The 115343-nt window shown below is 58.5% G+C and carries 80 protein-coding genes (1 of these 80 running past the window's edge); 57 read left to right on the top strand and 23 right to left on the bottom strand.

Features of this window, described 5'->3' with window-relative positions; genetic code table 11:
* Positions 1-537: the 5' portion of an ROK family protein gene (locus BLT47_RS02670; RefSeq protein ID WP_074661356.1), read on the bottom strand. The gene continues 294 nt to the left of window position 1, outside the view; 537 of the gene's 831 nt are visible here — the first part of the coding sequence; its start codon is at positions 535-537; its stop codon lies off the left edge, out of view.
* Here BLT47_RS02670 and BLT47_RS02665 point away from each other — a divergent pair.
* The 4 genes from BLT47_RS02665 to glmM all read left to right on the top strand — a co-directional run bounded on the left by BLT47_RS02665 (position 536) and on the right by glmM (position 4693).
* On the top strand, positions 536-1531 hold the full coding sequence (locus BLT47_RS02665) for a tRNA pseudouridine synthase A (protein ID WP_074661353.1): 996 nt from the start codon (positions 536-538) through the stop codon (positions 1529-1531). The two genes, BLT47_RS02670 and BLT47_RS02665, sit on opposite strands and share 2 nt — an antisense overlap.
* A gap of 399 nt (positions 1532-1930) precedes the next feature.
* On the top strand, positions 1931-2374 hold the full coding sequence (rplM, locus tag BLT47_RS02660) for a 50S ribosomal protein L13 (protein ID WP_049618669.1): 444 nt from the start codon (positions 1931-1933) through the stop codon (positions 2372-2374).
* Positions 2375-2406: 32 nt separating this feature from the next.
* Entirely contained in the window at positions 2407-2895 is a 489-nt protein-coding gene (rpsI, locus tag BLT47_RS02655) for a 30S ribosomal protein S9 (RefSeq protein WP_049618668.1), read from the top strand.
* Between the two features lie 448 nt (positions 2896-3343).
* Positions 3344-4693 carry a phosphoglucosamine mutase gene (gene glmM / locus BLT47_RS02650; protein WP_049618667.1) on the top strand — a complete coding sequence of 450 codons (1350 nt, stop codon included), beginning with the start codon at positions 3344-3346 and terminating at the stop codon, positions 4691-4693.
* Between the two features lie 150 nt (positions 4694-4843).
* On the opposite strand, the gene coaA is transcribed toward glmM, so the two are convergent.
* Positions 4844-5788: a type I pantothenate kinase gene (gene coaA / locus BLT47_RS02645; protein ID WP_074661349.1), complete on the bottom strand. Its 945-nt coding sequence runs from the start codon at positions 5786-5788 to the stop codon at positions 4844-4846.
* 77 nt (positions 5789-5865) lie between these two features.
* On the opposite strand from coaA, the gene glmS reads away from it, so the two are divergent.
* The 10 genes from glmS to guaB all read left to right on the top strand — a co-directional run bounded on the left by glmS (position 5866) and on the right by guaB (position 20116).
* A complete protein-coding gene (gene glmS / locus BLT47_RS02640) occupies positions 5866-7719 on the top strand; it encodes a glutamine--fructose-6-phosphate transaminase (isomerizing) (protein ID WP_074661346.1) in 1854 nt (617 codons plus the stop codon).
* Between the two features lie 66 nt (positions 7720-7785).
* The gene (locus tag BLT47_RS02635) at positions 7786-9807 is read left to right on the top strand and encodes a bifunctional ADP-dependent NAD(P)H-hydrate dehydratase/NAD(P)H-hydrate epimerase (protein WP_083330019.1); all 2022 of its coding nucleotides are present in this window, start codon (positions 7786-7788) and stop codon (positions 9805-9807) included.
* The gene (alr, locus tag BLT47_RS02630) at positions 9791-11095 is read left to right on the top strand and encodes an alanine racemase (RefSeq protein WP_074661340.1); all 1305 of its coding nucleotides are present in this window, start codon (positions 9791-9793) and stop codon (positions 11093-11095) included. Before BLT47_RS02635 ends, alr begins: the two co-directional genes overlap by 17 nt.
* Before the next feature lie 60 nt (positions 11096-11155).
* Positions 11156-11710 (top strand): tRNA (adenosine(37)-N6)-threonylcarbamoyltransferase complex ATPase subunit type 1 TsaE, encoded by a 555-nt coding sequence (gene tsaE, locus BLT47_RS02625; protein ID WP_407706110.1) that lies wholly within the window; start codon positions 11156-11158, stop codon positions 11708-11710.
* Positions 11711-12418 carry a tRNA (adenosine(37)-N6)-threonylcarbamoyltransferase complex dimerization subunit type 1 TsaB gene (gene tsaB, locus BLT47_RS02620; protein WP_074661336.1) on the top strand — a complete coding sequence of 236 codons (708 nt, stop codon included), beginning with the start codon at positions 11711-11713 and terminating at the stop codon, positions 12416-12418. It begins immediately after the preceding gene.
* Positions 12402-13112 (top strand): GNAT family N-acetyltransferase, encoded by a 711-nt coding sequence (locus BLT47_RS02615; protein WP_074661333.1) that lies wholly within the window; start codon positions 12402-12404, stop codon positions 13110-13112. The genes tsaB and BLT47_RS02615 overlap by 17 nt, the downstream gene beginning before the upstream one ends.
* Before the next feature lie 25 nt (positions 13113-13137).
* Positions 13138-14181 carry a tRNA (adenosine(37)-N6)-threonylcarbamoyltransferase complex transferase subunit TsaD gene (tsaD, locus tag BLT47_RS02610; protein ID WP_074661331.1) on the top strand — a complete coding sequence of 348 codons (1044 nt, stop codon included), beginning with the start codon at positions 13138-13140 and terminating at the stop codon, positions 14179-14181.
* Between the two features lie 266 nt (positions 14182-14447).
* Positions 14448-14744 carry a co-chaperone GroES gene (groES, locus tag BLT47_RS02605; RefSeq protein ID WP_049618659.1) on the top strand — a complete coding sequence of 99 codons (297 nt, stop codon included), beginning with the start codon at positions 14448-14450 and terminating at the stop codon, positions 14742-14744.
* Between the two features lie 493 nt (positions 14745-15237).
* A complete protein-coding gene (locus BLT47_RS02600) occupies positions 15238-18114 on the top strand; it encodes a bifunctional metallophosphatase/5'-nucleotidase (protein ID WP_074661328.1) in 2877 nt (958 codons plus the stop codon).
* 496 nt (positions 18115-18610) lie between these two features.
* Positions 18611-20116: an IMP dehydrogenase gene (gene guaB, locus BLT47_RS02595; RefSeq protein ID WP_074661324.1), complete on the top strand. Its 1506-nt coding sequence runs from the start codon at positions 18611-18613 to the stop codon at positions 20114-20116.
* Positions 20117-20487: 371 nt separating this feature from the next.
* On the opposite strand, the gene BLT47_RS02590 is transcribed toward guaB, so the two are convergent.
* Complete coding sequence (locus BLT47_RS02590) at positions 20488-21171, bottom strand: exonuclease domain-containing protein (RefSeq protein ID WP_074661321.1); 684 nt, start codon at positions 21169-21171, stop codon at positions 20488-20490.
* Positions 21172-21320: 149 nt separating this feature from the next.
* On the opposite strand from BLT47_RS02590, the gene BLT47_RS02585 reads away from it, so the two are divergent.
* Entirely contained in the window at positions 21321-22436 is a 1116-nt protein-coding gene (locus tag BLT47_RS02585) for a GuaB3 family IMP dehydrogenase-related protein (protein ID WP_074661317.1), read from the top strand.
* A 195-nt stretch (positions 22437-22631) separates the two neighbouring features.
* On the opposite strand, the gene BLT47_RS02580 is transcribed toward BLT47_RS02585, so the two are convergent.
* From BLT47_RS02580 to BLT47_RS02555, 6 genes are all read right to left on the bottom strand, one after another.
* Positions 22632-23060, bottom strand: a complete 429-nt coding sequence (locus BLT47_RS02580) for a GNAT family N-acetyltransferase (protein ID WP_049618891.1) — start codon at positions 23058-23060, stop codon at positions 22632-22634.
* A 66-nt stretch (positions 23061-23126) separates the two neighbouring features.
* Positions 23127-25292, bottom strand: a complete 2166-nt coding sequence (locus tag BLT47_RS02575; RefSeq protein WP_074661313.1) for an NAD(+) synthase — start codon at positions 25290-25292, stop codon at positions 23127-23129.
* A gap of 12 nt (positions 25293-25304) precedes the next feature.
* A complete protein-coding gene (gene ald / locus BLT47_RS02570; protein WP_074661308.1) occupies positions 25305-26432 on the bottom strand; it encodes an alanine dehydrogenase in 1128 nt (375 codons plus the stop codon).
* A gap of 252 nt (positions 26433-26684) precedes the next feature.
* Positions 26685-27851, bottom strand: coding sequence for a hypothetical protein (locus BLT47_RS02565; protein ID WP_074661304.1), 1167 nt, complete (start codon positions 27849-27851; stop codon positions 26685-26687).
* A complete protein-coding gene (locus BLT47_RS02560; protein ID WP_049618887.1) occupies positions 27848-28597 on the bottom strand; it encodes an ATP-binding cassette domain-containing protein in 750 nt (249 codons plus the stop codon). The genes BLT47_RS02565 and BLT47_RS02560 overlap by 4 nt, the downstream gene beginning before the upstream one ends.
* On the bottom strand, positions 28594-28989 hold the full coding sequence (locus tag BLT47_RS02555) for a GntR family transcriptional regulator (RefSeq protein ID WP_065415244.1): 396 nt from the start codon (positions 28987-28989) through the stop codon (positions 28594-28596). The genes BLT47_RS02560 and BLT47_RS02555 overlap by 4 nt, the downstream gene beginning before the upstream one ends.
* A 379-nt stretch (positions 28990-29368) precedes the next feature.
* Here BLT47_RS02555 and BLT47_RS02550 point away from each other — a divergent pair, with 379 nt between their 5' ends.
* The 10 genes from BLT47_RS02550 to BLT47_RS02505 all read left to right on the top strand — a co-directional run bounded on the left by BLT47_RS02550 (position 29369) and on the right by BLT47_RS02505 (position 41663).
* Positions 29369-30514, top strand: a complete 1146-nt coding sequence (locus BLT47_RS02550; protein WP_083330017.1) for a Gfo/Idh/MocA family protein — start codon at positions 29369-29371, stop codon at positions 30512-30514.
* A 49-nt stretch (positions 30515-30563) separates the two neighbouring features.
* Positions 30564-32267 (top strand): sodium:solute symporter family protein, encoded by a 1704-nt coding sequence (locus BLT47_RS02545; RefSeq protein WP_074661301.1) that lies wholly within the window; start codon positions 30564-30566, stop codon positions 32265-32267.
* 243 nt (positions 32268-32510) lie between these two features.
* Complete coding sequence (locus tag BLT47_RS02540; RefSeq protein ID WP_049618885.1) at positions 32511-32843, top strand: hypothetical protein; 333 nt, start codon at positions 32511-32513, stop codon at positions 32841-32843.
* A 109-nt stretch (positions 32844-32952) separates the two neighbouring features.
* Positions 32953-33729, top strand: coding sequence for an electron transfer flavoprotein subunit beta/FixA family protein (locus BLT47_RS02535; RefSeq protein WP_049618884.1), 777 nt, complete (start codon positions 32953-32955; stop codon positions 33727-33729).
* Positions 33726-34856 carry an electron transfer flavoprotein subunit alpha/FixB family protein gene (locus BLT47_RS09515; protein WP_074661298.1) on the top strand — a complete coding sequence of 377 codons (1131 nt, stop codon included), beginning with the start codon at positions 33726-33728 and terminating at the stop codon, positions 34854-34856. Before BLT47_RS02535 ends, BLT47_RS09515 begins: the two co-directional genes overlap by 4 nt.
* 172 nt (positions 34857-35028) lie before the next feature.
* Entirely contained in the window at positions 35029-36336 is a 1308-nt protein-coding gene (locus BLT47_RS02525; protein ID WP_074661294.1) for an NRAMP family divalent metal transporter, read from the top strand.
* A 65-nt stretch (positions 36337-36401) separates the two neighbouring features.
* Positions 36402-37178, top strand: a complete 777-nt coding sequence (locus BLT47_RS02520) for a LamB/YcsF family protein (RefSeq protein ID WP_065415240.1) — start codon at positions 36402-36404, stop codon at positions 37176-37178.
* A gap of 182 nt (positions 37179-37360) precedes the next feature.
* A complete protein-coding gene (locus BLT47_RS02515) occupies positions 37361-38161 on the top strand; it encodes a putative hydro-lyase (RefSeq protein ID WP_074661291.1) in 801 nt (266 codons plus the stop codon).
* Entirely contained in the window at positions 38158-39936 is a 1779-nt protein-coding gene (locus BLT47_RS02510; protein ID WP_074661288.1) for a 5-oxoprolinase subunit B/C family protein, read from the top strand. The genes BLT47_RS02515 and BLT47_RS02510 overlap by 4 nt, the downstream gene beginning before the upstream one ends.
* 17 nt (positions 39937-39953) lie before the next feature.
* Positions 39954-41663, top strand: coding sequence for an acetyl/propionyl/methylcrotonyl-CoA carboxylase subunit alpha (locus BLT47_RS02505; protein WP_065415237.1), 1710 nt, complete (start codon positions 39954-39956; stop codon positions 41661-41663).
* Positions 41664-41933: 270 nt separating this feature from the next.
* On the opposite strand, the gene BLT47_RS02500 is transcribed toward BLT47_RS02505, so the two are convergent.
* The gene (locus BLT47_RS02500; RefSeq protein ID WP_049618899.1) at positions 41934-43121 is read right to left on the bottom strand and encodes an acetate/propionate family kinase; all 1188 of its coding nucleotides are present in this window, start codon (positions 43119-43121) and stop codon (positions 41934-41936) included.
* Positions 43122-43350: 229 nt separating this feature from the next.
* Entirely contained in the window at positions 43351-44976 is a 1626-nt protein-coding gene (gene pta / locus BLT47_RS02495) for a phosphate acetyltransferase (RefSeq protein WP_074661284.1), read from the bottom strand.
* 256 nt (positions 44977-45232) lie between these two features.
* Between pta and guaA the strand changes: the two genes are divergently transcribed.
* The 4 genes from guaA (at position 45233) to pflA (ending at position 50715) form a co-directional block, all read left to right on the top strand.
* Positions 45233-46780 (top strand): glutamine-hydrolyzing GMP synthase, encoded by a 1548-nt coding sequence (gene guaA, locus BLT47_RS02490; protein ID WP_176764475.1) that lies wholly within the window; start codon positions 45233-45235, stop codon positions 46778-46780.
* Positions 46781-47266: 486 nt separating this feature from the next.
* Positions 47267-49375 (top strand): pyruvate formate lyase family protein, encoded by a 2109-nt coding sequence (locus tag BLT47_RS02485; protein ID WP_074661278.1) that lies wholly within the window; start codon positions 47267-47269, stop codon positions 49373-49375.
* Between the two features lie 191 nt (positions 49376-49566).
* Positions 49567-49815, top strand: a complete 249-nt coding sequence (gene grcA2, locus BLT47_RS02480) for an autonomous glycyl radical cofactor GrcA2 (RefSeq protein WP_049618874.1) — start codon at positions 49567-49569, stop codon at positions 49813-49815.
* Entirely contained in the window at positions 49816-50715 is a 900-nt protein-coding gene (pflA, locus tag BLT47_RS02475; protein WP_231583028.1) for a pyruvate formate-lyase-activating protein, read from the top strand.
* 134 nt (positions 50716-50849) lie between these two features.
* On the opposite strand, the gene BLT47_RS02470 is transcribed toward pflA, so the two are convergent.
* Positions 50850-52328: a leucyl aminopeptidase gene (locus tag BLT47_RS02470; RefSeq protein ID WP_074661275.1), complete on the bottom strand. Its 1479-nt coding sequence runs from the start codon at positions 52326-52328 to the stop codon at positions 50850-50852.
* A 159-nt stretch (positions 52329-52487) separates the two neighbouring features.
* On the opposite strand from BLT47_RS02470, the gene BLT47_RS02465 reads away from it, so the two are divergent.
* The 9 genes from BLT47_RS02465 (at position 52488) to BLT47_RS02420 (ending at position 64847) form a co-directional block, all read left to right on the top strand.
* On the top strand, positions 52488-53873 hold the full coding sequence (locus BLT47_RS02465; protein WP_074661271.1) for an aldehyde dehydrogenase family protein: 1386 nt from the start codon (positions 52488-52490) through the stop codon (positions 53871-53873).
* 33 nt (positions 53874-53906) lie between these two features.
* Positions 53907-56840 (top strand): ATP-dependent helicase, encoded by a 2934-nt coding sequence (locus tag BLT47_RS09510; protein ID WP_083330016.1) that lies wholly within the window; start codon positions 53907-53909, stop codon positions 56838-56840.
* 282 nt (positions 56841-57122) lie between these two features.
* A complete protein-coding gene (locus BLT47_RS02450; protein WP_049618871.1) occupies positions 57123-57353 on the top strand; it encodes a hypothetical protein in 231 nt (76 codons plus the stop codon).
* 507 nt (positions 57354-57860) lie between these two features.
* Entirely contained in the window at positions 57861-58886 is a 1026-nt protein-coding gene (gene trpD, locus BLT47_RS02445) for an anthranilate phosphoribosyltransferase (protein WP_049618870.1), read from the top strand.
* The gene (trpC, locus tag BLT47_RS02440; RefSeq protein WP_049618869.1) at positions 58886-59674 is read left to right on the top strand and encodes an indole-3-glycerol phosphate synthase TrpC; all 789 of its coding nucleotides are present in this window, start codon (positions 58886-58888) and stop codon (positions 59672-59674) included. Before trpD ends, trpC begins: the two co-directional genes overlap by 1 nt.
* Before the next feature lie 60 nt (positions 59675-59734).
* Positions 59735-60928: a tryptophan synthase subunit beta gene (gene trpB, locus BLT47_RS02435; protein WP_074661268.1), complete on the top strand. Its 1194-nt coding sequence runs from the start codon at positions 59735-59737 to the stop codon at positions 60926-60928.
* Positions 60921-61733 (top strand): tryptophan synthase subunit alpha, encoded by an 813-nt coding sequence (gene trpA, locus BLT47_RS02430; protein ID WP_049618867.1) that lies wholly within the window; start codon positions 60921-60923, stop codon positions 61731-61733. Before trpB ends, trpA begins: the two co-directional genes overlap by 8 nt.
* 235 nt (positions 61734-61968) lie before the next feature.
* Positions 61969-63402, top strand: coding sequence for a cell division protein PerM (locus tag BLT47_RS02425; protein WP_074661264.1), 1434 nt, complete (start codon positions 61969-61971; stop codon positions 63400-63402).
* A gap of 101 nt (positions 63403-63503) precedes the next feature.
* Positions 63504-64847, top strand: a complete 1344-nt coding sequence (locus tag BLT47_RS02420; RefSeq protein WP_143021748.1) for an alpha/beta hydrolase — start codon at positions 63504-63506, stop codon at positions 64845-64847.
* 262 nt (positions 64848-65109) lie between these two features.
* On the opposite strand, the gene BLT47_RS02415 is transcribed toward BLT47_RS02420, so the two are convergent.
* Positions 65110-66522 (bottom strand): FAD-dependent oxidoreductase, encoded by a 1413-nt coding sequence (locus tag BLT47_RS02415; protein ID WP_074661257.1) that lies wholly within the window; start codon positions 66520-66522, stop codon positions 65110-65112.
* 53 nt (positions 66523-66575) lie between these two features.
* Between BLT47_RS02415 and BLT47_RS02410 the strand changes: the two genes are divergently transcribed.
* Entirely contained in the window at positions 66576-66845 is a 270-nt protein-coding gene (locus BLT47_RS02410; RefSeq protein ID WP_049618863.1) for a DUF3017 domain-containing protein, read from the top strand.
* Positions 66846-67073: 228 nt separating this feature from the next.
* Positions 67074-68363: a dicarboxylate/amino acid:cation symporter gene (locus tag BLT47_RS02405; RefSeq protein WP_049618862.1), complete on the top strand. Its 1290-nt coding sequence runs from the start codon at positions 67074-67076 to the stop codon at positions 68361-68363.
* A 329-nt stretch (positions 68364-68692) separates the two neighbouring features.
* Here BLT47_RS02405 and BLT47_RS02400 read toward each other — a convergent pair whose 3' ends face one another.
* Positions 68693-71059 carry a 6-phosphofructokinase gene (locus BLT47_RS02400; RefSeq protein WP_074661254.1) on the bottom strand — a complete coding sequence of 789 codons (2367 nt, stop codon included), beginning with the start codon at positions 71057-71059 and terminating at the stop codon, positions 68693-68695.
* A 403-nt stretch (positions 71060-71462) separates the two neighbouring features.
* On the opposite strand from BLT47_RS02400, the gene pgi reads away from it, so the two are divergent.
* A complete protein-coding gene (pgi, locus tag BLT47_RS02395; RefSeq protein ID WP_074661250.1) occupies positions 71463-73118 on the top strand; it encodes a glucose-6-phosphate isomerase in 1656 nt (551 codons plus the stop codon).
* A gap of 235 nt (positions 73119-73353) precedes the next feature.
* On the opposite strand, the gene BLT47_RS09280 is transcribed toward pgi, so the two are convergent.
* Positions 73354-74364, bottom strand: a complete 1011-nt coding sequence (locus BLT47_RS09280) for an IclR family transcriptional regulator (protein WP_074661246.1) — start codon at positions 74362-74364, stop codon at positions 73354-73356.
* A gap of 352 nt (positions 74365-74716) precedes the next feature.
* On the opposite strand from BLT47_RS09280, the gene BLT47_RS02385 reads away from it, so the two are divergent.
* From BLT47_RS02385 to BLT47_RS02375, 3 genes are all read left to right on the top strand, one after another.
* On the top strand, positions 74717-76105 hold the full coding sequence (locus BLT47_RS02385; protein ID WP_049618860.1) for a GntP family permease: 1389 nt from the start codon (positions 74717-74719) through the stop codon (positions 76103-76105).
* An 84-nt stretch (positions 76106-76189) separates the two neighbouring features.
* Complete coding sequence (locus BLT47_RS02380; protein WP_176764473.1) at positions 76190-77188, top strand: dihydrodipicolinate synthase family protein; 999 nt, start codon at positions 76190-76192, stop codon at positions 77186-77188.
* A 50-nt stretch (positions 77189-77238) separates the two neighbouring features.
* The gene (locus tag BLT47_RS02375; RefSeq protein WP_074661245.1) at positions 77239-79230 is read left to right on the top strand and encodes a YjhG/YagF family D-xylonate dehydratase; all 1992 of its coding nucleotides are present in this window, start codon (positions 77239-77241) and stop codon (positions 79228-79230) included.
* A gap of 123 nt (positions 79231-79353) precedes the next feature.
* On the opposite strand, the gene BLT47_RS02370 is transcribed toward BLT47_RS02375, so the two are convergent.
* From BLT47_RS02370 to BLT47_RS02355, 3 genes are all read right to left on the bottom strand, one after another.
* Positions 79354-80217 (bottom strand): amino acid ABC transporter ATP-binding protein, encoded by an 864-nt coding sequence (locus tag BLT47_RS02370; RefSeq protein WP_074661460.1) that lies wholly within the window; start codon positions 80215-80217, stop codon positions 79354-79356.
* Between the two features lie 284 nt (positions 80218-80501).
* Positions 80502-81683, bottom strand: coding sequence for an amino acid ABC transporter permease (locus BLT47_RS02365; RefSeq protein ID WP_083330014.1), 1182 nt, complete (start codon positions 81681-81683; stop codon positions 80502-80504).
* Positions 81683-82591 carry an ABC transporter substrate-binding protein gene (locus tag BLT47_RS02355; protein WP_143021747.1) on the bottom strand — a complete coding sequence of 303 codons (909 nt, stop codon included), beginning with the start codon at positions 82589-82591 and terminating at the stop codon, positions 81683-81685. The genes BLT47_RS02365 and BLT47_RS02355 overlap by 1 nt, the downstream gene beginning before the upstream one ends.
* 436 nt (positions 82592-83027) lie before the next feature.
* On the opposite strand from BLT47_RS02355, the gene BLT47_RS02350 reads away from it, so the two are divergent.
* From BLT47_RS02350 to BLT47_RS02315, 8 genes are all read left to right on the top strand, one after another.
* The gene (locus tag BLT47_RS02350; protein WP_074661228.1) at positions 83028-85160 is read left to right on the top strand and encodes a beta-glucosidase; all 2133 of its coding nucleotides are present in this window, start codon (positions 83028-83030) and stop codon (positions 85158-85160) included.
* A 1053-nt stretch (positions 85161-86213) separates the two neighbouring features.
* Positions 86214-87032: a biotin--[acetyl-CoA-carboxylase] ligase gene (locus BLT47_RS02345; protein WP_074661224.1), complete on the top strand. Its 819-nt coding sequence runs from the start codon at positions 86214-86216 to the stop codon at positions 87030-87032.
* Positions 87029-88882, top strand: a complete 1854-nt coding sequence (locus BLT47_RS02340; protein ID WP_074661221.1) for an ATP-binding protein — start codon at positions 87029-87031, stop codon at positions 88880-88882. The genes BLT47_RS02345 and BLT47_RS02340 overlap by 4 nt, the downstream gene beginning before the upstream one ends.
* Complete coding sequence (locus tag BLT47_RS02335) at positions 88882-90486, top strand: acyl-CoA carboxylase subunit beta (RefSeq protein ID WP_082159989.1); 1605 nt, start codon at positions 88882-88884, stop codon at positions 90484-90486. Before BLT47_RS02340 ends, BLT47_RS02335 begins: the two co-directional genes overlap by 1 nt.
* A gap of 209 nt (positions 90487-90695) precedes the next feature.
* Entirely contained in the window at positions 90696-99797 is a 9102-nt protein-coding gene (locus BLT47_RS02330) for a type I polyketide synthase (RefSeq protein ID WP_074661217.1), read from the top strand.
* 436 nt (positions 99798-100233) lie between these two features.
* Positions 100234-100653, top strand: a complete 420-nt coding sequence (acpS, locus tag BLT47_RS02325) for a holo-ACP synthase AcpS (protein WP_074661212.1) — start codon at positions 100234-100236, stop codon at positions 100651-100653.
* Positions 100654-100989: 336 nt separating this feature from the next.
* Positions 100990-102279, top strand: coding sequence for a serine hydroxymethyltransferase (gene glyA, locus BLT47_RS02320; protein WP_074661208.1), 1290 nt, complete (start codon positions 100990-100992; stop codon positions 102277-102279).
* 373 nt (positions 102280-102652) lie between these two features.
* Positions 102653-103549 (top strand): bifunctional methylenetetrahydrofolate dehydrogenase/methenyltetrahydrofolate cyclohydrolase, encoded by an 897-nt coding sequence (locus tag BLT47_RS02315; RefSeq protein ID WP_049619274.1) that lies wholly within the window; start codon positions 102653-102655, stop codon positions 103547-103549.
* Positions 103550-103700: 151 nt separating this feature from the next.
* Here the strand turns inward: BLT47_RS02315 and BLT47_RS02310 are convergent, their stop codons facing one another.
* The 3 genes from BLT47_RS02310 to BLT47_RS02295 all read right to left on the bottom strand — a co-directional run bounded on the left by BLT47_RS02310 (position 103701) and on the right by BLT47_RS02295 (position 107880).
* Positions 103701-105170 (bottom strand): SGNH/GDSL hydrolase family protein, encoded by a 1470-nt coding sequence (locus tag BLT47_RS02310; protein ID WP_083330011.1) that lies wholly within the window; start codon positions 105168-105170, stop codon positions 103701-103703.
* Positions 105171-105546: 376 nt separating this feature from the next.
* Complete coding sequence (gene ddaH / locus BLT47_RS02300) at positions 105547-106320, bottom strand: dimethylargininase (RefSeq protein ID WP_276526039.1); 774 nt, start codon at positions 106318-106320, stop codon at positions 105547-105549.
* A 69-nt stretch (positions 106321-106389) separates the two neighbouring features.
* Positions 106390-107880, bottom strand: coding sequence for an APC family permease (locus BLT47_RS02295; RefSeq protein ID WP_053093601.1), 1491 nt, complete (start codon positions 107878-107880; stop codon positions 106390-106392).
* A gap of 437 nt (positions 107881-108317) precedes the next feature.
* Here BLT47_RS02295 and BLT47_RS02290 point away from each other — a divergent pair, with 437 nt between their 5' ends.
* The 5 genes from BLT47_RS02290 (at position 108318) to BLT47_RS02270 (ending at position 112744) form a co-directional block, all read left to right on the top strand.
* Positions 108318-109229, top strand: a complete 912-nt coding sequence (locus BLT47_RS02290; RefSeq protein WP_074661200.1) for an exodeoxyribonuclease III — start codon at positions 108318-108320, stop codon at positions 109227-109229.
* Positions 109230-110276, top strand: a complete 1047-nt coding sequence (locus BLT47_RS02285) for a YihY/virulence factor BrkB family protein (protein WP_074661199.1) — start codon at positions 109230-109232, stop codon at positions 110274-110276. It abuts the gene before it with no gap.
* A gap of 163 nt (positions 110277-110439) precedes the next feature.
* Positions 110440-111642: a mannose-1-phosphate guanylyltransferase gene (locus BLT47_RS02280; RefSeq protein ID WP_074661197.1), complete on the top strand. Its 1203-nt coding sequence runs from the start codon at positions 110440-110442 to the stop codon at positions 111640-111642.
* Positions 111643-111737: 95 nt separating this feature from the next.
* Positions 111738-112508 carry an LOG family protein gene (locus BLT47_RS02275; protein WP_074661195.1) on the top strand — a complete coding sequence of 257 codons (771 nt, stop codon included), beginning with the start codon at positions 111738-111740 and terminating at the stop codon, positions 112506-112508.
* A 68-nt stretch (positions 112509-112576) separates the two neighbouring features.
* The gene (locus BLT47_RS02270) at positions 112577-112744 is read left to right on the top strand and encodes a DUF3117 domain-containing protein (protein ID WP_065414516.1); all 168 of its coding nucleotides are present in this window, start codon (positions 112577-112579) and stop codon (positions 112742-112744) included.
* A 167-nt stretch (positions 112745-112911) separates the two neighbouring features.
* Here BLT47_RS02270 and BLT47_RS02265 read toward each other — a convergent pair whose 3' ends face one another.
* Together BLT47_RS02265 and BLT47_RS02260 are read right to left on the bottom strand one after the other, a co-directional pair.
* Complete coding sequence (locus tag BLT47_RS02265) at positions 112912-114513, bottom strand: alpha/beta hydrolase domain-containing protein (RefSeq protein ID WP_074661193.1); 1602 nt, start codon at positions 114511-114513, stop codon at positions 112912-112914.
* A gap of 137 nt (positions 114514-114650) precedes the next feature.
* Entirely contained in the window at positions 114651-115274 is a 624-nt protein-coding gene (locus BLT47_RS02260) for a response regulator transcription factor (protein ID WP_074661192.1), read from the bottom strand.
* Positions 115275-115343 lie beyond the last annotated feature (69 nt).

Genomic DNA, 115343 nt, shown 5'->3' with positions numbered 1-115343 from the left:
CGAAATTTCCAGGTGCGGGGCAAGTACGCCGTCGTCAACAATTGCGGAACCTAAACCGGTACCGAAAGTGAGGACCACTTCCAAACCTTCGCCGGAAATAACCCCGGCCGCGGCAACCTCCGAATCATTAATCACCAGCGCGGGCACGCCAAAACGCTCTTCCAAAGCCGCCTGAATATCCAAACCATTCCACGCTGCCTCATTCTCCGGGTCGATCCGGGTATGCGGGCCGGAACGGCGAATATAGTGCGGCGTGTAAATCACCTTGCCATGGCGAATCATACCCGGCATACCAACGGTAATCCGATCGTAGAGGGGCAGGCCGGGCTCGCGCCCCAAGCCGGGAACTTGCGCCAAAAAGTCCGTATCGCTGGCAATAATCTCCAGCAGCGCCTCGGGAGAGAAAGGATAGATCACTTCGGTGCGGTGAGCGGGGCCAATTTGGAAGCCACCGGCGTCAAGCAACGTCGTTTTGATACCACCACCACCGCAATCAACGGCGAGTGTGCGTACATCTTTGTGGGAGACTGCTTCCATGGAAGATACGGTAGCGCAAACAGTACGGGTTCGGTTCGATATTGCCTATGATGGCACAGGATTTCACGGGTGGGCGCGCCAACCCGGCCTGCGCACCGTGCAAGGCGTACTCGAAACTGCCTTAGAAACCATTTTACGGGAACCGGTAACGCTCACCGTGGCGGGCCGGACCGACGCCGGGGTGCACGCGCGCGGGCAAGTGGCCCACGCCGACCTAAGCGCGCAGGCAGTTGCCACTTTGCGGGACCGGGCCGGAAGATGCCCGGGAACTGTATTACGCACCCGCCTGGCCGGGGTGCTATCGCGCGAATACCGGGCCGCCATGGCTGCCGCTAGAAGCAGTACGAGTGGCACTGCGGCCAATACCGCGGGGGCGAATAATGCTGCAGCGCCCGCGGGGACCGGTGCCGCGGTGCGGCTAAACGTGCCGCGCGGGGTGTCCGACGTCGTCGTACGCCAAGTCCGGAAAGTACCAGCAGATTTTGATGCCAGGTTTTCAGCATTGGCCCGCGAATATACGTACCGGGTATGCACCGGGCCGGCTGATCCGTTGCGCCGCCACGACGTTTTGTGGTGGGGCGAAGAACCGCTAGACGTGGCCGCCATGAACGCTGCCGCGCGCGGCCTGCTCGGCACCCACGATTTCCTTTCATATTGCAAGCCGCGCGAAGGAGCTACCACGATCCGCACTTTGCAAAGGTTGGATGTGGTAGAACTCGGAGGCGGAGCCGGCCAACAATTACTCATTCATGCCCGGGCCGATGCTTTTTGCCACTCCATGGTGCGCACGCTCGTGGGGGCGCTCCTGCGCGTGGGGAGTGGGGCACGGGATATTGAGTGGCCCTGGCGCCGCCTAGCAGAATGTAACCGCACCGGGGAAGTAGTGGTAGCTCCGGCGCATCCGCTCACCTTGGAAAATGTTATTTATCCCGAACCGGAAGGTTATGCGCAGCGCGCCCAACAGGCTCGCCAGCGCCGGGATGAATGCTGCTGAGCAAGACGCGAATGCTGCTGAGTGAGCCGCGGCTGAATGCTGCTGAGTCAGCCGCGGATGAATGCTGCTGAGTCAGCCGCGGATGAATGCTGCCGAGTGAGCCGCGGACGCGCGCGGTGGAAAGCCTCACACACGCACTTAATCTTTGACGGTTGTGCCTCTTCCCGGTATCCTGGATTGTTGTTGTGCGAAGTGAGTACGGTGCTTTTCCCACTCGCCGTGCCAATGCCCAACAAAGATTTTAAATGACCATTTGAGGTCTCGCGCGCGCAGAGCGCTCGTCAATTCGCTTCGCCCGGAAGCTTCTTAACCGCGGCGGTACAGAATCGGCTAGGCAGGATAACTGTGTGCTTGATCAGCAGCGTAGCGAGACCCTAACGAGAAACGAAGGCTACGCAAGTGCGCACGTACACTCCTAAGCCCGGAGACATTGACCGTAAGTGGTACATCGTTGATGCCACAGATATTGTTCTCGGGCGTTTGGCAGCACAGGTTGCCACCCTGCTCCGTGGGAAGCATAAGCCCATTTTTGCTCCGAATGCCGATACCGGCGATTTCGTGATTGTTATTAACGCATCGAAGGTTGCTCTGACGGGAAGCAAGCTCCGCGACAAGATGTCCTACCGCCACTCCGGTTACCCGGGTGGTTTGAAGGCCACATCTTATGCCGAGCTCCTCGCAACCCGGCCCGAGCGTGCCGTTCAGGAAGCAGTGAAGGGCATGGTCCCGCGTACGCGCCTCGGCCGCAAGCAGATGACGCGGCTCAAGGTTTATGCAGGTGCCGAACACCCGCATATTGCTCAACAACCGGAGCCGTACGAGCTCAAGAAGATTGCCCAGTAGGCGCAAAGCTTTTCGGAACAGGATTTACATAAATGTCAGAAACGAATGTTGACGCTCAGGTGGAAGAGGAGTTCACGGGTTCCTACACTACGGAAACCGAAACTCCTCGCACCGGACAGGGCGTATCTGCAATGGTGCCGGGCCATGGGCTCGGCCGTCGGAAGGAAGCGGTGGCGCGTGTGCGTCTGCTCCCGGGTACCGGCGAATGGAAGATTAATGGCCGTGGGCTCAAGGATTACTTCCCGAACCCGATCCACCAGCAGCTGGTGAACGCTCCGTTCGCTCTGCTCGATCTGGAAGGCCGTTTCGATGTGATCGCTCGCATCGATGGTGGTGGCACTTCTGGCCAGGCTGGCGCGCTGCGTCTCGGTGTGGCCCGCGCCCTCAACGAAATTGACCGCGAAGCGAACCGTCCGGCACTGAAGAAGGCCGGATTCCTCACTCGCGACGCACGCGCGGTGGAACGCAAGAAGGCCGGCCTCAAGAAGGCCCGTAAGGCTTCGCAGTTCTCCAAGCGTTAAACGCTATTTTTACAACTTCATAGCGGCCCGGTTGTGCGCGTGCACGGCACGAGCACAACCGTCGGCCCGAAAAAAGTATCGCTCCGCTACCAGCTCGGTAACGGAGCGATACTTTTTACCCGAGTAGGTTTGTACGAGCCAGGCGCTCGCACTTGCGGCGGCTAGTTTTTCCATTTCCTTCCTGCCGGTACTTATCGGCCCGCCCGCATTTATAGCCTTACCAGCACTGATAGAAGATTTGACCGCCAGGTGTGGCCGGGTGCGAGCAGGGGACCGCTTGCCGCCGTACAATAGCCTTCGGTGTGAGAATTGCACCGGCCCAAACTGCCGGCCGGGTCTCCCGCGCACACTCGTACACGCCCCTCGTGTACCGGCCGCGCGGAGAAGATGCCAATAGTTAAAAACTGCGGCCGCGCAGCGTAGGGAAGGCACAGAGCAGGGAGAAAATATGCCGAGGCTTTTCGGAACAGACGGAGTACGAGGACTTGCTAACCGGGATTTGACCGCAGAGTTAGCTCTGCGGCTCGGGGAAGCAGCGGCCCGGGTGCTCACCCGTGGTTTTAGTGGCGAAGGCCGCCCGCGTGCGGTGATCGGGCAAGATTCTCGCGTCTCGGGCGGGATGCTAGGTCAGGCCGTTGCCGCTGGCCTTTCCGGAGCCGGGGTAGACGTTGAACACGTCGATACCATTCCCACCCCCGGAATTGCCTACTTGACCGCAGAAGGCGACTACGACTTGGGCGTAATGATCTCCGCCTCACACAACCCCATGCAAGATAACGGCATCAAATTCTTCGCCCGCGGCGGTTTTAAACTAGAAGACGCCAAAGAAGACGAAATAGAAAGCCTGCTCGGCCAAGAATGGGGCCGGCCAATCGGTGCGGGCATCGGCCGGGTTACCGATACCAGCGCCTATGCGGACCAAAAATATATTGACCACCTCGTATCCACGGTCAACACCCGTTTGGACGGCCTGAAAATCGTTGTTGATTGTGCCAACGGAGCAACTAGCGCCGTGGCGCCGGAAGCTTTCCGGAAAGCGGGGGCAGACGTCGTCGTAATTAACGCCAACCCGGACGGCTACAACATAAACGCCGACTGCGGCTCTACCCACCCGGAAAGCATGTGCCGGGCAGTAGTGGAACAGGGCGCCGATTTCGGCGTGGCTTTTGATGGCGACGCCGATCGGTGCCTGGCCGCCGATGGTAACGGCAACCTGGTAGATGGCGACCAAATCATGGCGATCCTCGCGATCGCCGCCCATAAACTCGGCTGGCTAAACAAAAACACCCTGGTAGTGACGGTGATGTCGAACTTGGGCTTGCTACTGGCTATGAAGGAACACGGGATTTCCACCGTGCAAACCGGGGTGGGAGACCGCTACGTGCTCGAAGAAATGCGTAAAAATGGCTATTCGCTGGGCGGGGAACAGTCCGGGCACGTGATTTCAATGCAACATGCCACCACGGGCGATGGCACGCTCACCGCGCTCATGCTGGCCCAACAAGTGGCCGCTTCGGGCCAGTCTTTGGCAGAACTTGCTTCTGTGGTCACGCGCTTGCCGCAAGTACTTATTAATGTTCCCGACGTCGATAAGACGGCCGCAGCCACCAACGAACAGGTGCAAAAAGCCGTGCGAGACGCACAAGCCGAACTGGGAGAAACCGGGCGAGTGTTGCTGCGCCCCTCGGGCACCGAGCCGCTGGTGCGCGTCATGGTGGAAGCCGGAACCGAAACCGAGGCGCAGGCAGTGGCCGAAGAACTGGCAGACGTAGTGCGCGAAAATCTCGCCCTGCGGTAGCAGGTAGCTGGGCCCTGCGATAGCCGGCAACTGGCCGGATCGAGCTGCTGAGCGGCCCGATCCGGCGGTGCCTGCCGGGGCGAGAGTGCGCGGTGCCTGCCGGGGCGAGAGTGGGCAGGCCTTGCTTATCCGCACATGCCCGGCACGCCTTTACAGTTTGCGGATCAAGACTTCTTCTACCCGGTGGTCGGGGCCTTTCCGCAAAGTAATATCGGCGCGGTGGCGCGTGGGTTCGATGTTTTCCAGCAGGTTCGGCAAGTTAATGGTCCGCCAAATATTGCGGGAGCGTTCGCGCAATTCGTCATCGGGCATATCCGCAAACTGGTGGAAGTAAGCGTCCGGCTGGGAGAACGCGATATCGCGGAGCTTGAATTGGCGGTCTAGATACCAGCGTTCCAAATCATCGGGTTCGGCATGCACATAAATCGAAAGATCGAAGAAGTCCGAAACCACGGTTTGATCCACATCTGGCGGGTCATCCGGGAAAACCCGCGCCGGCTGTAACACGTTCAGCCCTTCCAGAATCAAAATATCCGGATGATGCACGGTAAGCATGGCATCGGGCACAATATCGTAGGTTACGTGGTCATAAATCGGTGCCGAAACATGATCGCGCCCGGATTTTACTTGCCGCACAAAATCGAGGAGCGCGGCCTGGTCATAAGATTCCGGGAAGCCTTTCCGGTCCATAATCCCGCGGCGTTCCAACTCCGCATTCGGCAGTAAAAACCCGTCCGTAGTTACGAGTTCCACCTTCGGGGTTAACGGCCAGCGCCGAAGTAATTCTTGCAAAAGCCGCGCCGTCGTCGATTTACCTACCGCCACCGAACCAGCAATCCCAATCACGAAAGGGGTGCGCCGTTCGGTGAGCCCCAAAAACTGGGAAGTAGCCTGGTGCAGTTCCCCAATTTCGCGCGTATACATTTGCAAAAGGGCGGAAAGGGGCCGATAAATTGCGTCCGCCTCAGCCAAATCAATGGGATCTCCCAAAGCTTTCAGCCGCCGCACATCCGCGTGTGTGAGCGGAAGCGGCGAATTTGTAGCGAGCGCGCTCCATTCGTCATGGGTAAAAGAGACGAGGTGGGTGCTGGTCATGCCCCAAGGTTACCTGCATTCGCACAGTTTGTACGCACTACTTTTATGGCGGGCCGCGCCGCGCTATATTTTTTCAGGTGTGTGGAATCGTAGGATACGCGGGTTCAAGCCCCGCTAGTAATAGACCTCAAGATGTAGTGCTGGCCGGTTTGGCGCGCCTCGAATACCGCGGATATGACTCTGCGGGCGTGGCACTCGTGAACGAAAATGGGGAAATTGCCGTCACGAAACGTGCTGGGCGCCTCGATAATTTACGGCAGGCCCTCGCCGCGAAAACCGGCACCGGTATTTCTGCCATTGGGCACACGCGATGGGCTACGCATGGCGCCCCTTCGGATACCAATGCTCACCCGCACCTGTCTTTTGACGGCAAAGTAGCGGTAGTACATAACGGCATTATCGAAAATTATCGGGAGCTGGCCCAGCAGTTGCGGGAAACGCAGGGGATTGAACCCGTCTCGGAAACGGATACGGAGATCGCCGCCCATCAGCTCGCGGTTTTCTTGGCTCAAACCGGAGACCTAAAAGATGCCATGCTGCGGCTTGCCAATGTACTGGAAGGTTCTTTCACCCTGGTGGCTGTGGACGGCAGCGGGCTGGTAGTGGCGGCGCGGCGTAACTCCCCGTTGGTAGTGGGTTTGGGAAACGGGGAGAATTTCCTCGGATCTGACGTGGCTGCTTTTGTGGGGGAAACCCGCCAGGCTTTGGAAATCGCGCAAGATACGGTGGTGGTTTTGCGCCCGGATACGGTAGAGCTGTACAACTTTGCCGGGGAGCCAACCGCGGGTCGGCCGTTCACGGTGGATTGGGATGCTTCGGCTGCCGTCAAGGGCGGGTACGCCACCTTTATGGATAAGGAGATTCACGAGGAGCCGACGGCGGTAGCCGAGACTCTGCGGGGCCGGATGGCAGACGGCAAACTGGAACTCGATGAGATGCGGATCTCGCCCGATGTTTTGCGCCGGATTGACAAGATCGTGGTGATTGCCGCGGGCACCGCTTCTTATGCCGGCCAAGTGGCCCGATACGCGATCGAACACTGGTGCCGCATCCCCGTGGAGGTGGAACTTGCTTCCGAGTTCCGCTACCGGGACCCGGTGGTATCCGAAAAAACTTTGACGGTGGCAATCTCCCAATCCGGGGAAACCATGGACACGATCATGGCGATCCGGCACGCCCGCGAACAAGGTTCGAAAGTGTTGGCGATCGTAAACACTTATGGTTCGACGATTGCCCGCGAATCGGACGCGGTGCTTTACACCCATGCCGGCCCGGAAATCGCGGTGGCTTCCACGAAGGCTTTCGTGGCGCAAATTGCCGCCACTTATCTGCTGGGTCTTTATTTGGCGCAGTTGCGGGGCAATAAATACCAAGACGAAATCGCGCACTATTTGGATGAGCTCGGGAAAATGCCCGGCCGGATTACCAAAGTATTGGAGCAAGAGGCTGATATTCGCGCCCTGGCCCAAAAAATGAAGGATGCTACTTCGGTGTTGTTCTTGGGCCGGCACGTGGGATATCCGGTGGCCTTGGAAGGGGCGCTGAAGCTGAAGGAAATCGCCTATATTCACGCGGAAGGATTTGCGGCCGGTGAGCTCAAACACGGTCCGATCGCCCTGGTAGAACCGGGGTTGCCGGTGTTCTTTATTGTGCCGACGCCGCGCCGGCCCGAGTTGCACGCTAAGGTGCTTTCCAATTTGCAGGAAGTGCGTTCGCGCGGGGCGGTGACGATCGTGATCGCCGAAGCCGGGGACGAATCGGTGCGCGAGTTCGCGGAAGAAGTTTTCTGGGTGCCTAACTCCACCCCGACTCTCATGATGCCGCTGGTCACCGTGCTGCCCTTGCAGATTTTTGCTTCCGAAATGGCCGCGGCTAAGGGGTACGACGTCGATAAGCCACGCAACCTCGCCAAGTCTGTGACGGTGGAATAAAAACAAAATGTATACAAAATTGACACCAAACCGCTAAAAAATGGCGCGCGCGCCTAAACTAGAAATATGGTGAGAACATACGAGGTGGCTACGGTACAGGCGGCAGAAGCCCCGCTCTTGGCGGCGGGCGTGCCGCTAATGAAGCGGGCGGCGCGGGCGCTGGCCAATCGGATCATTTGGGAGTTACGCACTCGCCGGATCCGCTTGGTAGGAGCCCCCATCGCGGTGTTCGTGGGCGGCGGCAATAATGGCGGGGATGCCCTCTATGCCGCCGCGCACCTAGCTGCGCGGGGCGCCCAAGTGCGGCTTATATTATGCGCGCCGCAAGTGCATGCGGCCGGCCTGGCTGCCGCGCAGCGAGCCGGTGCGCGCCTCGCTCCCGGTGCCTACCCGGCACCACCCGCGGTCGCGGTAGCTGATACTGTGCCGGCTGAGTCTGGGACTGCTGGGAACGCACCGGGTAAGCGTGCGCCTGCACGAACCACGCCGGCTGAGTCTGCGCCGGCAGTTGCCGCGCCAGCTGTGGCCGCGCCGGAACTTTCCGCCGCCGATTTGGCGGCAGTGGCCGGTGCGGAAGCTAGCCGGGCGGCTGTGTGGATCGACGGTCTGCTGGGGATTGGCGCTCGCGGGCCGGCCCGCGAACCGATCGCCAGTGTTTTGGAAGTTCTCAACGCTGAACTTGATGCTTCCCCAATGGAGCCGCTCGTGGTAGCGGTCGATACCCCTTCGGGGATTGATCCGGATACGGGCGCTGTGCCCGGCCCCGCCCTGCGTGCCCATATCACGGTGACCATGGGCGCCGCCAAGGCCGGGCTAGTGGTGCCACCCGCCTGCGGCTATGCCGGCAAAATTGACCTGGTAAAACTAGGTTTTGCGGCCACGCTCGGGCAGTGGGCAGTAGCTACTCTTAGCGATGCGGACGTTGCCGATCTGTTGGATATTCCCGGCCCGGAAGCACATAAATATACGCGTGGCGTGGCTGGCATTCTGGCCGGTAGCGCGCCTTACCCGGGCGCAGGCTTGCTCGCTACCAAGGGGGCTCGGGCCATGGGGCCCGGTTACGTGCGCTACCTGGGAGAAGCCGCCGTAGGTAAGTTGATTGCGGCCCGCTACCCGGACGTGGTGCTTGCCCCGGGCCGCGTGCAAGCCTATTGCGTAGGTTCGGGCAACCCACCGGGTGGGAGCCAGCTCCTGCGCCACACCTTGGGCTTGCAGACCTCCGTAGCGCCCGCAACACCGGCTTTGGGTGAAGGAACAGCTGCCGCCGTAGAACCGGCCCGCGGCGCAGAACCAGTAGAACCAGCCGTGCCCGCCGATCTGGCCGCCGGCGTAGAGCTGGCTGCCCCCGTAGAACCGGCCTGCGGCGCAGAACCAGCCGTACCGGCAGATACTGCGGCGCAGGAGGCTATCTCTACCGCGGTACCGGTGGTAATCGACGCCGGCTGCCTGGACGATATTGCCAGCCTGCTCGCTGAAATCCCGGGCGGCCGCCTGCCCGAATATGCGGTACTCACCCCGCACGCGGGGGAAGCCGCGCGGCTATTGGCAGCTTTGGGCCATCCCACAAGTCGGGAGACGATCGAAGCCACGCCGTTGCTTTATGCGCGGAAAATTGCCCGCCTGACGGGCGCTACCGTGGTGCTGAAAGGCGCCGTCGATATTGTGGCAAGCCCGGGCGGGCAAGCCTACGCGCAAGGAGGTGCCCCCGGGTGGCGGGGAGTTGCTGGCAGTGGGGACGTTCTGGCTGGAGCCATCGCGGCTCTGCTGGCCATGCATCCGCAAACAGCGAAACAACCGGGCGGGGCCGCGCTTTTGGCGGCAGCAGCGGCGCATATACACGGCCGGGCGGCGGCGCGCGCGGCCGACTGCGAATTTGGGTGGCAATTAGTGGAAGAACCGGAGTATGCTCGCGCGGCGGATACTGCACCGGCGCTCGGGGCAGTAGGCGCAGCGCCAGGCCGCCCGCTCACTGCCGCCTCCATCGCCGGGCAGATATCGCCCGTTATCGGGCAAATTCTGGGTAATTCGCTATCAGATTCGCAAGCAGATTTGCGAACAACCGGAAGGCAGAGTGAAGTTGGTGATTGAGAGTTTCTATCCATCGCGGGCAGAGATTTCCTTAGGAGCCCTGGCGCATAATTTCCGGTGGTTGCGAGCACGCCTGCCTAAGACGAAGATTATGGCGATCGTGAAGGCTGATGCTTACGGGCACGGAATTGTGCCGTGCGCGCGGGCGCTAGCCGCGGCCGGCGCTGATTATCTAGGTGTGGCGCAACTGGGCGAGGCGATGTCTTTAGCCGCACAGTTGCGTGATGGTGAAGAAGCGACGCCGGCCGGCCCAGCCGGCCCTGCCGGTGCTAACAGTGCTGGCGGTGCGGGGGCACTGCCAGCCACGCACCCGCCCATTTTCAGTTGGATTTATGCGCCGGGTTCGGATCTGCGGGCCGCTTTCCGGGCGGGAATTGAAATCTCGGTAGGCACTCCCTGGGTGGTAGATGAACTAGAAAGATACGCAGGCGGGGGCATGCGCGGCGCAAAGATTCATATTGCCGTAGATACCGGGATGGCCCGGGAAGGTTTTACCCGCGGGGAATTGGAACGCATACTGCCGCGTTTGCAAGCTTTGGCAAGCGTGGGAGCCGTAGAAATCAAAGGTTTGTGGAGCCACTTAGCACAAGCAGACACCTTGAGTACTTCCGCTCTCGCACCCAGCGGTGAGGCCGCGGGCACAGAATCCGGTGCCGACCAGCAAACATATACCCACGTGGTCAATCCTGCACCTACGCAGGCCCAGATCAGCCGGTTTGAAGAAGCAAAGCAAATGCTTGCCGAAGTGGGAATAGCTCCGCCGCTACTGCATCTCGCAGCTTCCGGCGGGGCACTTTTCCACAATAAAGCCCAATATTCGATGGTTCGGCCTGGCATTTTGCTCTACGGTATTTCCCCAAATCCGCAGGTGGCAACGGCCGCCGAATTGGGTTTGCAAGCAGTAATGACCTTGCGCTCGCGAATTATCGGCGCCCGGATAACGGAAAGCACCACCGGGGTGTCTTATGGTGGTACGCAAACCGTGCCGGCGGGAACCCACCTGGGGATCGTGCCGCTCGGGTATGGCGATGGTATTCCGCGGGCGGCTTCCAACCGGGGGCAAGTGCTGGTTAGGGGCCATCGTTGCCCGATTATTGGCCGGGTTTGCATGGACCAGTTTGTGATCCAATTGCCACCATCTGCCCGCCCGGGAGATGAGGTAATCATTTTCGGTGATGAAAGCACCGGCGCGCCCACTACCGATAACTGGGGTGAATGGTCCGATTCGATCGGCTACGAGATTCCCACCCGTATTGGCCCGCGCGTTCCGCGCGTATACGTGGAATAAAGCGCGCGCCTCCTAACTAACAGGCAGGAAGTAGATGCGGGGTTTATCATGGAGCGCGTGATGAAGGAAATCATAATCCCGGATGCGGAAGAAATGCAGAGCTTCGGCAGGGCGCTGGGCGAATCGGTGCAGCGCGGCGATCTGGTGATGCTTACCGGTCCGCTCGGGGCAGGGAAGACGACGCTGGTGCGCGGGGTAGCAGTCGGCATGAATGTAAGCGGGCGCGTTACCTCGCCCACCTTCGTGATTGCCAATGTGCACAAAAACCGCGGTACCGGCCCGGATCTTATCCACGTGGATGCCTATCGTTTAGAAGGCCTCGAAGAACTCGATGCCCTCGATCTGGATACCAGTTTGGAAGATTCTGCCACCCTCATTGAATGGGGTACAGGCAAAGTAGAAGTCCTTTCCCCAGACCGGCTAGAAATCACGATCACCCGCCCGGAAGGTGCCGCTCGCGGCCAAGACGTAGCCGACCTGTACGTGGATGCGCCGCGCACCTTGACTTTCACTGCCACCGGGCAGCGCGCTCATGAATTGCTGGGCGAAACTTTGCACCGCTACCAAGAATCCACGCCGAATCCCGCTCCTGCGGATGAGGAAAAGAGCGAATAAATGATTATTTTGACGATTGATACCTCTGACCAGACCGTAGTTGGCGTGGTGGAAACTAATTTCGGGACGGTTCCCGAAACCGAGGCTAAGTTCCATACTTTGGCCCGCCTGGTTTCTGCAGATTCGCGGAGCCATGCCGAAAACCTGACGCCCATGGTCAGCGATGCGCTCGACGCGGCTGATGTGGACGTGCCGGAAGCGATCGTGGCCGGTACCGGCCCGGGAGCTTTTACGGGTTTGCGTGCCGGTTTAGTAACTGCCCGCACCCTCGCCTTTGCGTGGGATATTCCGCTTTACGGGGTCCCTTCGCTAGATGCCATGGCCTACGGCGCGCTCAGAGCCGGCGCAACGCAAGTGTGGCCGGTGATCGATGCGCGGCGCAAGGAACTGTATATTGCCGGGGCTCGCGCAATTGCCGGGTATAGTGACGTCCTCGTTTTTTCGCCTCCGCAGATTATTAAGCCTGCCGAAGTAGCGACGACGACGCACGGCGCCCCGCTCGCCGTTTCCCGTGCCGATTTGTATCCGGAATTGGCCGGCGCCCAGCTGGTACTTCCCGAACCGGAATATTTGGCGAGTATTGCCCTTTCCCGTTTGGATAACGCGGCCGATCCGGAGGCGGCTTTGAGCACCGAACCGTTGTATTTGCGCCGCCCGGATGTGGCCCGCGGGGTGGCCCAAAAGGCGGGCGATGGCTACCGTTCCTAAACCCGCCGCCGATAATCCGGCCGAAAACCTCGCCCCCGAAACCGGCGTTACCCACGAAGGCCGCAGCACGAGCGAAGGCCAGGCTACCTACGAAGGTAAAAGCGCTGGCGAAAGCCACGCAGAACGCGAAGGCCGCGCTACCTACGAAGGTAATAACGCCGGCGAAAGCCACGCAGAACGCGAAGGCAATACCGGCGGCGTAGCGCCGGCGCGCGCATTTCGCCTACGCCGGCAAGTGGCGATGCCCGCTGATGCGGATGCGCTCACGCGTTTCGATTTTGCGGTATTTGACCGGGAAGCCTGGCCGGAAGCCGCCTGGCAAGAAGCTCTCAGCTTTCCGGGTTGCCTGGTTCTCATAGATCGACTTATCGAAACCACGCCGCCCCGGCCGGAGGTAGACGATCTGGTTGCGGCCGGAGCCGTCAATTTAGGCGTGGAAGCAGAAATCATGACGATCGGCGTCGATAAATCCTTCCGCGGGCAGGGGATAGGTAGCTCCCTCCTCGATTCTTTGCTCACGGTAGCCGCGGCCTGCGGGGCCGAACAGGTCTTTTTGGAAGTGCGAGAAAACGATCCCGTAGCCCGCGGATTATATGAATCGCGCGGTTTTTACACCGTGGGCACGCGCCCCGGCTATTACCGAGGTACAGACGGGCTAATTATGCGGCGCGATATACATCGTGATGCACAGTAGGCCAGCTCGGCGCTAGACTTTGCCCGTGAGTATTACGGTTCTCGGCATTGAAACATCCTGTGATGAAACCGGCGTCGCCATTGTAAAAGACGGTGAGCTACTGGCAGACGTAACGGCCACCTCCATGGACGAGTACGCACGCTACGGCGGGATTATCCCAGAAATTGCCTCGCGTGCACATCTACAACAAATGGTTCCCACCATTACTGCGGCCCTCGAAAAAGCGCAGACCGCGCTCGCAGATATAGACGCGATCGCGGTGACCGCCGGGCCCGGCCTGGTCGGATCTTTGACGGTAGGAGTTTCCGCGGCAAAAGCACTGGCCCTAGCACTTGGCATACCCCTCTACGGCGTGAACCATATTATTGGACATTTGGCGGTAGATGAGCTCGCAGAAGGCCCCTTCCCAGAAAAGTTCATTGGCCTAGTGGTATCGGGCGGCCATTCCTCGATTTTGAGGGTGGGCAATATTGCCACGGAGGTGGAAGAACTCGGCGGTACTTTGGACGACGCCGCGGGCGAAGCCTTCGATAAAGTGGGCCGCTTGCTCGGCACCCCGTACCCGGGTGGGGTTTACGTAGATAAACTCTCGCAAGCTGGTGACCGGGAGGCAATTCGTTTCCCGCGCGGCCTGGAAAGCGGGAAAAACCGCGAAAAGCACCCCTATGATTTCTCCTTCTCCGGGCTCAAGACGGCGGTAGCCCGCTACATTGAAGGATGTGAAGCACGCGGCGAAGAAGTCAATAAGCCCGATATTGCCGCCGGCTTTACGGAAGCCATCGTCGATACCCTGACGGAGAAAGCTTTGCGTGCCTGCCACGCCTACGATTGCGATACGCTCGTGATCGGCGGCGGTTTTTCGGCAAACTCGCGGCTGCGGGCGCTCGCGGCCGAACGCGGGGAAGCAGAAGGCATCACCGTGCGGATCCCGCCCCTACGTTACTGCACTGATAATGGGGCGATGATCGCGGCACTGGGCTATGAGCTGGTGAAAAACAACGTGCCTGAATCTGCACTGGATCTTTCGGTGGATACCAATATGGATCTGAGCACCATCGTCATGAATTAGCAGAAGCGGGTGAATTAGCAGAAGCGGGAATAGGGCGAGCGCATGCCCGGGCAGAGTGAGAAAACTCGGTGGTTTTGCTCAAGGGTGAATTATTTCGCTCTAACCTGGCACTCAACTTGACCGAGTGCTAGCTACAGCCTAACGTTAACTCCGGACGTAGTTCTGCTACGGCTTGTGCTTGGGTTTGGGCCCGGCCCCCGCGACGGCGGGTCCCGGCTCTGAGCGCTGACATAATTGCACGAGTCTAGAAGTAAAGGAGGAGACAATTGTCCGTCTCCATTAAGCCGCTTGAGGATCGCATTGTCATCAAGCAGGAAGAAGCTGAAACCACCACGGCCTCGGGTATCTATCTTCCGGATACCGCCACTGAGAAGCCAACCGAAGGTAAGGTACTGGCGGTAGGGCCGGGCCGCATCGATGACAATGGGAACCGGGTTCCGCTGGATATTAAGGAGGGCGACGTCGTCGTCTACTCCAAGTACGGCGGGACGGAAGTAACGTACGGAGAAGAAACGTACATTATTCTTTCCGCGCGTGATGTGCTGGCTATTGTCGAGCGCTAAAAATACTAGGGCATGGCACTCGTTAATGCGCACTACCGGATGGTAAGCATTGGCCTATATCTGGCAAAAAAACCGGTAGTGGGTAAACGGCAATGATAGCGGGTGTCGCCCAGATTCTGGTCACTGAATATCGATATACATATAAGCGGTAGTGCCGCTTGAATGTGAGATTGGTGTTCGTGCGGATCTATTGGTAGGGCCGGAGCTGGGAGGTTATCTCTTAGCTCCGGCCCTATGTTTTGTTTTTATTCGCGATAAACCCCTATTGCTTTTCGCGATAAACCCCTAACTATTTGGGCCCTTTAGTTAAGGGCCCTTTGGCTCCTATTGTTCGGGACCTTTCTCCCGGACCGCGGGGGAATGACCCCAAGTATTAGATCAAATGTTCCATGCTGTTCACCGAGGTTTACGAGGTGTTTACACGGTTCCAGGATGATGCTGGGTGACCCTGTGAAAACACGGAGTTGTATTCAGGTAACACGAAGGAATAAATATGTCTAAATCGATTTTTAGGCGAGGGTCCGCATATATCACGGCCCTCGCCGTCGTTATGGGTGGGGCCACGATCCCCGCGTATGGCGAGCAAAAAACCGTTGGTGTGCAGGGTGAAGGGCAAACTGTTTCCACGCAGGCTGATACGCAGCAAGCTGGCACCGAATCTGGAAATACCGGAACCGAACAGGGAACCGCAGAAAGTGGAACCGGCGATGCAGGTAGCGGGGAAAGCGGATCCGGCGATGCCGGTAGCGCGCAAACCAGTACTACCAAGATCGATATTGCGGTGATTTCAGACTTCCATGGGCACATTGAAACTGCCGCCCACCTGGCCGGGCAAATTAATAAGTTGCGCGAAGCAAACCCGGGTAATACGTTCTTCGTGGGCAACGGTGATTTGGTTGGCGGTTCCGCCTACGTTTCCTCCATTGCAAACGATCAGCCCACGCTGGATATCCTGAACGCGATGGGCCTCCAAGGTTCCTCTTCTGGAAACCACGAATTTGATCAGGGCTACAACGACTACCGGGACCGCATTAAGAAGGAAGCGAATTTCCCCTTCGTCCATGCCAATGTGGAAGGGGCTCGGCCGGGAGACTTCGCGCCCTACTTTATGCTCAAGACCGAGGATGGGATCCGGGTCGCTTTCGTAGGCACGGTGACGGCCGATATGCCGAACCTGGTTTCTGCCTCCGGAATTAGAGGGCTTACATTCACCGATCCGGTAGAAGCAACGAACCGTGTTGCTGCCCAGCTCAAGGATGGCGACGAATCTAATGGGGAAGCCGATATCGTGGTTGGCCTCATGCACGAAAACCATGAAGTAGCGCAAAAGGTGGGTGCGGATGTAGACGTGCAGGTTGCCGGCCACACCCATTTGCTCGCCGAAACCACAACCGAATCCGGTGCACCGGTTATTGAACCCGGTGAGTTCGGCCGGAACTTTGGGCACATTGTGCTCGAATGGGATAACGAAAAGAAAGAACTGAAGAGCGTTACCGCCGAAAATAAGACGGTGTACGACGTCGAAAAGAAGGCTTTCACCGAGCCAGACGTGATTGATCAAGATATCGAGGCGCTGTATCAGAAGGCTAAGGCGCAAGCGGAAGAATTGGGCGCCCAACCGGTGGGAACCATTAGCGGTATCGCTAATCGCGGTACGAACGATCGGAACACAAACGATACTGGCGCTAACCGCGGTACGGAATCTTCTGTGGGCAATTTGATCGCAGAAGGCTTCTACCAGTACTCGCTCGGCATGGAGAAGAAGGCCGATTTCGGGATTATTAATCCTGGCGGTTTGCGGGCCGATCTAGATCCGAATGGTGATGGCCAGATCACCTACCAGGAGTCCTACAGCGTCCAGCCCTTCGGCAATTCTTATGCGACGATCGATCTGACGGGCGCACAGGTTTACACCATGCTCGAACAGCAGTGGAAGGATGCGGAAGATGCAGCCCGGCCACTATTGCGCTTGGGACTTTCCTATAACACCACCTACCTGTACGACCACGAAGGTGAGCCGGGCAACCGGGTGAAGGCGGTTTACGTTGATGGCAAGCTCGTGCCACGCGATGAATCGCAGACGTACACGATCGCTTCGAACCAGTTCCTGCTGGATGGGGGCGATGGTTTCAGCGTCTTCACGGAAGGTAAGAACTACGCGGATACCGGCATCGTTGACAACGTGGCCTTCAACGAATTCTTGAAGGCCAACCCGGACTTCCAGGTTTCCTACCGTCAGTCTTCAATCGGTATTAACGGTGAAGATAAACTGCAGCCGGGCAAGGAAGCCACGATTAACTTGGCCTCGCTCTCCATGACTTCCTCCGAACCGGTAACCGAAAAGGTAGACCTGTACCTGAACAACACGAAGGTCGGTACCGCAGAAGTGGATAACACGGTGACCCCGCATATTGACGACACCGGGAAGGCCACGATCACCTTCACCGTTCCCGCGGACGCTCCCTTCGAATCCACTCTGCGTGTGGTTGCCGGGGATGCCGATCTGACGATTCCGGTAACGGTGGGCGAACAGACGGCTCAGACGGACACGAATACGGCGGGCACGGATACGGCGGGCACGGATCCGGCAGGCACGGATCCGGCAGGCACGGATCCGGCAGGCACCGAGAAGCCCGGTGCCGACAAACCGGCTAGCGAAAAGCCAGCTGGTGTGTGGGCGGTTGGTAATGATGCTCGTGGTGTGTTGTATGTGAATGCGTGGGGTCAGGGTAAGGCTGATCGTACGGTCAATTATGGTAACCCGAACGATGAAATCATCTTTGGTGACTGGGATGGTGACGGTATAGATACGCCGTTGGTGCGCCGGGGTAACGCGTTCTTGGGTACCAATGGCTTTGGCGGTGTTGCGCAGTTCGAGTTTGCCTACGGTAACGCTGGTGATGAGGTCCTGGTAGGGGACTGGAATGGTGATGGTAAGGACACGATTGCCGTAGTTCGCGGTAACCAGGTCTTTGTTCGTAATTCGCTAACTTCTGGTGTTGCTGACGCCGTTTACGGTTACGGCAACCCGACCGATACCCTTATTGCTGGGGATTGGAACGGGGACGGTAAGGATACCTTGGCCACTGTGCGTGGAAATATCTTCTACGTACAAAGCAAGCTGGAGGATACCAAGGCTGCGTTTGAGTTTGCTTATGGTACTGCTGGTGATCGCGTGATTGTTGGTGACTGGAACGGTACGGGCAAGGACGGGGTTGGCGTGGTACGCGGCAACCAGTTCTTCTTGAAGAACGAATTGGTTTCTGGCGTGGCTGATGAGGTCTTTGCTTATGGTAATGCGAAGGATGTTTCGGTGGTTGGCGATTGGGACGGGGACGGAATTGACACCCCGGCCGTAGACCGCCGCTAACACGAAGCTAACACCGCTAGCGCCTAACGCCGTAGCTAGCGCCGTTGCTAACATAAAGCCGGTTTTGAGCCGCTAACGCCGCTAGCTCGGAATCAAACCGCTGGCGCCTAACAAGTAATGCGTAACGCGCTAGTGCCAAAGCAAACTGCTAGCGCGGAATCAAACCGCTGGCAGTGCGCAAGTAAACCGTTAGCACCTAAATAAATACAGAACCCGGGAGGTGCGAGGCCAGCCAGGCCCCGCACCTCCCGCATTTTCTCCCGCGCACTAATTCCGCGATAAATGCGGGTTCCCACAAGAACACAAACCGCGGAATAGGTACCTGGAGCTGCGGTGCTGAGGGTGTGACCGTTGAGGTTGTGGCCATGGAATAATTTGCGTTACTGAAGTTAGGGAGGTGGTTGCCATAGGGGCAGCCACCTTTGCGGCATTAACTGGTGAGCAAATGCTCGCTTTATTCGGAGAATATGCAGGGTGCAGGGCGTAAAATGGAAAAATGGAGTTCGAGAATGACTTTGCACCGCTAGCACTTACTTATGATGATGTTCTGCTCGTTCCGCAACCTACGGATGTTATTCCCTCCGAGGTTGATACTTCCTCTCCGCTCACTCGCAAGATTACCCTGAAGACGCCGATGGTTTCGGCGGCTATGGATACGGTGACGGAACGGAATATGGCAGTAGCTATGGCTCGCCAAGGTGGAATCGGTATTATTCATCGCAACCTATCCGTAGAAGAACAAGCTCAACAAGTTCGGGAAGTGAAAAGGTCTGAATCGGGTATGGTCACCGATCCGGTTACCGTTGGCCCGGAAGCCACCTTGAAAGAACTTGATGATCTGTGCGGCCGCTACCGCATTTCTGGCCTGCCGGTAATTGACGGCGAAGGCACGCTCCTGGGCATTATTACTAATCGCGACCTCCGCTTTGTCAAGAAAAGCGACTACGAAAATATCCGCGTTTCGGAAGTAATGACGCGTATGCCGCTCATTACTGCCCCCACCGGGGTATCGCGGGAAGAAGCACAAGAACTTCTTTCCAGTAACAAGATTGAAAAACTACCGCTCGTAGATAAGGACGGAAAGCTTTCCGGCCTTATCACCGTTAAAGACTTCGTAAAAACCCAGCAGTATCCAAATGCTTCCAAGGACGCAAACGGAAGGCTACTGGTGGGCGCCGGCGTCGGCTATCTGGGTGACGCTTGGGAACGTGCCACCGCGCTTGCCGATGCGGGCGTAGACGTAATCGTTATCGACTCCGCAAACGGGGAAGCCAAGATTGCCCTCGATATGATCTCCAACCTGCGTAAGGATTCCGGGTTTGATGGGGTCCAGATTATTGGTGGAAACGTTGCCACCCGTTCCGGTGCACAGGCGCTTATCGACGCCGGCGCGGATGCCGTCAAGGTGGGGATCGGGCCCGGCTCGATTTGTACCACCCGCGTGGTTGCCGGGGTTGGCGTTCCGCAGCTCACCGCTGTACACGAGGCAGCAAAGGCGTGCGGACCTGCCGGTGTACCGCTGATCGCGGATGGGGGCCTGCACTATTCTGGCGATATTGCAAAGGCTATCGTGGCCGGGGCAGACACCGTAATGCTCGGCTCCCTGCTTGCTGGCTGTGAAGAAACTCCAGGTGAACTCGTGTTTGTTAGCGGTAAGCAATACAAGCATTTCCGCGGCATGGGTTCGCTCGGTGCCATGAGCTCGCGGGGTAAGAAATCCTATTCGAAGGACCGCTATTTCCAGTCAGACGTTACCAGTGATGACAAGATCATTCCGGAAGGTATCGAAGGCCAAGTACCGTATCGCGGTGCGCTTTCTTCCGTACTTTATGAACTGGTAGGCGGGCTCAACCAGTCCATGTTCTATTCGGGTGCGCGCACGATTCCGGAACTGAAGGAAAAGGGACGCTTCGTACGGATGACGGCGGCAGGCTTGCAAGAGTCCCACCCGCACGATGTACAAATGACCGTGGAAGCGCCCAACTACTCCGGCCGGAGCTAAACGCGAAAGCAACGCGAAACGCCTGCAAGAAAGCCAAACGGCGAAAGCAAGGCTAACGCAAAGCTACGCGGTAAAGCCGAATGGTAAGGCTGCAAAGCCGAACGGTAAGGCTGCGCGGCAGAGCTGCGCGGAAAGATTGGCGGCAAGGCTACGCGGCGCAGCCGAAAGCATATGTAGAAAAATATCGGCGTAGCAAAAGCGGGCTGCGGTACTTCCCACCAGATGGGGGGGGGCTACCGCAGCCCGCTAGTTTTATAAACACTATGCGCAGTGGCGGACTTACTTGCAGGGAACGAAAGTCTCCTCTTCGGCATGAGTCAATGGCCGCGAAAACTGCAAATTGCCAGTATTGGGATACCGGGCAGCACCCGCTACCGCGGTACTGGCCAACCTTCTTGCGGGCCCGAACCGCGGCCCCGAGATTGCAAGAAAGTTTGGAATTCGTTATTGGCGGCGATCTGCAAGTCCACCACCTCGCGCAGGTCCATCTTCGCCACCTGCGGGTACTTGCGGACTATTGCTGCCAGCACTCGCAAAGTTGCCCGCACGTCAGTTTCGGCGTCGTGGAAGGAATCGTTATTGCCAACGCCGTAATGCTCCACCAAGTCTATTAGTCTGCGCTTGCCCCGCCGGTAACGATCCAGAGCCCGATCTAAAAGATACGGGTCTACTACCGGGAAGATTTCGCCCCCGAGCCGCTCTGCGAGGGTTGGCAAGCCGTGCCGGCGCAACTCCGCCTCCAACAAGGTGAAATCATATGAAGCATTAAAAGCAACTGCGGCAAAACCCTGGCTTAAATGCGCCACGAGCGCATCCGAGATTTCTGCCAAAACTTTCGTGATTGGCTGGCCCTCCTGCTGGGCCCGCTCCGTAGTAATCCCGTGGATAGCGCTCGCCGCCGCCGGGATGGGCACTCCCGGATCGGCCAACCAGAAGCGAGACTGTGCGCCGTCGGACGTGACCCGTACGAGCGAGCACGTAACAAGGCGTTCTTTCGCCGGATTTACACCGGTTGTCTCAGTATCGAATCCGAGGATCGGGTTTTCGGTCCACATAGCAATTCCTTCCGCAGTTGACTGCTCCTACCTTAGCCGCCGCGAGGCGCGTGGGGAGGGAACGGAGGCGGTCATCTCTTGCGCGGCGACTGATTCGCCGCCGCGAGGCGCATGGGGATATCCGGGAAGTTCCAGCTAGGCTGGTAAGCGTGAGCGAAGTTGAAATTGGACGCGGGAAACGCGCACGAATTACGTACACGTTGGACGATATCGCGGTGGTACCACGGCGCCGCACCCGGGATGTGCGGGAGGTCTCAACCGCTTGGCAACTCGATGCCTACCACCTGGATATTCCGGTCATGGCCGCGCCAATGGATTCGGTAGGTTCCCCGGAAATGATTGTTGAGCTCGGGAAAATGGGCGGGGTGGGCGTCCTAGACCTGGAAGGCTTGTGGACCCGTTACGAAAATCCGAGCGAAGTTTACGCGGAAATAGCCCGTACCTCCGCCGAAAATTCGAATGCGGTATTGCAGCGGCTGTACGCGGCCGAACCAATCAAGAATGAACTAATTGGCCAGCGGCTCACCGAATTGCGTGATGCGGGCGTGGTGGTGGCCGGTGCCTGCTCGCCGGGCGCCGCAAAATCGCTGGTCGGCCCGGTGCAAGAAGCGGGCCTGGACCTTTTTGTAATCCGCGGGACCACCGTATCTGCCGAACATGTTTCTACCACGCGTGAACCGCTCAACTTGCGCACGTTTATTTACGACCTGGATATCCCGGTGATCGTCGGCGGCGCTGTTACCTACCAGGGCGCCTTGCATCTAATGCGTACCGGCGCGGCGGGAGTGCTTGCCGGTTACGGTGGGGGAGCTGCTTCGCAAACCTTGCGCACGGTGGGCATTGCCGCGCCCATGGCTACCACCATTGCCGAAATTGCGGCCGCGCGGCGCGATTATTTGGATGAATCGGGTGGCCGGTACGTGCACGTAATTGCCGATGGGTCCCTGGGCACTTCCGGCGACGTCGTAAAAGCAATTGCTTGCGGAGCTGACGGCCTCATGTTGGGAACCATGCTGGCGCGGGCCGCGGAAGCTCCCGGTGCTGGGTGGCATTGGGGGCCGGAAGCACGCCATCCGCGCCTGCCGCGCGGAGAACGCGTTTATGTAGGAACCGCTGGTTCCCTCGAAGAGGTACTTTTCGGCCCCACTTCTTCGGCGCAGGGGCACACGAATATTATGGGCGCGCTCCGCCACGCGATGTCTGCCACTGGTTACTCGGATATCAAAGAATTCCAGCGCGCAGACCTATCCGTCGTACACCGATAACACCCCGAAAGGACCGGTTTAGAGTTCTCAGGGCCTGACCTATCCGTCGTACACCGATAACGCCGCACTAACGAGAAACGGTGTTGGTTTGCATCTGCTCCGCTAAAAGCAACGCTAAAAGCAACGCTAAAAGAAAGCGGAACGTCAACCAACACCGTAACCGGTTAGAAAAACTAGGCCCTTGGCATGATCCCTTTAGGCCTCGTAACGGTACACGTTTGTTTCTCGGGGTTGGAAACCGACCCGACGGTACAGGCGGTTAGCGGCTTCACGGGAGGGCCGGGAAGTGAGGTCCACCGTCCGCGCCCCTACCTTTTGGGCTTGGGCCAAAGCAGCTTCCACGAGTTCCTTACCGGCCCCGTGGCCGCGGGCTGCGCTATCAACCACTACGTCTTCCACCCAGGCACGTTTCCCGGTAGGAATCGAGAAAGTCACCAAAGTGAGCAGACCTTGGATTGGTTCGCCTGGCGCCTGCCGGTAAACCAATTGGTACACGCCCGGTTGGTTTAGTACCTCCGCGGCGTGTTCTTGAGAAACACCGGGCAAAGAATGCGAAAGCTGCGGGATTAGCTCCTGATAGGCCGCAAATAGCTCCGGTGTGAGCTCCGAAAAAATCTCAATCATACTTATTGCCTCATTTTGTTTTTATTACAAATTCCAGTGCCGCTACTCTTGCCACTACCCTTGCCGCTATTCTTCGGGAACCTCGGCCAGGTCGGCCAGCCAAGCCTCGGAACTAATATCGGAAGGCATTCGCCATGCCCCAAGCGGGCCGAGCGAACCGCCCGGAAGGATTTCTGGACCGTTCGGGGAAGTGGACCGCTTGAACTGCTGGCTAAAGAACCTGCGCACAAAAATCCCCAACCAGTGTTTGATTTCCCCGATTGAATATTCGTGCCGCGCGCCCGTATAACCTTGCGGCCACCCGGCTTCCCGCGTGGCATCATGCCAGGCATGGTAGGCCAGGAAAGCAATTTTGGCCGGCTTGTACCCGCGCATTAACCAATACAGATGGAAGTCCTGCAATTCGTAGGGGCCGATCTGCTGTTGGGTAGACTGCATGGCGCCCTGTGCATCTGCCGGTACCAGTTCCGGCGAGATTTCGGTATCCAAAATTGCTTGCAGGGCCGCATTTGCTTCCTCGCCAAAACGGGAGGTTGCAATCACCCAGCGAATAAGCCCTTGCATGGAAGTCTTGGGGAGGCCGGCATTCACGTTGTAATGGCAAATATGGTCACCCACGCCAAAGGTCGCCCAGCCCAAGGAAGATTCGGAAAGGTCTCCGGTGCCGAGCACGATCCCGCCGCGCTGGCCGGCAATCCGGAACAAATAATCGGCCCGCAAACCAGCCTGCACGTTTTCGAAGGTTACATCGTAAACGGGTTCCCCATGCGCGTAGGGGTGGCCCAGATCGCTCAGAATCTGCATACCCGCAGGCTTAATATCGATTTCTTCGAGAGGTACGCCCAAGGCCTGGCACAGTGCATAAGCATTAGATTTCGTGCCCTGCGAGGTAGCAAACCCGGGCAAGGTGAAAGCCAAAATATTTTCCCGGGAAATTCCGGCCCGATCACACGCCGTAACTGCTACCAGCAGTGCCTGCGTGGAATCCAGACCGCCGGAAACTCCCAGCACAATCTTTGGTTGGCCGATCGCCCGCAAACGAGTTTGCAAAGCACTGGCTTGCAAGTTGAGTACTTCTTCCGGATCGATCGGGTGGCCATGATCTTCCTGGAAGGGGAAGCGCGGAAGGGGCCGGCGCAAATCTTGTACGCTTTCGCCCAGTTCTGCCATATCCGGTACCCCAAGCTGGAAGGGAATCTCCGGGTAGTCCGCGGCGAGCGCGGCCGGCATTCCCGGCGCTCCCACGCTTGCCGCATCCGTAAACCCGGGGGCGGAGCGCCGCGCCAAAGCAATACCGTCTAGATCAATATCTGCGTAGGTAATAATCGGTTCCGACGCCGTGGGGAAACCGGCTCCGCCCGCTTCGGCTCCAAAACCGGAGTTGGCCAGTAGGGAGCCATTTTCCACGATAAAAGCGGAGCTTGCCCAGGCCGCAGAAGTGCTCGATTCCCAAGCACCGGCATTCACGTAGAGAATCGCCCCGCGGGAGCGCGCGGAATCGACCAGGGCGGCCTGCTGGGGCTGCCGCCAACTTCCCGCTACTGCCGGGCTCGCATCCAGCCGTACCGTGAGCGCCGCCGGATCAGATTCTGCCGCGGTGCTGTTCGCGCCATTATTTCCCGCAAAATCAATGGTGAAAGAAAAACCGGGAAGATCCGTGGCCGAAAAATACAGGCCGGGAGAACAGGGAATACTGTCCTTGTCTAACTGATACACCAGCCGGGCAGATTCTGCTGCCGGCAAATCCTCCAGCCAGTCGGCGTCGTCGTACGGAATAGTGGGATACGGATACTCCAGGGACTGGCGCGCCAGGGAAGCGCCGGGCGCGAAATACCGGGAACCGTAAGAACCAGCCGAAAAAGCTTGTTGGGGAACGGCCCCCAAAACATAGCCGCGATGGATCACTACCGCGCAAGAATACAGCGCTTGGGAAGATCGCAAGGGCACACCTACCACCAACATGGGGGTGAGGTCCTGGGAAGCCAGGCGAATCTGTTCCAAAGCGCGGTAGCTTTGCTCCAGCAAAGCATCTTGGAAATAGAGATCTTCGAGGCTGGCGCCGCTTACTGCCAGAGCGGGGAAAGCGGCCAAAACGGCGCCTTGTGCGGAAGCTCGCTGGGCGGCAAGGATAATGCTGTTGGCATTGGCTAGGGGCTTACCGGGTGTAACCGCGGGAGAAACCGCGGCGATGCGGGCAAAGCCATGCGTGTAGAGCGAATAGAAATCCTTCATGGTAAAAGTCTCTCACTGCTCTTCTGGGAGGTCGTTAGTGAAGTCAGCCTCCTGTAGGCCCATCGTCCCGGCAACGGAGTCAAAAACGGCGCGATTAGTAATTTTACCGGCCGCAGTGTTAAGCCCTGGGCGGAAGCCGGGGTCTGCGGTCAGCGCTTCGCGCCATCCGTGATTTGCGATTTGCATGGCATAAGGCAAAGTGGTGTTCGTCAACGCTTCGGTAGCGGTTTGAGGTACCGCGCCGGGCATATTTGCCACGCAGTAGAAGATCTTCCCATCCACATCGAAAGTGGGATGTTGGTGCGTGGTGGGATGCGAACCTTCAAAACAGCCACCTTGGTCGATCGCAATATCCACCAGCACTGAACCTTCTCGCATTTTGCGGACCATGGCGCTGGTAACTAGCTTCGGGGCGGAAGCCCCCGGGATGAGCACGGAACCGATTACGAGGTCCGCATTGGCCACGGTTTCTTCAATGTTTTGCGCATTAGAAGCCAAAGTTTTGAAGGTGGAACCGTAAGTGGAACGCAAAGCGGCAAGCCGTTCTACCGAAATATCGAGCACGGTTACGTCTCCGCCCATGCCGGCGGCCATTACGGCGGCGCTTTCACCAGCCACACCGCCACCGACCACCGCTACTCGGGCGGGCCGCGTTCCGGCCACGCCGCCAATGAGCATGCCCGATCCGCCCTGGGCTTCCATCAGATGGTAAGAACCAATAATTGGGGAAAGGTTGCCGGCTACCCGGCTCATGGGGGCGAGCAAGGGGAGCTTGTTGCCTTCGCGCACGGTTTCATAAGCTACGGAAATTGTGCCGGCATCCAGCAGGGCCCGTACTAGTCGGGTATTGGAAGCCAGATGCAGGTAGGTGAAGAGTACGAGGTCGGGCCGCAGGTAGTGGTATTCCTCCGGTTCTGGTTCTTTGACTTTCAAAACGAGGTCTGCCGCCCAAGCTTGTCCGGCGGTCCCAATCTTTGCGCCTGCCGCAGCGTAAGCCTCGTCGGAAAAACCGGAAACGCGCCCGGCGTCGGACTGCACTACAACCTCGTGTCCAGCCTCGGTAAGTTCACGCGCACCGGCAGGCGTCAAGGCCACGCGGTACTCGTTATTCTTCAATTCAGTAGGGACTCCAATTCTCATGGTGCAAGTGTAGGTGGCAAAAGGGCGCGGTTCATCCCCTATTCGGCTACTGAGGCGGCACGTTGGGTAACTTGTGGCGCTCGGCGCAGTAAACTCGCGGTGCTTGGTGTGGGAAACTTGCGGTGCTTGGCGCAGTAAACCCGTGGTGCTTGGTGTAGGAAACTTGCGGCGCTAGGTGCAGTAAACCCGTGGCGCTCGGCGCAGGAAACCACGCCGGGCACCACGGGCGTTCTAGCACGTTTTAACGCGGTTTTAGCGCCGCTTCAAATTAGTGCGGAGCAGGTTGCGCCGGCTCAGCATGCGGCTAATAACCAGGCAGATACCACCGAAAATCAGTACCAGGAACAAGAATTCGAAGGTTTGGGTTTGCCCGTCTGGGAACCAGCTATTGAAGAAAGTATCTTCCAGGCCTCTCACCCAGTTTTGGAAAGCTTCTAGGCCGGGTTGGGCCCAGGCCCCGAAACTCTGCACGGGCCCGGTCAGGAGTCCCGCAATCGGTTGGATCAGGAAACGGTCCAGGGTGTCTAGCCCCCAGCCGAGCACCCAATTGATCGGCCTGGAAAGGGCGGAGTAGATAACTGCGATCACCATCACGATCGCACCGAACATGGCCGTATGCAGCACTATCGTACGTACCCGCCAGCGCGTAAAAATACTGGCCAGGGCGATCGCTAAGGTATAGGCGGCAATTCCGATCAGGAAGTAGCCAAGAAGGATGTGCCAGTAGTTACCGCTATAGGGGAGAGACGCGCCCGGCTCCCAGGGCGGCGCAGAACCGTCTAGATCCGCATATCCCAGGGTGGTAAGTTCCGAGGTTTTAATCGTGCCGGAAATGGCCAGGGTGTCGGTACGCAGGCCGTGGATGAACAGCACCAGGTTGGTGAGGAAAGCTAAAACCAAGAATACGAGGGATATGCTCCGCAGGCCCGCCCCGCGCAAGGCCCGCCAAATATGCACCCGCGTGTACCCGGCGTTCAAGTAGGCCTGGGTACGCAGAGTTTGCAGAGCCCCGACCAAAGAAACTATAGAAATACACGGCACCATTAGCTCATGCAAAATGAGCAGACCCGGCACCGAGTGCAGATAAGCTAAGTGGGTGGCGTCCAACGGCGCGGTGGCATGCCCATTGGTGAAAGAAAGAAGCACCACGAAGATAATTGCAAAGCCCAGGGCGAAGATTTGCTGGCGGAAGAAGCGCCCGCGCAGCGAGCCCGCGCCGCCTACAAATTTTTCTGCCACGTGCCCGAGGCTGGCATTAAGCCCGCGGTATATCTCACCTAGGCTCCGCCCCTGGGCCACGCCAAGGTTATGCCGCCGGCCGGCATTCCGGCCGCGCCTGCCGGGGTGCGTGCCTGCCTGATCGGCGTCAGAGCAGGAGAGGAGCTGCGCTCCGGTAGCTGGTTTCTGGTCGTGCATCATTGCGGGTCTCCTCCCATGCTTTGTTTTTGTGAATCGGAGAGTGTGAGGGCCATGAGCACTTCGGTCAAAGAAGCAAGTTTGCCGTTTTGGCCGTACTTGGCACGTAGCTCGTCTGGGTCGCCGTCGGCAATTACAGTGCCGTGGTCAAGGAAAATTGCCCGGTCTAGCAGGTTCTGTATTTCCTCAATGAGATGCGAAGAAAGGATGATAGTGCGCGGGTGCGCGGTGTAATCAGCCAGCAAGCACCGGTAGAAAATTTCGCGGTACACCGCGTCCATTCCCAAATGCACCTCGTCCAGGATGGTGACGGGAGTGCGGGCTGCCAGGCCGAGCGTGGCGTGGAAGGCCGCGAGTTGCCCGCGCGAAAGTTGCAAGGGGGAAGCCTTGGGGGAGAGTTCGAAAAGTTCGAGCAGCTCGTGGGCATATTCGCCATCCCAGGTTTCGCGTGCCTGTTCCCACACGTGCATAGTGGTGGTGAGCGGGGAATCTGGGAAAGCCACTGTAGCTTCCGAAACATAGGCGATTGCTGCCATGGCGGCCGCGCTTTCAAAAACACGTTCGCCGCGGTAGTACACCTCCCCGGAATCCGGTTTGAGCAGACCCGCTAAAAGCATGCCGAGCGTGGATTTTCCAGACCCGTTACGGCCTAGCATGCCGGTAATACTCGGACTCGTAAACTCTAGCGTGACCTGCGATATTGCCGGCTTTTTGCGATAGGTAAAGCTGAGTTTCTCGGTGCGTATCACAGCGCTTCTCCTTCCGTGTGCTTGGTGTTTTCTGCCTCGAAATGGGCGCGGGCAAACCGCAAAATCTGAGCGATGGTGAACCCTAAATTCAACCCTTCGTCCAGCGCGGGCCCCAGTACTTTTTCCGCGTACTCTTCTCTGCCGGTAGCGCGCAAAAGCTGTTCGGCTCGCGCTGTCACAAACATTCCCACTCCGCGCCGTTTCTCCAGTAACCCCTCATCTACCAGCAGGTTCAGTGCCTTATTAGCGGTAGCAGGGTTAATTTTGTAGGCGGCCGCGTACTGGGTGGTGGACATTGTTTGCGAACCCGCGGGCAATTGCCCGGAAAGGATCTGCTCGCGAATGTTCTGTGCGATCTGCAGGTAGATAGGGATTCCCGAAGCGAAGTCCATACACACCCCCTTGGTTAGTTACATGAGTAGCTAACCAAGTAACTGGGGTGCGTGTCAAGGGGGCAATTTTTCGCTCCGGTTTGCGGTGCCTGGCGGCGGTGTGGATAACTTGCCGACGACGCCGAAAGCCCGCCCCAGAGCCATTTGGCCGCACGTTCCTGGCGGTGCTAAAAGCGCTTAGCAGGAATATGAAATAGCGCTTACTCGAAGGCTGCATAGAGGTGAATGGCGTACGGAAATGAAGTCTCAAGCGGGCAAAATCACGCTCACGGCGGTGCCAAAGGCGTTACTCTGGAGATCTAGGCAAAAATAGGGCGCCACCGAAGGTGATAACGCCCGCGGTTAACGTATTTGCCTTCGTAGCTAGGCAGGAGAAAAAATGCAGGCAGCAGCTACTAACAAAGAGACGGCTAGGGACTCAGCGATTGCGTCCCAGGAAGAGCCGGCGCTTGGTAATGAGCTAGTAATCGGCCAGCTCGGGCTGGGCCGGGCGGGGGTTATGCACGCGAAGATTCTCAATTCGCGGGTGGCACGTTTGGTGATTGCTGATCCCCAGCCGGGCCGGGCTGAACAGGTAGCTGCCGAACTGGCAGAGATTTCGCGTGCCCAAGGCATTAGCGGGGCCCGGGTGGAAATAGCTAGCCCGGAAGAGATCGAGACGGGTACGGGCCGGGCCGCCGGCCTCGATGGAGTAGTAATTACCAGCCCCACCAACGTGCATGGCGCGCAGATTATTGCGGTAGCACAACGCGGGCTGCCGGTATTTTGCGAAAAACCGGTTGCTACCTCGCTGGCAGAAACTTTGCGGGTGTGTGCTAATACCCCGGCGAATGCACCAATCCATATTGGTTTCCAACGCCGTTTCGATCCCGCCTATAGCGCCGCGCGCAAACATATAGCGGCTGGAAAACTGGGAGAATTGCGCCGGGTGATTATGCACACCATGGACCAAAACCCGCCGCACCGCGAATTTCTGGCCGCTTCCGGTGGGATTTTCGTGGACTGCCTGATCCATGATTTTGATGTCCTGCGCTGGGTCACCGGCCAAGAAGTGGAAGAAGTCTTTGCCTACGGAAACGATTTGGGCCTAGCTGATTTCCGCGATTTTGCGGATGCAGCCGAAACCGTGGCCGTCCTGAAAATGACGGGCGGGGTGTTGGTAACGGCGTCGTCGTCGCGCTACAACGGGCACGGGTACGACGTGCGCATGGAACTGCACGGAACCACCCGCACCGAAGTAGTGGGAATGGATGAAAAGCTTCCTTTGGATTCTCTGGAACCCGGGGTGAGCTACCCGCAGGGCGAACCGTGGGTGGATTTCATCGCGCGGTTCGCGGACTGTTATGTCCGCGAAATTGATGCCTTCCTAAAAGTTATACAGACCGGGGAAGCAGTACCGGCAGGGCTAGCAGATGCTGTGCGAGCCCTAGAAATTGCGGAAGCGGCCCAGCGGTCGTTCCAGGAACACCGCCCGGTAACGGTCGCCGAAATTCAGCAGGCTCACGCGGAAACCGGCACCAAGTAAACCGGCGGTGCCGAGCTAGCCGGCTTCTAGCAGCGAAAGCGAGACACATATGGACCTCAGGCTCGATGCGAATCTTTTTGATTACAGCTTCATCGTGCTCTATGTGGCCTTAGTGATAACGATCGGGTGGGTGACCCGGCGCAAGGTTACCTCGGCCGAGGATTTCTTCCTTTCCGGGCGCTCTTTGCCAGCCTGGATTTGTGCCATGGCTTTCCTTTCCGCCAATATTGGCGCGGTGGAACTAATCGGCATGGCTGCCTCCGGTTCACAACACGGGCTACCCACCGTGCATTACTACTGGATTGGGGCCGTGCCGGCCATGGTGTTCCTTGGCCTGGTCATGATGCCGTTCTATTACGGCGCGCGGGTGCGGAGCGTGCCCGAGTATCTGCGTTTGCGGTTCGATAAAGCCACGCACGTGTACCAGTCGGTGATCTTCACTATTTCTACCATTCTGGTAGCTGGGATTAACCTGTTTGCCTTGGCCTTGCTGATCAATGTGCTGATCGGGTGGCCGCTATGGATTTCTATCGTATTTTCGGCGGGGATTGTGCTTGTCTATACCGCGGCCGGCGGGCTTACCGCCACCATGTATAACGAAGTGCTCCAACTCCTGCTCATTATTGCTTTTATAACCCCGCTGACCATTGGCGGTCTGGCGCGCGTGGGCGGGCCGGCCGGGCTCGTAGAAGCCCTGCAAAACTCACAGGTACTTGGCCCGGATGGGCTATCCGTGTGGGGCGGAACCGGGCTTAGTAATACCACCAACCCGTACGGGAACTGGATTGGAATTGCCCTGGGCATGGGCTTTGTGAATTCCTTCGGATACTGGACCACGAATTTCACGGAAGTACAGCGGGCGCTTTCTGCCCGCGATATGCGTTCGGCCCGGCTCGCCCCAATCCTGGCAGCCATCCCGAAAATGTTCCTGCCGGCCGTAATTATTGTGCCGGGGCTGATCGCCGCCGTGCTTATTCCGGAACTACATACCGACCAACTGGCCTACAACGAAGCGTTACCAGCTTTAATTGGGCAGATTATGCCGCACGGTTTGCTCGGATTAGCTCTGGCCGGGTTAATTGCCGCGTTTATGGCCGGCATGGCAGCTAATATTTCGTCTTTCACAACCGTGATCACCTACGACCTGTGGGAAACCTATATTCGGCCCGGCAGGTCTGACTCCTACTACGTAAAAGCCGGGCGGCGTTTTACTTTCTGGGGTGTGATCATAGCCGTCGGCACGGCCTTTATTGCCGCCGAATTTTCGAACCTGCAAGACTACACACAACTATTGCAGTCAATTTTCAACGCACCCCTGTTCGCGACTTTCATCCTCGGCATGTTTTGGAAACGCATGAGCCCGCAAGCGGGCCTGTGGGGACTGGTGGCCGGCGCGGCCGGAGCCGGGTTTGTACAAATCGGCAACGCGGCAGGTTTTCTCACCTTTAATTCTTCCCAAGCAGCTTCCTTTATGGCCTCGGGCGTGGCATTCGTGGCCGATATTGCCGTATCTGTGCTGGTCACCTGGCGTACCCCGCCCAAACCCCTAGAAGAACTAGACGGCCTGGTATGGGGGAGAACCAAAATGCCGATTCGCGGTGCCCGGCCTGCCCCGGATTTGGCGGCCGCGCAAATTGCCGAAGCCCGCCAGCGGGAAGCAGCCGGGGAAAAACTGCACTGGTGGGAACGGCCCGGCCCGCTCGGCGGCGTCGTTCTCGCGGTTTGCCTAGTACTCAACGTGTGCTTCGCCTAAAACCGCACCGCTTAACACCGGGGTTTGCTACCAGCTAAGCAAAGGAAGCTAATCTGCGCTAAGCCAAAGAAAACGAGCCGGCGCTAAGCCAAGAAAACGAGCCCGGCGCTAAGCCAAAGAAACGAACCAACCGCCCGGCAGAGAAAGAACCAAGTACCCAATAGAAAAAGGACCAATCAAACACCAGGGAAATAACCGCCGGTACTAAACAGCAAACTAACCAAGCACCAAGGAATCGAACAAATGACTAAAGAAAACAAAGAGCAAGCGGCAGCAAAGGGCACGGCAGCGGCGCCAGCAAATCCTCGCCGGTCCGGGCGCGTGCGGTTTTCGGTATTAGATTTGCGGGTTTGGATGGCGGTGATGCTGGGCGGGTTTGGGTTTATGCTCACGGTGTACGGATTATTCTTTGTGACCGCAGAAGATTTGGCGAAAGCCGCGGGGTTGAACCTGAATTTGTGGACGGGGATCGCTATGATCGCGGGCGGGGTGCTGTGTGCGTGGCGAGCCGCAACCCACCCGGAAAGCGATGCGGGAGAGGAAAACCTCGCTGAGACGAATCCGGAGGTGCTCTAGCCTCGAGATCAAGGTAAGGTTTGAGCAGGATATGCCCGCAGCGCTCGGGACAATCAATTGAGCGAAAAACCAAACCGTAGATCGATACACGGAGGGAAGCGAGGAAGGCATGACCATTGCGGTTGCCTATAAGGTTGCCCGTAATCCGGAAGCCGCCAGGGTTACGGAAAGCGGGGATATGGACTGGTCTCGTGCGCGCCCAGTAATATCTGACGACGACGTCGTTGCCATGCAAGTAGCGGCCGATCTCGCGGCGCAACTTGGAACCGAATCCTTAGGGATTACCGTCGGAAGCAGCATCGCGGCCAGCGGTGCCATCAGAAAAAGTGCTTTATCAAACGGTCCGGATCGGGCCCTCATCGTGGCTGATGATGCTACCGAAAAATGGACCGCCACCACGATGGGGCAGGCTTTGGCCACGCTCGTGAAACGGGAAGGGGATATCACCCTCCTTCTTACCGGCCCGGGCAGTATTGATGAAGGTGGCCGGGTGATCCCGGGGATCGCCGCGGCCCATCTGGGCTGGCCCTGTTTCCAAGACGTCACCAAAATTGAGCTTCGTGAAAACGGGACTTTTCGGTGCTTACAGCAAGTAGGTGCCGAACTACGCCGCATTGATCTATGCGGTCCGGCAGTAATCGCGGTTACCTCGGATGCGGCAGAAGTATCCGTGCCGAGCATGCGCGATATTATTGGCGCCGGCAAGAAACCTTACGCGGAAGTTTCCGTGGCCGAACTGGGGCTTTCTCCGATTACAGCCAGTCCGCTTGCCCGGCGGAAAGCCGCCGAAAAGCAACGCAAGCATATTATCTTTAGCGGGCAGGAAGCACCGGCACAATTGGCGGCCGCCCTGCGCGATGCCGGCTTCATTGGAGGTAACAAGTGACGGTTTGGGTTCTTAGTGCCGGAGCAGATGTGAGTGAACTCGTAGCGTTCGCCAAGCGCCGCGGTCCAGTAAATGTAGTGGGCGTAGCAAATGGTACGGAAGCTACTGATGCTGATGTAGCCGGCGCGGATCGCGCCATTCGCGTGGAACTGGAAGCGGGTATTCCGCCGGAAACCGCGGCAATGTACGTGGCCGGCCTGGTGGAGCTGGGCCCGAACGATCTCGTCTTGGCACCGAGTACAGGGGTTGCACGTGCCTTTGCGGGGGCCGTAGCCGTCAAATATGGCCTCCCGCTCCTTACCGGAGTGCGTAGCTTTGACGAAAACACCTTGACCCTTGCCCGCTTTGGCGGCGCAACCTTAGAGGACTATCCGCTAGAAGCGCCCCTAGTGGCGATTATGGAACCAATGTCCGCAGCCGCCGCAGAAACTAGCGCCGCCGCGGAAACTTGTGCCGCCGCAGAAACTAGCGCCGCCGCGGAAACTTGCGCCGCTGCAGAAACGGAAGCTGGAGCTGCCGCGGAAACTAGCGCTGCCGCGGAAACTAGCGCTGCCGCGGAAACTAGCGCTGCCGCCGATACAGCCGGCGCACCAGCTACCGCAACACCGGCTGCCGCAACACCAGCTGCCGCTGCAGAACCGCCAGCTACGGATGCGGCACCGGAAGTGGAAGTGCTCAGACCCGAGGAGGCAGACCTGCTTGGCTGTGCCAAAATCACGGACCGGCAAGCCGCCGAGGTAGGAGAAGTAGATCTTTCCCGCGCCGATAGGGTAGTAGCCGCCGGGCGCGGATTTGTACACAAGGAAGATCTGCACCTGGCTGCTGAACTGGCTACCGCCCTAGACGCGGCTCTCGGTTCTTCGCGGCCCCTGTGCGATGTGGAAGGGTGGATGAGCCGCGATCAATACCTCGGCTTGGAAGGCGTGCGCATGCGTGGCAGCCTGCTCGTTACCGCCGGTGTTTCCGGGGCAATCCACTTTACGGCCGGCGTGGCCGAAGCAGAGACGATCGTTGCCATTAATAATGATCCGGAAGCCGGGATTTTCGAAGTAGCCGATTACGGGATCGTGGGAGACCTTTATGAAGTGCTTCCGCAGCTTACTGCCGAAATCGAAAAGTTGAGATAACTATCAAGATTACTCCTCCCTCTTGACAAAAATCAGCCATCCTTTACTATTGCTTTACCTAATAGTGGGTTACCTGAATTAGCTTCGGAACTCCGGCGTAATCCAGGCCGGTCCCGGAAATAAACCCCTATGAAAAGTACAGAGAAAGCAGTAAGTAAAGGAGGCTGATTCCATGCTGGCAAAGGGGAATGCCGCCGCGGAAAAGAACACTCTACCCGGTTTGGACACCCAGGCAGGAAAAGCCGTTGTGAAAAATAAGAGGGGCTCTATTCTCGGAGCTATATTCCTCATGGCCACCTCGGCTATCGGTCCTGGTTTTATTACCCAAACCGCTACCTTCACCTTCCAGTTCGGAGCGGCCTTCGGCTTCGCCATCCTGATCTCGATCCTGATTGACATTGCGGTCCAGATGAATATCTGGCGCATTATCGTAGTTTCCGGAAAACGAGCCGGAGAACTGGCGAATGCGGCCCTGCCGGGTTCGGGTCTCGTGCTAGCCGTGCTCATTATTGGCGGCGGTCTGGTTTTCAATATTGGCAATATTGCCGGCGGCGGCATGGGCATGAATTCCATGTTCGGGATCGACGTCAAACTGGGCGGCCTCATTACCGCTCTCTTCGCTATCGGCATCTTCCTGTGGAAACGTGCCGGTAAAATCATGGACTCGGTAATTATCCTCCTCGGCGTCGTCATGATTTGCCTCATGTTCTACGTAGCCGTGGTTTCCCAACCTCCCGTGGGGGAGGCGCTGCGGCAAACCGTGCTTCCCGATACCATCAACTGGGCTACGATCACCACGATCGTGGGCGGTACCGTGGGTGGTTACATCACGTATTCGGGAGCGCACCGTTTCCTCGATTCGGGTCATAGCGGCCCGGCAGCGGTTAAGGACGTGACGAATGGATCCATCAACGGCGTCGTCGTTACCGGTGTTATGCGCTATTTGCTGTTCCTTGCCTGCTTTGGGGTGGGCGCCTCGGTGCTCGCCAAAGACGCTTCCGTGGTGATCATGGACCTCATTCCGGAAGAAATGAATCCGGCCGGGTGGGCATTCTTGCAGGTCATGGGTGATGCTGGTTTGCGTATCTTCGGCATGATCCTGTGGGCAGCTTCTATTTCCTCCGTGATCGGTGCGGCCTTCACATCGGTTTCATTCTTCTCTGTGTTCAACAAGAAATTCGCACATGGCTGGCCGCGCAATATCGCTACCGTGGTGTTTATCGCCGTTTCCTTGGTGTGCTTCCTCGTGTGGGGGCAAGCTCCGGGCACGATGCTCGTTTTCGCGGGCGGGTTGAACGGCTTGATCTTGCCCATCGGCCTCACGATCTTCATGTACATCGGGTGGTTCCGCGCCCGCGACCTGCTGCAGGGGTACCGTTACCCGAAGTGGCTGCTCGTAGCCGGTACGGCCGCGACGGCGCTTTCCTGGTACATGGCGGTGGTTTCCGTACGCCCGATTTTCGAAATGATCCAGGGCTAAACCTGCCAGCGCCCGCAAAGTTTGCGCTAGTACCGTAAAGCGGTGTGAAGGGATAAGGTAAGGGAATGGTATCGATTGATTTGAATTCGGATCTGGGAGAGAACACTCCTGATCGCGTAGTTTCCGACGACGCCGCTATGCTGGGCATTGTTTCCTCCGCGAATGTGGCGTGCGGATTTCACGCGGGTGATCCGGCGGGTATAGCCGCGACTTTGCGGGCCGCCGCCGCGCACGGCGTGGTAGTTGGCGCACATCCCGGATACCGTGATTTTGAGGGGTTTGGGCGGCGCGCCCTGGATATTCCGGCCGCGGAACTGCAAGCCGATATTGAATACCAACTGGGAGCTTTGCAGGCTCTTGCCCGAGCTGCCGGTACCACCGTGAGCTATGTAAAACCGCATGGCGCTCTTTACAATTCCTTGGCACGGGACCGCAAGCTCGCCCACACCGTAGTGCGGGCGATCAAAGCGGTCGATCCGAACCTGGTGTTCTTGGGTTTGGCCGGTACCGAAGGAATCGAAGTGGCCGCACAGGAAGGTTTGCAGGTAGCGGCGGAAGCTTTCGCAGACCGTGCCTATACGCCCAGCGGAGATTTGGTGCCGCGCAGCCAAGCCGGTGCCGTACTGCATGACCCACAGGAAGTATCCGAAAGGATTATGCGGCTGGTAGAAACCGGAAAAATGCGGGCGATTGACGGCAGTGACGTGCAGGTACAAGCCGATTCAATTTGCGTGCATGGAGATTCTGCCGGGGCGGTTGCCATGGCCCGGGCCATTCGCGAAAACCTCGAAGCCGCCGGAATTATTATCCGGCACTTCGAAGGCCGCGCAAATCCTAAATAGGGCCATGCGAATAACCACTAATTAGGGGCAAACTAAGGCCGCAATCTCGCGCGGCCTCGCCTGGCTCTGCCACACGAATTGCGTAAGCAAACTGGAAAAGATTGCGCAAGCGAGTTGGAAAACTACGCAAGCGAGCTGGCAAAGAAGAACAAGAGAGCTGGAAAAGAGGAAGAGGACACGAAATGTTGTTTGCACAAGGAGAACTGCTCGCCAGTGCGCAGGCGGCCCGCGCCGCCGCTCGCGCCGGTAACACCGATCCCACCAGCGGGGTGGCAGAAGGCCTTGTGCAGGCCAACCTTATTTCGGTTCCCCGCGATTGGGCCTATGACGTTTTGCTATACGCCCAGCGTAACCAGAAAGCAGTACCGCTGTTGGACGTGATTGAAGATGGTGGCGTGGAATCAAAGCTGGCGCCCGGTTCGGATTTGCGTACCGATATCCCGCGCTACCGGATTTGGCACGAAGGCAAACTCAGCGCCGAAGTTGCAGATGTAACCGAAGCCTGGGCGGAGCACCCGGACCTAGTTTCTTTCCTCATCGGCTGTTCCTTTACTTTTGAAGCCGGGCTCACAGCTGCGCAGATCGAGATTCGCCACCAAACGGTAGGCCGCAATGTTCCCATGTATGAAACGAATCTTGCCTGCACACCGGCGGGCCGTCTGCACGGCGCGATGGTGGTTTCCATGCGGCCGATTCCTGCTAATAGAGTGGCGGAAGCGGTGCAAATTTCGGGCCGCTACCCGGCCGTACACGGAGCCCCGGTACATGTTGGCGATCCGGATTCTTTAGGTATTGCCGATCTGTACTCGCCGGAGTACGGGGATGCTCCCGTGCCGTTGCGTCCTGGCGAAGTGCCGGTGTTTTGGGCTTGCGGAGTAACCCCGCAAGCTGCCATCCAGGCCTCGGGCGTGCCTTTCGCAATCACGCACGCCCCGGGATGCATGTTCGTATCTGATGTTTTGAATGAGAGCTATGCGGTATGAGTTTTGAACCTGAATCCCTACTCGTACTTCCCGCCGCGGAAGATACCGTGCTGGTCGAATATCCGGATCTTGATGCTGTGCTCGCCCACTATCCGGCGCTGGTTGCCTCGAAAATTTACGGTGTGCGCGAACTTGTGCCAGCGGCCCGCACCATCGCCGTCTACTTCGAACCTTCCATGAGTAGCGCCCGCGAAATTGCGGAAGCGGTACGAAGCGTGGAACCGCTCGACGTGGTTGCCCATGGCGGGGAACCCACCGAAATCGAAGTGGTGTACAACGGGGAAGACCTCGCCGAAGTAGCAGACCTTTTCGGGGTTAGCACCACCGAGCTAATTACCCGGCACCAAGCGGCGCACTGGAAAGTAGCTTTCGTGGGTTTTGCGCCCGGTTTTGCGTATTGCGTGGGCGATGACGAACTGTTTGCGGCCACCCCGCGCCGCACGACGCCGCGCACCCGCATTCCGGCCGGTTCAGTTGGGCTGGCCGCCAACTTTTCGGCGGTCTACCCGGGCGAAAGTCCGGGAGGATGGCAGCTGATTGGTAATTCGCGGGCGCCCATGTGGGATATTCACCGTACCTCTCCGGCGCTACTTTCCCCGGGCGACGCCGTTAAATATGTGGCCGTGCCCGAAGAAATCCAACTTGCACCACCGGCTAGCCCGGAATCGACTAGCCCGGAATCGGCTAGCGCGGAACCGGCCAGCCCGGATTTGGTTAGCTCAGAATCGGTTAGCTCGGAATCGGTTAGCCCGGAATCGGTTAGCCCGGAATCGGCCGGCGCGGTTGGGCAGAGCACATCGGGAGCCGAAAAGGCCGGCGCGGTTTCGGCTCCCGCCGCCGCGCCCGAACCGGCTGATTCGACGGCGCTTCCGGAACGGTACTGGGAGATCATCAATCCCGGCGTGCAAATGATTTTCGAAGATTTGGGGCGGCCCGGTTTACTGAACATTGGCGTGGCTGCGGCCGGCGCGGCCGACCACCAATCGCTCATGGCCGCTAACAGCGCGGTGGGTAATGCCCCGGATACGGCCGCTTTGGAAATTGCGGGCGGGGGAGCTGAGATTCGTTCCCATGCTCGCTGCGAAATCGCAATTGCGGGAGCTACCGGGGAAGTAACCGTCACCGAAGCAGAAACCGGGTACAGCTTCGCGCTCACACCCGGTTTACCGGCCGCTATCGAACCGGGAGATACCATTTCCATCGGCTGGTTTGACCGCGGGGTACGTGCCTATCTGGCTGTGCGTGGCGGCTACGAAGTGGAGCCGATTTTAGGTTCGCGTTCTCTAGACACTTTGGCCGGCCTGGGCCCGCAAGCGCTCACGGCCGGATCAATTGTGCCGCTCAGCGAAAAAGTGGCCAGCGGCGTCGTCGCCGATGCTCCGACCGTGGGAACCAAACTGCCTACGGAAGAGGAAGTAACCTTGCGGATCGTGCTCGGCCCGCGCACCGACTGGTTCACCGCCGCAGCATTGGAAAACCTCACCGCACAAGCCTGGAAAGTAACCCCGCAATCAGACCGCGTGGGCATCCGGCTGGAAGGTGAAAAACCGCTCGCGCGGGCCCGGGAAGGCGAACTACAAAGCGAAGGGGCAGTAACCGGAGCGATCCAGGTACCAACCTCGGGGCAACCGGTAATTTTCTTGGCGGACCATCCACTCACCGGGGGCTACCCCGTGATCGGATCCCTGGTGCGGAGCGATATTGATACCGCCGCACAAATCAGACCAGGAACCACCATTAGATTCAAGATTGTGACGCCGTTCACGCAACTGTAGCGGCAGGGGAAGGGAAGATGAAGAGAATCCTTATTGCCAACCGCGGGGAAATCGCGGTGCGGATCGCGCGGGCATGCCTCGACCAGGGATACACATCCCTCGCCGTCTACGCGGATCAAGACGTGGATGCAATGCACGTGCGGCTCGCCGATGAAGCTTACGGGTTGCGCGGGCAAACCGCCGCGGAAACCTATCTTTCGATCGAAAAAATTATTGGGGTAGCAAAGCGGGCGAAAGCTGACGCGATCCACCCCGGATACGGTTTCCTGGCCGAAAACGCGGACTTTGCGCGCGCGGTGGAAGAAGCGGGGATGACGTTCATCGGCCCCACCGCGGAAACTATCGAAAAACTAGGCGATAAAGTAACCGCCCGGGAAATTGCGCGGGAAGTAGGCGCCCCACTCGTTCCCGGTTCGGAAGGCCCGCTCAGCGGCCCGGAAGAAGCGGTCAGCTGGGCGGAAGAAAACGGTTTGCCCGTAGTGTTGAAAGCTTCCTACGGGGGCGGCGGGCGCGGCATGAAAATCGTGCACCAAATCGAAGACGTGGCAGCGGCCTACCAGGCTGGTTCCTATGAAGCACAAATGGCTTTCGGGCGCGGGGAAATGTTTATCGAAAAATTCCTGGACCGGCCGCGCCATATTGAAGTACAAATTTTGGGTGACGGCACAGGTAACGTGCTCGTGGTGGGAGACCGCGACTGTTCCTTGCAGCGGCGCAACCAAAAACTGGTAGAAGAAGCCCCGGCCCCGAACCTGCCAGATCCGATTCGGGAAAACATTCACCGCGCCGCGCACGATATTTGTGCGGCCGTGAATTATCGCAGCGCCGGGACGGTAGAGTTTTTGCTCGGCCGGGATGGCACGGTTTCCTTCCTCGAAGTAAATACGCGTTTGCAAGTGGAACATCCGGTGACGGAAAAAACTTCCGGAATCGATTTGGTACGCGCCCAGTTCGCGATTGCGGAAGGGGAAGGCCTGCCGGCAACCACCATGCCCGAACCGGTGGGGCACGCGATCGAATTCCGCGTTAATGCGGAAGATCCGGGCCGTGGGTTCCTGCCTTCCCCGGGCCATATTTCCCGTATCCGCCAGCCTGGTGGCTTAGGCGTACGCTGGGATAACGGCGTGCAAGCGGGCGATGATATTCCGGCCGAATTCGATTCAATTGCTGCCAAGCTGATTGTTTCTGCTTCTTCGCGCGGGGAAGCTTTAGCGCGGGCGCGGCGCGCGATTAAAGAAACTTCGATCGACGGCGTAGCTACCACCCTGCCATTTATGCGGGCCGTAGTGCAGCATCCGGATTTTGCGGGCGAAATACCGGCCGTGGATACCGGGTGGATTGAACGTGAACTCATCCCGGTGCTAGAAGCCCAACCGCGGGCGAAACTGCGCCGGCGCGTGGACTTCCACCGGGTGCCAATCGAAATTGATGGGCAGATCCGCACTATCGGCCTGCCCGATGGGGTAGCCATGCTCGGCACGCCGGGCGCGGCAGCCGCCCAAGCCCCGGCCGAAGACCCAACGGAACTAAAGAGCCCGATCACCGGCACCATGTTCCGCCTGCTCGCCGCCGAAGGCACGCGCGTGGAAGCAGGCGAAACCGTAGCGATTGGCGAAACCATGAAAATGGAAACGAACATTATCGCGCACATTACCGGCACCATCCACTGGCTCGTAGAAGCCGGCGGTCCGCTCGAAGCCGGCAAACCGGTAGCACGGATCTCCTAGCCGGCAGCGGTGCTAGCTGGGAGCGGCAAGCACCGCTGGCTGTGCGCGGCGCGAGCCGCGTACTAAATAAATAGTGCTAGCCAGAAGCTAGCAACACAGCGGGAGCTAGCAACACAGCGGCAGCTAGCAACACAGCGGCAGCTAGCAACACAGCGGCAGCTAGCAACGCAGCGGGGCCCGGAAGTTCGTAAACTTCCGGGCCCCGCTGCGTGTGCGCTGCGTGCGCGCAGCTTGCGCGAAGCCGCGCGGTGCGCTGCGTGCGGCTTCGTTTTACTTGCTGGAATTCACGAGCGCAGTTGCCTGGCGAGCGATTTCCAGTTCCTCATTGGTCGGCACCACAAACACGCGGACGGAAGAATCCGGCGTGGAAAGTTCGCGGGATTCCTTCGACCGCGTGGCGTTCACGGCGGCGTCGTACTTCACCCCGAAAGGTGCCAGCCGGTCGAGCACGGCGGCGCGGATAACGTCGTCGTTCTCGCCCACCCCGGCGGTAAAGGTGAGCGCATCCAAACCACCCAGAATCGCCGTATAAGCGCCAATGTACTTGACGATGCGGTGCACATAAATATCCACCGCTTCCTTCGCGTTCTGATCGCCGGCTTCCACCATCGCGTGCACGTCACGCAGATCAGAAGAACCGGTAAGTCCCATCATTCCGGATTCGCGGTTGAAGAGGTTATCGAGTTCTTCTACCGTCATTCCTGCTTCGCGTTCCAGGTGGAAAACAGCCGCCGGATCAATATCCCCGGTACGGCCGCCCATTACCAGGCCTTCCAGCGGGGTGAGCCCCATCGAGGTTTCCACGGCCTTGCCAGAATCCACCGCCGAAACCGAAGCACCATTGCCAATATGCAAAACAATTTGCTTCGCATCATCGCGGCCCAGTAGCTTAGCTACTTCCTGGGAAACAAACTTGTGGGAAGTACCGTGAGCACCATAGCGGCGAATTTCGTACTTATCAGCCACGTCGCGCTTGAGCGCATAACGCGCCGCTTCTTCCGGCAAAGACTGGAAGAAAGCAGTATCGAACACCACTACGTGCGGTACCTGAGGGAGGAGCTTGCGCGCCACCTGGATACCTTCCAGGGCCGGCGGATTGTGCAGCGGGCCAAGCGGCTGCAAATCCTCGATCTTGGAAATAACTTCTTCCGTAACCAGGGCCGGGCCGTCGAAATACTTACCACCCTGCACTACACGGTGCCCCACCGCCACAATCGAACCATCGGTGAGGGAAGGTCCGGTTTCCGCGAAGAACTCCAGTACTTTTTCCAGGCCAAAAGCATGATTGGGAATCTCACCCACATATTCACGTTCCTGCCCATTACCGGTGTGCTCGATATGCCCGGAGGGCAAACCAATCTGTTCCACCAGCCCCTTCGCCGTGGATTCTCCGGTGACGGGATCGATCACCTGATACTTGATCGAAGACGAACCGGAATTAATTACTAGAACGGACATCGAATTCTCCTTATTGTTTCTCTCGAAGCCGATCGGCACAATCCGCCCCGTCACCGTAAGGGATTCCTGGTTACGCTCCAGAAAACTGGTTACACTCCAGAAAATCTGAGCCAGCGCGGATCAAACTCTTCGGACATTATTCAAAGTATAAGGTGCCGGGCCGCCAAGCCCGGCACCAAAGCTGGCACTCAAACCAACGCTAAAACTGCCTAACCGGACAGCAAAACGCTTAGCCCTGCGCTTGGATGGCAGTAATAGCCACGGTATTCACAATGTCTTCCACCAGGGCGCCCCGCGAAAGATCATTGACAGGTTTATTCAGACCCTGCAAAACCGGGCCTACCGCTACCGCACCCGAAGAACGCTGCACGGCCTTATACCCGATATTGCCCGCATTCAAGTCCGGGAACACAAAGACGGTAGCCCGGCCAGCCACCGGTGAACCGGGCAGCTTCTTGGCGGCAACTGCCGGATCAACCGCGGCGTCGTACTGGATTGGCCCTTCAATCAACAGGTCCGGTGCCTTTTCCTTGGCGAGGCGGGTAGCTTCCACGACGGCGTCTACCAGCGGCCCCTTGCCGGAAGTGCCGGTGGAGTAGGAGAGCATGGCCACGCGCGGTTCCACCCCGAACTGGGCTGCGGTACGCGCCGAATCCACGGCGATCCCGGCTAGCTGTTCCGGAGTGGGGCTGATATTTACAGCGCAATCGGCATACACGTAAACGCGGTCATCGAGCAGCATGAGGAAGGCACCGGATACCGCGGCGGTACCCGGCTTGGTCTTGATCGTCTGGAAGGAAGGCACAATCGTGTTTGCGGTTGTGTGGTTGGCACCGGAAACCATGCCATCGGCTTCGTCCAGGTAAACCATCATGGTGCCGAAGTACGAAGGATCCTCCATCGTCTTTTGCGCCTGTTCGTAAGTCACGCCCTTCTTCGCGCGCAACTCGGCGAACTTTTCCGCATAGCGGTGTAGGCGATCCGGATCGTGCAAAGAAACGATTTGGGCGGCGTCGATATTCAGGCCGAGTTCGGCGGCCCGCGCCCGCACTTCCGCCTCTTCCCCGAGCAGTACGATATTGGCCACATCGCGGGCCAAAAGCTGGGCGGTGGCCTGCAAAATCCGGTCGTCTTCCGATTCGGGGAGCACGATCGTCTTCTTCGCGGCCCGGGCCCGCGAAATCAAGTTTGCTTGGAAAGCTAGCGGGGTGACCACATCCGAGCCACGCTTGACGGCGGCCAGAAGAAGTTCGGCGTCGTTCCCCGCAAACTTGGCGGCGGTACCTTCCGCTACGAAAACTACCTGGCTGGCATCTCCGCGATATTCCGCGGCCAGGTTTTCCGGAGCGTCCGTGACCACCAGGGCAGAAACCGGGGCATAAGATTCACTAATTTCCTTGGCGGCCAGCTCCGCCACTACTTCCACCTGGGCAGGGGAGCGCATGGAACCGGCAACAACCGGTACCACCGAGGTGCCCAGATTGGCAGCGGCTCGGCCACTGCGCGCCAGCATTCCCGGATTTACCGGGTCGCCATCGCACAGACCGAGGATGAGCACCGCATCCAAATCCTGGGCATAATCCGTGTAGCGATTGACCAGCTGGTTCATCGCCGTTTCTTCATCTTCTACGTAAGCCCGGCGGGTAGTTCCCCAGGCCTGTGGCGCATCGGCGCGCTTTCCTGCCCGTTCGAGAAGGGTCAGGAAAAGTGAGTCATTTTCGATTGGTCCATTCGCGAAGGCGCGGAACACCCCGATATTGGAGTATTCCTGGAGCAAAAGATCAATGTAAGCAGTGGCGACGCCGAGGGTACCGGCATTGCCTTCCGCCGCTGTGAGATAAACACTGTAAGCCACTATGTATATCCTTCCGGCCCGTAGGCCACTTCTTGCGGGATGGCATACTCCACCCACTCCCTTAAAGATAATCGCAACCGCCCCTAAAGTGAGGCACAAAGCAGATAAGAACATTATTCAGGTTGGAATGAGGTGGGCAGAAGCTAAAAAATCTCGGCACGCCGGGGCCTAAATAAGCTCATCGTTCGATATCACCGCGCCGGACCTGCACGGGAAGGCCCTCACCCCGTAAACTGGGAGGGTGAGTAACCCTGAGATTTCTCCAGTTCTAGTTGTTGATTTCGGTGCCCAGTACGCCCAGCTGATTGCGCGGCGCGTGCGTGAAGCACACATCTATTCGGAAATCGTGCCCGCGGCAATGAGCGCGGCTGAAATGCTGGCTAAGAACCCGGCGGCGATTATCCTCTCCGGCGGCCCGGCTTCGGTTTATGCCGAAGGAGCGCCCAGTTTGGATCCGGAAATCCTTTCTTCCGGCGTACCGATTCTTGGTATCTGCTACGGCTTCCAAGTAATGGCCCAGCAACTGGGTGGGGAAGTGGGGCAGACCGGAACCAGCGAATACGGCCACACAGAAGCCGCGGTAAATAACGATTCTTGCCTATTCCGGAACGTTCCGGCAGAAGACATCGTGTGGATGAGCCACGGCGATAAAGTGACGGGCGCCCCGGAAGGCTTCGAAGTCGTAGCTTCCACACCGGATACCCCGGTGGCAGCTTTTGAAAATACGGAACGCAAACTGTACGGCGTGCAGTGGCATCCAGAAGTGCGTAATTCGCGCCACGGCCAGCAAGTGTTGGAAAACTTCCTGTATAACGCGGCCGGCCTGCAACCGGAGTGGACTGCTGGTTCGATCATTGACGATCAGGTAGCCCAGATTCGGGAACGCGTGGGTGATGCGCAGGTTATTTGCGCGCTTTCTGGCGGCGTGGACTCTTCCGTGGCGGCAGCGATCGTGCACCGCGCTATCGGCGATCATCTCACTTGTTTCTTCATTGACCACGGTTTGTTGCGGGAAGGTGAACGCGCCCAGGTAGAAAAGGATTACGCGCAAACCATGGGGATCCGCGTAATCACCATTGATGATTCCGATATCTTCTTGGACGCTTTGGCCGGCGTAAAAGATCCGGAAACCAAGCGCAAGATTATTGGCCGCGAATTTATTCGCTCCTTCGAACGTGCCGCCCGCAAGGTGGTAGATGAAGTTTCCGGCGAAGTGAAATTCTTGGTGCAGGGCACGGTATACCCGGACGTTGTGGAATCCGGGCAGGGTGATAGCAACTCGAATATCAAGAGCCACCACAATGTGGGCGGCTTGCCCGATGATATGCAGTTCGAACTTATCGAACCGCTACGCGCCCTGTTTAAGGACGAAGTGCGCCAGATTGGCCGCGAACTGGGCGTACCCGAAAAAATTGTGGCACGCCAACCCTTCCCGGGGCCGGGCCTAGCAATCCGCGTGGTAGGCGAAGCCAGCCGGGAAAACTTGCGTATCTTGCGGGCCGCGGATGCGATCGCGCGTGAAGAGCTAACCCAGGCCGGGCTGGATGACCAAATCTGGCAGTGCCCGGTGGTTTTGCTAGCCGATGTGCGCTCGGTAGGCGTGCAAGGCGATCACCGTACATATGGGCACCCGATCGTAATTCGGCCCATCGAATCCGAAGACGCAATGACGGCCGATTGGTTCCGAGTTCCCTACGATGTGCTCGCCCGCATCTCTACTCGCATCACCAATTCCGTTCCGGAAGTAAACCGTGTGGTTTTGGACGTTACCTCCAAGCCGCCAGCCACCATCGAATGGGAGTAAAACGCGGTTAGCTCCGCGGCCGGGAAGGACTGTTTTCCGGGTTATTTTCTGGGCTGTTTCCGGGGAACGGCTTCGAGGTGTGGTTGTTCCTAAAGAACACAGAGCCTCGCCAAAAATAAGGGTAGGATGATAAACGTCACGTGGGGCGGGCTAGCGCTGGTGCGTGGCTTCAGGGCCGGAATAATCCAGGCGGATAGCCCGTTCTAACGATGAGCGGGAAGAAGATACCTACTCCGCAGCGACGCCAGATACGGTGGTTAATTTCACCGCCTGCGTGCGCGCGTTAATTAGCAGAGTTTCGAGATCGCGATCGCCACCGCAGGAGGTCGCGTGAATACCGGGTTTGCGGGCATACAAGTTCACAGAACGCGGGAATGGAAGCCCCTCCTGGGACTTAAGTCCATGGACGAAATGCCCGGAAAAAGTGGTCAAGCATTTGAGAAAATGCTAGATGTCCTAATGGAATAAAAGGAGAGAGCCATACATATGGAGCGCACTGCAACCGAGGTCCCGGTCGCCGGAGAGGCGGCATGGGCTGGATTCACCCCGGGCGAATGGACAACTTCCATTAACGTCCGTGACTTCATCCAGAAGAACTACACGCCTTACGAGGGCGACGCCTCGTTCCTTGCAGGTCCCACGGAAAAGACCAAACGCCTTTGGGATCACCTGGAAGAGAACTACCTTTCGGAGGAGCGCAAGCGCCGCGTTTACGACGTCGACGTCGACACCCCGGCGGATATCGACGCGTTCCCGGCCGGCTACATTTCCGAAGATGACGACGTTATCGTAGGGCTACAAACCGATGTTCCACTCAAGCGGGCAATGATGCCGAACGGCGGTTGGCGCATGGTGGAAACCGCCATCCGGGAAGCCGGTAAGGAGCCGAACCCGCGCATCAAGGAAATCTTCACCAAGTACCGCAAGACTCACAACGATGCGGTATTCGATATTTACACGCCGCGTATCCGCGCGGCCCGGCACTCCCACATTATTACGGGCTTGCCGGATGCTTACGGCCGGGGCCGTATTATTGGCGATTACCGCCGGGTAGCCCTGTACGGTATTGACAAGCTCATTGCCGAAAAGCAGGAGGCCAGGGACGCAGTTGCGGACAAGACCTTCTCCGAACACTGGGCTCGCTACCGCGAAGAACATTCGGAACAGATCAAGGCGCTGAAGAAGCTCAAGCATCTGGGCGAAATGTACGGCTTTGATATTTCGAAGCCCGCTACTACCGCGAAGGAAGCGGTGCAGTGGACGTACTTCGGTTACCTCGCGGCAATTAAGAGCCAGGACGGCGCTGCCATGTCGATTGGCCGCCTGTCTGCCTTCCTCGATATTTACTTCGAACGTGATCTGGCCGCCGGGCGCATCACCGAAACTGACGCTCAGGAGATGATTGACAACCTCGTCATGAAGCTCCGCATCGTCCGCTTCTTGCGCACCATCGATTACGACCAGATCTTCTCCGGCGATCCGTACTGGGCTACCTGGTCGGATGCTGGTTTTGGCGAAGACGGACGTTCCATGGTCACCAAGACCTCCTTCCGTCTCTTGCAAACACTGCGCAACCTCGGCCCGGCTCCGGAACCGAATATTACGATTTTCTGGGATCCGGCCCTGCCCGCTGGGTACAAGGAATTCTGCGCGGCGATTTCCATCGAAACTTCCTCCATCCAGTACGAATCTGATGCCCAGATTCGTGCGCAGTGGGGTGACGACGCCGCTATCGCCTGCTGCGTTTCCCCGATGCAGGTAGGCAAGCAGATGCAGTTCTTCGGCGCGCGCGTGAACGCCGCCAAGGGCTTGCTGTATGCCATCAACGGTGGCCGTGACGAAATGACGGGCGAACAGGTAACCCCGGCCGGCGAATTCCCGGCCGTGGAAGGCGATGGCCCGCTCGATTTCGATGACGTGTGGGAAAAGTACGAGCACATGCTTGACTGGGTTGTGGAAACCTACGTGGAAGCGCTCAACATTATCCACTACTGCCATGACCGCTACGCCTACGAAGCGATCGAAATGGCCCTGCACGATTCGGAAATCGTGCGCACGATGGGTTGCGGCATCGCCGGGCTTTCCATCGTGGCCGATTCGCTTTCCGCAATCAAGTACGCCAAGGTGTACCCGATTCGTGACGAAACCGGCCTGGTAGTGGATTACCGCACCGAAGGCAAGTTCCCGATCTACGGTAACGACGACGACAAGGCAGACGAAATTGCCGCCACCGTGGTCCACACCATCATGTCGAAGATCAAGGAACAGCCGATGTATCGCGACGCTATTCCGACCCAGTCCGTACTTACCATTACCTCGAATGTGGTTTATGGTAAGGCAACTGGTTCCTTCCCCTCGGGTCACCAGAAGGGCACCCCCTTCGCCCCGGGCGCCAATCCGGAAAACGGTATGGATACGCACGGCATGGTGGCTTCGATGCTTTCCGTGGGCAAGCTTGATTACCAGGATGCGCTCGACGGTATCTCGCTGACGAACACCATTACTCCGCAAGGCCTGGGCCGCTCTAAGGAAGAGCAAGTTCAGAACCTGGTGGGGATTATGGACGCTGGCTTTATCGGCGCCGACGCTGAATAACCAAGATTTCCGGAAGCGGGGCCGCAAGGCCCCGCGGAAGGACGGTAGATGTGACGGCGTCCGCGCTTATTAGCGGACGTTGAAATAACCTCAGCGCGGCCAATAAAGAGTAAAATTTGGGTGGGATGGTAACACCCGTCCCACCCGGGTTCTGTTTGCTAAAGCAGGATTTCAAAGAAAAGAGGAATTAGATGGCAAAGACTTATGAAGAACGGGTTGCTTCGATGAAGGCCCAGCGGGCAGAAGCCGGCACGACCGACGGCCTCTACCACGCGAATATTAATGTTTTGGATCGCCACACTTTGGAAGATGCGATCGACCATCCGGAAAAGTACCCGAACCTCACCGTTCGTGTTTCCGGTTACGCCGTCAACTTCGTCAAGCTGACCCGCGAGCAGCAGCTCGACGTGCTTAACCGTACGTTCCACCACGGCGCCTAATTGGTCCAAAGAATTAATTTCGACCCGGTCGGGGACCGTGAAATCGAGGATGATTACCAAGATTTCCAGGCCCCGACCGGGCGTTTGCAGGGAGCGGGTCTAGCCGGAATAGATACGCTCACGGATGTTGAGCGGTCCGATCGTATTAAAAAGATGCGGGAAGGAACGCTCGGATCCATCCACTCGTGGGAGCTCGTAACCGCGGTGGACGGACCAGGAACCCGGATGACGGTGTTCTTCAACGGTTGTCCGCTACGCTGCAAGTACTGCCACAATCCGGATACTTTCCTCATGAAAGACGGCCAACCGGTCGAACTTGATGAGCTCATGCGGCGCATCAAGCGTTACCGTCGGATGTTCAAAGCTACCGGTGGTGGGATTACGCTTTCCGGTGGGGAAGTGATGATGCAACCCAAATTCATGGCGAACGTTTTACATGGCGCCAAGAAAATGGGTATCCACACGTGTATTGATACTTCCGGTTTCCTCGGGCGCAGTGTTTCCGATGAAACCATGCAAGATATTGATCTGGTGCTCCTCGACGTGAAATCCGGAAATGAGGAAACCTACAAGCACGTCACGGGCCGCGCCTTGCAACCAACGATCGATTTCGGAGATCGGCTCAACGCCGCCGGAATTGAAACGTGGATCCGTTTCGTTCTGGTGCCGGGGCTTACCGACGATCCGGAAAATATTAACCAGGTAGCTGATATTTGCGCACGGTGGCGAAGCAACGTGACCCGTGTGGAAGTCCTGCCTTTCCACCAGATGGGCCGCGATAAGTGGCACAACCTGGGCATTCACTACGAACTCGAAAATACTGAGCCGCCAACGAATGTCGAAGTGGAACGAGCCCGGGATATCTTCCGGCAGCACGGCCTGAACGTACCCTCGTTCTAGGTTGCGCGGGATATGACGCAGCTACGCGGTTAGTTCTTAGCCACAAGGCCGCTGGGCGGGAAAGACGAACCCATATTGGTTCGCTCTCTCACCCAGCGGCCTCGTTTGTTATTTTGTGCTACTCGGGCTTAGTGTTACTTGTTTTCTGCCGGGGCCGCAGCGGACTTCTTGGCAATGTTTTCCAGGTAGGTGATAAGCGTGCGCACTCCGTACCCGGTGCCACCCTTGGGCGTGTAGCCCCATGGTTCTTCCGAGTTGAAGGAGGGGCCGGCAATATCGATATGGCACCAGGGAGTATCGCCCACGAATTCCTTTAGGAACAGGCCGCCTACGAGCATGCCACCATAGCGCGAACCGCTGTTTTGCAGATCGGCAACTTCCGAATCCAAAGACTTGCGCAGGTGGTTAGGCAAAGGCATGGGCCAAGCAGATTCGCCGGCCTGTTGGGAAGCTTCGAATACGGCGTCCACTACCTCGTCACTACCCATTAGTCCAGCAGTGCGAGAACCGAGTGCCGCAATTTGCGCGCCGGTAAGCGTAGCAATATCGATCACCGCATCAGGTTCTTCCCGGACCGCCAAACAAAGTGCGTCGGCAAGTACGAGCCGGCCTTCGGCGTCGGTATTGTTTACCTCTACCGTTTTTCCGTTCGGCATGGTGATAATGTCATCCACGCGCTGGGCGGTAGACGAAAGCATGTTTTCAGCCACCGCGAGCCAAGCGGTCACGCGCACGGGCATCTTCCGGGCCGCGGCCAACCGCACGGTTTCCATCACGGTGGCGGCGCCGGCCATATCAGACTTCATCGAAACAAGACCCTGGCTGGGCTTAAGACTCATCCCGCCAGAATCGTAGGTGATGCCCTTGCCCACGAGCGCCACGTGACCCTGCGGGTTTTCACCGCCGGCCCACTCGAGGCGAATTAGGCAGGGCGGGAATTGGGAACCGGCACCCACGCCGATCAACCCGCCACAGTCGTCTTCCAGGAGGTCTTCCACGTTCCAGGTTTTGACGCTGATTTCGTCGTCGGTCTCTTCGTCCAAAATTTCGGAAATCGTGTAGAAGAATTCCGGGTTGAGATAAGAACCGGGCATATTGACCAGGTCACGCACCATGTTTTGGGCGCTAGCCAAACGTTCCGCGGCGGCAATAGCCTGCGCGGTAGCTTCTTCCTCACCTTCGGTGAAAACCTCGATCGCGGTAATTTCCGGTTGCTTCTTGAACAAAGTAGGCCGGTAGCGGCCCAAGTTCGCGCCCTCCACAATCGCTTGCAGCTCTTCCATATTCTGGTAGGGCATCTGCAAAAGCACCTTGCCGCTCACGTCCTTGCGGCGCAAAGCTTGACCAGCGGCCTCCCGCAAATCGGCCAGACTCGGTTCGGCGGGCAAAGCAATTGCAATGCACCGGCGAGCCAGTTCCTGGGGAACCGCGAACACAGACATCGTGCCGGGCTTATCATAATCCGGCATGGCCTTGATCGCTGTATTCAGCTCGGTAGCAGTTGCTTCATAGCCCTGGAAAGCCGGGCCAGAAAGTTGCGGATTCTCAGCTACTTTGTAACCAAGTACGAGAATCGGACTTAGTTCTTCGGTATCGGGTACATGATTACTCATACCTTCGAAGGTAGCAGACGCCCCGCACCGGCGCACTGAATCCGCGCCATCTGCCGGCGCGTTACTGGTACGTGCACCCGCGTACTCGAATCACAACCCGCACGGCTGCCTTGATCTATGTCCTAGCATTTGCCTCGCAAAAGCCGTTAAATAGGAACTATGAGTAGGTATGCGGTCAATAATCCGAACACTGGTATCACTGAAGAAGAATTTCCTACCTTGCGGAAGGAAGAAATTCCGCAGGTCATCGATACTGCGTGGCAGGCGTACGAAGAGTGGCGGCGCACTCCCATAGCAGAACGACGCCGGCTCATGCTCCGCTTCGGGGAGCTCTGCGAAGAAAATGCTACCGAGCTGGCCCGGATTGCCGGGCAGGAAATGGGTAAACCGCTCGCGGACGGGAAAACCGAAGTGGCAAATGTGGCGGCCCACGCCCGCTGGTTCGGAGAAAACGCAAAAAGTCTGCTAGCTCCTACCCAGCTCGCGGTTTCTGACGGGGTGCAAACTTATGTGCGGCACGATCCGCTGGGTGTGCTCCTGGGGATTATGCCCTGGAATTTCCCGTATTCGCAGATAGCCCGGTTCGCGCTCCCGCAAATTATGGTGGGGAATACGATCCTCATGAAACAGGCGGGGATTTGCCCGCGCAGCTCGGCCCGCTTTGCGGAACTTTTGCGCGAAGCAGGTTTCCCGGCAGGCGTGTACCAAAACATTTACTTGGATACGGCAGATACGGAAACGGTGCTTGCCGATTTCCGGGTCAAGGGTGTTTCCCTCACCGGTTCGGAAGCAGCCGGATCGGCGGTAGCCAGCCTGGCTGGCAAACACCTGAAGCGTTCCCTCATGGAACTGGGTGGCAATGATCCCATGGTTGTATTGGACGCGGCCGATGTAGCGGCAGTAGCAGAAAAAGCAGTGCGGTTGCGGACCTTCAACGCCGGGCAGGTTTGCACTTCCAATAAGCGGATTATTGTGCTCGCCAATATTTACGACGAGTTCCTAGCCGCCGCCAAAGAAGCAATCGCCAAAATTCGGGTGGGTGCTTTTGATGAAGATATTGATATGGGGCCGCTTTCCTCGATCGGTGCGCGCGATGAAGTAGTGCAACGCGTAGCCCAAGCGGTGGCCGAAGGCGCTACTTTGCACTATGGCGGGGTAGCTTTGGACCGGCCGGGAGCCTACATGTTGCCGGCCCTGCTCACCGATGTGCCAGAAGAACAAGACATTTCCTGTAACGAACTGTTCGGGCCCGTCGTCGTCATTTACCGCGCCCGCGACGAAGAAGACGCGCTGCGGCTCGCCAACGCCACCAAATACGGTTTGCAATCTTCCGTGTGGAGTGAAGATATCGACCGGGCAGAACGTTTCGCCGCGCAGATTAATGCGGGCATGACGATTATCAATAACCACCGCGAATCCGGGCCGGAATGGCCCTTCGGTGGCATCAACAATTCCGGTTATGGCCGGGAGGAAGCCGTGTGGGGTTTGCATGCGTTCACCAATGAGCATGCGATCCGCGTCCACAAGACGGCGCAGGTGAACTAGCTTGGGACGGCCGGGCGGGTACCCTAGGGGATGATGTCAGAGAACGATTCCTTGAAGTCAACCCTCAACCGGCTGCGGGCCCGCATCGAACAGCTCGACGCCGGCCCCGCCGCCCCGGCCCACCCGGCCGGGCCCGTTCCCGGTAACGCAATTTCTACTACGCCCTATGCCGGCGATGCGGGCACGTCGGACGGTTATAGGTCGCGGCGCGATACTAGCCATATTGTGGCGGGCTTGAACCCGCAACAATTGGAAGCGGTGACCTATGAGGGCGGCCCCCTCCTCGTGGTGGCCGGCGCCGGTTCCGGCAAAACCCGTGTGCTCACCTCGCGCATTGCCTACCTGATTGCGGAAGGCAAGGCCCGCGCTTCCGAAATATTGGCTATTACTTTCACCAATAAGGCCGCCCGAGAAATGCGGGAACGGTTAGAGCAGATGCTTGGCGGGTTTGCTCGTTCCATGTGGATCTCTACTTTCCATTCGGCTTGCCTGCGCATTTTGCGGGCCGAACACCGCGCCCTCGGGATGCGTTCCACCTTCACCATTTATGATGCCCAAGATTCCCAGCGGCTTATGAACATGGTGTGCCGGGAAGAAAACATCGACATTCGCACCTATTCGCCAAAGTCGTTGCTCCGGCAAGTTTCTAATCTGAAAGACGAACTGGTAACGCCGGCCCAAGCGGCCCGCCAGGCCGAAGATGCGGCGAGCGAAGTGCTGGCCCGCGCCTACCGTTCCTACCAGGAACGCCTGCAGGCGGCCAATGCCATGGATTTCGATGATTTAATTATGCGGGCAGTACAGCTCCTGCATGAACACCCCGAGATTGCCGAACGCTACCGCACCCGTTTCCGCCATATCTTGGTGGACGAATACCAAGACACCAACCATGCCCAATACGTGCTCGTCCGCACACTAGCCGGCGCAGAAGCTGATCTGCCGCGCGCCAATCTCACCGTGGTAGGCGACGCCGACCAATCCATCTACGCTTTCCGCGGGGCCACCATTCGCAATATTGAAGACTTCGAAAAAGACTTCCCGGGTTCCCACACCGTCCAACTGGAACAAAACTATCGGTCTACACAAAATATTTTGTCTGCCGCCAATGCGGTGATCGCCAATAATGCGCATCGGCGTGCCAAACGCTTGTGGACAGACCAGGGCGACGGCGAAAAAATCGTTGGCTACGTGGCAGATTCGGAAAGCGACGAAGCGAAATTCGTGGTTGACGAAATCGACGACCTGCGCGCCCAAGCCGGCTACAACTACGGAGATTTTGCGGTCTTCTACCGCACTAATGCGCAATCGCGGGCCCTGGAAGAAATGTTTGTGCGCGCCGGCATTCCTTACCGGGTTATCGGCGGCACCAGGTTTTATGAGCGCAAGGAAATCAAAGACGCCATCGCCTACCTGCAAGCGATCGTAAACCCGGACGATACGGTTTCCATTCGGCGAATTTTGAACGAACCCCGCCGCGGCCTGGGCGCAAAAAGTGAAGAACATGTGGCCATGCACGCAGCCCGCTGGCAGATTTCCTTCGGCGCTGCGCTCGCGGACGTTGCCGATCCCGAAGCGCACGGCCGCGGGGAAGTAGCCGGACTAACCGCGCGAGCCCGCAATTCAATCACCGCTTTCGTGCAGGCTTTGGAAGCATCGCGACAGCTCGCAGCAGCGGGGGCCAGCCCGGCAGAAGTGCTAGATAAAATCATGGACGAATCTGGGTATCTGGCGGCTTTGCAGGAAAGTTCCGACCCGCAAGATATTTCCCGCGTGGAAAACCTGGCCGAACTGCACGCCGTCGCCGTCGATTTTGCGAACGCCCCCGAAAATGCGGGCGCTACCCTGGCCGACTGGCTCGACCAAGTTTCCCTCGTGGCCGATACCGATCGGCTTCCGGATGGCACCGGCCAAGCCGATGCGAGCGGCGCGAAGAACACTAGCAGCGCAGCCGCGGAAACTAGCGGCACGGGGAACTTCAACAGAACCGGAAATGCTAACCACGCGGGCGCAGAAACCGGTGGCGCAGGTGCGGCGGGTCCGGTGGGTGCGGCGGGTCCGGTGGGTGCGGCGGCGCGCGTTTCGGATGCGATGGGTGCGGTAGTGCCGGCTGCAGACGCAGCAGACGAAGTAACCCTAATGACCGTGCACACCGCCAAGGGGTTGGAGTTCCCGGTGGTGTTCGTGACCGGTTTGGAAGATGGCACTTTTCCCCATATTCGTTCCTTGGAAGATACGGCGGAATTGGCCGAAGAACGCCGCTTGGCGTATGTGGCATTTACCCGCGCCCGGCAACGTTTGTATGTGAGCCGGGCGGCCACGCGTTCTAGTTGGGGCGCACCCCAACAGTACGAGCCCTCGCGTTTCTTAGAAGAGATTCCGGCCAAACTCTTGGATTGGCGCCGCGCCGAATCGTCGCAAGATATTTTGCGCGGTTCGGCAAGCTATGGCAGTTACGGCGGATATCGCGGTTTTAGCAACTACGATTACGGTGATTCGGGCTATGGTCGCGCGCAGTACCGCGGCGGCAGGAAAGAACCTGATCTGTCCTTTGACGATCCAGATTTTGCGCCACCCATTGGTTCCGGCAAAGCAAAGTTTGTGCCCGGGAAGCTGGGCGTGCGGCGTCGGCAAACGGAAGATGCCACAACAAAAACCAGTACGACGCCGGCGCGTACCGGTGCCGATAGCGCGAAAACCACTAGTTCCGGTACGAAATTGGGAACCGGAAACGCGAAAACGGCGGCAACAGACGCGCAAAGTAACAGTGCGGAAGGGGACGGTACCGGTGGTTTACGAGTAGGGGACCGCGTGCAGCACAAGGCGTTCGGTACCGGCACGGTGCTTTCCTTCGAAGGTAGCGGGAAGTCGACGACGGCGAAAGTGCGCTTCGGTGGGGGAGTGACCAAACGGTTACTGCTCCGCTTCGCGCCGCTAAGCAAAGCGGACGATGCGACAGATGCCGAATAGGAGGCGGTAGCAGCCGCTGGGGAAACCTCGCTGGCCGGGTGCCTCAAAATATGGACGGTTTTCACCTTTGCGGGAAAATGCGCTAATCTAGTGCACATGGTAAGCGTGGAGCAGAGAAGCGGCCTGGCGGCCCGGGGAACCAAGGGTTCCGCGGCCCTGGCGCAGACGGCGGCAGAAGATAGCCGGCAAACGCGCTCTTGGCACGCACATACCTGGCTGGAAGGAACTGCGCCAGCACGGCGATGGTGGTGGGCGTAATTTTCGCGCCCATCGTCTAGCTCAATGAAGGGGAATACCGTGCGTCGTACCCACCCGTATACCAGTTTTTTCGGCGGAGCTACTAGTTGCTCCCGCCAGTATCGCAATCACACCGATGTTCGCCGCTCGGCGGCTACCGCGCTTTCTATGCGCCGCATCGGTTCACGCGTGGCCCAAGCCATCGTGGCTCCGGCCGCCATCGCGCATAGTTCTTCAGAACGCGTGATCTTGCTACGCCCGCCCGGGGAGCGATAATTCACGCCTCCCCACTCCAGTGGCAACTGTTTGCACTGTTTTGTTGCACCGTTTTGCAATCTTGTGCGCGCCGTTATTAGCGCTGTTCTTTGTAGCGTTATCAGTACTGCGGTTAGCACCGTGTTTACGTCGCGCAGGTACGCAGGTACGCAGGTAGCTGTGTATAAGCGGCGTTTTAGCGGCAGTGTTTTCTAGTGGGCGGGATTTTCCGGCAGGCAATATTTACCAGTCGGCAGCGTTTTCCGGCCCGCAGTATGTGTGTTGCTCGCGGTAGTTATGTTGCTCGTGGTATCTGTGTTGCTCGTGGTATATATGCGGCCGGCAACGTCTTTTGGGTCGCTAAACATATCGCGGGAAGCCAGCAACAGAACCGCAACAACAGCGTAAAACCAACAACCACGCAAACAGTAGAAACCCAGTTCTAAGGCACTCGGTTTCCCGCCCCTGTGAGTAAAAAGCGGAGTTTTTTCTAAACCACAAGTAGCACCGGCGAAAGAAAGAAGAACAATGATTAAAGAAGCAATCCAGAAGGTCGTTGGTAAAGGCGATTTGACCTACGACGAAGCCTATACCGTCATGAAGGAAATTATGAGCGGGGAATCTACACCCACTCAAAACGCTGCTTATTTGGCCGCGCTTTCCACTAAGAATGCGCGCGCAGAAACCACGGAAGAAATCTCTGGCTCTGCTGCCGCCATGCGTGAAATGGCTGAAACCTTCGAGGTTCCCTTTGACACTTTGGAAATTGTGGGGACCGGCGGAGATAACGCTTCCTCCTTCAATATCTCCACGACTTCGATGTTTGTTATTGCGGCCGGGGGAGTAAAAGTTTCGAAGCACGGTAACCGTGCGGCCTCCTCCAAATCAGGTACTGCGGACTGCTTGGAAAGCTTGGGCGTAAATATTGACCAAGACCCAGAAACCTGCACGCGGCTTTTGCGCGATATAAATATGTGTTTCATGTTTGCGCAGCGGTATCACAAATCGATGGGTATCGTCGGTTCAATCCGTAAAGAACTTGGATTCCGCACGGTTTTCAATATTCTCGGCCCGCTGACCAATCCGTTGCGCCCGGAATATATGGTGCTCGGCGTCTACGACGGATACCTGGTAGAACCGCTCGCGCGCGTTATTAACGACCTGGGCGTGAAGCACGGCATGGTGGTGTACGGGAAAGATAAACTCGACGAGATCTCGGTTTCCGCGCCCACGGAAGTATGCGAGGTCAAAAATGGCGAATACCGCTCCTACGAGATCTATCCGGAAGTATTTGGCCTACCCCGGGCCAATAAGAGCGACCTTGCCGGTGGCACCCCGGATGAAAACGCACAAATCACGCGCGATATTTTGAGCGGAAAAATTCAGGGCGCAAAACGCAACACCGTGCTGCTCAATTCCGCGGCCGGGCTGTACGTGGCCGGCGCGGCGAGCTCCTTGGCCAACGGCCTAGAACTGGCGCGCGAACTTGTTGATAGTGGCGCTGCATACGAACAAATCGAAAAATTTGTAACCGAGTCCAACGTAAGGAAGTAATGAATATTCTGGCGCAAATTGCGGAAAATACGCGAGAATTAGTGGCCGAGCGGCGGCGTCGTACCCCGCTTACGCAACTACGCGCGCAGGCAGAAGCCGCACCCGCACACAAACTGGGAGATTTCGCTTTTGAAAAGGCTTTGCGCGGGCCGGATGTGGCCTTTATTTGCGAAGTGAAAAAAGCGAGCCCTTCGAAAGGCGTGATCGCGGAAGATTTCCCGTACCTGCAAATCGCACAGGAATACGAAGCGGCCGGGGCAGAAGCAATTTCCGTGCTCACCGAACCGCGCTGGTTCCTTGGGGCACCGGAATATTTAGCGGAAATTTCCCGGGAAGTTTCGATTCCCACCTTGCGGAAAGACTTCATAATCGACGAATACATGATTTATGAAGCGAAATTGCTTGGGGCGGCGGCGGTTTTGCTAATTTGTGAACTGCTCAGCACGGAACAGGCTCGCGAATACCGTGAGCTTGCCGAATCCTTGGGGATGAGTGCCTTGGTGGAAGCTTATGACGACGCCGCGGTACAGCGGGCGGCCGCTTCCGGGGCGAAGATCATCGGCGTCAATAACCGGGATCTCACCTCGTTTGAAGTAGATTTTTCGAATGCCCAAAGGCTACGCGCCTACGTTCCGGAAGGCACGATTTTCGTGGCCGAATCCGGGGTGAAGACTCCGGCGGATGTGGAAGCGGTACGAGCGGCCCAGGCGGATGCGATCCTCATTGGGGAAACCCTGATGCGGGCAGATAATAAAACCGCCGCGCTGGCAGAACTGCGCGGCCACTAGTACCGCCACTCACTCCACTAACTACTCACTACCTAATAATTTGAAAGGAAAGGAGCGGATATGCCTACCCAGCAGGCCGGACGTTTTGGCATCCACGGTGGCCAATACATTCCGGAAACGCTCATGAATGCCGTTATCGAGCTTGATGCGGCATACCAGAAATATCGCAATGACCCGCAGTTCAACAACGAATTGCAGGAACTGTTTAATTCCTACGCGGGCCGGCCCTCCCGGCTCTATTTCGCGCAGCGGATGACGCAAGATTTGGGCGGCGCCAAGATCTATCTGAAACGCGAAGATCTCAACCATACCGGTGCCCACAAAATCAACAATGTGCTCGGCCAAGTATTGCTCGCCAAGAAAATGGGAAAGACCCGCGTAATCGCCGAAACCGGAGCCGGCCAACACGGGGTGGCTACCGCTACCGCGGCCGCGCTTTTCGGTATGGAATGCGTGGTCTTTATGGGGAAGGAAGATACGGAACGCCAGGCGCTCAACGTTTACCGGATGCGGTTGCTGGGCGCGGAAGTAATACCGGTCGCTTCCGGCACGGGCACGCTCAAAGATGCCACTTCGGAAGCCTTCCGGGAGTGGACTTCACGTATTGACGATACTCATTACTGCATTGGTTCGGTGATGGGGCCGCATCCGTTCCCCACGATCGTGCGCGATTTCCAGGCGGTTATTTCCAAGGAAATGCGCGAACAGATTCTCGACGCGGAAGGCCGGCTCCCCGATATGGTGGTGGCCTGCGTGGGTGGGGGATCGAATGCGGCCGGTTCCTTCTACCACTTTATTGACGAACCGGGTGTAGAACTCGTAGCTACCGAAGCGGCCGGGCGCGGCGTGGATTCCACCGATACCGCAGCCACCATTGCCACCGGCCGGGAAGGTATTTTCCACGGCATGAAGAGCTACTTCTGCCAAGACGAATACGGCCAAATCGCGCCCGTATATTCGATTTCTGCCGGGCTGGATTATCCGGGCATCGGCCCCGAACACGCCTACTGGCATGATACGGGCAAGGCCCGTTACGTGCCGATCACCGATGAAGAAGCCGTAGAGGCTTTCGAATACCTTTCACGCACCGAGGGCATTATTCCGGCGATTGAATCCGCCCACGCCCTGGCATATGCGATGGAGGTGGCGCCAAAGATGGACAAGGACAAGATCGTCGTTGTCACCCTTTCGGGCCGCGGCGATAAAGATGTGGCGGCGATCGCCCGCTACCGGGGAGAAGATATTCATGACTAACTCACTTCCAGATGCGTTGAGCGCTTCCGTTGCTCGCATCCACCGTTCCTTTGCCGCCGGCAAAGTATTTATCCCCTTCTTTACTTGCGGGGATCCAGATTTAGAGACGACGGCGAACTGCGTGCGAGCAGCGATCCAGGCCGGGGCCGGGCCCGTAGAATTCGGGATGCCGTTTTCGGATCCCATGGCCGAAGGGCCAGTAATTCAAGCTGCTTCCGCCCGGGCAATTGCGGGTGGGGCCACCACGGACAAAATCTTCGCGATGATTGCACAATTGCGCGAAGAATTCCCGGACACCCCGTTCATCACCATGGGCTACGCCAATTCCGTGTTTTCCTACGGGATTGAAAAATGGAGCCAGGCGGCCGCCGCGGCCGGGGTAGACGGCGCTATTTTGGCCGATGTGCCCCATGAGGAAAGCACTGAGTTCGCGCCCACCTTCGCCGCGCACGGCATTTCCCTCATCCCGCTAATTGCCCCGACCTCCAAGGAACGAATCGCGCAAATCGCGGCGAGTGCCACCGGATTCATTTACGTGGTCTCTTCGCTCGGGGTGACGGGCGTGCGTTCGGAAATTACCACGGATATCGGTTCGATCGTGCGGGTGATTCGCGATACCACGCAGGTGCCGAGTGCCGTAGGATTCGGGGTTTCCACGCCGGAGCAGGCCAGCCAAATGTCTGCCCGAAGCGACGGCGTTATCGTTGGCTCGGCCATCGTCCGGCTGATTCACGAAAGCGGGCCCGAAAAAGCACCGCAAGCCGTGGGCGAATACGTCACCAAAATGGTGGCAGCCCTGCAGTAAGCGGTGCAGTAAGCGGTGCAGTAAGCGGTGCAATAAGCGGTGCAATAAGCGGTGCAATAAGCGAGGCGGGTCTGCAACAAGAGTCACGGCGCCGCAATAAGGGGCGCGGCCCTGCAGTAAACCGGCCCTGCAGTAAACCCAGTGAGCCTCGCGAAGTTTCGGCTAGCGCGCGGCGTGTGCAACACACCAGCCGCGTGCTAGCCGGAGCCTGGCCCGGCGAGGAACAATAAGCTTGATGTTTACGTATCCTCGCCGGGTCGCCGTCGGCCTGGCCGTAGTTCAGGCTTACATGCTGACGTGGCTCGGCGTGGTGCTGGTGTGCGTGCTTGCCTATGTGCTCACCGCCAGCTCCCCACTGCTCGGCGACGTGCAGTGGCAAGACGCCAGCAACTTTGGCAGTTCGGTATGGTTACTCTCCTTCGGCACTCCCATCGTGGTAGCCGGAGCCCATATTTCCTTACCGCCACTACTGCTCACCCTCATTATTTTCCTGACGCTACGCAGTTTTTTACGTTCCGCGCGCATAACCGACTGGTGGGATGTACTCATTGCCGCGAGCACCGGCGCGGTTTTAGGGGCTATCGCTTCCGGCCTGGCCCTTGCCCATTCTTCACTTTTATGGGCGATTGTGGGTGGCGGGCTATTCGCCGCCTTCGCCGCGCAATTCGCCTGGGAAGAACCACCCGAAATTCCCTATCTGGCACGCCTAGTAGCCGCTTGGAAAATCGCGCGGCCACTGGTGGGTGCCCTCGCCATTTTCAGTGTAATTCTGCTGATTGTTGCCCTTATATCCGGGTGGGATCGGATCAGCGCCATCCACGCCAGCTACCTGGTTTCTGGCACTTCAAGTTTCTTGCTAGTGGTAGCCCAACTCTTCTTCCTACCTGCCGGGCTTGCCTGGGCGCTTGCCTATGCGAGCGGAGCCGGATTTGCGGTGGGGGAGGGCACACATTTCTCGGCCCTCGGTGGAGTGGGCGCTCCCATTCCGGCGATCCCGCTTTTCGGTGCGCTACCCGAACCGGCAGGTACAAAACCCTGGCTTATCGCCATCCTGGTGGCTATCGGGTGCCTGGCCGGAGTATACGGCTGGTACCGGGTACGCCAATCGGGCCGCTGGGAAAAACTTGTGTTGGCGCTGGCCGAAGTAATTTTGATTACCGCCGCCTTTGCCGCGCTTTCGCGGGGAGGTATCGGCCCGGGCCGGATGGCCGAAGTAGGCCCCAACGCGCCGCGCGTTGCCGGCATGATACTGCTAGAAGTAGGTCTTCCATTCCTCGCCGTGCCTGCCTTGATCGAACTTTCGCGTTTCGGTGCCCGCCGTCTGCAGGTTTATCTAGCCCAGCGCCGCACCCGAAGCAAGGTAGCGTCCTTGCCCGATCTTGACGCCGGCTCAGCTGCGAGCACTGCCAGCTCTACCAGCGCCGCCAGCTCGGCCAGCGCCGTCAGCTCGGCCAGCACCGTCAGCTCGGCCAGCTCTACCAGTTTCTCCAGTACCAGCTCTACCATTTCCGCCAGCCCTGTCAGCCCCGCTAGTACTGCTAGTAGTGTTCGCAGCGCGGGCTCTGCCGGTACTGCTAACGCTGCGAGCCCTGCCGGCACTGTTAGTACCGCGCCGAGTGCAGATACGGGGACGGGACCGGCGGTCGGCGTGTCGCCAGAGCAGTCTTAGCGTGTTAACTTGCCCGAAAATCCGCCAGTTTCACGGCGCGTCCGCCGTGGGGTGGAGGCACGAGCCGCCGCACCGGCTTAGTAAAAATCTAGACTAGCTGAGTGTTTGCTCCTGATTCGAAATGGACCTTACTGGTCAGTGCCCTGATCTTTGTGGGCTTGGTAGTCCTTGCGGGCTGGCGCTTGAAAAATGCGCGTGGCATCTGGGGGCGGATTATTAGCGCCGTAGTGGTGCTACTAGTACCCGTTTCCGGTTTTGTTACGGTTTGCTTCGCGATCAACCACGCCCGGCATTTTGCCCCTACCTGGCGGTCCGTTGCCGCTTTAGCAGGAGTGAAAGAAGAACGCGAGGTGCAGGTAGAAGAAGCCGCGATCCCGGCCTACACCGGCCACGACCGGCCCTTAGAAGCACCTGATGGCCCGCAGTGGAAAGCCCAGTTTGTGCGCGACCCCGAAAACGGCGCCCTCAAAACCGATTTCACCGGCCCGAATTCTGGCGTTACCATGCCCGTTTGGGTGTGGGTTCCCAGCGACTACGATCCGGCGAAAACCTATCGGGTAGTGATCTTGCTGGAAGGCTATCCTTCACTCACCTCTGACATACCCAAAGTTTTGGACCTGGACGGCCAAATGCCTGGCATAACTTCAGACACCATTATTGCCATCCCGAAACTGGAGCTGGATAGCGAATCCCCAGACTGTGTGGATATTGCCGGCCGGCCCCAAGCGGGTTCGTGGGTGACGAAAGACGTCGTCGGCCTGGTACAAGCAAACTTCTCTACCTCGCAAAACCGTAACGACTGGGCAATCGCGGGTGCCTCCTACGGCGGTTGGTGTGCTCCGGTACTCGGCCTGTCCCACCCGCAAATTTTTGGCAGCGTGATTTCGATGTCAGGCTACAACCCGCCCATGACGGGCCGGCTCCAAGACGACCCGCGGGCCGTTTCCTCCTACACCATCACCAATATGATGCAGAAAGCTAGTTGGCCGCAACGGTTCTACCTCACGGGAACCACCGGGGATACAGATTCGGAAGTGTTCCTGCAAGAAGTGAGCCAGGTAAACAAACCAAATTTGCCGGTGGAAACCTACCTGGACCCGCGCGGCGGCCATAATTGGAAGATTTGGCATGACCATTTCCCCGAAGCCTTACGCTGGTGGCAAGGCGAAGTGCCCGATAACGCGGTAGCGAAGAAAACCGATATAAAACAGGACGCATTTTTTACCGGACCGCTCGGGCCAGTACTCTGCGGCCTGAGCGTGGTACTGCTTCTAGGGTGGGCACTGGCGCGCGGTAAAAACTGGGGCGTACTGAAACGCACCATCGTAGTGCTCGCCATCGCCGGTTTGGGGGCGTGGTGCCTGCTATTGATCGTCAACCTGGATACTAAAACCGTGGTGAGCTTCGAATCCATCGATGCTTTCTTCAAACTCCTGCACCGGTAAGAAACCCGCGCAGCCGGGCCGGCGCTAACCGTAGCGGACTGCCTAGGTGACATGTTGGCATGCCGCGCAGCCGGGCCGGTGCTAACCGTAGCGGACTGCCCGGTGCCAGCGATGGTACCTCGCATAGCCGGGAAAGCGGGCAGGAGATATACCCTTGCCCGCTCGGTGCAGACCTTGTTGCCCGGGGTAAGAATGCAGAGCCCCGGGGCTGTCCCGGCCTGCCCGGCTGCAAATATTTTGGCCGGGTGGCTACGCGCCGCTACTACTGGCGGGCGGCCGGCGGAACGGGGATACGCAACTGCCGGCGGGCGCGGGAAGTTTCCCGGGGTGAATCGACCGTAAGGACGGCTTGCGGGCGGCTCGGGTGGGCGGCGTCGTACCAGGTAAAGACCTGCCCGGTGGCGGTTTCGGTAACCGTTGGGGAAGAGGCGGCCGCGCTAATTTTCTCCCAGCTGCCCAGGAGCGCAATCTCGTGGCCAAACTGGGTGGAAAAAGCTTCCGGGGCGGGAAGCCACTCCGGGCCGGGCAAGCCGCAAATTGTGGCGGCCACGCGCTGCGCACTAGCAAGCGCAGACCGCCAATGCCCACCGAGAAGTAGTTCGCGGGTATCCATAAAATTGCGTGCGGCGTTACCAGTAACGGTACGAGTCGAGTTGTTGCCGGCGAAGGTACCTGCGGCGGTGCCGGTGCCGATGCGTGCGGGGTTGCTCGTACCGGGGAATGCGGGGTTGCTGGTACCGGGGAATGCGGGGTTGCCGGTGCTGGTATACGCGGTGTTGCGGGTAGCCAGGTCTGGAGTGTCACCTGGCACATTATCGGAAACTTCGCTGGCAACCTGGCGCGGCAAATACGTATCGCACGCGTCCCCGGCGGCGAAAAGACCGGGAATGGGATCGCCGTTCGGGGCGAGTACCCGGCCGCGCACATCTACCACCAGGGCACCGCGCGGCGAAAAGGCAACCGGCTCGCGCACAAAACCGAGCGCCGGACGCGAACCGCTAGCTTCCACCAACACGTCAGGTTCCGCAAAGGCAGGCTTGCCGCGCCACAGTTTTTGCGGATAGGCCTCCGGATGCCAGACCACGCCCGCCCGCGCACACCACCCTTGCCACAATTCGTCTACCTGCGCGCCCAGGTTCGCACCCAAAAAATGCCCGGAGCGGCCCCACAGCTCAACGTGCGCGCCAAAGGCCGCGATAGTGGCCGCAAGTTCGGTACCAAGCCAGCCCGAACCGGCAATATGTACCACGCTTTGCGGGGTGATCCGCGCCCGCAAACTGTGCGCATCACGCGCGGTATACAAAGGTAGAGCGTTAGGGAGGGTCATTAGCGGTTGTGTGCCCGAAGCAATAACGACGGCGTCCACGATTTCTTCCGGCGCAGCAGATTCAATATGCCACCGGTCTTCAAAACGTTCCAGCAACTCATCGTGGCGCCACACCCGATCCGCCGGATCGGAAATAACGGTGACGCCGAGCGCCGCGAAATCTCCCAGGCCGTCTGCGGCTAGCAGATGCGTAAAATCCGTGAACAGGTTTTTGGACAGTGGCGGGCGGTCATAGGGCGGGCATCGCTCCAGGTCCCAGGCCAAAATCTCTCCGGCAAAACCGTTTTCCCGCAATTCGGCGGCTGTGCGCAAGCCCGCAATCCCCGTGCCAATAATCCCGATACGCATGCTTCCAGGCTAGTCGTTTCCGGCGCTGGCTGGGGCACGCTAGGATGGCAGGCGTGAATATCCGGATGCCTTGCTTTGCTTACTACGTGGTTGTGGCGGTGTGGGTTGTGGCTTGTATCGGCGCGGCCTTCCTGTGGTCGGCCCGCTACGCGGTGTATGGCCTGGCTGCGGGGATGGTAGTAGGTGCAGTAGCCCGGGCTTTGGCTCCGGAAGGGGCGGTGGCACGCATACGTTCCCGGTGGCTAGACGTTGCCACCCTGCTGGCTTTCGCATTCGTACTGACCTTCTTGGCTCGTTTTGCGAGCACCCCGCCGGTGTTATAAGCGGGGCATGCTGCCGGTGTTTTAAGCGGGGCACGCTACCGGTGCTTCAGGCGGGGCACGTCGCTGGTGTTTTTAACTAGGGCACGCCGTGCGCGTGTCACGGTGTGAACACAAATCGCTTTTAAACGAAGATCGTGTAAGGATTCATACATCATTTTCGCGGTAAGGGGAGTGGCATAGCACAGTTAACCGCCTCCTTCCCGCGATCATTTATTAGCGGAGGATGGTATGGAAACACTCAAGAAATTGGGGATCTTGCCGTGGGTTATCTTGGCAATAATCCTTGGCATTGTGTGCGGAATGTTTTTCCCGGAAGGGCTCTCCCGCGTCTTCTACACCTTCAATGACGTTTTCGCCCTGTTCCTGAACTTCTGCATTCCCCTGATTATCGTGGGCCTGATTGTGCCGGCGATTGGGGATTTGGGGCGCGGTGCCGGATACTGGCTGTTCCTCACGGCCGTTATTGCGTACGCCTCTACCTTGTTCTCTGGTTTCCTCACCCTCTTCGTCTGCAACGCGCTGTACGACAAGGTGTTAGATCCGAATGCTTTCGCCGGATTGGGTGCAAGCACCGGTTCGGCAGAAGCCGCGCAAGATACGTTTAGCACCACGCCGGGCTATTTGCCCACCGAAGTATTGCAAATGCCGCCCGTTTTCTCGGTGATGACGGCGCTCATTTTGTCCTTCATTATGGGGATCGGCCTGGCTTTGGTACCGCGCGGGGTATTGCGCCGCGGTTTCCTCGAATTTAAGGAAATCATCAATGCGCTGATTTCCAAGATCATCATTCCCTTGCTGCCCTTGCATATTTTCGGGATTTTCCTGAATCTCACCGCGAGCGGTGCGGCCTTTAATGTGATGCGGGTGCTGCTCATCGTCGTCGTGATTGTGTTGGCGTTGGAAGTGGTAATCCTGCTGGCCCAGTTCATTGTGGCCGGGGTAGTGGACCGCAAGAATCCTTTCCGGGCACTGTGGAATATGAAGGACGCTTACCTGACGGCGCTGGGTACTTCTTCCTCTGCGGCTACGATTCCGGTGACCTTGCGGCAAACGTTGAAGAACGGGGTGCGCGAGCCGATCGCTAGCTTCGTAGTGCCATTGTGCGCCACGATTCACCTTTCGGGTTCGACGTCGAAGATCACGGCTTTTGCCATGGCGATTGCTTTCACGCAGGGGATGCCGATCACTACCGGGCAGTGGATTGCTTTCATTTGCATGCTCGGCATTATTATGATTGCCGCACCGGGCGTGCCGGGCGGGGCGATTATGGCATCGATCGGCATTATTACTTCCATGCTCGGCTTCAATGATGCCCAGGTGGGGCTCATGATTGCCACCTATATTGCGCTCGATTCCTTCGGTACCGCCACGAACGTGACCGGAGATGGCGCGATCGCCATGATTATGGACCGGATTGCCGGCAAGAAGATCGACGAGCGGGAAAAGCAAGAAAGCCCAATCGGCCAATACGAACCCTTCGATCCGGACGCCTACTTGGCAGAAGTCAAAGCACAATAAGAACAAACTGCGGGCGCGGCACAAACCCGTGCCGCGGCAGCCGACTCCCTCGACAACCGGTGTCCGGCGAAGCGGGTGTCCGGCGAAGCGGGTGTACGGCGAAGCGGGTGCCTCGGCAACCGGCGCACTTGTAGATAAATTAGGGCGCCCCGCACCAGGCAGGAACTAAACCTAGCCGGTGCGGGGCGCTCTATTGCGCTGAGGTAACGCGAGTTGGTAGTCAGCTACGCAGTTCATTGGCCGCGCAGTTGGTACCTGTGGTACCTGGCGCTTCCATATAGTTAGCGTTGGGTGGTGTTCGCGAACTTGTGCGCTCGTGTTAGTTGGCGCTAGTCCAGGTATTTGTCTGGGTATTTGCGGGTGTATAGATCTAGCGGTAGTTGTTCGCCCGCCCAGAAACGTTCTCCTACGGTGTAGAGCACCGGTAATACGCCCAACCACCACGGGTCATAGGGTAGGCGGGTTTCCATATTCATCTGCTCGTCCATGTGGAGGATCGGATGGGTTACAAATTCGCCGCGCACCTGCCCCACATAACGGGAAGCGAAACGGCCCGAATCGAATTGCCGGTCGATTTCGTCTAGGGCGGCGTCTACGAGTTTCACCGCGAGCGTCCGGTCATATGGGCTGGGTTCGCCGCCTTGTTGCTGGTGGCCAATAATATTGGCCCGCACATCGAAAAGATTGCCGCCTTCTTCTTCGAAAATATTAGCCAGGAGCTCAGTGGTGTAGTACTTGGAAGCGTTCTCATTGCGGATTACCAAGTAGAGGGTGCGGGTGCCGCTAAAGGAACGGATCATCCGCTGGCAATCATTAGTGAGCTGTTTGAGAGTAATACCCAGTTCGAAAAGGTATACCTGTTCGGCCCCGGTAGCGATCCCGCTCATCAAAGCCAAATACCCGGAGCGGCGTCCCATTACTTCCACCACGAAACACCGGTTGGTAGCCGAAGCCGATTCGCGAATTTTGTCGATTGCGCGCACATTAGTGTTCAGTGCCGAATCCGCTCCGATGGACAAATCTGCGCCCGGCAAATTGTTGTCAATCGTGGCCGGTACACACACGATCGGAATATTGAAAGCCGGGTAGCGATGCCGTTCCTGGGTAAGTGCCAAAGCTGCTTCGTAACCGGCCAGGCCGCCAATGAGAATAATCCCGTCAATCTGGTTTTTCTCAATCGACTGGGCAAGCGTGAAGTACTGGTCGATCGTGGGGATCGCGCGGCGCGTGCCCAAAGCAGCCCCGCCTAAACCAGCCCAAGAATCCACGTCCATCCAGTGCAGTTCGCGGACGTCTCCCGCAATCAAACCGGGGAATCCGCCTTCTACTCCCAACATGGTATAGCCGCGGTCAATGCCGAGCCGTACCGCCGCGCGCGCCGCCGGATTCATTCCGGGGGCCAGCCCGCCCACATGCATAATGGCCAGGCGCGGGCTACGCCCATCGGGCCGCGGTTTGGGGGCGGGGAAGGGCCGGGAGATCGCCGAGAAAATATTGAGCATCTGCTGGAACCCCTTGCCGCGGCTGGCCACTGCGGCGTCGTAATTACCAGCGGCAAGATCCTGCGCTACCTGTTGCGTGTTAGCTACCGCTTTAACCAGCGGCAAACGCTGCAGTTGGTTATTGCATACGCCGATAATGCAGGAGTCATCGCCGGCTTGCATCCCCATGAGTTCCACGGCGGCGGTGTAGCCAAGCAAAGTAGACATCCACCGGTCATAAGCGGAAGGAGTGCCACCGCGTTGCACGTGCCCGAGGGCGGTGATGCGCGGAGATTCGTGCAACCGGTCTTTGATTGCTTGTTGGATCCGTTGGGCCGTGATTTTTTCGCCGTGCCGATCCTCGCAACCTTCCGCCACAATAATGATCTGCGCGCGCCGCCCGGCTTGCCGGCCTTGGGTGAGACGGTTACACATGGCGTCTTCCCAACCGTCTTCCGGTGGATGTTCGGGAATAAACACGTAGTCGGCACCGCCACCCACGGCCGCTTGCAAAGCCAAATATCCGCACCGCCGGCCCATTACTTCCACGATGAAAGTGCGTTGGTGAGAAGCCGCGGTAGAAGTAATCGCATCAATCGCATCCAAAATACGGTGCAGGGCCGTATCCGTACCTACCGTAATATCTGAACCTACGAGGTCGTTATCAATCGAGCCGACCACGCCCACCACTTGCAGTTCCGGATATTTTGCGGCCTGTTCGCTCGTAATATCCCCGCTGGCTACCAGTTCTTCTAAATATTTTGGCCAGCGTTCGTGGAGTAGGTTGGCGCCGGTGAGTGAGCCATCCCCGCCGATCACTACCAGGTGGTCAATCCCTGCCTGTACAAAGTTTTTGACGGCAACGCGTTGGCCTTCCGGCTCCCGAAATTCGGAGGAACGCGCCGAACCAATCACGGTGCCGCCCTTTTCCAAGATGGAAGACATATCTCCCCACACCACGGGCTGGATGAAATCGCCACCGGCAATCGCCCCCTTCCAACCTTCGTGGATTACACAGGGCTGCCATTTATTTTGCAAAGAAGTACGTACTACCGCGCGCAACACAGCATTCATTCCGGGAGCATCGCCACCAGAGGTGAGAACGGCGAGCTTCGGACGGTCTGAGTGAACCAGGCCAGGGCCAGCTAGCTCTTCCGTAGAAGGCACATTTTGGCTTGAAGCACTCGCCTGCCTAATAGATTCAAGATTCGCCATGGGCTTCTCCTCACTTGTTTCTCCGATAATTCTTTCAAATGGGGGAAGATTTAGGCGGGATTTAAGCCCGCGATTCTTCAAACTTGGCTGCTATCTGCGGGTTTGCTGCATACTGCCGGTTTGCCGCGCGATCATTTTGGGGCGGGTAGTAGCTTTGCGGGTAGTAGCTTTGCGGGTAGCAGCTTTGCGGGTAGCAGGTGTAATTCGGGGCGGGTAGTGGGCGTCTGCTTTTTCGGGGGAGGGTAACAGCCGTTTGCGGGGCGATGAGCCGCTAGCGGGGCAGTATTTTCGGGGGCAGAAATGCGACCTGTCTGGCTGGCGCGCCTGCACAAAGCGGCCTATACCACAGTGCGCGGCGTTGGTTAGGATGGTTGTGTTACATACTCTTCAACGTGGAGGATTCATGCAGAAACCAATTGATCCCACGAGTACGGCCGCATGGGCGAAACTCGAAAAATTGTATGCGGATTTCCAGGTGGATTTCCGGAGCTGGTTTGCCGCTGATCCGCAACGGGCCAGCGAGTTCACGTATGAGGCGGGGAGCCTCAACGTAGATCTTTCGAAGTCTTATTTGACGGCGCCGGTGCGTGATGCCCTCCTAGAACTGGCCGCGGAAACCAAGGTGCTCGAACGCCGGGATGCTATGTATGCTGGCGCGCATATCAACACCACTGAAGACCGCGCGGTTTTGCATACGGCTTTGCGCCGCCCGGCCACCGATGAGCTCGTAGTAGATGGGCAAAACGTGGTGGCCGATGTGCATGAAGTGAAAGGCCGCATGTACGATTTTGCGCGCGCGGTCCGCTCGGGCGAATGGAAGGGCGTGACGGGTAAACCGATCCGCACCGTTATCAATATTGGGATCGGTGGTTCCGACCTTGGGCCGGTAATGGCCTATGAAGCACTTAAACCGTACGTAAAGGACGGTTTAGAATGCCGGTTTATTTCCAATATTGATCCCACCGATGTGGGGGAGAAGCTACGCGGCGTCGATCCAGAAACCGTGTTGTTTATCGTTGCCTCCAAAACCTTTACCACCCTGGAAACCCTTACGAATGCGCGCCAGGCACGTACCTGGTTGCTCCAGCAGTTGGCGGCGCGCGGGGTACAAAGTGCCGACGCCGTAGCTAAGCACTTTGTGGCGGTGTCCACCAATTTGGAGAAGGTATCCGAGTTCGGTATTTCGGTGGAGAATGCCTTCGGGTTCTGGGACTGGGTGGGCGGCCGCTACTCGGTAGACAGCGCGGTTGGCCTTTCCCTGGTGATTGCGATTGGCCCGGATAATTTCGACGATTTCCTGGCCGGTTTCCATGCGATCGATGAGCATTTCGCGCAGGCAGCACCGGAAAAGAACGTGCCCTTGCTGATGGGCTTGCTCAATGTGTGGTACGTGAACTTCTTCGGGGCGGCCACCCACGCCGTGCTCCCGTACTCGCAGTACCTGCACCGTTTCCCGGCCTATTTGCAGCAGCTCACCATGGAATCGAATGGCAAGCGGGTGCGCTGGGATGGCAGCCCGGTTACTACCGCAACTGGCGAAGTGTTCTGGGGCGAACCTGGTACTAATGGCCAGCATGCTTTCTACCAGCTGATCCACCAGGGCACGCAGCTTATCCCCGCAGATTTTATTGCTTTTGCCAACCCCACCTACGCTTTGCGGGATGGGGAAGCAGACCAGCATGAGCTGTTCCTCGGTAACTTCTTCGCCCAAACGAAGGCTTTGGCATTCGGAAAGACGGCCGATGAGGTACGGGCTGAAGGCACACCGGAAGAAATCGTGCCCGCCCGCGTGTTCCCGGGTAATAAGCCGACGGCGTCTATCATGGCGCCAGCACTCACGCCGGCAGTGCTCGGCCAGCTCATTGCCCTCTACGAACACATCACCTTCACTCAAGGCGTGGTATGGGGGATCGATTCCTTCGACCAGTGGGGTGTGGAACTGGGCAAACAAATGGCAATCGACCTGGCACCCGCTATTGCCGGAGATGAAGAGGCACTTGCGGCCCAAGATTCATCCACGCGCGCGCTGATTGCCTACTACCGCGAACACCGGCAGTAAAAACCCGCTGTGTGCGCAGCGCACGGTAGTACGAAAAAGTAAAAACATATATCTACGGCCCGGGCTGGGAATGCGTTTTCCCTGCCCGGGCCGTTTATTTTGTGGCGCTGCTAATTAGGCGCTAATTAGGTGCCTACTAAATAGGTACCTGCTAATTAGGCACCTGCTAATTAGATAGGGGCGCCGTTAGTTAGGCAATAGTTAGGCAAGACCGCGCGGTTACCTTCGCCTCGTTTTACTGCCCGCTGGTATTTACGATTTCGCGGATTTCCGCCACGTTTTCTTCTAAAACGTGGAGCGGCATGCGGAAGGCAATTGCTGAAACGCTGATCGCGCCGGCCAAATATTGACTACCCGGCGCGTAGTACGGCACGGCCAGGCAGTTGAGCCCGTTTTCGCTTTCCTCGCGATCCACCGCGTATTGCTGGGCGCGAATGATTTCTAGTTCTTTCCACAATTCCGGTACCGAGGTAATGGTATGGGCCGTGCGCCTCTCCAATTCGGGCGTGCTACCCGCGCTGAGTGCAGCCGGCCCACTTGCCACGCCGGTTTTGGTGGCGTGTGCGGGGGCAGCTGCGTGTGCTTTGCCGGTTACGGAGGCAGTGGGGCGCGCTTTGCCGGTTACGGCGGCGCCAGTATTCGGTGTATTCGGTGTACTCGGCGGAGTGAGGCCCAATATTTCGTAGAGGTCCGTGAGCGTGTGGGTTTTATAAGCGAGGAGGAGTTTGCCGACGGCGGTGGCATGGGCCGGGTTAGCGCCGCCCACTACCGAGGTTAGTTTTACAGCACGGCCCTGCGGTTCGGCCTTTGCTTGATAGATCACGCGGTTACCATCAAGTACCGCATAGTGCGCGGTCTCCCCGAACCGTGCCACCAAACGGTTCAGAATTGGTTGCACGCGCTGGGTAAGCGGCCGTGATTCGGCATAGGTAAAAGCGAGGCGCAAAAATTCGTCACTTATTTCGTAGCGTCCATGTGCAGAATTCGTTACCAGCTCGGATTTAACCAGCGAACTTAGGGAACGATGCACGGTGGATTTTGGGGCCGCCATAATTTCCGCCAGTTCTTCCAAACTGGCACCTTGGGGCCGGTGAGCGAGCACGATGAGGAGAGCCAAAACACGATCGGCACCCTTGAGTTTACTAAGGTCCGCGGAAACCAGTGGCTGGGAAACCAAAGGTTGGGTATGAGGCTGGGTATCGCCGTGATAATACGCGCTATCACCGTGTACAGTGTGCTGACTCATCGCTCTACTTCTTTCCTACAACGCTTGTTCTTGCCAGGCCCGGCAAACCAGCAGGCCCGGCAAACCGGTTTGCCTTTGGCGTGCGGCGGTGAGCCTGAGGCGTGCGGGCACATGCTGGCACACCGTCGTGCGGCCGTGGCTCCAAGCTTTCGGTTACTTGGAAGATACCGGAGTTTTGGGCCTTTTGGCTTAAAACCTGCCGAAAAATACTCAGAATTAAGCAAGATTCATTTTGCTAAAACGCGGTTCCGGTTGATGGAATGCACTTTTCTCGCTACCGTGAGGTTAAATTCAGATAGACGGACTGAAATTCGCACAACGTGAATTTACCGTATTTGATGGAAGGAGTCCAATGGCTGGAATTCTGACCCAGACATTGCCGCTTACCGCGGCGGTAGGCGCTGCGAGCAGTGCCTCTCCCACCCAGCTCATCGTGGCCGCGCTGGTGGGTGTTGCCCTCATTATCCTTTTGATTACCGCACTCAAAGTGCATCCCTTCCTCGCCCTGCTCTTCGGTTCCTTTGTGATGGCCCTAATCGCGGGCACGCCACTATTGGATGCCTTCTCCTCCTTCACCACAGGTTTGGGAAGCACCGTAGGCGGGGTAGGAGTACTCATCGTCCTCGGGTCCATGATCGGCGAACTACTGATACGTTCCGGTGGCGCCGATCAAATCGTAGAAACCATTATTGGGGCTACGGGAACCAAACGGCTCCCGTGGGCGATGGCCCTAATTGCCTTTATCATCGGCATCCCGCTCTTCTTCGAAGTGGGCGTGGTGCTCATGGTCCCGGTGATCATGCTGGTGGCGCGCCGCACGAAACAGCCACTCATGCTACTGGCCATGCCAGCGCTGGCCGGCCTAGTGTGTTTGCACTGCTTCGTGCCACCCCATCCGGGCCCGCTTATCGCCATCGACACCTTGGGCGCCAATATTGGCCTCACCTTGGGAATCGGCCTGATTATTGCCATCCCCACGGTGATTATCGCCGGCCCGCTGCTGGCTCGGCCCATGGCAAAACTCGTGCCCACGCACGTAACCGACGAACACCTCGAAGGCCACCAATCGGAAGTCGCACACAGCGAGCGGCCCAGTTTCTTCGCTTCCGTACTGATCGTGCTAATTCCCGTGGTCCTCATGCTCTTGCATTCGATCTTCGAGATCGTGGGCTGGGAATCGGACCTGGTGGCCTTCCTCGGCAAGCCGCTCGTGGCACTTTTGGTAGCCGTGCTCTACGGAATTATTGTGCTCGGCCTGGGCCGCGGGAAAAGCCTTTCTGAAGTTTCCGATATTATCGGCGGCTCCTTCGCCCCGATCGCTTCCGTCTTGCTCATCGTGGGTGCGGGCGGCGGCTTCAAGGAAACCCTGGTGGATTCCGGTATTGCCGACGTTATTGGCGGCTGGCTTTCCGGCCTGCCAATCTCCCCGCTGCTTGCCGCTTGGCTAGTAGCCGCTTTCATTCGCGTTGCCACCGGTAGCGCTACCGTTGCCACCATTACCGCGGCCGGTATCGTGGCACCACTTGCCGCCGGCATGGTCCCGGTGGAATTGGCCCTCATGGCGCTCGCGATCGGTGCCGGTTCCACTTTCCTTTCCCACGTGAACGACGCCGGTTTCTGGCTCGTGAAGGAATACTTCCACCTCAGCGTGGGCCAAACCTTCAAAACCTGGTCCGTGCAAACCTGCCTGGTTTCCGTACTCGGAATTGTGTGGATCCTGCTCATCAACGTCTTCGTCTAAGCGTGCGGGGCGGCGCGGACAATTGCTGAAAAACAATGCAGCGCTGAAATCCCCCATCACGCTTAGCTAGAGAAAGGAATAACTTTGACCTCTGCCCGTGCTTCCGCTACTACCGCTAAAAATCCTGCGGCCGCACCTGCGCTCCCGCAGCGAACAGTTCCCGCACCAAAATACTTGTGCCCGGTTATCACCCCGTTCCGCGAGGACGGGAGTATCGACGCCGATGCCTGCCGGACCCATTGGAATAAACTCTGCGCTTCCGGGTTGGACGGTATTTTACTGCTCGGTTCTATGGGAGAGTTTTTCGCCCTCGACGCCGCCCGCAAGCAAGAACTGATTCGCCTTGCCGGGGCAGAACTGACCGGGAAAACCCATCTCATGGTCGGAACCGGTGCTAATTCCGTAGCGCAAAGCGTGGAACTATCCCGCTATGCTTTTGACCATGGCGCCGATAGCGTGATCCTCATAGCCCCGTACTATATGCGGCTTTCCGAGGAAGATCTCTTCGCCCATTTTTCCCAGATCGCGCAGGCTTTAGCTGACAAACCCGTGTATCTATATAATTTCCCGGACCGTACTGGAAATCCTCTTACCGGGCCCCTAATCCGAAAGCTGGTAGAAAAACATCCGAATATTGTTGGCATCAAAGACACGATTTCGGATGTGGCGGGCACGCGCCAGCTAATTGCCGAAGTAAGCCCGTTAGCCCCGGATTTCATTTTCTATTCGGGAATGGACGAAAACTTCTTCCACAATGTGCTCGCGGGTGGGAATGGCTGCATTGCTGGGCTATCCAATGTGTTCCCCGAAGTATGCGCGGCCGGGGTTGCCACAATCCAGGAAAATGATCTTTCCCGGATCCGCAGTGTGCAGCGGATATTGGACGCAGCCTCGGCGCTGTACGGCGTCGTCACCTTCTTCCCGGCCGCGATCAAGGAAGCAACCCGGCAACGCGGGCTCGATATTTCCCCGCGTAGCGCGGCCACGAGCGCGCCACTTACGGAGGAGGCACGCACCCAAATCAGCGGCATACTCGCCCAGGTAGAAGCACTAATGGAAGCAGAAGGGATCGTTACCACCTGAAACTGAGAACCACAACCGCGAAGGATGCATAAGATTCAAAGGAGAATGATATGAGCAACCTACTAGATGAGATTTATCAACCCCGCGAACTGGAGTTTTACCACGTAGATACGCACGCGCCCGGGCCGAAAGGGCGCCTGCCACTGACCGCTAAACAACTGCGGGAAGCCCCTTCCGGGGTGCTGTTTTCGATGACCCAAGGTGTGGGGATGGGGTGGGACCCCGAGACGATCGGGCAAGACGACGTCATGATTATCTCCACGTTGGGTGGTATGCGCGGGGAAGATGGCACGCCTACCGCGCTGGGCCTACATACCGGGCATTTCGAATTGGGAATGCTGATCGAAGAAGCCGCCAATGAACTAAAACGGCAAGGGGATGTGCCCTACGCGGGATACACTTCCGATCCGTGCGATGGGCGCTCGCAGGGCACTATCGGCATGTTCGATTCCCTGCCTTACCGTAATGATGCGGCGATCGTGATGCGCCGAATTATTCGTTCCCTACCCACCCGGAAAGCGGTAATGGGTATTGCTTCTTGCGATAAGGGCTTGCCCGCCACCATGATGGCACTTGCTTCCCAGCACGATACGCCCACGATTTTGGTGCCGGGCGGGGCTACGCGCCAGCCTACGGTTGGGGAGGACCTCGGCACGATCCAAACCATTGGGATTCGCTATGCGGCCGGGGAGATTGATCTGGACTATGCGGCCCTGGAAGGGTGCCGGGCCTGCGCTTCCGGTGGCGGGGGCTGCCAGTTCTTGGGGACCGCCGCCACCTCCCAGGTAGTTGGTGAAGCTTTGGGGCTGGCCTTGCCACATTCGGCCCTGTGCGTTTCTGGCGAACCAATCTGGAAAGACCTCGGCACTGCTTCGGCGCGCGCCTTGCACCGTATGAAGGAACAAGGAATTTGCACGCGCGACATTATCACCGATAAGGCAATCGAAAATGCGATGATTATGCACGCCGCTTTTGGTGGGTCTACGAACTTGCTCTTGCATTTGACGGCGATTGCATATGAGGCGGGTTGCCGGGTACCAACCGTGGACGATTGGTCGCGGATCAATAAGATCGTGCCGCGAATTGTTTCGGTGTTGCCGATCGGCCCGGTTATGTTCCCCACAGGTGTGGTATTCCTGGCCGGCGGCGTGCCCGAAGCCATGCTCAAGATTCGCGAACTGGGGCTTTTGCATGAAGATGTGCTCACCGTTTCGGGGCAGACCCTGGGCGAAAACTTGGACTGGTGGGAAACTTCGGATCGGCGCCAGCAAGTACAGCAACGGTTGCGGGAAAAGAACCACACCGATCCGGGCGATGTGATTATGGATATCGAGGTAGCCAAGGAACGCGGCCTCACCTCCACGGTGACCTTCCCGAAGGGCAATATTTCCCCGGAAGGATCCGTGGTGAAATCCACCGCGATCGATCCGAGCGTAGTAGGGGAAGACGGCGTGTTCCGCCAAACTGGCCCGGCCCGCGTTTTCGCTTCCGAAAAGGCAGCGATCGCAGCCCTCAAGGACGGCAAGATCAAGGCGGGCGACGTTATGATCGTGGCCGGTGTGGGCCCGCGCGGTACCGGCATGGAAGAGACCTACCAGCTCACATCCGCGCTCAAACAGTTGCCTTACGGTAAGCATGTTTCGCTGATTACGGACGCCCGGTTCTCCGGGGTTTCCACCGGGGCCTGTTTCGGGCACGTGGGGCCCGAAGCTTTGGCAGGCGGCCCAATTGGCAAGATCCAAGATGGGGATCTGATCGAAATCGTGGTGGATACCGTGAACCTAGACGGTTCTCTCAATTTCGTGGGCAGTGCCGAAACCCCGCTTTCCTATGCAGAAGGTGCCCAGGTGTTAGCAAACCGGCCCTCGAATCCGGATCTGCAGCCCGATCCGGATCTGCCCGCAGATACGCGTTTGTGGTCCGTGCTGCAAGATGTTTCCGGTGGTATTTGGCGTGGTTGCGTGTACGACGTCGATAAAATCATCGAAACTTTGGAAGCGGGCAAGGCTGCACTCGCGCAAAAGGAAAACCCTGCTGCGTAGGCAAATGCCCGCGCGTCCCTAAGCAAATGCTCGCGTGGGTCGCGCGCCAGCGGGAATGCGGCCGGGGCGCGGAAGACACCCCTAAACAAATGCTCGCGTGGGTCGCGCGGGCCGCGCCGCGCGCTACAGGATTGAGGTGAAGAAATCCTGAGCGCGCGGTTCTTGCGGGTGGTCAATAACTTGTTCCGCGGCGCCCTGTTCCACAATGGAACCGGCATCCATAAACACCACGTTATCGGCCACCTCCCGCGCGAAACCAATTTCGTGGGTAACCACAACCATAGTCATCCCAGCCGCGGCCAAATCCTTCATCACGGCCAATACTTCGCCTACCAGTTCCGGATCGAGCGCGGAGGTCGGCTCATCAAAAAGCATGATTTCGGGTTCCATAGCCAAGGCCCGCGCGATCGCCACGCGCTGCTGCTGGCCGCCCGAAAGTTCGGAAGGATAGTGGTCTTGCCGGTCCGAAAGGCCCACCTGGGCCAAATAGTGCGCGGCTTTTTCGCGCGCTTGCGCGGCCGGCAAACCGGCCACTTGGGCCGGTGCTTCCGCCACGTTTTCCAAAGCCGTCATATGCGGGAATAAAATAAAACGCTGGAACACCATCCCCATGCGGGCCCGCTGCGCCGCCACCTCGGCGTCGGAACGTTTCTGCAACCACGTACCCGCCGCCGTAATCGCCCCTTGCCGTTTCGCGTTCCACAAAGCGAACCCTGTAGGGGCAGGCGATTCCGTCATCCCCTGCAACTCGCCATCTACGTAGATGCGGCCTGCCGAAATGTTTTCCAGCTGGTTCAAACACCGCAAAAGCGTGGACTTACCAGACCCAGAAGGCCCTAAAAGCACCAGCACTTCACCTTGCTGAACTTCCAAATTGATGCCCTTGAGTACATGCAAATCCCCAAAATACTTGTGGACGTCCACCACTTGCACCAGCGGGGTAGAGGCAGTATCGGGCGCGGTTGCTACCGGCGCAGCGGCGGGCACGGCACCGGGTACAGCGGTTTCGGGCGCGTTACCGGGTGTGTTGCCGGGCGCGTTACCGGGTACAGCGGTTTCGGGCGCGTTGCCGGGTGTGTTGCCGGGTGTGTTACTGGGCGCGTTACCGGGTGTGTTGCTGGGTGTGTTGCTGGGCGTGTTTCCGGGCGTATTCCCGGGGTCAGGTGCTTGCATTTCTTCTGCCTTGGTTTCCATCTGCGTCACCGTTCTTATGTATGCCGTTCTATAAAAATTCGTAACTATGTGTGGTAGCTCAGCGGTCCGCGCCGCGCCTAGGGCGTTACATCCAAAAATTGGGTACCGCGCGCCGTGGCCGCCCCGGCCCGGCCTTTGCCAGTGCCCGGCCCACCGCTAGCCAGGCCAGCACCATTTTCCGGCTCACCGCCAGTACCGGCAGCTTTCGCGGCGTTGGCGCGCGGGTTGTGCCCGCGTCCGAAATGTCGTTCCAAACGCGCTTGCCCCACCATGAGTACCGAGGTAATAGCCAAATACCAAATGGCGGCCACCATCAGGAAAGGAATCGGCAAATAGGTTTGCGAGCCCAGGTCCGTCGTCGTAAACGTAAGCTCCAAAGTGAAAGGCACCGCGACCACCAGGGAAGTGGTTTTGAGCATGGAAATCGTTTCATTTCCGGTGGGCGGAATAATAATACGCATAGCTTGCGGGAAAATAATCCGCCTGGTAATCGTGCGCGGAGTCATCCCCAAAGCGAGCGCGGCTTCCCGCTGGCCCGGGTCGATGGACTGGAAACCGGTACGAATAATCTCCGCTAGATAAGCACCCTCATTGAGCCCCAGGCCCAGCAGCGCAGAAACCAGCGGCGTGAAAACCTGGCTGGTTTCGAAAGTAATAAACTCTGGACCGAAGGGAATTCCCAGCGAAAAAGTGGAATACAGCGAGGGCAGCAAACCCCAGAAAATCAGCTGGGTATAAATAGGCGTACCCCGGAAGAACCAGATATACACCCAGGCCACCCCGCGCAAAAGCGGATTTGTGGACTGGCGCCACAGCGCCATCGTAAGCGCCAAAATAATGCCGATGACCATCGCGCCCACCGTCAGCAAAATCGTGAACAGCACCCCGCGCAAAATCCGCTTATCGAACAGGTAAGAAAAGACGAGATCCCAACGGAAAGCCTCATTTCCCACCAGCGCCGAAACCAGCATGGCCGCCAAAATCGCGATCACCACGCCCAGCACAATATTCGAAATCTTTAGGTGCGACTGCGGATGAATAAGATCCGGTTTACTGGCCGCTCCTGCGCTCGCGGTGGCCGCTCCTGCGCTCGCGGTGGCCGCTCCTGCGCTCGCGGTGGCCGCTCCTGCGCTCGCGGTGGCCGCTCCGGCGCTCGCGGTAGCCGCTACCGTGCTGTTCGCGCCGGCGTTTGCTTTGCCGTTCGCCGCGGCGGGCGCGGAAAGCGCGGAATTGGTTTCTTGTGAGTCGGTGGTGTGCATTAGTTGACCTCCGGGTTCAAAGTGGCGTGGGGTAGCGCAATTCCGCTGGCCCCGTAATAGGAAAGAATCTTTTCGAGTTCACCGGTATCGATGAGGTAGTTGAGGGCGTCTTCCACGGCCTGGGCTAATTCCGGATCATCTAGGGGAACGACGACGGCTTGCGGGGCCGAATCAAATTCCTCGCCAATATGTTCCAGTTTGCCTTCGGTGCGAACTACCGAATATCCGATTACCGGCGAATCGGCCAAGGTGGCATCGTATTGGCCGGAAGCAACCTTCACCGAGATTTGCGCTTGGCTTTGCATCGGCATGATCGTGATTTCCGGCTTGCCTTCCGCAGCGCACTGGGCACTGGTTTCCTTCAAGAAGTCATATTGCGAAGTGCCAGTTTGCACGCCGATGGTGAAGCCACACGGATCTTCCGGCGTGAACGCGGCCGGATTACCAGCTGCCACCGCCCACGAAGTCCCCGCTTGCGAATAGGCGATCATATTGAAAGATTGCAAGCGCTCTTTGGTTACCGTAAAGCCCGAAAGTCCGACGTCGAACTTGGTTCCGATTTGTGGCAGGAGCGCATCGAATTCCGTGTGCTGGGTGGTGCCATCGCGCAAGCCCATTACTTTCGCGAGTGCCCGGGTCAGGTCGATTTCGTACCCGGTGGGGGTTTGGCCGTCAGATTTGCGGTATTCGAGCGGGGGCCAGTTCGTGGAAGCTCCGTTTCGTAGCACCCCGCGCGCGCGAATATTTTCCGGAACTTGCGCGGCAATTTCCGGGACCGCTTCTATATGCGAAACGTCGTATCCGGTTTCCCCGGGATCATTATCGAAAGCGCTAACCGCGGGCGTACAGGCGCTTAGGCCAAAACATACGAGCGCCGCCATAGCAACCCGAGCTGGGGTGCGATTCACTGTTCCCTCCCTGTGTATATTCGCCGGCCGGAATTATCTGCCTGCCGGAATAATGGGTTATATGCCCTGCAAGTACCCCATCCGGCATGCGTTAAAAATGCACTATAGCGGATAATCATTCATTCTTGCTGCTAGTCTCGTGCGCTAGCCGTGCGAGAAAGCTCACCCGCCTTGCGCGCGGGGGAGGTGGCGGGGTGAAACCGGGCCGGGGCGGGGCAAGGGTAGAAGGCAGAGCTGGGGCGGGCCGGGGCGGGCCGGGGTGGGCCGGGGTAAGCGCAATACCGAAACGCGCGTGCTCACAAAAGACCGCGTACCGTGTGTCCCTAGCCACAATGCCCGCTGGGGGCGATAATGGAAAGCACCCGAAAGCTTCGGTTATTCGACGGTGAAACGGATGTTTTCAACGGCGAAGCCTCAATAACGGAGAGGAATAAACATGCACGAGTGGATGGATACCACAAAGACGCCCGATGAGCGCGCAAAAGCTCTCGTGGCCGCCATGACTCTCGAACAAAAAGCGCAACAGCTGGGCGGTAGCACTCCGACGCTAGATATTTACGATCTGGATATGACCGATCCGGATGCGGATCTCAACCAGATTGAGATTTTGCGGCATGTAGACGGTATAGAAGAGCTCGGGATTCCGTATTTCGCGGTTACTAACGGCCCGGTAGGCGTTGGGATGGGTGATGGCCAGCCCTCACCGCCGGCCACCGCTATGCCCTCTTCGATGGGTATTGCCGCTACATTCGATCCGGAAATTGCCTATGAATACGGCGACACCATGGGCCGCGAAGCTCACACGCTAGCCCAGCATGTGCTGGAAGCCCCGGGCGTGACCATGAACCGCGTGCCGATCGGCGGGCGCAACTTCGAATACTTCTCCGAAGATCCCTATCTCACCGGAGCTATGGGCGTGGAAGTAACCAAGGGTATTCAGGCTAATGAAGTAATTGCCATGCCCAAGCACTTCGTATTCAACGATCAGGAAAAGGAACGTTTCCGCTACGACGTGCGCGTGGACGAAGCCGTTGCCCACGAAATCTATTTGCTCCCCTTCGAAATGTGCGTCAAGGACGGTCATGCCGCTTCGATTATGGCCTCCTACCAGCGTTTCAACGGTACGTATGTGACCGATAGTTTCGAATTGCTCACCGGGGTGCTGCGCGAACAGTGGGGCTTTGAAGGATACGTACAGTCTGATTTTTGGGCCACGCGTTCTACCGCCGGCGGCCTGAATGCCGGTATGGATCACGAAATGCCCGATAACAAGTGGTACAACGCCGCAGCCCTGCAACGTATGCTCAAGGAACGCATCCTGGAAATCGAAACGATTGACCGGGCTTTGGTGCGCCGCTACCGCGTAATGTTCGCGCTGGGGATGTTCGATAAGCCGCGCCAGGTCGGAAAGATCGATCCGGAAATCGGGGGTCGTTTCGCGCGGCGCGCCGCCGGCCGGGTTATCACCCTCCTGAAGAACGACGCCGTTGCCGGCCAGCCACTGTTGCCACTGGCCCCCGAAGGCAAGATCCTCATCCTGGGTGTGGATAAATACGTGAACCATATTGCCAACTGCGGCGGTGGTTCTTCGCAGGTGGTTCCGCTCTACGAAGTCCCGCCGGTACCCGGCATGGAAGATGTTATTGCCGAACTGGGTGGCAGCGCCACCGTGGAATCCTTCGTGGTGGCAGCCGACATGTCCAACCTGGAAGAGGCTAAGCAAGCCGCGGCCGGGGCGGATACCGTCGTCGTTATGGCGGGCCTGGAAACCACCGAAGGTGGCGACCAAAGCAGCTTGAGCTTGCCGCTACGCCAAGACGAAATGCTTTTCGCGGTACTTGGCGTAAACCCGCGCACGGTACTCGTGCTCAAGGACGGCGATCCGGTGCTCACCCCGTGGCGGCGCCAAGTGCCGGCAATCCTCGAAGCCTTTAACCAGGGCCAAGAAGATGGCCACGCGGTAGCCGATGTGCTCTTCGGGAAGGTCAATCCTTCGGCCAAGCTCCCGATGACCTACCCCGAACGGGAAGAACACACGATTTACCACGGCCATCCGGAACGCTACCCGGGCGTTGTGGAAGCAGGTGGCTACCCGGTAATCCGCTACACGGAAGGCCGCCAAATCGGCTACCGGTGGTACCAAGCACAGGGCGTCAAGCCCGCCTTCCCCTTCGGTTTCGGTCTGTCTTACACCACCTTCGAACTTGACGATGTGGATGTTAATGCGGCCGGTGTGCGGGGCGGGAGGGATGCGTGCGGCCAAGTAACCGTGCAGTTCCTGCTCGAAAACACGGGCGAACGCGAAGGTGCCGAAGTGGTGCAGGTATACGCGGCAATCCCGGGCAAGGACCAGCCACCCAAGCGCCTCGTGGGCTTCAAACGCGTGAACCTGCAGCCGGGCGAAAGCCGCCGCGAAACCATCACCATCGATCTCGCCGCTTCCAACCACCCGCTGGGAGTGTGGGATCCGGCAGAAAAGAGCTTCGTGGTTCCCGAAGGTGAACCGATCGGCATTATGATCGGCAACTCCTCGGAGCACACGCCCTTCGGCGCAGAAATCATTTTGTAAAACGCTGCCGGCTGCCAGTTAGCAGCTAGCCAATCAGCAGCTAGATAGAAACCAGTAAGTGGGTCGCTGTTCGGTAACTGCCGAGTGGCGGCCCATTTTTTTTGGTTTCGACCAGGTTTTCTTGGCTTGGCAGGGCTTAGCGGGGTTCTGTACGGGTTTTCTAGCTTTGGCACGCGCGGTGAGAATCCGCGCGCCCGGTGAAAAAAAACAGTAAAAACTGCGGGATGCTTTACAGGGTGTCGCAAATGTGTATATAGCACGCTGAACTGGGCACATTGCCATCTGCGCGGGCGGTGCTGTGTACTATGTGGAACGCGCTAGGTACGGTGCCGCGTGCTTAGCGTGGCGGGCGGCGCCTCCTTGTGGCAGGAAACTGTCAAGAAAACATAGGGGAGGCGCCGCCCTTATTTGTGATAGAAGCGCGTCTGCCTTGCTGCCCGGGAAATTTTTTGTAAACCTGGCCGCCCGGGAAATGTGTTGTAAACCTGGCCGCCCGGAAAATAGGTAATAAACAACAATGCGGGCGGTAGTGGGCCTCACGAAGTATGTAAGCATCGCGCGGATGCGGTGCGTTTCTCGTTTTTCATGAACATTGCCCGGAAAGCCTTCCGGCCGGGCTCCCGGTAATCCGGAAATGGCGAGATGTGGGCAAAAGGTGGGGAATGTTCATTTTTACGACGCGCGTCGTAAAAATGAACGAGTGGCGATATCTGTCACAAATAAGGCAAGGGTCCGTGTTCGCCCCAAAATCTTAGGTTACGGTTGCGTAAAGTTACGGTCGAGTAACTTGGTGTAGGTGGCGGCGGGCGTGCATGGCTAAACAGCGCGAAATTCGGCCGGCTTCCAGCCGGAGCCCAACCCGCCAGCTCGGAAGCCAACCGGCTGGGAAACCTGCCCGGAAACCAACCGGCTGGGCAACCAGCTCGGAAGTCAACCGGCTGGGAAGCCAGCTCGGAAGTCAACCGGCTGGGAAGCCAGCTCGGAAACCAACTAGCTAGGAAAACTGGATAGTAGGAGCCAATAGGAAGCGGAGCCACTAGGAAGGAGGGGCCGGTGAAGGAGAAACCACTGCAGGAAGCAGCAGCGCAGTTTCCACAGCTCGCGCAGATTTCGCCGTGTGTATTACACGTGGAGCGCACGGGAAGCACACAAGACGATCTTGTGGCGCTATGGCAAGCCGGGGAAGTAGAACATGGCTGCGTGCTTATCGCTGATGATCAATCCGCAGGCCGCGGCCGGGTAGGCCGGCACTGGTATTCTGCGCCTGGCTCTTCGCTTCTAATTTCGATTGTGCTCGAAGTAAGTGAATCTTTGCGCACCCAAATCGGCTGGCTTACTTTGGCCGCTGCAGCCGCGGCCCGCCAAGCCTTGGCCCAGTTGGGCATCCCGGCCCTTATTTCCTGGCCTAATGACTTGGTGCTCCACCCGGGAGCGCCACGCAAACTTGGGGGCATCCTCGGAGAAATCGCCGGGGAAAAACCCGGCCGGATCGGCACCGTGGTAGGGGCAGGCATTAACTTGCAGATCGCACCCGCTAACCTGCCTACCCCGGTTTCCACTTCGGTGGTGGCAGAAAACCTCCCGGTTCCCAGCCGGGATGAACTTGCGGCCGCCTATCTGGCAGGCCTGCTAGCCCGGCTCGTACAACTAGAAGAAACAGGTAGCGCGCGGCAATCCGGCTTGCTCGCAGAGATCAATCAATATTGCGAAACCTTGCGGGAAGGTGTGGTGGTCAACCGGCCACGCGCCGAACCGGTATGCGGCCGCGGCGTAGAAGTCACAGAAAACGGCGGAATCGTTCTAGAAACAGAAAACGGACTGGTCACCGTTACGGCGGGCGAAGTTTCGATGATAGAGGGCATAATTCGGTGAAAATTGAAAAAATTCTTGTAGCGAACCGTTCGGAAATCGCCGAACGCGTGATTCGCACAGCGAAAGATATGGGAATTAAATCGGTAGCTGTCTATGCCGATGCGGATCGGGAAGCCCGGTTCACGGATATGGCAGATTCCGCGTATGCCCTGCACGGCACCACATACGCGGAAACCTATATGAACGCGCAAAAAATTATTGACGTGGCTCTGCGTTCCCATGCCGATGCCATACACCCGGGCTATGGTTTCCTTTCCGAATCCCCAGATTTTGCGCAAGCCGTAATGGACGCGGGGTTACGCTGGATTGGCCCCAGCCCCTCGGCTTTGGCTCGCTTGGGCGATAAAATCCAGGCGCGCCGGCTCGCCGAATCGGTAGGCGTTTCTCCGGTACCCGGTATCTCCGAACCGGTTTCCAGCCGCGCGGCCGTAGACGAATTCGTAGCGCGTTTCGGTTTCCCGATCGTCACCAAACAGACCGACGGCGGGGGCGGGCGCGGAATTACCGTGCACGAAAGCCCGGCCGATCTAGACCGCTTCTTCGCTATTCACGGCGACGACCTAGGCCAATTCTTCGTAGAACGGTTTATCCGCAGCGCCCGCCATATTGAGTCTCAATCGGCACGCGATTCGCACGGCAATTTCGAAGTAATCTCCACCCGCGATTGTTCGGTGCAAAGAAGAAACCAAAAGCTAATTGAAGAAGCCCCGGCCCCGGCCATGCCCGGCAAATCCGAAGCTATTATTCGCGAATGGTCGCGCCGCCTGTTCGACGCCGTCGACTTCGTAGGCCTGGGCACCTGCGAATTTTTGGTAGAACCAGACGGCCGCGTAAATTTCCTCGAAGTCAATCCGCGCCTGCAAGTAGAACACACCGTTTCGGAAGAAGTTACCGGGATTGATCTGGTGCGCGAACAAATCCGCATCGCCGCCGGGCACCGGCTCACTCCGGTCCCTGCCCCGCGCGCCCACTCCTTCGAATTCCGTATCACTTGCGAAGATCCGGCCACCGGCATGGTTCCCACCACCGGGACGATCAAAAAACTGCGGTGGCCGGCCGGGCACGGCGTGCGCGTGGAATCCGGAATCGAAGAAGGCGATGTGATTGGCGCCGGTTTCGATCCCATGCTCGCCAAGCTGATTGTTACCGCCCCGGACCGCGAGCAAGCCATTGCCCGCTCCCATCGCGTGATTTCCGAGGTCGAGATCTCCGGTATCGCCACCCCGCTCGCCATGTACGACGCCGTTATCGGGATGCCGGAATTTAGCCCGCACGTACCTTCCACGCGCTGGTTTGAAGATACGGTATTGCCGAACTACCAAGCTTCGGCCGCAGAAGAAACGGGCCCGGCAGGCGCCGGCCCTGAAACCGGTGTTATGGGGCAAGGCACACCAGCCACTGCGCCCGGCACAGAAAATAGCGGAGAACTTGAAGAACTCCACAGTTTTGTGATCGAGGTAAATGGCCGGCGCATGCGCCTTTCCCTGCCCACTTCGCTGGTACGCACGGGTGGGAATGCGGCTCGCCGAGCTTTGCAACCGCGGCGCGCAACTTCGGCAGCGCGTTCCGCGTTGGCCACAAACGCCCAGCTCATGGACGCACAAGGCACGGTAAATTCGCCGATTCAGGCAATCGTGGTGCGGTGCGTGGTAAAGCCCGGGGATGAAGTTTCCGAAGGCGATCTGTTGGTCGTTCTCGAATCAATGAAGATGGAAAGCTACGTGAACGCCCCGTGCAGCGGGACGATCACGGAAGTGAAGGTGGAAGCCGGGCAAAATGTTGCGGCCTACCAGCCGTTGCTGCGCATCGACGCCGCCGGCACGGGCCAAACCCCGGGTGAGGAGAAATAGTGTCACTAACAGATTTGCGCTCGATTCACGAGTGGCAGACCGTTGATAACACGGCACGCGATATTGACCGCGAAGGGTTTGCGGATTATCAGGCCGCGCTAGCCGAAAAAGCAGAAGAAAAGGCCCGCAGCCGCCAACACAAACAGAAGAAAAATACGGCGCGGGAACGGATCGCCATGTTCTGCGATCCGGGATCCTTCCAAGAAATTGGCCGTTTCGCCGGCGGCAATATGGCCAAGGGCTACTCCGGTTCGGCCGTGGTTACCGGTATCGGTACCGTGGATGGAGCGCGGGTCGCCGTGTATGCGCAAGACTTTTCGGTTTCCGGGGGCACCCTGGGCGAAACCGAGGGCCACAAAATCGTGGCCCTCATGGAGAAAGCCTTGGAATTGCGGATCCCTATCGTCTCCATGCTCGATTCGGGTGGGGCGCGGATTCAAGACGGCGTCGTCGCCCTTTCCCAATACGGACGCATCTTTAAGAAAACGATCGAAGCATCCGGCGTAGTACCCCAAATTTCGTGCATTTTGGGACCGTGCGCGGGAGGTGCCGTATACGGCCCGGCACTTACCGACTTTGTGGTGATGACCCGCGATAACGCACACATGTTCGTGACCGGCCCGGACGTGGTGAAAGCAACCACCGGGGAAGACGTTTCCTTCGACGAACTGGGCGGGGCACAACTGCATTCCTTCCAGTCCGGAGTGGCCCACTACCTGGCAGAAGACGAAGAAGATGCGCTCGATTACACGCGTACGCTCCTGCGCTATCTGCCCGCCCACTGCAACGCGCCCACCCCGAAATGGGACTATGTGGAAGGCCCGGAAGACGCCGCGGCCGCCCGCGAACTATCCAGCCTGGTACCCCAATCCTCAAAACACTCCTATGACATGGTGGACGTAATTGGGCACATCGTGGACTACGGCGAGTTCGTGCAAGTACAAGAATGCTTCGCCCCGAATATTGTGGTGGGTTTTGCGGCCCTGGACGGCCAGTCCGTGGGGATCGTTGCCAACCAGCCGCTGTGCGATGCGGGCACGCTAGATGTTGACGCTTCCGAAAAGGCGGGCCGCTTCGTCCAGTTCTGCGATGCCTTCAACGTTCCAATTGTCACCCTGGTGGACGTGCCCGGTTACCGGCCCGGCACCGCCCAGGAACAGTCCGGCATTATTCGCCGCGGAGCAAAACTGATTTGGTCGTACGCAAATGCGACGACGCCGCTCGTCACCGTTATTTTGCGGAAAGCCTACGGTGGCGCCTACATCGTGATGGGTTCAAAATCTTTGGGCGGCGATTTTAATTTCTCCTGGCCCGGTGCAGAAATCGCGGTGCTAGGAGCGGAAGGCGCGGTGGCTATTACCGGCCGCAAGCGCCTACGGGAAGCAGAAGAGAACGGAGAAGATGTAGAAGCGGTACGTCAGGAACTGGCCGCGCAGTACACGCGGGAAAACGTGAATCCCTTCCTTTCGGTGGAACGTGGCGAACTCGACGCGATCATCACCCCGGAAACAACAAGGGAAACGCTCGTGGAATCGCTGCGTATCTTGCGCACTAAGGACCGCCAGCATACGGGCCGGCGCCGGCACGGGAATATTCCCATGTAGGCCGAAGGAAGGCCAGCGCCAGCGAGCAAAGAAAGGCCGCCACCGGCTGGCGAAAAAATCACGCTGCACAGAATTCCGCCCTGTTTCTCGCAGTCACGTCACCGCTAACTAGCAGACGTGTGGGGGAAACCTGGGTGCGAAAAACTGCTAAACATAACTGAAAAACGTAACTCGAAAAACATCCATCTAAGGACTAACGGAGAAAAAATATGGCATCCGTCTACGATTCGCTTCGTACTGAAGCTTCATGGATCTTGCAATTCTCGGGGCAGGGCACACCCTGGGGGACCGAGCTTGATGCGCTCATTGCAGACCCGGAGATTTTGCGCGCCCTGACCGAGCTGGACGACCAGGCCGAAGACCTGCTCGCCCCGGTCGTGCCCGAACTGGCACTGATTTCGGCGGGCCGGCTTGATCTATTGGGCCGGCGCGGCCCGGCTTCGCGCGGGGTAGCCCCGCACACTTCCGTGCCCGGCATCCTGCTCTTCCAATATGGTGCTGCTCTCGACTTGGACGCCCAGCCCAAACTGGCAATCGGCCACTCCCAAGGCGTGTTAGCCGCCGAAATCCTGCGCGCTCCGGCCGCGGACCGGCCGGCGATCTTCGCGCTGGCCCGCCTGATCGGCGCGGCCGCTTCCAAGGTGACCGCACAGGCCGGCATGGGCCCGGATGGGGTATCCACCCCGATGCTGTCCGTGCGCGGCGTACCGGTAAAACAGCTCAGCGCGCTGATTGACGAATTTGCCGATATTGATCTGAGCATTATTAACACCCGCGAAGCCTGCGTGGTTTCCGGTTCTCCGGCCGCCCTGGCCGGCCTGATCGTGGAAATCGAAGCGCTCGCCAAGCGTTCCGTGGAAGACCGGGAAGCTAAGCGGACCGGTGGGGAACCGCTCCAGCCCGTTACCGAATTCTTGAACGTGGCCGCCCCCTTCCATTCGCATCTGCTCGAACCGGCCGTACAGCTCGTAGATGATTGGGCGCAAGCGTGCGGGATTTCTGTTGCAGGCGCAGAAAAGCTGGCCCGCGCCGTACTTACGGACAACCTGGATTGGACGGAAGAATTCCGCAACGCGGTAGCCGAAATTTCGGGACCGGAAGCCGGCCAAGACACCCACTACGTGGTAGATGCCGGCCCGGGTGTAGCACTGCGCAAGATCACCCGCGATAACCTGGCCGGTACCGGCCTGTCCTACGTGGATGCGGCCACCGCGGAAGCCCGCGATGATCTGCTCACCGGCGATGCTCGCGTATACACCACGGCTGACTGGTCGGCATTTGCGCCCGCCCTGCGGGAAATCAACGGGGAAACCTACCTGGATACCGCGTTTTCGCGGCTTACCGGCCGCTCGCCGGTAATGCTCGGAGGCATGACCCCAACTACTGTGGATCCGCATATTGTGGCGGCCGCGGCCAATGCCGGGTATTGGACGGAGCTGGGCGGCGGCGGGCAAACTTCCGAAGCCGTGCTCACCAAGCACCTGCGGGATCTGCAAGCCGAACTGGCGCCGGGCCGTACCGCCCAGTTCAACGCCATGTTCTTGGACCGTTACCTGTGGGATCTGCAGTTTGGCGGCCGCCGCTTGGTTTCCCGCCAGCGGCAAGGCGGCGCGCCCCTGGACGGCGTCACCATTTCCGCGGGCGTACCCGAACTAGAAGAAGCCCTGCAACTTATTAACCGTTTGCAGGCAGAAGGCTTTGCCTACGTTTGCTTCAAGCCGGGCACCGTAGACCAAATCCAGCAAGTAGTGGAGATCGCCAAGAAGAACACGGGCACTCCGCTCATCGTGCAGGTAGAAGACGGCCACGGCGGCGGGCACCACTCCTGGGAAAACCTGGACGATCTGCTGCTGGCCACCTACGCCGATATGCGGGAAGCCGGCCTGGTAATCACCGTGGGTGGTGGCCTGGGCACACCGGAACGTGCCAAGACCTACCTGACCGGCCAGTGGTCCGAACAGTACGGCCTGGCCCGCATGCCAGTAGACGGCATCTTTATCGGTACCGCGGCGATGACCGCGAAGGAAGCGAAGACTTCGGAAGACGTCAAGCAACTCCTGGTGGATATCCCCGGGGTATCGGCGGAAGATAACGGCGGCTGGGTAGCCGCTGGGGAAGTGCGCGGAGGTATTACTTCTTCGCAGTCTTCCTTGCATGCCGATATGTACAACGTGGAAAACTCGGCGGCCAAGGCCGCCCGGTTGCTCCTCGAACTGGACGGCAAGCCGGAAGAAATTGCGGCGCGGCGCGAAGAAATCATTACCGCGATCAATAAGACCGCCAAGCCCTACTTTGGCGATATTGACGAAATGACGTACGTGGAAGCGCTGGAACGCTATGTAGAGCTTTCCTACCCGTGGCCCGATGAAACCGTAGCCACTCGTTTCCACGAATTCTTGCAGCGTGCCGAAGCCCGTTTGGCACCGGCCGATCACGGGGAAATCCCCACGATCTTCCCGGAAGAAGCCGCGGCCTGTGCCGATCCGGCAGCTTCTATTGCCCGCCTGGCCGAAACCTATCCGGAAGCTCGCGAAGAACTCGTTTTGCCTTCCGATGGGGCCTGGTTTGATGCGCTGTGCAATAAGTACCCCAAGCCGGTACCTTTCGTGGCCACGATTGATGGCCAAGTGCTGCGCAACTGGGGCCGCGATTCGCTGTGGCAGTCCCAAGATCCGCGCTACACGGCCGATCAGGTACGGATTATTCCCGGCCCGGTCTCGGTAGCCGCAATCACCACGAAGAACGAACCGGTAGCGGACATCCTCGGCCGTTACGAAACCGCGGCCGTAGCCGAAGTACAGGCTGAAGGTATTCAGGCACGCCCGGCCTTCTCCCGCACTTCCGAAGACCGTGATGCCTACCTGCGTTCGGTACCGTTTATTGTGTGGCACGGCCACCTGGCCACCAACCCGGCCGCGCTTATTGCGGAAGCCGAAATTCGGGATACTCCCGCCGGCCTAGAAATCTACGTACCGCTCGATACTGCCTGGGATGGCACTCAAACCACCCAGCACGTGGTGCGCGAAATGCGGATCCCCTTGGTATTGCCGGAAGACGTCCACACCGGCGGCCTTCCCGTAGTAGACGACGCGCGCCTGATCGATTCCATGCGCGCCGTGCTGGCCGGAATGTCCGGCGTCGGCACCACCACCATTGGTGGTACCCCGATCACCGAACAACCCAAGATGGTCGACGGCGTTGCTACCTTCACCTTCGCCGTTTCCCCGGAAATCGGTAACCTGCACTCGGGAATTACCGCGCCGGGCGGTCGGGCCCCCGTAACGGTACCCTCCGCCCTGCTCGGCTCGTGCTGGCCGACCATTTATTCGGCCATGGGTTCGGGTGAAGCCGATGGCTTCCCGATTATTGAAGGTCTGCTTTCCGGCGTCCACTTGGACCATTCGGAAAAGATCAACGTACCGGTAGAAAAGATTTTGGGCATGGGCGAGCTCACGGCACGCTCGTGGGTCGATTCGGTGAAGGAATCTTCGGCTGGGCGCGTGCTCGCCATCCGCACGGATGTGAGCGGCACTTGGGAAGAAGACGGCGAAGAAGTAACCGGCGTCGTACTCGAATTCCAAGAACGTTTCGCCATGCGCGGGCGGGCCACTACCACGGATCTGCCGGAAGACCCGGCACCGCGGGGTGGAGTAGAAACCGAAGTTATTGATACGCCGCGTTCTACGCTCCGCAAGGTGAAGGTCACGGCTCCGTCCGATATGACTGCTTTCGCGATCGTTTCTGGCGATTACAACCCGATCCATGTTTCCAAGCGCGCCGCGATCGTGGCGGGCATGGAAGAACCGCTCGTGCACGGCATGTGGCTGTGCGCGGCAGCCCAGCACGCGGTTTCCGATCCGGATGCGGGCCGCCCGCCGCTGCGCATTACCGGCTGGACGTACCGCATGTTCGGCATGGTGGACCTAAACGACGAAGTCGAAATCACCGTGGAACGCACCGGGCGCCTGCCCGGCGGCGGCCTGGCTTTGGAAGTGACCTGCCGCAAGGGTGATGAAGTAGTGGCGCAAGCCACCGCTACCGTGGCTGCGCCGCTTACCGCCTACGTATACCCGGGCCAGGGCATCCAGGCGAAGGGCATGGCGCTCGATGAGCGCGCCGATTCGCCGGCCGCTCGCGATATTTGGGAGCGGGCCGATAAGCACACGCGTGCAACTCTCGGTTTCTCCATTTTGGCTTTGGTGCGCGATAACCCCACCGAACTGGTGGTGCGCGGGGAAACCTTCCGCCATCCGGAAGGCGTTTTGAACCTCACGCAGTTCACCCAGGTGGCGCTAGCTACCGTGGCCATGGCCCAAACCGCGCGGCTGCGCGAACGTGGTGCTTTGGTGCGCGGAGCTTTCTTTGCCGGCCATTCGCTCGGTGAATACAACGCACTATCCGCCTACTCGAATGTATTCAGCCTGGAAGACGTGCTGGAAATCGTTTACCACCGCGGCACCACCATGCACCACCTGGTGGAGCGTGATGAAGAAGGCCGATCGAACTACCGCATGGGAGCCTTGCGGCCCAACCAGTTCGGGGTAGACGACGCCGGAGTGCGCGACTATGTGGCCTCGATCGCCGAAAAGACCGGCGAATTCTTGGAGATCGCGAACTACAACCTGGCGGGCCAACAGTACGCGGTGGCCGGTACCATTGCCGGGCTGGACGCCCTGGCCAAGGACGCCGGTGCGCGGGCGAAGGCAGCGGGTGGTAAGCGGCCCTTCATGCTGGTTCCCGGCATTGACGTGCCCTTCCACACTTCGCGGCTGCGCCCCGGGGTGCCCGAATTTAGGGAGACCCTGCTGCGCATCATCCCGCGCGATATTAACCTGGAGGTATTGGAACACCGGTACGTACCAAACCTGGTGGCCCGTCCCTTCGAACTAACCCGCGAATTCTGCGCCGCGATCCTCGAAGTAGCGCCTTCGGAAACCGCGCGCGAACTGCTCGATAACCTGGAAGAAAAGGTTGCGGAAGACCGCGTGGGAGTGGCCCGGGCCCTCCTCGTAGAGCTCCTCGCCTGGCAGTTCGCCTCGCCGGTGCGGTGGATTGAAACCCAAGAACTGCTGATCAGCAGCGGGGTGGAAGAAATCGTGGAAGTTGGCTTGGCCGCTTCGCCCACCTTGGCCAATATGGCCGCGCGGACGCTCGCCTTGCCGGCCCACGCCACCGATGAAGTGCGCGTATTCAATGTGCAGCGCGATGCCAAACTGGTATTGCGGGAAGACGTTGCCACCCCGGCCCCCGAAGCCGCAGCCGAAACCGCTACCGCGGAAAGCGACAGCGCCGCTAGCGCGCCGGAAACCGCGGCAGCAGAAACCACTGCGGCGGCTTCCACTGCGGCGGCCACTCCGGCCACTCCGGCCGATTCGGCTCCTGCACCGGCTCCGGCAGCTCCAGCGGCCAGCCCGGCACCTAGTGCTACTGCGCCCGCTGCCGCACCGGCTGGTGGAGCAAACGGCCCGGCCGCCGATATCCCCTTCCAGGCTTCGGACGCCATGATGGTGCTCCTCGCCCACGAAACGAAGGTACGGCTAGACCAAATTGGGGAAGCCGATTCGGTGGAAGTCCTTACCAACGGCGTTTCTTCCAAGCGCAACCAGATCCTGATGGATATGACGGCCGAATTCGATTTGGCCTCCATGGATGGGGCCGCCGAAGCCAAGATTTCGGACCTGGCAACCCAGGTAAACGAAGCCGCCCACTCCTACCGTCCCTTCGGTTCGGTACTGGGAGAAGCTATCAACGACCGCTTGCGCACCTTGACGGGTGCGGCCGGCGCTAAGCCGAGCCGGATCGCAGATCGCGTGACCGGCACCTGGCAGCTCGGTGCGGGCTGGGTTACCCACGTCCAAGCCGAACTATTGCTCGGCACGCGGGAAGGTAAGTCCACTCGCGGTGGAGAACTAGCGACCTTGGGCTCCGAAGCCGAATTGGCTCCGACCAACGCGGCCGGTTTGGATGCGCTCATCGATGCTGCCGTGCTCGCGGTGGGTAATGCGAAGGGAATTAGCGTAGCTATCCCGCAGGCAGGGGGCGGCGGTGGTGCTACCGTGGATTCGGCGGTACTAGACGAGTTCGCCGCCAAGATGACCACCACTTTGGCCGAAAATGCGCGCGATCTACTGCGCCGGCTCGGCCAAGAAGAGCCGGCCACGCTGCCCGAAGCAGGCGATGATGTGGCCTTGCGGGAAGCTATGGCCGCCGAACTGGGAACCGGTTGGGAACGTTTCGTTACCCCCGCTTTCGATGCGAACAAGGCTGTGCTCCTCGACGATCGTTGGGCTACCGCCCGCGAAGACGTGGCCAAGATTGCCTTTGGCCGCGAGGTGACCGGAAACTTTGCGGCTACCGGCCCGGAAGTGGCTCGGCAGGCCCGCTGGCAAGCAGCGCGCAATCCGGAACTCGCCGAACGCTTCGAACAGATTGCCCAGGCTGCCCTTTCGGAAGAACCGGGTGCCTATTCGGGCAAGATCGCCGTGGTTACCGGTATGGCACCGGACTCCATTGCGGGTGCCGTAGCGGCCGGGCTCTTGCGCGGCGGGGCGACCGTGGTGGCTACCGCTTCCAATATTTCGGCGGCGCGGTTGATCTACGCCAAGCAGTTGTACCGGGAGAATGCCCGCGGGGATGCCGCCCTGTGGCTGGTACCGGCCAACCTGGCTTCCTTCCGCGATATTGATGCACTGGCTGAATGGATCGGCAATGAGCAACGGGAGACCGTGGGGGCTACCACCAACCTGGTCAAGCCGGCTCTGCTCCCGGATCTGTTGGTGCCTTTCGCGGCCGGCAAGGTATCTGGCTATATGACGGATGCCGGCCCGGAAACGGAAAACCAGGCACGCATCTTGCTGTGGGGCGTGGAACGCCTGATTGGCAAGCTTGCCGTGATTGGCGAAGATTCGGCAGTGGAACACCGCATGCACGTAATCTTGGCCGGTTCGCCCAACCGTGGCGTTTTCGGTGGCGACGGCGCATACGGCGAAGTAAAGGCGGCCCTGGATGCCATCCCGAACAAGTGGAAGGTAGAACCGTGGGGCCAGCGCACCACCATCGCCCACGCCAAGATCGGCTGGGTACGCGGTACCGGCTTGATGGGCGGTAATGATCCGCTCGTGGAGGCCGTGGAAGCAGAAGGCGTGCGTACGTGGTCTACGGAAGAAGCTGGGGAAGAACTCCTCACTCTCTTCACGCCGGAAGCCGTGGCCCAGGCCACGCAGGCACCGCTTGAGAAGGATATGACGGGCGGACTTGGCGCGATCAACCTGAAGGAAATTTCGGAGAAGGCTGCCGCGCACAGCTCGGCCGAGGCCGCTCAGAACGCGCTGGAAGCAGGGGCCGAGCCGGCCACGATCAAGGCTTTGCCGCGGATTGTGGCCCCGCGCCAGGCCAGCGCACAAACTTCCGAATTTGCGGGTACTGCCCGGCCGGAAGATACGATCGTGATCGTCGGTATTGGCGAAGTGGGGCCGTGGGGCTCTTCCCGTACCCGTTTCGAAGCGGAACTGGGCGTGCAAGACGACGGCGATTTCGAGCTCACCCCAGCGGGCGTGCTCGAACTGGCCTGGATGACCAACCTGCTCGAATGGCACGATACGCCGCAACCGGGTTGGTATGACGCCGACGGCAACCTGGTACCAGAAACCGATATTTACGACCGGTACAAGGATGAAGTGGTGGCCCGGAGCGGTATCCGCGCCTTCGTGGATGACGGCCCGCTGCAGGACATCGGGACCACCGATTTGGCGCCCGTCTTCTTGGAGAAGGACGTCACCTATTCGGCGAAGAACGAAGCAGAAGCGCGCGATATGCTCGCCGCTGATCCGGAATTCACCCGCATTAGCGTGGACGAAAACGGAGAGTGGCAGGTCACGCGTCTGGCCGGTGCGCGCGTTTACATGCCGCGCCGCACTACGCTTTCGCGGCGTGTGGGCGGGCAGTTCCCCACTGATTTCGATCCGGCGAACTGGGGTATCCCGCAGTCGATGATCGAAGGCGTGGACCGGTTGGCCGTCTACAACCTGATGACGGCCGTGGATGCCTTCATTTCCGCCGGGTTCTCCCCAGCGGAACTGCTCGAATACATCCACCCGGTAGATGTGAGTTCCACGCAAGGTACCGGATTTGGGGGTATGACCTCCATGCGCCGCATGTTCGTGGAACGCTTCGTGGGCGGGGACGTTCCTAATGACATCTTGCAGGAAGTGCTACCCAACGTGGTTGCCGCGCATACCATGCAGTCCTATATCGGTGGGTATGGTTCCATGATCCACCCGGTGGGTGCGTGCGCTACCGCCGCGGTATCCGTGGAAGAAGGTTTCGATAAGATCCGCACCGGGAAGGCCCAGTTCGTGGTTGCGGGAGGAATCGACGACGTCCAAATCGAATCCCTGATTGGCTTTGGCAATATGAATGCCACCGCTGATTCGAACGCGATGGCAGCCAAGGGTATTAATTCGCGCTTCTACTCGCGGCCGGGCGATCGGCGCCGGGCCGGCTTCGTGGAAGGCCAAGGTGGCGGTACCGTACTGTTGGCCCGCGGCGATTTGGCCCAGAAGATGGGCTTGCCGGTGCTCGCGGTAGTCGGATACGTACGTTCCTTCGGTGATGGTATTCAGACTTCGATTCCGGCCCCGGGCTTGGGTGCTTTGGCAGCCGGCCAGGGTGGTACGGATTCGCAGCTGGTCAAGGATTTGGCGGCGCTCGGAGTTACCCCGAATGACATTTCGGTGATCTCCAAGCACGACACTTCTACCAATGCCAATGATCCGAACGAAGCCGAATTGCACCACCGCCTCTTCAAGGCGATTGGCCGTTCGGAAGGCAACCCGCTCTACGTGGTTTCGCAAAAGTCGCTAACCGGACATTCGAAGGGTGGGGCGGCCCTCTTCCAGATGGCAGGCCTGTCCGAGATTTTCTCGGCCGGTACCGTGCCGGCTAATAAGGCGGTGGACTGCCAGGATCCGGCCTTCTACGACAAGGAATTCTTCGTGTGGCCGCGCGAGCCGCTACACCTGGGAACCGTGAAGGCTTCGATCCTTACCTCGCTCGGATTCGGGCACGTTTCGGCGCTCATGGTGCTGGTACACCCGGCGGCTTTCGAAGCTTCCGTGGAACGTACTTACGGGCGCGAAGCTGCCGATGAGTGGCTGCACCAGGCGAATGCGCGCTTGGCGGATGGTTCGCGCCACCTGCAGGCGGGCATGATCGGCCATGAAGAGTTGTACACCGAAACGCCGGTGCGGTTCGAAGGTCCTTCTAACGACGCCGAAGCTGCGCTCCTGCTTGATCCGGACGCACGGGTCTAAGCCTGGCGGCGGTGCGAGAACACCGCGCCAAGCGTGACGGCCGGGGGCCCGCGCCAGCGGGCCCCCGGAAACCATCACGCCTGGCCGTGACTCAGCCAACGGCGAAGCGAAAACTGCGATCGAAAACTGCGATATATTAGCGGCGCGCGGCGCCCATCCAGGCCCTCTCGGCGGGAAATAGCCCGGTAGAAACCAAATCTGCCCGGCCGGTTGCCCCAGCCAGGAGGAAAACGGATCGGCCCGCGCGCCGCTTTTGCACCTGCGGTGACGGGCTCGCGGTGGCGGGCTTGCGGTGCGGAACCTTTGCGGCAGTTCTCCGCGGAGAGGAACCTGCGGCAAAATAGGATGCGAAGCCACCTGGCGTGGGCGCACAAACTGCGGCACGGGTGCGGCAAGCGATACCTAATGCGGGAATAATTAGCGGAAACGAGGCGGGATGATTCTAGGAATCGGCGTGGATACGGTAGCGGTGAGCGAATTTGCGGAACAGTTAGCCCGGCCCGGTTCGCATTTCGGTGCCGTGTTTACCGCGCGGGAACACCGCTATGTGGAACGGCGGGCCGCGCGCCGCGGAAAGGCAGAGCAGGCCGCTGCTTTGGCCGCCCGGTGGGCTGCTAAAGAAGCTTTTGTGAAAGCGTGGTCGGCGGCCTTGCACGGCACCGCACCGGTGGCGCCGGAAAACATATGGGCCGATATTGAGGTTTCCAATGACCGCTGGGGCCGGCCCGCTTTGCAGTTGTTGGGGGAGACGGCCCAGGCTGTGCACGAAAGCCTCGGTGAAATACGGATCCACGTTTCTTTGAGCCATGATGGTGATATGGCGGTGGCTTTCGTCGTCGTCGAAAATGGTGCCTGAGCAACCGGTGGACGCTAGCACCCCAGCCGCAAGATTTCCAGCCGGGCCGTAAATATGGGATGAGCCGGCGAAGCTTTGGAAAAACAGCTACCCTGTCAGGAAACCAGGATAAGAACAGCACCTGTGTTAAAGATTTAGGTGAACTGATCTAGCGAACTGACCACGTGGCGCAGGTGGTGGCACGTGGGGTATCGACGTGATGGTTGTTCGTGCACCGCCTGGTTACGGCGAGAACGGAGGCGGGCCATGCAATCTCCGCCCCTGGAGTTAAGAAATAACAGGTAACTACTGAAATCTATTCTCGCTATACGAGAAGCAACTAACAAGGAAGAAAGAATGACGCGCAAGCTTGACCTGCCTATTCAGGACGTTGATCCGGAGATTGCCAGCATCCTTTCTGGTGAGCTCAGCCGCCAGCAGGATGGCCTGGAAATGATCGCGTCTGAGAACCATGTGCCGCGTGCCGTAATGGAAGCGCAAGGTTCCGTCCTTACCAATAAATATGCGGAAGGGTACCCGGGCCGGCGCTATTACGGGGGTTGCGAGTGGGTTGATAAGGCGGAGAATATCGCTATCGACCGGGCGAAGAAAGTTTTCGACGCCGGTTGGGTAAACGTGCAGCCGCATTCGGGCGCGCAAGCCAACCAGGCGCTCTACTCGGCGCTTGTGGAGCATGGGGATACCGTATTGGGGATGGCCCTGGATCAAGGTGGGCATTTGACCCACGGTTCGAAGGTGAATTTCTCCGGGAAAACCTACAATATTGCGGCCTACCATGTGGATCCGGAAACCTATGTTTTGGATATGGATAGGGTGCGGGAAGAAGCCCTGAAATCCCGGCCTAAGATGATTATTGCGGGATGGTCGGCCTATCCGCGCCAGCTCGATTTCGCCGCTTTCCGTTCGATCGCGGATGAGGTAGGGGCGATCTTGTGGTGCGATATGGCGCATTTCGCTGGTCTGGTGGCCGCGGGGCTGCATCCCAACCCGGTACCGGTGTGCGATGTAGTAACAACGACGATTCACAAGACTCTGGGTGGCCCGCGCGGCGGCATGATTTTGGCGCGTGACGCCGAACCTTATGGCCGCAAGCTCAACTCGTCCGTATTCCCGGGTACGCAAGGCGGCCCGCTGATGCATGTGATTGCGGCCAAGGCAGTGGCTTTGGGAATTGCGGGCACGGAAGAGTTCAAGGAACGCCAGCAACGCACTTTGCAAGGTGCACAGATTTTGGCGGAACGGCTCAACGCGCAAGACGTGCGGGATGCCGGCATTAGCTTGGTCTCCGGAGGTACGGATGTGCACCTGGTCCTGGTGGATCTGCGCCATGCGGCCATTGATGGAGCACAGGGTGAAAACCTGCTTTCCGATATTGGGATTACGGTGAACCGGAACTCGGTACCTTACGATCCGCGCCCGCCGCGGGTTACCTCCGGGCTGCGTATTGGCACCCCGGCACTCGCGACCCGCGGTTTCCAGGAAGCCGAATTCCGCGAGGTGGCCGATATTATCGCCCAGGCCTTGGTAGCTGGCGAAAGCGCGGACGTAGAGTCCTTGCGTGCCCGCGTGACCAAACTGGCCCACGATTTCCCGCTCTATGAATACCTAGAAACGGACCAGCAGTAGTAGAGGCGTAGCTATTACGCGGGCCCGCAACCACTGTGCCGCAGCAAGTATTTGATATTTGAGCATGCGGCGGTGTATATGCGGGCCCGCGTAGTACCGGCAGGGCTTTTGGCGCGGCAGCACCGGCAGGGTTCGGTGCGCCTGAAGAAGGCACCTGCGAAGGTAATAAATGTTGGCGCGCCTGGGGAAGGCACCTGCGAAGGTAATAAATGTTGGCGCGCCTGCGCTGGCGAAATGTTTTGGTGCGCTGGAGAATCGCGCCTGGGGAGAGCGCAGAGCCCCGTGAGAGAAATCAGCCGCGTGAGAGAAATCAGTCGCGCTAGAGAATTGCGAAGCGCTAGAGAATAGCGAAGAGCGAGAGAATAGAGGACTTATGACCGCACAGATTTTGGATGGAAGAGAAACTGCCGCGAAGATTAAAGCGGAGTTGGCCGAGCAAGTAGCTGCCTTAAAGGAACGCGGTATCGTTCCTGGTTTGGGCACGATCCTGGTGGGAGATGATCCCGGTTCGGTGGCTTATGTGGGTGGCAAGCACCGCGATTGCGCTGAGGTGGGGATCAATTCTTTGCGTACCCACTTGCCGGCGGATGCTAGCGCTGCGGATGTACGCCAAGCAATCTTGGATTTCAATAATGATCCGGCTTGTACCGGATATATTTTGCAGCTCCCGCTACCGGAAGGGCTGCCCGCCAATGAGCTGATCGAGCTGATCGATCCGGATAAGGATGCGGACGGTTTGCATCCAACTAATTTGGGCAAGCTGGTATTGCGCGTTAACGAGGAGATTGATTCTTCTTTACCTTGTACACCGGCCGGGATTTTGGAGATCTTGCGCCGCTACGGGCTGAGCCTGAATGGTAAACACGTGGTGGTATTGGGCCGCGGGATTACCGTGGGCCGGCCGGCCGGTTTGCTACTTACCCGGCGGGAAACTAATGCCACGGTAACCTTGTGCCATACCGGCACGCCGAATACTCCGGAGATCGTGCGGGAAGCCGATGTGGTGATTGCTTCGGTGGGGCAGGCCCATTTGGTGAAGAAGGACTGGGTGAAACCGGGCGCGATCGTTATTGACGTAGGAGTGACCCGCGTACAAAACCCGGAGACCGGGAAGTTCCGCACCGTTGGCGATGTGGATCCGGAAGTGCGGGAAGTGGCCAGCTGGATTTCGCCCAATCCGGGCGGTATTGGTCCGATGACGCGCGTAATGCTCCTCAAGAACATTGTGGAACGCGCACAACGCCTAGCCGACGCCCCGGCCGCAAACTAAACATGCGAGGCCAGTCAGCTAAAACACGCTAGGCCAGGAAGCTGGGCAAAGCTAGTGACAAACCAGCGGCCCGGAAGTACCCGCGCAGGGTACTTCCGGGCCGCTTGGTGCTTTCAGCCAGGCCTCTTCCTTAGGCGTTGCGGCGAATTTATTAGGCGTTGCGGCGAATGGTTTCGGCTAGGACTTTCGCTTCTGCTCGCCAGCCTTCGGGGTTGGGATGCACAAAGCTGAGAATGTCGAAGCTGGTAAAGCTGGGCACAACCCAGGCATGGGACTGGTTGGCGCCCATGCGCGGATCAAAACCGTGGCCCGCGAAAACTTCGTGGACGTCCACAAACGTGAAACGGTCACGTTGGGCTTGGGGCGTGCCACTAGTGCGGATAGCGGCATTGGCGTCTGCTACCACCCCGGCCTGGAGTTCATTTGCTTCCTCTTGCATCTCCACTAGTTGCTGGCCGGCGTCGTACCACCCCGCGGGGCCTTCGGGAAGTACATAAGAATCAAGGCTGATGAGTACCGGGTAGCCGAGCAGGTAGACGTGGGCGTTACCTTGCGAGGCCGTATCGATAGCGGAGAGTACTTGGGCGATGCGTTCGCGCAGTTCGGGAAGGCTGCGGGAAGCTTCGGAAAGGCGCTGCTGGCAGGTACCGGCGTCGCGGCCAATGAAACAAGAGATCACGATTCCGGTGAAGTTCGCATCGTTACCGCCAATGGTAAGGAACACGGTGTCTGTATCCGGGGTAACGGATTCGATTTGCGGTTTCGCCCACAAATGGCAGGCTACGGAAGCGGTGTAGAGCGAACCGGCCGGGGCGGGTGCCACGTTCCGGTATTCGTAGTACATATCCGGGGCGGGCGGAACGCCACAAATGTTTTCAGCTTCGACGCGGCGCTGCCATTCGGCAGCTTGGTCTTCCACCGTGGGGAAGAAGGTGCGCGGCAGCCAGTAGGTGCGGGTAGCTCCGCCCGTCCATCCCAAATGCCGCGGCTTAGTAATATCTGCGGTCACCGCACCCGAGCACGCCGCATTCGTGTATTCGGCACCGAATTCGCGGGCTACGATCGAGCCATAGTTTTCCGGAGAACGCATACAGAACTGGTCGCTGTAAACGCCGGTGCCATTTCCGGCCGAATAAGAATCACCCAGTTGCACGATTTTTTCGGGCATGCGGCCCGGAGTAGCATCCGGCACGTCAGCGGCGTCTGCGGGTTCCGCATCCGAATCGGAATCGGCCTCGGTGCCCGCTGGTAGACCTGTCACTACGGCCGGCGTTTCGTTTCCGGCATCCGGCTTAGCTGCGGGCAGTTCGCCCGGGCCGGTTAGAGAACCATCATTTGGCGCGGTAGCGCCAGCTTCACCCTGGTGTGCGCCAGGTGTAGGCGCAGGGTTATTTGCCGGCGTTAGAGCTGGTGCCGGGCTGTGTGCTCCGGGCTCGCTATCTTCCGGCGTGGTTTCTAGATTTTCTGAGGTGGGAGTTTCTTCCCGGGTAGTAGTGGTATCGGTAGTACTGGATTCGGTATCCGCGTACGCGGTGGTAGTGGATAAGCCTGGCGCTACGGTAGCGAAGGCGAGACATAGGCCCAGCAGTACGGAGCTGAGCGAAGAGATGAACCGGCGCATCTGACCCCTTTCAACAACTTCTGCATTATAAGCAGAAGTTGGACAAAGACGTCCAGGTGGTCCATTCTTTAACGCAGCCCCTGCTGCGGTTTCTACAAGTTCCACAAACCGCGCAGATCCGCGCCAAACAGGGCGAAACGCGGCGCAACAAACAGCGCGGAACCGGGCAAATCGGGCAAAATCGGGCTGCGCGATACCGTGCCTGCAGTACTAGCCGCGCCGGGCGGCGTCGTACCGCAGGCACGGCTACTGCGCCCTGCGGTTTCGTTAGCTCCGGTTGCTGAGCTGGCGGTGGCGGTTGCTCTTTGGGAAGCGGCTGCTCAGCGGGGCTGCGGTTGCACAGCTAGCTAGCGGCTGCGCGGCGTGCGGGCCGCAGTTATTCAGCGAGGCAGCGGATTCGCACCGAAAGGCAGGTGGGGCAACCTTCGAGTTTTTCGAACTCGGAGAGTGGGGTTTCGATCACTTCGTATCCGAAATCGCGTAGGAGCTCGGCGGTTTGCGGAGCTGAAGCGGAAATGAGGAGCTTCGTTTCGGAGAGGCAGAGTACGGCCGCGCCTTCCGCTTCCGGTACGGGCACGAAGGAAGGGAACTTGCGTACATCATCCACATAAGGTTCGTAGCCGATTATGGTGCCATCAGGTAGTGCCGTTACCGCCGACTTCAGGTGCAAGACCTTGGAAACGGGGATGGCTACCACCCGCGCGCCCAGAGGGCTGAGGATTTTCCGCAACTGGTTGATCCCGGCCGCGTTAGTACGCCCGCCGCGGCCCACGTAGATCGTGTCGCCAATTTTGAGGACGTCGCCCCCATCCAAAGTTCCGGGGGCCTGGATCTCGTTGATCGAACATCCCAGGGCTTTTACCGCGGCCTTCGTGCCCGCAGTTTCGGGTTTACGAGCATCGGCTCCCGGCCGGGTGATTACAGCCACGTTCTTATACATGACTACGGTATCTTCCACGAAAACGGAATCCGGGCAGTCATCGGCCGGCTCTACTTCCACCGTGTGCCAACCGGCTTCCTGCAGAACTTTTACGTAGGCATCCCACTGCTGGTTGGCCGCGGCGACGTCTACCGGAACCTTTTCGATGTTATCCACGATCCCGTCGTCCAGAAGCGGGCTGGGTTTACGGATGAGAGCAATCCGAGACATTATTCCTCCTGAAATATTTCTTCGTATTTTTCCTGTTGTATTCGTATGCGGCTACCATCGGGCGCCCGTTTATTTACCTGCGGATACGGGCATACTATCCGCTTGTTTCTTTTCCTTGGTGAAGGTTTCCAGTTCGGAATGCCGGCGGCTCCACGTGAAGTAGAAAGTAAGGGCTACCGCCATCCAAATGGCGAAGGCCACCAGGGTGAAGGTATCGAGCCCGGAGATTACGTACAGGCAGGCCACCACTGAAAGTATCGGCGTAACCGGGTATCCCGGTACCTTAAATGTGCGCGGCATATCGGGCGCGGTGCGGCGCAAAATAATTACCCCAATGGAAACCAAAGTGAAAGCGGTAAGCGTGCCCACGGAAGTAAGCTCCGCCAAAATTCCGAGTGGCAAGAAGCCCGCCAGTACTGCCACGGCCAGGCAAACGATCCACGTGCTTGCGGCGGGTACGCGTGTGCGTGGGGAAACTTTTGAGAAAATGCGTGGCACCAGGCCGTCACAGCTCATCGAGTAGAGGATTCGGGTTTGCCCATACAAGCAAATCAGGGTGACGGAGAAAATGGAGATCACGGCGCCGATCGCCAAAACAGTTCCCGGCCAGGTGGATTGGACCACGTTTTGCACAATGGTGGCGAGCGAAGCCCGTTGGGAAGCGAATTCTTCGGTGGGTTGAGCGCCGACGGCGGAAATCGCCACCAACAGGTAGATGGCCGTAACGATGGCCAGGGCGCCGATGAGCGCACGCGGCAAGGAACGCCGCGGGTCTTTCACTTCCGAACCGGTGGTGGCAACGGCGTCGAGCCCAATATATGAGAAGAAAAGGGAACCGGTAGCGGCGGTGATACCGCGCCACCCGAAGGGGGCGAAGTTCGCGAAATGATCCGCATTGAAACCGGTAAACGCAATGGCCGCGAAAATTACTAGCACCCCGAGTTTGATAAACACCATGAAAGTGTTGGCAGCGGCGGATTCGGACGCGCCGCGCAAAAGCAGCACCATGCACATGAGCACGAGGAGAATTGCGGGCACGTTCACGATCCCGCCGGCGTCGGGCGCGTAGGAGAGGGCGTCGGGGAAGTGCCAGCCGAAAACGTTATCGAGCAGGAGGTTGAGGTATTCGCTCCACCCCACGGAAACCGCGGCGGCGGAAACTCCGTATTCCAAAACTAGGCAGGCACCGACGGCGAAAGCGGCCAGTTCTCCCATAGTGGCGTAAGTGAAAGAATAGCTAGAACCGGAAGAGGGGATAGCCCCGGCTAGTTCGGCATAGCAGACGACGGTTAGGCCCGCTACCACAGCGGCGAGCACGAAGGAAATAATCACGGCCGGCCCGGCTTGTGGCACAGCTTCGGAAAGTATGAAGAAAATGCCGGTTCCCACCGTGCCGCCCACGCCAATCATCATGAGCTGGAAGGTAGACATGGAGCGGCGCAGTTCCGGCCCCTCGTGGTGGCTCGGTAGCTGGGCGATGGAATCCGGGGTGTTTGCTGCCGTCACGCCCGCCGGTAACCGGCGGCGCAAAAGTTGGCTCGCAAGCGGAGTTTTCGCCATATTCTCTACGCTCCTTTCGCGCATTTTCAAAATCTTTCTGGCACCTGCGCGCCGCGCGAGGTTCGCATACGCACCTCTACGCACGGACCGCAACCCAGCCGAGTTTTATGCAAAACATGCGCATAAAATGCAGGCCATGGTAACGATTCGCGCAGGATCGCAAGTTCCGTAGGTGTAAGACTATACGCCCAAACGGATAAAAGTATGAGAACGCTCGAAATGTGGACGTGAGCTTTGGCATGACACCACTGCGGGGAGCTAATACAGTGAGTGTTTTGGGTCCGCGAGTGGCCGCCAAGTCCGTGCGGAACCGCCACCGCGGACGAGAGTAGCCGCTGCTGCGGCCGAAAATGGCCGGCGCGGAGGAAACGGCCGCTGCGGACGAGAGCAGCCGCTGCTACGGTCCAAAATGGCCGGCGCGGACGAAGGGGAGAGACATGAAAATCACTACGGTGAATGTGAACGGCCTGCGCGCAGCAGACCGTAAAGGAATGGGTGCGTGGGTGCAGGATACGGCGCCGGATGTGCTGCTTATGCAGGAAGTGCGTGCCCCGCGCGAGGCTATTACCAAAATTTTCCAGGGGAGCGGCTACCGGGTTTTCAATGCGATCTCCACGCTGAAAGGCCGGGCCGGGGTAAGCGTTGCCGTGCGCGAAGAAATCCAAGTGGGAGAAGTACGGATTGGCTTAGCCGATCCGGGAGAAACTCCCGCTGTAGTTGCAGCAGGGCATGCTACCGAAACCCCCGCTACATCTGCCACGGCAAATGCCGCGGCTTCCACTGCGGAGCTAGCCGCTACTTCCGAAACACCGGTAGATACGGGCCGGTGGCTGGAAGTGGATTTACCGGACTGTGATCTCACCGTGGTTTCGGCCTATTTGCATTCCGGGGTAGCTACCGACGCCGCAAAAATGGCCGCGAAATATTCTCATCTTGACCGCGTGACCCAACGCCTGGCGAGCTTTGACCAAACCGCGAAAATCTTAGTGGCCGGAGATTTCAATATCGTGCATACCGAAGCCGATATTAAAAACTGGAAACCCAACCACAACAAAACCGCGGGCGTGCTCGATTCCGAAATCGCCTACCTGGAGGATTGGTTCGCAAGTGGCTGGGTAGACGTCCAGCGCGCCCTGCTCACCGCTGAAGGTTATACGGAGAAAGGGCCTTATACCTGGTGGTCCCAGCGCGGCAAAGCTTTTGATAACGACGCCGGATGGCGGATCGACTACCACATGGCCACTCCAGCGCTCGCGGCCCAAGCCCGCTCTTTCGCAATTGGCCGGGCGGAAAGCTATGCGGCGCGGTGGTCTGATCATGCGCCGCTGACCGTCGAATACGAGCTGTAAATGCGGGGGGGGGGGTGGCAAGGTATCGCAGCCAAAATAGCGACTCTGCAAAACTGGGCCGAAAACTTGGTGGACCGACTAGCCGATACTCGGCTGTGGCGTAGCCTCGCTCGCTATGCACAAGCACGCGGCGGTCTACTTTCGGGCGGGATTGCTTATTCGGCACTGTTTTCGGTTTCCGCGGCGCTCACGATTGCCTGGAGTGCCTTCATGGCCACTTTGGGGAAGAACGCGGAGCTACGGGCAATTGTGATTAGCGGGATCAACCAGGCACTTCCCGGAATCTTGAAAGATCCAAACCGTGGCGGGGAAGGGCTTATCGATCCGGACGCCCTGGTGTGGAGCGGCGGGCACGGTATCGCTTCTATTATTGCGGCGGGAGTGATCGTGTGGACGGCGATCTCTATTATGGGCGGGATCAGTAAGTCGATTCGTGCCATGTTTGCCGTCAACCAGGTGGTCCAGCATGGGGTAATGCAGATGCTGCGCAGTTTCGGTGGCTTCCTCATATTGGCAGTGGGTATTACCAGCGGGGCAATCCTGGCCGCCGCGGCCGGTACTTTAGGGACCCGGTTGGCAGCGCTACTGGGATATTCAGGTGCACTTTCGGCATTTTCCACAAAAGTTGTAGTGGCGGCTTTAGCTGCCGGTGTGGATGCCCTTATCATTGCATTCTTGATTCGGTTTACGGGTGGGATTCGGGCTCCGCGCCGCGATCTTGCGGCCGGGTGCCTGCTGGGCGGAGTGACTATGGCGGCCGTAAAAATCCTGGGGACCTCGGTGGTTTCTAATGTGGCCGATAATCCCTTGCTCGCCCCTTTCGCTGCCCTTGTCACGTTACTGTTATGGCTCAACTTGACGGCCAGAATTCTTCTGTTGACCTGCGCTTTTATGGCTAATCCGCCGCGGCAATACCAAGCCGAAGAAAGCTCCGAACTGCGCGGGAAGCAACGGCCAAATTACGTGACTCTTTCGGCTCCGCACACGCTAGATTGGCCACATGACCCCATTACCGGGGCGATACAACCCGCCGCGCGCCGGGAGTAAAACCGCCCGGCGTTTGCGGGATTTCCGGTTTTACCTGGTTATCAGCTGGAAGGAAATAACTAAAAACTTGCGGTGCGCGTAGATTGCCCTGGCATAATACGCACTGGGTGCAAATGCGAAAATCACTGGGTGCACACCTTGAAATACATGTGAAGGAGAAGCTGTGGCTTTCCATGCCATTATTCCTGCCGGCGGGGCCGGCACCCGGCTGTGGCCCCTATCGCGGGCCGGCCACCCAAAGTTCTTGGTAGACCTCACCGGCACTGGCCGCACCATGCTCCAGGCCACCGCAGACCGGCTTTCACCCCTTAGCGATTCTCTACTCGTAGTCACCGGCTCAGCCCATGCGGATGCCGTACGCACACAGCTTGCCTCCGGCGCGAAGACCTCCGGCCCGGTTACCTCCGGCCGGAACAACCCCGGCCCGATCACTCCCGGCCCGATCACTCCTGGCGCGGCCGGGAAAGCCGAGGTGGCGGTTGCCGCCCCGCAGTTCCGGACCGTGGTTGAACCCCAACCGCGAGGCACAATGGCCGCAATCGGTTTGGCCGCGGCCCTTTTAGAACGCGAATACGGAGAATGCGTGGTAGGTTCTTTTGCTGCCGACCATGCCATCGGCAACGTCCCCGCTTTCCAAGAAGCTGTACGTACGGGCATTCGCGCCGCCACGGCCGGCTACGTCGTGACCATCGGGATCACCCCGGAATATCCAGCCACCGGTTTTGGATATATTCACGGCGGCGCAAATATTGCCAACCTGCCCGGAGTTTGCCAAGTAGAATCCTTCGTGGAAAAACCTGACGCACAACGCGCCGCCACATATTTAGCGCAAGGCGGCTACTTCTGGAACGCCGGCATGTTTATTGCCAACACCTCGGTACTCTTAGGAGCCCTGGAACGTTTCCGGCCCGATATTGCTATCCCTTTGCGTGAAATTGCCGCGGCCTGGGATCTGGAAACAGATACGCAAAGCGCCGCGGTACGCGCGGCCTGGGAAAAACTGCCGGCGGAAGTAATCGACCGCGCCATTGCCGAACCTCTGGCCGCCACCGGCGGGGTAGCGGTAGTACCGGCCGCCATGGACTGGTCCGATGTGGGAGATTACGCTTCCGTAGCCGCACAGATTCCTGGCCCGCAGCGCACCCACCAGGTAGCCCCCGGTGGTAGCGCCCAAGAAACCATTGCCATTGATAGCGAAGGTGCACTTATCTATACCCACGATAAGCCCATCGCAGTATTAGGCCTGGAAGGCGGCGTCGTCGTAGATACTGGAGAGGTGCTTTTAGTAAGCACCCGGCAAGCCGCCCACAAAGTAAAAGACGTTACTGAGATACTGACCCAGCGCGGTTTAGACCACCTGCGCTAAAACGCCGCGCGCACGAACGGCGCCGGGTGAAAGCCCGGCGAGAAGCTTAGAAAGCCGGGCGAAAGTCTGGCGGGAAGCATAGAAAGTAGGAGAAGATGACCCGTAGTGAATACCGCCGCGGCGCCCAAATCCGGCGTGGCAAGCTCATCCCGCCGATCACCGCAGACACGAAACTGCTCCGCGAACCAGAAAACCGAGACTGGACTCGCACCGACCCCTGGCGGGTGCTACGCATCCAAGCCGAGTTTGTGGAAGGGTTTGGCGCGCTCGCGGAAATCCCGCCCTGCATTAGTATTTTTGGTTCGGCCCGCACCGGTGCCGATACGCCCTACTACAATCTGGCGCGCGAAACCGGGAAGAAAATTGTGGAACTCGGATATGGCGTGATTACGGGTGGCGGCCCGGGAATTATGGAAGCTGCCAATCGGGGCGCGGCAGAAGCAGATGGGCTTTCGGTCGGGCTGGGAATTGAGCTACCGCACGAACAGGGGATGAACGAATACCTGAACCTGGGCATCGAGTTTCGGTATTTCTTTACCCGCAAGGTCATGTTTGTAAAGTATGCGGAAGGGTTCGTGGTGTTCCCCGGCGGGTTCGGCACGCTCGACGAACTGTTTGAGGCGCTCACTTTGGTACAAACAGGGAAGACGACGCAGTTCCCGATCGTGCTGGTCGGCTCTGCATATTGGGGTCAGCTGGTGGAGTGGATTCAGACCACGCTGGTAGGAGAAGGCATGATTTCGCCAGCCGATGAAGACCTCATAAAGGTTGTGGATACCGCTGATGACGTGGTGAAAACGCTTGCTAGCGCGATTGACGTTCGGAAAGCGAAGCAAAACACAGGAAAATCACGCCGGTCGAACTAGCCGCATTCCTTGTAGAATAGGCGCATATAGTCGAAAGCGCCGGGCTTTTGACAGGAAAGGGATGCATAATGGCAGCAATGAAGCCTCGTACGGGCGATGGGCCCTTGGAAGTCGAACGCGAAGCCAAGGGCATTATCGTCCGGATTCCCGTTGATGGCGGCGGCCGGCTGGTCCTCGAGATCAACGACGAAGAAGCAACAGCCCTCAAGGAAGCTCTTGCGGGCATCGAGCGTTAACGCAAAAAGTTTTAAGACCCCCGGGAAATACCCCGGGGGTCTTGCTTTGTGTATTTTAGGCATCTACCAGCTCGAATTTTGGCAGGTGTTGTGCCCCTTGGTTGGGCCTCATCGTCTGGCAACGCCGCCTGCGGCGCACGATAGATGGGCACTCGAAAACGCTGTAATTAGCTTTCCAGGTCAATGATTTCTTGTGGTGAGGAAAGCGGAGCTGGGGCGCCGTCTATTGCCCGGTCCCATAGTTCGCGTTGCACATTGTGCAGGAAATTGCGACCCACTGGTTCCAGGTAGCCTTGCGCTTCCAGTTCATTATCCACAGCATCGCAAGCGGCTTGATAGTCCGCGAAGGAAGCATATTGTTGGCGAATACTTGCTGCCGAGTGTAGGCGCATTTGCCCGTAAACCGGGTTTTTGGGGGAGCCGGGTAGGAAATCGGCAATCGGATGGGCCACCATACCGATAACTATGCCTCCGGTGAGCAAACCATCCCGAATCTCCCACTGGTTTCCGTGGTGGGTAAACCACCGGGAAGGAGCGGCAGGAGTGCCCGTTTGTACCCAGTTTTCAATTGCGGCCATCGCCGCTGTCACCACGGGTTCAAGTGGGAGTGGCGATACCTGAGCCAAGAATTCAGGGTTCGTGACGCGCGCCTGGCGCTTCGCCTTCTGCGTTTCCGAATTATTGGGGATTACCCGGGAACGGGCGTCCGAATGCGGCGTGCGCAATACATGCCAGTGCCGCCGCCACGGACCATCACCCAGACAAAAACTTGCAGGGGTTCCCTCATAGAGGCTCACATCCGCTTCAGAAGAAATAGCGATTACGGGAACGTCAATTTGAGCGGGAGCTACCAGATAAATCGCGAAAGCCGGTGCTTTTTCTGCATCATCTGGGGCCGAAAGATCAGGGGCCTGGCCAATGGTTTGTGGAATACCGCTCTCTCGCTGATTGATTGCTTTGACATAAAGACCACCGACTCCAGGTGCATAACCATCATAGGGATTGGCACCCCCGGCAAGTTTGAGAATCTGGTGGAAATAGGTGAGGTATGTATTGGTGTAAACCGCCGACTGTGACTGTCCAATGAGGAAGACGTGTTCGGGGGTGGTTGGTGCTGTACCTGAACGTAGCCAGGCCGCAACCTGGGCGATTACATCCCAAGCTAGCCCTTCTTCATTCTCGGGCAAGGTAGCAAAGGGGTTCCAGTCCGGGGCGGAGGCATCTAATTGTTTCGGCTTTCCACCCCAAGTCAGATCCGCATACCGCTCGGGATCGAAAGTTTGCAAAGCAGAAATCTGTATGGGCTTTGCCGTCACGGCCACATAGGTGAGCCGGCGGGAAATAATATAATCCCAGGCTCGCCGCCAATCATCTTCAATGTCGTACCCTTGGGAAGCATTGAGAATCGAAACCCAGGCGGTTTTAGGATCTGAATCAGCAGGCCGCCGAATAAGTACACGGGTCATGTAGGGTACATTTTCTTCGACCACGGTGATCGGGCGTTCTTTAGCCTGGCCCGCCGAATCCGCTCCGGTTCCAGTTGCTGCCGTGGTTGCGGCAGGGGTACCAGCAGGCTGTATAGAGTTGGAAAAGCCATACACATTGGCGGTGCCACGCAGGAAATATTCTTCTTCAACGTATCCAAACTCGGCGAGGTCAAGCGGTTCACGGGCATGAACCATAGTGGAGAACGGATAAGAATTTTCGGTTACCGGGATGGGACCACGCGCTTCCGGTACGGGCACGGTAAAGACGGTTTGGCCTGGCATAACTTCTCCCTTGAAATCATTTTGTGCACTGTCTGTGGTTCCAGCATAAGGAAGAACGGAGCACCTGCCGCTGGTCTTTAAAGACGATTTTCATGCCAGTTAGGAGGAGGGGAGTGAGCTCCGGGATGAGAGGGGGACTAGTCTGCGTGAGCAGTGATAAGACCGTAGTAGCGAGCGGCGGTAAGAAGCTCTACAGCATTATGCGAATCAAGTTTGCGCATGAGATTACGCCGGTGGGAACGAACTGTATTTACCGAGATAAATAGTTCGGTGGCAATTTCCGCATTCGTGGCACCGCCGGCAATATGTTTGAGTACGGCTAATTCTCGATCGGAAAGCGGTACTGGTGGGCGCGGTTCGGGCTCGGGTGGAACAAAAGCATTGACCGGAGAATTGGGTACGGCCGGCGTGGCGAGGCTATTTGCAGAACTTGCGGGGAAAGTGCCGGCAAGGCGTGGATCTACCTGGGGGAGCGCTCCGGTAGCGGGTTCGGGGATGCTAGCCACCTCCCACTTTCGCGGCAGACCTTCGGCGTCGTACACGGTGGCGGTAGGCGCGCGGGAAAGTAAAACTGCGGCGACGACGCCGAGCTGGGCCAGCCGGGAGCGGTCACTAACCGAAAAAGCCCGCGGAGAACTGGTAGTTTCTACCCATAAAGCACCAAAAAACTCATCGCCAATTAGGCAAGGTTGAACGATTGCAGAACCGCAGGTGGCTACGCGGGCTTTCTCGTAGGGACCTGACCCCCTGTTGGTGGACATAGGCTAGCCCCGGCGTTCAGCCGGAGAAAGGTAGTCTTCTACCATGTCCCGTAAAACATATTCCGCGCA

It is taken from the genome of Actinobaculum suis (assembly GCF_900102025.1).
Classification (GTDB): domain Bacteria; phylum Actinomycetota; class Actinomycetes; order Actinomycetales; family Actinomycetaceae; genus Actinobaculum; species Actinobaculum suis.
The sequence above is the reverse complement of the archived record's forward strand: the minus strand, read 5'-3'. Positions and strand labels throughout refer to the sequence as shown.

Bases quoted from the DNA above. Each gene is read 5' to 3' on its own strand.
- BLT47_RS02665 (WP_074661353.1), top strand. From the start codon at position 536: ATGGAAGATACGGTAGCGCAAACAGTACGGGTTCGGTTCGATATTGCC.
- rpsI (WP_049618668.1), top strand. From the start codon at position 2,407: ATGTCAGAAACGAATGTTGACGCTCAGGTGGAAGAGGAGTTCACGGGT.
- glmM (WP_049618667.1), top strand. From the start codon at position 3,344: ATGCCGAGGCTTTTCGGAACAGACGGAGTACGAGGACTTGCTAACCGG.
- coaA (WP_074661349.1), bottom strand. From the start codon at position 5,788: ATGACCAGCACCCACCTCGTCTCTTTTACCCATGACGAATGGAGCGCG.
- BLT47_RS02635 (WP_083330019.1), top strand. From the start codon at position 7,786: ATGGTGAGAACATACGAGGTGGCTACGGTACAGGCGGCAGAAGCCCCG.
- tsaE (WP_407706110.1), top strand. From the start codon at position 11,156: ATGAAGGAAATCATAATCCCGGATGCGGAAGAAATGCAGAGCTTCGGC.
- tsaB (WP_074661336.1), top strand. From the start codon at position 11,711: ATGATTATTTTGACGATTGATACCTCTGACCAGACCGTAGTTGGCGTG.
- BLT47_RS02615 (WP_074661333.1), top strand. From the start codon at position 12,402: ATGGCTACCGTTCCTAAACCCGCCGCCGATAATCCGGCCGAAAACCTC.
- BLT47_RS02600 (WP_074661328.1), top strand. From the start codon at position 15,238: ATGTCTAAATCGATTTTTAGGCGAGGGTCCGCATATATCACGGCCCTC.
- guaB (WP_074661324.1), top strand. From the start codon at position 18,611: ATGGAGTTCGAGAATGACTTTGCACCGCTAGCACTTACTTATGATGAT.
- BLT47_RS02590 (WP_074661321.1), bottom strand. From the start codon at position 21,171: ATGTGGACCGAAAACCCGATCCTCGGATTCGATACTGAGACAACCGGT.
- BLT47_RS02580 (WP_049618891.1), bottom strand. From the start codon at position 23,060: ATGATTGAGATTTTTTCGGAGCTCACACCGGAGCTATTTGCGGCCTAT.
- BLT47_RS02575 (WP_074661313.1), bottom strand. From the start codon at position 25,292: ATGAAGGATTTCTATTCGCTCTACACGCATGGCTTTGCCCGCATCGCC.
- ald (WP_074661308.1), bottom strand. From the start codon at position 26,432: ATGAGAATTGGAGTCCCTACTGAATTGAAGAATAACGAGTACCGCGTG.
- BLT47_RS02565 (WP_074661304.1), bottom strand. From the start codon at position 27,851: ATGATGCACGACCAGAAACCAGCTACCGGAGCGCAGCTCCTCTCCTGC.
- BLT47_RS02555 (WP_065415244.1), bottom strand. From the start codon at position 28,989: ATGGACTTCGCTTCGGGAATCCCTATCTACCTGCAGATCGCACAGAAC.
- BLT47_RS02550 (WP_083330017.1), top strand. From the start codon at position 29,369: ATGCAGGCAGCAGCTACTAACAAAGAGACGGCTAGGGACTCAGCGATT.
- BLT47_RS02545 (WP_074661301.1), top strand. From the start codon at position 30,564: ATGGACCTCAGGCTCGATGCGAATCTTTTTGATTACAGCTTCATCGTG.
- BLT47_RS02540 (WP_049618885.1), top strand. From the start codon at position 32,511: ATGACTAAAGAAAACAAAGAGCAAGCGGCAGCAAAGGGCACGGCAGCG.
- BLT47_RS02535 (WP_049618884.1), top strand. From the start codon at position 32,953: ATGACCATTGCGGTTGCCTATAAGGTTGCCCGTAATCCGGAAGCCGCC.
- BLT47_RS02525 (WP_074661294.1), top strand. From the start codon at position 35,029: ATGCTGGCAAAGGGGAATGCCGCCGCGGAAAAGAACACTCTACCCGGT.
- BLT47_RS02520 (WP_065415240.1), top strand. From the start codon at position 36,402: ATGGTATCGATTGATTTGAATTCGGATCTGGGAGAGAACACTCCTGAT.
- BLT47_RS02515 (WP_074661291.1), top strand. From the start codon at position 37,361: ATGTTGTTTGCACAAGGAGAACTGCTCGCCAGTGCGCAGGCGGCCCGC.
- BLT47_RS02510 (WP_074661288.1), top strand. From the start codon at position 38,158: ATGAGTTTTGAACCTGAATCCCTACTCGTACTTCCCGCCGCGGAAGAT.
- BLT47_RS02505 (WP_065415237.1), top strand. From the start codon at position 39,954: ATGAAGAGAATCCTTATTGCCAACCGCGGGGAAATCGCGGTGCGGATC.
- BLT47_RS02500 (WP_049618899.1), bottom strand. From the start codon at position 43,121: ATGTCCGTTCTAGTAATTAATTCCGGTTCGTCTTCGATCAAGTATCAG.
- BLT47_RS02485 (WP_074661278.1), top strand. From the start codon at position 47,267: ATGGAGCGCACTGCAACCGAGGTCCCGGTCGCCGGAGAGGCGGCATGG.
- grcA2 (WP_049618874.1), top strand. From the start codon at position 49,567: ATGGCAAAGACTTATGAAGAACGGGTTGCTTCGATGAAGGCCCAGCGG.
- BLT47_RS02470 (WP_074661275.1), bottom strand. From the start codon at position 52,328: ATGAGTAATCATGTACCCGATACCGAAGAACTAAGTCCGATTCTCGTA.
- BLT47_RS02465 (WP_074661271.1), top strand. From the start codon at position 52,488: ATGAGTAGGTATGCGGTCAATAATCCGAACACTGGTATCACTGAAGAA.
- BLT47_RS09510 (WP_083330016.1), top strand. From the start codon at position 53,907: ATGTCAGAGAACGATTCCTTGAAGTCAACCCTCAACCGGCTGCGGGCC.
- BLT47_RS02450 (WP_049618871.1), top strand. From the start codon at position 57,123: ATGAAGGGGAATACCGTGCGTCGTACCCACCCGTATACCAGTTTTTTC.
- trpD (WP_049618870.1), top strand. From the start codon at position 57,861: ATGATTAAAGAAGCAATCCAGAAGGTCGTTGGTAAAGGCGATTTGACC.
- trpC (WP_049618869.1), top strand. From the start codon at position 58,886: ATGAATATTCTGGCGCAAATTGCGGAAAATACGCGAGAATTAGTGGCC.
- trpB (WP_074661268.1), top strand. From the start codon at position 59,735: ATGCCTACCCAGCAGGCCGGACGTTTTGGCATCCACGGTGGCCAATAC.
- trpA (WP_049618867.1), top strand. From the start codon at position 60,921: ATGACTAACTCACTTCCAGATGCGTTGAGCGCTTCCGTTGCTCGCATC.
- BLT47_RS02425 (WP_074661264.1), top strand. From the start codon at position 61,969: ATGTTTACGTATCCTCGCCGGGTCGCCGTCGGCCTGGCCGTAGTTCAG.
- BLT47_RS02415 (WP_074661257.1), bottom strand. From the start codon at position 66,522: ATGCGTATCGGGATTATTGGCACGGGGATTGCGGGCTTGCGCACAGCC.
- BLT47_RS02405 (WP_049618862.1), top strand. From the start codon at position 67,074: ATGGAAACACTCAAGAAATTGGGGATCTTGCCGTGGGTTATCTTGGCA.
- BLT47_RS02400 (WP_074661254.1), bottom strand. From the start codon at position 71,059: ATGGCGAATCTTGAATCTATTAGGCAGGCGAGTGCTTCAAGCCAAAAT.
- pgi (WP_074661250.1), top strand. From the start codon at position 71,463: ATGCAGAAACCAATTGATCCCACGAGTACGGCCGCATGGGCGAAACTC.
- BLT47_RS09280 (WP_074661246.1), bottom strand. From the start codon at position 74,364: ATGAGTCAGCACACTGTACACGGTGATAGCGCGTATTATCACGGCGAT.
- BLT47_RS02385 (WP_049618860.1), top strand. From the start codon at position 74,717: ATGGCTGGAATTCTGACCCAGACATTGCCGCTTACCGCGGCGGTAGGC.
- BLT47_RS02375 (WP_074661245.1), top strand. From the start codon at position 77,239: ATGAGCAACCTACTAGATGAGATTTATCAACCCCGCGAACTGGAGTTT.
- BLT47_RS02365 (WP_083330014.1), bottom strand. From the start codon at position 81,683: ATGCACACCACCGACTCACAAGAAACCAATTCCGCGCTTTCCGCGCCC.
- BLT47_RS02350 (WP_074661228.1), top strand. From the start codon at position 83,028: ATGCACGAGTGGATGGATACCACAAAGACGCCCGATGAGCGCGCAAAA.
- BLT47_RS02330 (WP_074661217.1), top strand. From the start codon at position 90,696: ATGGCATCCGTCTACGATTCGCTTCGTACTGAAGCTTCATGGATCTTG.
- acpS (WP_074661212.1), top strand. From the start codon at position 100,234: ATGATTCTAGGAATCGGCGTGGATACGGTAGCGGTGAGCGAATTTGCG.
- glyA (WP_074661208.1), top strand. From the start codon at position 100,990: ATGACGCGCAAGCTTGACCTGCCTATTCAGGACGTTGATCCGGAGATT.
- BLT47_RS02315 (WP_049619274.1), top strand. From the start codon at position 102,653: ATGACCGCACAGATTTTGGATGGAAGAGAAACTGCCGCGAAGATTAAA.
- BLT47_RS02310 (WP_083330011.1), bottom strand. From the start codon at position 105,170: ATGCGCCGGTTCATCTCTTCGCTCAGCTCCGTACTGCTGGGCCTATGT.
- ddaH (WP_276526039.1), bottom strand. From the start codon at position 106,320: ATGTCTCGGATTGCTCTCATCCGTAAACCCAGCCCGCTTCTGGACGAC.
- BLT47_RS02295 (WP_053093601.1), bottom strand. From the start codon at position 107,880: ATGGCGAAAACTCCGCTTGCGAGCCAACTTTTGCGCCGCCGGTTACCG.
- BLT47_RS02290 (WP_074661200.1), top strand. From the start codon at position 108,318: ATGAAAATCACTACGGTGAATGTGAACGGCCTGCGCGCAGCAGACCGT.
- BLT47_RS02285 (WP_074661199.1), top strand. From the start codon at position 109,230: ATGCGGGGGGGGGGGTGGCAAGGTATCGCAGCCAAAATAGCGACTCTG.
- BLT47_RS02275 (WP_074661195.1), top strand. From the start codon at position 111,738: ATGACCCGTAGTGAATACCGCCGCGGCGCCCAAATCCGGCGTGGCAAG.
- BLT47_RS02270 (WP_065414516.1), top strand. From the start codon at position 112,577: ATGGCAGCAATGAAGCCTCGTACGGGCGATGGGCCCTTGGAAGTCGAA.
- BLT47_RS02265 (WP_074661193.1), bottom strand. From the start codon at position 114,513: ATGCCAGGCCAAACCGTCTTTACCGTGCCCGTACCGGAAGCGCGTGGT.
- BLT47_RS02260 (WP_074661192.1), bottom strand. From the start codon at position 115,274: ATGTCCACCAACAGGGGGTCAGGTCCCTACGAGAAAGCCCGCGTAGCC.